This is a genomic window from Paraburkholderia sp. BGA-UO-ETr-F21, from assembly GCF_059567925.1.
The window spans coordinates 340201-454647 of the sequence record NZ_JCAQOY010000029.1 but is presented as its reverse complement, the minus strand read 5'-3'; the positions used below and the strand labels follow the sequence as shown (position 1 = coordinate 454647).

At 63.4% G+C, this 114447-nt stretch carries 105 protein-coding genes, 1 other RNA gene and 1 pseudogene (1 of these 107 only partly in view); 41 read left to right on the top strand and 66 right to left on the bottom strand.

The window, feature by feature from the left end:
* Together AC57B1_RS18495 and AC57B1_RS18490 are read right to left on the bottom strand one after the other, a co-directional pair.
* Positions 1-378 carry the 5' portion of a DUF6013 family protein gene (locus tag AC57B1_RS18495; protein WP_408343451.1) on the bottom strand. It extends 180 nt beyond the left edge of the window, so the window shows 378 of its 558 coding nt (coding positions 1-378); it begins with the start codon at positions 376-378; the stop codon falls past the left edge of the window.
* A gap of 373 nt (positions 379-751) precedes the next feature.
* Positions 752-1774 carry a zinc-binding alcohol dehydrogenase family protein gene (locus tag AC57B1_RS18490; RefSeq protein ID WP_091794445.1) on the bottom strand — a complete coding sequence of 341 codons (1023 nt, stop codon included), beginning with the start codon at positions 1772-1774 and terminating at the stop codon, positions 752-754.
* Between the two features lie 164 nt (positions 1775-1938).
* Between AC57B1_RS18490 and AC57B1_RS18485 the strand changes: the two genes are divergently transcribed.
* The gene (locus AC57B1_RS18485; protein WP_408343447.1) at positions 1939-2892 is read left to right on the top strand and encodes a LysR family transcriptional regulator; all 954 of its coding nucleotides are present in this window, start codon (positions 1939-1941) and stop codon (positions 2890-2892) included.
* A 125-nt stretch (positions 2893-3017) separates the two neighbouring features.
* On the opposite strand, the gene AC57B1_RS18480 is transcribed toward AC57B1_RS18485, so the two are convergent.
* The 4 genes from AC57B1_RS18480 to AC57B1_RS18465 form a co-directional block, all read right to left on the bottom strand.
* Positions 3018-3320 (bottom strand): hypothetical protein, encoded by a 303-nt coding sequence (locus tag AC57B1_RS18480; protein ID WP_496418242.1) that lies wholly within the window; start codon positions 3318-3320, stop codon positions 3018-3020.
* 43 nt (positions 3321-3363) lie between these two features.
* Positions 3364-6534, bottom strand: a complete 3171-nt coding sequence (ligD, locus tag AC57B1_RS18475) for a DNA ligase D (RefSeq protein ID WP_496418241.1) — start codon at positions 6532-6534, stop codon at positions 3364-3366.
* Between the two features lie 47 nt (positions 6535-6581).
* Entirely contained in the window at positions 6582-7592 is a 1011-nt protein-coding gene (gene ku / locus AC57B1_RS18470) for a non-homologous end joining protein Ku (RefSeq protein ID WP_496418240.1), read from the bottom strand.
* 211 nt (positions 7593-7803) lie between these two features.
* Entirely contained in the window at positions 7804-9042 is a 1239-nt protein-coding gene (locus AC57B1_RS18465) for a cytochrome P450 (RefSeq protein ID WP_496418239.1), read from the bottom strand.
* Positions 9043-9336: 294 nt separating this feature from the next.
* Here AC57B1_RS18465 and serB point away from each other — a divergent pair, with 294 nt between their 5' ends.
* Positions 9337-10176: a phosphoserine phosphatase SerB gene (gene serB / locus AC57B1_RS18460; protein ID WP_091794455.1), complete on the top strand. Its 840-nt coding sequence runs from the start codon at positions 9337-9339 to the stop codon at positions 10174-10176.
* Positions 10177-10251: 75 nt separating this feature from the next.
* On the opposite strand, the gene AC57B1_RS18455 is transcribed toward serB, so the two are convergent.
* From AC57B1_RS18455 to AC57B1_RS18390, 14 genes are all read right to left on the bottom strand, one after another.
* Positions 10252-10383 (bottom strand): hypothetical protein, encoded by a 132-nt coding sequence (locus tag AC57B1_RS18455; protein ID WP_286161944.1) that lies wholly within the window; start codon positions 10381-10383, stop codon positions 10252-10254.
* 49 nt (positions 10384-10432) lie between these two features.
* Positions 10433-10882 carry a hypothetical protein gene (locus tag AC57B1_RS18450; RefSeq protein WP_408483731.1) on the bottom strand — a complete coding sequence of 150 codons (450 nt, stop codon included), beginning with the start codon at positions 10880-10882 and terminating at the stop codon, positions 10433-10435.
* Positions 10883-11076: 194 nt separating this feature from the next.
* The gene (locus AC57B1_RS18445; protein WP_496418238.1) at positions 11077-12261 is read right to left on the bottom strand and encodes a cystathionine beta-lyase; all 1185 of its coding nucleotides are present in this window, start codon (positions 12259-12261) and stop codon (positions 11077-11079) included.
* A gap of 142 nt (positions 12262-12403) precedes the next feature.
* A complete protein-coding gene (locus AC57B1_RS18440; protein ID WP_496418237.1) occupies positions 12404-13045 on the bottom strand; it encodes a hypothetical protein in 642 nt (213 codons plus the stop codon).
* A 44-nt stretch (positions 13046-13089) separates the two neighbouring features.
* Positions 13090-14274, bottom strand: a complete 1185-nt coding sequence (gene bktB, locus AC57B1_RS18435) for a beta-ketothiolase BktB (RefSeq protein WP_496418236.1) — start codon at positions 14272-14274, stop codon at positions 13090-13092.
* A 67-nt stretch (positions 14275-14341) separates the two neighbouring features.
* A complete protein-coding gene (locus tag AC57B1_RS18430) occupies positions 14342-15292 on the bottom strand; it encodes a sugar kinase (RefSeq protein ID WP_408343427.1) in 951 nt (316 codons plus the stop codon).
* Positions 15293-15295: 3 nt separating this feature from the next.
* Positions 15296-16681 (bottom strand): 30S ribosomal protein S12 methylthiotransferase RimO, encoded by a 1386-nt coding sequence (rimO, locus tag AC57B1_RS18425; RefSeq protein WP_496418235.1) that lies wholly within the window; start codon positions 16679-16681, stop codon positions 15296-15298.
* An 81-nt stretch (positions 16682-16762) separates the two neighbouring features.
* Positions 16763-17785 carry a tRNA dihydrouridine synthase gene (locus tag AC57B1_RS18420; protein ID WP_496418234.1) on the bottom strand — a complete coding sequence of 341 codons (1023 nt, stop codon included), beginning with the start codon at positions 17783-17785 and terminating at the stop codon, positions 16763-16765.
* Positions 17786-18079: 294 nt separating this feature from the next.
* A complete protein-coding gene (phaR, locus tag AC57B1_RS18415; RefSeq protein WP_408343423.1) occupies positions 18080-18709 on the bottom strand; it encodes a polyhydroxyalkanoate synthesis repressor PhaR in 630 nt (209 codons plus the stop codon).
* 133 nt (positions 18710-18842) lie between these two features.
* Positions 18843-19583, bottom strand: a complete 741-nt coding sequence (locus AC57B1_RS18410) for a 3-ketoacyl-ACP reductase (RefSeq protein WP_091794475.1) — start codon at positions 19581-19583, stop codon at positions 18843-18845.
* Positions 19584-19766: 183 nt separating this feature from the next.
* On the bottom strand, positions 19767-20948 hold the full coding sequence (locus AC57B1_RS18405; RefSeq protein ID WP_408343421.1) for an acetyl-CoA C-acetyltransferase: 1182 nt from the start codon (positions 20946-20948) through the stop codon (positions 19767-19769).
* Between the two features lie 176 nt (positions 20949-21124).
* Positions 21125-22951, bottom strand: a complete 1827-nt coding sequence (gene phaC / locus AC57B1_RS18400; RefSeq protein WP_408343419.1) for a class I poly(R)-hydroxyalkanoic acid synthase — start codon at positions 22949-22951, stop codon at positions 21125-21127.
* 636 nt (positions 22952-23587) lie between these two features.
* Complete coding sequence (gene pgeF, locus AC57B1_RS18395) at positions 23588-24445, bottom strand: peptidoglycan editing factor PgeF (RefSeq protein WP_496418233.1); 858 nt, start codon at positions 24443-24445, stop codon at positions 23588-23590.
* Entirely contained in the window at positions 24442-25725 is a 1284-nt protein-coding gene (locus AC57B1_RS18390) for an RluA family pseudouridine synthase (RefSeq protein WP_408343415.1), read from the bottom strand. Before AC57B1_RS18390 ends, pgeF begins: the two co-directional genes overlap by 4 nt.
* 38 nt (positions 25726-25763) lie before the next feature.
* Between AC57B1_RS18390 and AC57B1_RS18385 the strand changes: the two genes are divergently transcribed.
* Entirely contained in the window at positions 25764-26624 is an 861-nt protein-coding gene (locus tag AC57B1_RS18385; protein ID WP_091794483.1) for an outer membrane protein assembly factor BamD, read from the top strand.
* Between the two features lie 150 nt (positions 26625-26774).
* On the opposite strand, the gene rlmD is transcribed toward AC57B1_RS18385, so the two are convergent.
* The 6 genes from rlmD to surE all read right to left on the bottom strand — a co-directional run bounded on the left by rlmD (position 26775) and on the right by surE (position 33110).
* On the bottom strand, positions 26775-28193 hold the full coding sequence (gene rlmD / locus AC57B1_RS18380) for a 23S rRNA (uracil(1939)-C(5))-methyltransferase RlmD (RefSeq protein ID WP_496418232.1): 1419 nt from the start codon (positions 28191-28193) through the stop codon (positions 26775-26777).
* Positions 28194-28450: 257 nt separating this feature from the next.
* Complete coding sequence (locus AC57B1_RS18375) at positions 28451-29227, bottom strand: 3'-5' exonuclease (RefSeq protein ID WP_496418231.1); 777 nt, start codon at positions 29225-29227, stop codon at positions 28451-28453.
* 4 nt (positions 29228-29231) lie between these two features.
* On the bottom strand, positions 29232-30314 hold the full coding sequence (gene rpoS, locus AC57B1_RS18370; protein WP_091794490.1) for an RNA polymerase sigma factor RpoS: 1083 nt from the start codon (positions 30312-30314) through the stop codon (positions 29232-29234).
* Positions 30315-30325: 11 nt separating this feature from the next.
* Positions 30326-31261 (bottom strand): peptidoglycan DD-metalloendopeptidase family protein, encoded by a 936-nt coding sequence (locus tag AC57B1_RS18365; protein WP_408343411.1) that lies wholly within the window; start codon positions 31259-31261, stop codon positions 30326-30328.
* 5 nt (positions 31262-31266) lie between these two features.
* Complete coding sequence (locus AC57B1_RS18360; protein WP_496418230.1) at positions 31267-32355, bottom strand: protein-L-isoaspartate(D-aspartate) O-methyltransferase; 1089 nt, start codon at positions 32353-32355, stop codon at positions 31267-31269.
* A complete protein-coding gene (gene surE / locus AC57B1_RS18355; RefSeq protein ID WP_091800552.1) occupies positions 32352-33110 on the bottom strand; it encodes a 5'/3'-nucleotidase SurE in 759 nt (252 codons plus the stop codon). Before surE ends, AC57B1_RS18360 begins: the two co-directional genes overlap by 4 nt.
* 236 nt (positions 33111-33346) lie before the next feature.
* Here surE and AC57B1_RS18350 point away from each other — a divergent pair, with 236 nt between their 5' ends.
* Positions 33347-34321, top strand: coding sequence for an NADPH:quinone oxidoreductase family protein (locus AC57B1_RS18350; RefSeq protein WP_091794496.1), 975 nt, complete (start codon positions 33347-33349; stop codon positions 34319-34321).
* Between the two features lie 136 nt (positions 34322-34457).
* Here AC57B1_RS18350 and AC57B1_RS18345 read toward each other — a convergent pair whose 3' ends face one another.
* The 8 genes from AC57B1_RS18345 to ffs form a co-directional block, all read right to left on the bottom strand.
* Positions 34458-35282, bottom strand: a complete 825-nt coding sequence (locus AC57B1_RS18345) for an ABC transporter permease (RefSeq protein WP_007182066.1) — start codon at positions 35280-35282, stop codon at positions 34458-34460.
* 86 nt (positions 35283-35368) lie between these two features.
* Positions 35369-36181 (bottom strand): ABC transporter ATP-binding protein, encoded by an 813-nt coding sequence (locus AC57B1_RS18340; protein ID WP_091794501.1) that lies wholly within the window; start codon positions 36179-36181, stop codon positions 35369-35371.
* 109 nt (positions 36182-36290) lie between these two features.
* Complete coding sequence (locus tag AC57B1_RS18335; RefSeq protein ID WP_091794503.1) at positions 36291-37328, bottom strand: ABC transporter substrate-binding protein; 1038 nt, start codon at positions 37326-37328, stop codon at positions 36291-36293.
* A 66-nt stretch (positions 37329-37394) separates the two neighbouring features.
* A complete protein-coding gene (locus AC57B1_RS18330) occupies positions 37395-38636 on the bottom strand; it encodes a CaiB/BaiF CoA transferase family protein (RefSeq protein WP_496418229.1) in 1242 nt (413 codons plus the stop codon).
* A gap of 59 nt (positions 38637-38695) precedes the next feature.
* Complete coding sequence (recR, locus tag AC57B1_RS18325) at positions 38696-39292, bottom strand: recombination mediator RecR (RefSeq protein WP_496418228.1); 597 nt, start codon at positions 39290-39292, stop codon at positions 38696-38698.
* A 277-nt stretch (positions 39293-39569) separates the two neighbouring features.
* Positions 39570-39896 (bottom strand): YbaB/EbfC family nucleoid-associated protein, encoded by a 327-nt coding sequence (locus AC57B1_RS18320; protein WP_007182071.1) that lies wholly within the window; start codon positions 39894-39896, stop codon positions 39570-39572.
* 67 nt (positions 39897-39963) lie between these two features.
* The gene (locus AC57B1_RS18315) at positions 39964-42714 is read right to left on the bottom strand and encodes a DNA polymerase III subunit gamma/tau (protein WP_496418227.1); all 2751 of its coding nucleotides are present in this window, start codon (positions 42712-42714) and stop codon (positions 39964-39966) included.
* A 240-nt stretch (positions 42715-42954) separates the two neighbouring features.
* An RNA gene (ffs, locus tag AC57B1_RS18310) (signal recognition particle sRNA small type) lies at positions 42955-43053 on the bottom strand.
* 463 nt (positions 43054-43516) lie between these two features.
* Here ffs and trxA point away from each other — a divergent pair.
* From trxA to AC57B1_RS18270, 8 genes are all read left to right on the top strand, one after another.
* Positions 43517-43843, top strand: coding sequence for a thioredoxin TrxA (trxA, locus tag AC57B1_RS18305; protein WP_006048864.1), 327 nt, complete (start codon positions 43517-43519; stop codon positions 43841-43843).
* A 237-nt stretch (positions 43844-44080) separates the two neighbouring features.
* Complete coding sequence (gene rho / locus AC57B1_RS18300) at positions 44081-45349, top strand: transcription termination factor Rho (protein ID WP_006048863.1); 1269 nt, start codon at positions 44081-44083, stop codon at positions 45347-45349.
* 219 nt (positions 45350-45568) lie between these two features.
* A complete protein-coding gene (locus AC57B1_RS18295) occupies positions 45569-46105 on the top strand; it encodes a MerR family transcriptional regulator (RefSeq protein ID WP_496418226.1) in 537 nt (178 codons plus the stop codon).
* Positions 46102-47658, top strand: a complete 1557-nt coding sequence (locus AC57B1_RS18290) for an MFS transporter (RefSeq protein WP_408343401.1) — start codon at positions 46102-46104, stop codon at positions 47656-47658. The genes AC57B1_RS18295 and AC57B1_RS18290 overlap by 4 nt, the downstream gene beginning before the upstream one ends.
* A gap of 15 nt (positions 47659-47673) precedes the next feature.
* On the top strand, positions 47674-48507 hold the full coding sequence (locus AC57B1_RS18285; RefSeq protein ID WP_496418225.1) for a M90 family metallopeptidase: 834 nt from the start codon (positions 47674-47676) through the stop codon (positions 48505-48507).
* Between the two features lie 238 nt (positions 48508-48745).
* Entirely contained in the window at positions 48746-49012 is a 267-nt protein-coding gene (locus AC57B1_RS18280; protein WP_007182076.1) for a type B 50S ribosomal protein L31, read from the top strand.
* A gap of 310 nt (positions 49013-49322) precedes the next feature.
* Positions 49323-51080, top strand: coding sequence for an ArnT family glycosyltransferase (locus tag AC57B1_RS18275; RefSeq protein WP_408343398.1), 1758 nt, complete (start codon positions 49323-49325; stop codon positions 51078-51080).
* 2 nt (positions 51081-51082) lie between these two features.
* Positions 51083-52462 carry an MATE family efflux transporter gene (locus tag AC57B1_RS18270; RefSeq protein WP_496418224.1) on the top strand — a complete coding sequence of 460 codons (1380 nt, stop codon included), beginning with the start codon at positions 51083-51085 and terminating at the stop codon, positions 52460-52462.
* A 189-nt stretch (positions 52463-52651) separates the two neighbouring features.
* On the opposite strand, the gene AC57B1_RS18265 is transcribed toward AC57B1_RS18270, so the two are convergent.
* Both AC57B1_RS18265 and AC57B1_RS18260 read right to left on the bottom strand, forming a co-directional pair.
* Complete coding sequence (locus tag AC57B1_RS18265; RefSeq protein WP_496418223.1) at positions 52652-53101, bottom strand: carboxymuconolactone decarboxylase family protein; 450 nt, start codon at positions 53099-53101, stop codon at positions 52652-52654.
* The gene (locus AC57B1_RS18260) at positions 53053-53547 is read right to left on the bottom strand and encodes a MerR family transcriptional regulator (RefSeq protein ID WP_408343392.1); all 495 of its coding nucleotides are present in this window, start codon (positions 53545-53547) and stop codon (positions 53053-53055) included. Before AC57B1_RS18260 ends, AC57B1_RS18265 begins: the two co-directional genes overlap by 49 nt.
* Before the next feature lie 350 nt (positions 53548-53897).
* Between AC57B1_RS18260 and AC57B1_RS18255 the strand changes: the two genes are divergently transcribed.
* Both AC57B1_RS18255 and AC57B1_RS18250 read left to right on the top strand, forming a co-directional pair.
* Entirely contained in the window at positions 53898-54473 is a 576-nt protein-coding gene (locus AC57B1_RS18255; RefSeq protein WP_496418222.1) for a ComEA family DNA-binding protein, read from the top strand.
* A 194-nt stretch (positions 54474-54667) separates the two neighbouring features.
* Positions 54668-55120 (top strand): annotated as a pseudogene (locus tag AC57B1_RS18250) (YidB family protein); the annotation flags it as partial.
* A gap of 200 nt (positions 55121-55320) precedes the next feature.
* On the opposite strand, the gene clpB reads toward AC57B1_RS18250, so the two are convergent.
* The gene (gene clpB / locus AC57B1_RS18245; RefSeq protein ID WP_091794533.1) at positions 55321-57918 is read right to left on the bottom strand and encodes an ATP-dependent chaperone ClpB; all 2598 of its coding nucleotides are present in this window, start codon (positions 57916-57918) and stop codon (positions 55321-55323) included.
* Between the two features lie 120 nt (positions 57919-58038).
* Positions 58039-58539 carry an Rrf2 family transcriptional regulator gene (locus tag AC57B1_RS18240; RefSeq protein WP_496418221.1) on the bottom strand — a complete coding sequence of 167 codons (501 nt, stop codon included), beginning with the start codon at positions 58537-58539 and terminating at the stop codon, positions 58039-58041.
* Positions 58540-58842: 303 nt separating this feature from the next.
* Between AC57B1_RS18240 and AC57B1_RS18235 the strand changes: the two genes are divergently transcribed.
* Positions 58843-59388: a group III truncated hemoglobin gene (locus AC57B1_RS18235; RefSeq protein ID WP_496418220.1), complete on the top strand. Its 546-nt coding sequence runs from the start codon at positions 58843-58845 to the stop codon at positions 59386-59388.
* Between the two features lie 169 nt (positions 59389-59557).
* Here AC57B1_RS18235 and AC57B1_RS18230 read toward each other — a convergent pair whose 3' ends face one another.
* The 6 genes from AC57B1_RS18230 to AC57B1_RS18205 all read right to left on the bottom strand — a co-directional run bounded on the left by AC57B1_RS18230 (position 59558) and on the right by AC57B1_RS18205 (position 66030).
* Complete coding sequence (locus AC57B1_RS18230; protein WP_496418219.1) at positions 59558-60034, bottom strand: molybdenum cofactor biosynthesis protein MoaE; 477 nt, start codon at positions 60032-60034, stop codon at positions 59558-59560.
* 36 nt (positions 60035-60070) lie between these two features.
* Positions 60071-60328, bottom strand: a complete 258-nt coding sequence (gene moaD, locus AC57B1_RS18225) for a molybdopterin converting factor subunit 1 (protein WP_091794541.1) — start codon at positions 60326-60328, stop codon at positions 60071-60073.
* A 26-nt stretch (positions 60329-60354) separates the two neighbouring features.
* Positions 60355-61596 carry a molybdopterin molybdotransferase MoeA gene (locus AC57B1_RS18220; RefSeq protein ID WP_496418353.1) on the bottom strand — a complete coding sequence of 414 codons (1242 nt, stop codon included), beginning with the start codon at positions 61594-61596 and terminating at the stop codon, positions 60355-60357.
* Between the two features lie 269 nt (positions 61597-61865).
* The gene (gene thrC, locus AC57B1_RS18215; RefSeq protein WP_408343379.1) at positions 61866-63317 is read right to left on the bottom strand and encodes a threonine synthase; all 1452 of its coding nucleotides are present in this window, start codon (positions 63315-63317) and stop codon (positions 61866-61868) included.
* Between the two features lie 8 nt (positions 63318-63325).
* On the bottom strand, positions 63326-64657 hold the full coding sequence (locus AC57B1_RS18210; RefSeq protein WP_408343377.1) for a homoserine dehydrogenase: 1332 nt from the start codon (positions 64655-64657) through the stop codon (positions 63326-63328).
* Between the two features lie 122 nt (positions 64658-64779).
* Positions 64780-66030, bottom strand: coding sequence for a pyridoxal phosphate-dependent aminotransferase (locus AC57B1_RS18205; RefSeq protein ID WP_091794547.1), 1251 nt, complete (start codon positions 66028-66030; stop codon positions 64780-64782).
* Between the two features lie 584 nt (positions 66031-66614).
* Between AC57B1_RS18205 and AC57B1_RS18200 the strand changes: the two genes are divergently transcribed.
* The 12 genes from AC57B1_RS18200 to AC57B1_RS18145 all read left to right on the top strand — a co-directional run bounded on the left by AC57B1_RS18200 (position 66615) and on the right by AC57B1_RS18145 (position 80138).
* Positions 66615-66989, top strand: coding sequence for an Mth938-like domain-containing protein (locus AC57B1_RS18200; RefSeq protein ID WP_091794548.1), 375 nt, complete (start codon positions 66615-66617; stop codon positions 66987-66989).
* Positions 66990-67385: 396 nt separating this feature from the next.
* Positions 67386-69125, top strand: a complete 1740-nt coding sequence (locus AC57B1_RS18195) for a glycosyltransferase family 39 protein (RefSeq protein WP_496418218.1) — start codon at positions 67386-67388, stop codon at positions 69123-69125.
* A 25-nt stretch (positions 69126-69150) separates the two neighbouring features.
* On the top strand, positions 69151-69522 hold the full coding sequence (locus AC57B1_RS18190) for an SMR family transporter (protein WP_091794552.1): 372 nt from the start codon (positions 69151-69153) through the stop codon (positions 69520-69522).
* Positions 69523-69765: 243 nt separating this feature from the next.
* On the top strand, positions 69766-70917 hold the full coding sequence (locus AC57B1_RS18185; RefSeq protein ID WP_496418217.1) for a DegT/DnrJ/EryC1/StrS family aminotransferase: 1152 nt from the start codon (positions 69766-69768) through the stop codon (positions 70915-70917).
* A gap of 6 nt (positions 70918-70923) precedes the next feature.
* Positions 70924-71967, top strand: coding sequence for a glycosyltransferase (locus AC57B1_RS18180; RefSeq protein ID WP_091794556.1), 1044 nt, complete (start codon positions 70924-70926; stop codon positions 71965-71967).
* Positions 71964-72899, top strand: coding sequence for a formyltransferase (locus tag AC57B1_RS18175; protein WP_496418216.1), 936 nt, complete (start codon positions 71964-71966; stop codon positions 72897-72899). Before AC57B1_RS18180 ends, AC57B1_RS18175 begins: the two co-directional genes overlap by 4 nt.
* The gene (locus AC57B1_RS18170; protein ID WP_408183176.1) at positions 72896-73942 is read left to right on the top strand and encodes a bifunctional UDP-4-keto-pentose/UDP-xylose synthase; all 1047 of its coding nucleotides are present in this window, start codon (positions 72896-72898) and stop codon (positions 73940-73942) included. The genes AC57B1_RS18175 and AC57B1_RS18170 overlap by 4 nt, the downstream gene beginning before the upstream one ends.
* A 10-nt stretch (positions 73943-73952) precedes the next feature.
* Positions 73953-74846: a polysaccharide deacetylase family protein gene (locus AC57B1_RS18165; protein ID WP_408343371.1), complete on the top strand. Its 894-nt coding sequence runs from the start codon at positions 73953-73955 to the stop codon at positions 74844-74846.
* A 140-nt stretch (positions 74847-74986) separates the two neighbouring features.
* The gene (locus AC57B1_RS18160) at positions 74987-75448 is read left to right on the top strand and encodes a peroxiredoxin (protein WP_073426815.1); all 462 of its coding nucleotides are present in this window, start codon (positions 74987-74989) and stop codon (positions 75446-75448) included.
* Positions 75449-75804: 356 nt separating this feature from the next.
* Positions 75805-77661: a PhoH family protein gene (locus tag AC57B1_RS18155; protein ID WP_408183164.1), complete on the top strand. Its 1857-nt coding sequence runs from the start codon at positions 75805-75807 to the stop codon at positions 77659-77661.
* A gap of 205 nt (positions 77662-77866) precedes the next feature.
* Positions 77867-79096, top strand: coding sequence for an NlpC/P60 family protein (locus AC57B1_RS18150; protein ID WP_408343369.1), 1230 nt, complete (start codon positions 77867-77869; stop codon positions 79094-79096).
* 235 nt (positions 79097-79331) lie between these two features.
* A complete protein-coding gene (locus AC57B1_RS18145) occupies positions 79332-80138 on the top strand; it encodes an SDR family NAD(P)-dependent oxidoreductase (protein ID WP_408343367.1) in 807 nt (268 codons plus the stop codon).
* 70 nt (positions 80139-80208) lie between these two features.
* Here AC57B1_RS18145 and AC57B1_RS18140 read toward each other — a convergent pair whose 3' ends face one another.
* From AC57B1_RS18140 to AC57B1_RS18095, 10 genes are all read right to left on the bottom strand, one after another.
* Positions 80209-81219 (bottom strand): inorganic phosphate transporter, encoded by a 1011-nt coding sequence (locus tag AC57B1_RS18140; RefSeq protein ID WP_408343365.1) that lies wholly within the window; start codon positions 81217-81219, stop codon positions 80209-80211.
* Positions 81219-81845: a DUF47 domain-containing protein gene (locus AC57B1_RS18135; RefSeq protein WP_091794570.1), complete on the bottom strand. Its 627-nt coding sequence runs from the start codon at positions 81843-81845 to the stop codon at positions 81219-81221. Before AC57B1_RS18135 ends, AC57B1_RS18140 begins: the two co-directional genes overlap by 1 nt.
* Positions 81846-81972: 127 nt before the next feature.
* On the bottom strand, positions 81973-83358 hold the full coding sequence (locus AC57B1_RS18130) for a replicative DNA helicase (RefSeq protein WP_012432804.1): 1386 nt from the start codon (positions 83356-83358) through the stop codon (positions 81973-81975).
* A gap of 134 nt (positions 83359-83492) precedes the next feature.
* Entirely contained in the window at positions 83493-83945 is a 453-nt protein-coding gene (rplI, locus tag AC57B1_RS18125) for a 50S ribosomal protein L9 (RefSeq protein WP_091794572.1), read from the bottom strand.
* A 27-nt stretch (positions 83946-83972) separates the two neighbouring features.
* Complete coding sequence (gene rpsR / locus AC57B1_RS18120) at positions 83973-84248, bottom strand: 30S ribosomal protein S18 (protein WP_007182109.1); 276 nt, start codon at positions 84246-84248, stop codon at positions 83973-83975.
* Between the two features lie 2 nt (positions 84249-84250).
* Positions 84251-84550 (bottom strand): primosomal replication protein N, encoded by a 300-nt coding sequence (gene priB / locus AC57B1_RS18115; protein ID WP_007182110.1) that lies wholly within the window; start codon positions 84548-84550, stop codon positions 84251-84253.
* Between the two features lie 50 nt (positions 84551-84600).
* The gene (rpsF, locus tag AC57B1_RS18110) at positions 84601-84975 is read right to left on the bottom strand and encodes a 30S ribosomal protein S6 (RefSeq protein WP_006048823.1); all 375 of its coding nucleotides are present in this window, start codon (positions 84973-84975) and stop codon (positions 84601-84603) included.
* A gap of 305 nt (positions 84976-85280) precedes the next feature.
* Positions 85281-86243, bottom strand: a complete 963-nt coding sequence (locus tag AC57B1_RS18105; protein WP_496418215.1) for an anti-sigma factor family protein — start codon at positions 86241-86243, stop codon at positions 85281-85283.
* Complete coding sequence (locus tag AC57B1_RS18100; protein WP_496418214.1) at positions 86233-86973, bottom strand: RNA polymerase sigma factor; 741 nt, start codon at positions 86971-86973, stop codon at positions 86233-86235. The genes AC57B1_RS18105 and AC57B1_RS18100 overlap by 11 nt, the downstream gene beginning before the upstream one ends.
* Before the next feature lie 439 nt (positions 86974-87412).
* Entirely contained in the window at positions 87413-88327 is a 915-nt protein-coding gene (locus tag AC57B1_RS18095) for a LysR family transcriptional regulator (RefSeq protein WP_496418213.1), read from the bottom strand.
* A gap of 301 nt (positions 88328-88628) precedes the next feature.
* Between AC57B1_RS18095 and gcl the strand changes: the two genes are divergently transcribed.
* The 4 genes from gcl to AC57B1_RS18075 all read left to right on the top strand — a co-directional run bounded on the left by gcl (position 88629) and on the right by AC57B1_RS18075 (position 93310).
* The gene (gene gcl, locus AC57B1_RS18090; protein WP_496418212.1) at positions 88629-90404 is read left to right on the top strand and encodes a glyoxylate carboligase; all 1776 of its coding nucleotides are present in this window, start codon (positions 88629-88631) and stop codon (positions 90402-90404) included.
* Positions 90405-90518: 114 nt separating this feature from the next.
* Complete coding sequence (hyi, locus tag AC57B1_RS18085; protein WP_496418211.1) at positions 90519-91328, top strand: hydroxypyruvate isomerase; 810 nt, start codon at positions 90519-90521, stop codon at positions 91326-91328.
* A gap of 107 nt (positions 91329-91435) precedes the next feature.
* A complete protein-coding gene (locus AC57B1_RS18080; RefSeq protein ID WP_496418210.1) occupies positions 91436-92344 on the top strand; it encodes a 2-hydroxy-3-oxopropionate reductase in 909 nt (302 codons plus the stop codon).
* A 564-nt stretch (positions 92345-92908) separates the two neighbouring features.
* Positions 92909-93310, top strand: coding sequence for a DUF3597 domain-containing protein (locus AC57B1_RS18075; RefSeq protein WP_091794589.1), 402 nt, complete (start codon positions 92909-92911; stop codon positions 93308-93310).
* 154 nt (positions 93311-93464) lie between these two features.
* Here AC57B1_RS18075 and AC57B1_RS18070 read toward each other — a convergent pair whose 3' ends face one another.
* From AC57B1_RS18070 to AC57B1_RS18045, 6 genes are all read right to left on the bottom strand, one after another.
* Positions 93465-94508: an asparaginase gene (locus AC57B1_RS18070; RefSeq protein WP_496418209.1), complete on the bottom strand. Its 1044-nt coding sequence runs from the start codon at positions 94506-94508 to the stop codon at positions 93465-93467.
* Between the two features lie 78 nt (positions 94509-94586).
* On the bottom strand, positions 94587-95513 hold the full coding sequence (locus AC57B1_RS18065) for a CysB family HTH-type transcriptional regulator (protein WP_408183132.1): 927 nt from the start codon (positions 95511-95513) through the stop codon (positions 94587-94589).
* 97 nt (positions 95514-95610) lie between these two features.
* Positions 95611-96669, bottom strand: coding sequence for a sulfate/molybdate ABC transporter ATP-binding protein (locus AC57B1_RS18060; RefSeq protein WP_091794594.1), 1059 nt, complete (start codon positions 96667-96669; stop codon positions 95611-95613).
* Complete coding sequence (gene cysW / locus AC57B1_RS18055) at positions 96669-97715, bottom strand: sulfate ABC transporter permease subunit CysW (protein WP_496418208.1); 1047 nt, start codon at positions 97713-97715, stop codon at positions 96669-96671. The genes AC57B1_RS18060 and cysW overlap by 1 nt, the downstream gene beginning before the upstream one ends.
* Positions 97712-98614: a sulfate ABC transporter permease subunit CysT gene (gene cysT / locus AC57B1_RS18050; RefSeq protein ID WP_408343349.1), complete on the bottom strand. Its 903-nt coding sequence runs from the start codon at positions 98612-98614 to the stop codon at positions 97712-97714. Before cysT ends, cysW begins: the two co-directional genes overlap by 4 nt.
* Before the next feature lie 144 nt (positions 98615-98758).
* Positions 98759-99799, bottom strand: coding sequence for a sulfate ABC transporter substrate-binding protein (locus AC57B1_RS18045; RefSeq protein ID WP_496418207.1), 1041 nt, complete (start codon positions 99797-99799; stop codon positions 98759-98761).
* 311 nt (positions 99800-100110) lie between these two features.
* Between AC57B1_RS18045 and lexA the strand changes: the two genes are divergently transcribed.
* The 3 genes from lexA to AC57B1_RS18030 all read left to right on the top strand — a co-directional run bounded on the left by lexA (position 100111) and on the right by AC57B1_RS18030 (position 101984).
* On the top strand, positions 100111-100761 hold the full coding sequence (gene lexA, locus AC57B1_RS18040) for a transcriptional repressor LexA (protein WP_091794602.1): 651 nt from the start codon (positions 100111-100113) through the stop codon (positions 100759-100761).
* 131 nt (positions 100762-100892) lie between these two features.
* Positions 100893-101237, top strand: coding sequence for a hypothetical protein (locus tag AC57B1_RS18035; protein WP_496418206.1), 345 nt, complete (start codon positions 100893-100895; stop codon positions 101235-101237).
* A gap of 96 nt (positions 101238-101333) precedes the next feature.
* On the top strand, positions 101334-101984 hold the full coding sequence (locus AC57B1_RS18030; protein WP_496418205.1) for a DUF2939 domain-containing protein: 651 nt from the start codon (positions 101334-101336) through the stop codon (positions 101982-101984).
* Between the two features lie 102 nt (positions 101985-102086).
* Here the strand turns inward: AC57B1_RS18030 and AC57B1_RS18025 are convergent, their stop codons facing one another.
* A complete protein-coding gene (locus AC57B1_RS18025) occupies positions 102087-102551 on the bottom strand; it encodes a universal stress protein (RefSeq protein WP_091794608.1) in 465 nt (154 codons plus the stop codon).
* A 284-nt stretch (positions 102552-102835) separates the two neighbouring features.
* Here AC57B1_RS18025 and nodI point away from each other — a divergent pair, with 284 nt between their 5' ends.
* Both nodI and AC57B1_RS18015 read left to right on the top strand, forming a co-directional pair.
* Positions 102836-103750 carry a nodulation factor ABC transporter ATP-binding protein NodI gene (gene nodI / locus AC57B1_RS18020; protein WP_408293385.1) on the top strand — a complete coding sequence of 305 codons (915 nt, stop codon included), beginning with the start codon at positions 102836-102838 and terminating at the stop codon, positions 103748-103750.
* Between the two features lie 99 nt (positions 103751-103849).
* On the top strand, positions 103850-104677 hold the full coding sequence (locus tag AC57B1_RS18015; RefSeq protein WP_496418204.1) for an ABC transporter permease: 828 nt from the start codon (positions 103850-103852) through the stop codon (positions 104675-104677).
* Between the two features lie 88 nt (positions 104678-104765).
* Here the strand turns inward: AC57B1_RS18015 and AC57B1_RS18010 are convergent, their stop codons facing one another.
* A complete protein-coding gene (locus tag AC57B1_RS18010) occupies positions 104766-105188 on the bottom strand; it encodes a hypothetical protein (RefSeq protein WP_091794614.1) in 423 nt (140 codons plus the stop codon).
* 318 nt (positions 105189-105506) lie between these two features.
* Entirely contained in the window at positions 105507-106469 is a 963-nt protein-coding gene (locus AC57B1_RS18005) for a LysR family transcriptional regulator (protein WP_496418203.1), read from the bottom strand.
* Between the two features lie 260 nt (positions 106470-106729).
* Here AC57B1_RS18005 and AC57B1_RS18000 point away from each other — a divergent pair, with 260 nt between their 5' ends.
* Entirely contained in the window at positions 106730-108133 is a 1404-nt protein-coding gene (locus AC57B1_RS18000; protein WP_496418202.1) for a M20 family metallopeptidase, read from the top strand.
* A 118-nt stretch (positions 108134-108251) separates the two neighbouring features.
* Complete coding sequence (locus AC57B1_RS17995; RefSeq protein ID WP_496418201.1) at positions 108252-109535, top strand: MFS transporter; 1284 nt, start codon at positions 108252-108254, stop codon at positions 109533-109535.
* Positions 109536-109685: 150 nt separating this feature from the next.
* On the opposite strand, the gene AC57B1_RS17990 is transcribed toward AC57B1_RS17995, so the two are convergent.
* On the bottom strand, positions 109686-110738 hold the full coding sequence (locus tag AC57B1_RS17990; RefSeq protein WP_496418200.1) for an NADP(H)-dependent aldo-keto reductase: 1053 nt from the start codon (positions 110736-110738) through the stop codon (positions 109686-109688).
* Between the two features lie 146 nt (positions 110739-110884).
* Between AC57B1_RS17990 and AC57B1_RS17985 the strand changes: the two genes are divergently transcribed.
* Together AC57B1_RS17985 and AC57B1_RS17980 are read left to right on the top strand one after the other, a co-directional pair.
* Positions 110885-111097, top strand: coding sequence for a DUF3820 family protein (locus AC57B1_RS17985; RefSeq protein WP_091794623.1), 213 nt, complete (start codon positions 110885-110887; stop codon positions 111095-111097).
* 231 nt (positions 111098-111328) lie between these two features.
* Positions 111329-111574, top strand: a complete 246-nt coding sequence (locus tag AC57B1_RS17980; protein WP_408343335.1) for a hypothetical protein — start codon at positions 111329-111331, stop codon at positions 111572-111574.
* A 27-nt stretch (positions 111575-111601) separates the two neighbouring features.
* Here AC57B1_RS17980 and cysC read toward each other — a convergent pair whose 3' ends face one another.
* Positions 111602-112141 (bottom strand): adenylyl-sulfate kinase, encoded by a 540-nt coding sequence (gene cysC / locus AC57B1_RS17975; protein WP_496418199.1) that lies wholly within the window; start codon positions 112139-112141, stop codon positions 111602-111604.
* Positions 112138-113730, bottom strand: coding sequence for a sulfotransferase family protein (locus AC57B1_RS17970; RefSeq protein WP_496418198.1), 1593 nt, complete (start codon positions 113728-113730; stop codon positions 112138-112140). Before AC57B1_RS17970 ends, cysC begins: the two co-directional genes overlap by 4 nt.
* 346 nt (positions 113731-114076) lie before the next feature.
* On the opposite strand from AC57B1_RS17970, the gene AC57B1_RS17965 reads away from it, so the two are divergent.
* Positions 114077-114442 carry a hypothetical protein gene (locus AC57B1_RS17965; protein WP_408343330.1) on the top strand — a complete coding sequence of 122 codons (366 nt, stop codon included), beginning with the start codon at positions 114077-114079 and terminating at the stop codon, positions 114440-114442.
* Positions 114443-114447 lie beyond the last annotated feature (5 nt).

Genomic DNA, 114447 nt, shown 5'->3' with positions numbered 1-114447 from the left:
CAATTGCACGGTTGCGGTGCCGTCAGCGGCGACGACCGGCGCAAAACGGATCTGCGTCTGGCGAATCATCGCGCCGTTGGTATCGAGCGGCAGCGACGCGTAGTTCGGGCATGCATCCGTGGCGGGAACCGGGCCGCCGGGCGGCACGGTCTTCCACGTGAAGTCATCCGATTCGCCGGAGCGGATCGTGCGGGTTTCCTGCGAATTGCCGAACTGTTTCGACGTGACGCGAACCGTGTAGCGGATCGGGCCGTCGAGGGCGGACTGGGACGTGACCGTGATCGGCGTGGCCGCGTGGGCCGCCGGCACCAGCATGCCGGGCGCGAGCGCGCAAGCGAGAGAAGCGACAACTGAAACGGCGGAGAGTCTGAAGCTCATACTGTCACCTCGTTGTTGTGCCGCTGCGCGCTCGCTTCAGCACGACTGCCCACGCACCGCGTGACTGGATGAAGCCGGTCGATGCCTGGCCAGCCGGGGCTGCGAGACACGCAGCTGTTTTAGCATGATGCCCCGTCAGTCTAACGCCAAGCGAAGCCGCGCGCGCTGCCCGCGAATCGGGTGTTAACCCGCTTGCGGCAACGCGTTTTCTGCGCGCGCGGCCGCGCAGGCGCGCGCCGCGCCGTTCTGCTACGAATCGTCACGCACGCCGCGAGAACGCGCCGTTTGATGCACTTTAAATGAAAACGGCCGGCGCGCATGGCTGCGACGCCGGCCGTATGAGCCAGGCTTGCTGGTTCAGGCGCGGTGCGGCTTAGTCTGCAAAGCCCGTCAGCACCAGCTTGCCGATGGCCCGCCCTTCTTCGAGCAGTTGATGCGCGCGGCGCAGATTCGCCGCGTTGATGGCGCCGAGGTCCTGACCTACCGTGGTGCGCAACGTGCCCGCATCAACGAGACGCGCGACTTCGGTCAGCAGTTTGTGCTGCTCGATCATGTCGGGCGTGCCGAACATCGAACGGGTGAACATGAATTCCCAGTGGAACGCGGCGCTCTTCGCCTTCAGCAGTTCGACCGGCACCGGTTTGCTGTTTTCCACAATCGTGCAGATGCCGCCTTGCGGCTTGATGACTTCGGCCGCCGCGGGGAAGTTCTTGTCGGTGTCGTTGAACATGAGCACGTAATCGACCTCGTCGATCCCGAGCTTTTTCAATTGCGCGGGCATATCGCCGAAGTGATCGACGATGTGATCCGCGCCCAGTTCCGTCGCCCATTTCGCCGATTCGGGCCGCGATGCGGTCGCGATCACCGTGAGCTTCGCAAGTTGCTTCGCCAGTTGAATACCGATCGAACCGACCCCGCCCGCTCCGCCGATGATCAACACGGTCTGCCCCTCATCCGCGCCTTGCGGCGACACGCCGAGGCGGTCGAACAGGGCTTCCCAGGCGGTGATCGCGGTCAACGGCAGCGCGGCCGCGTGCGTGAAATCGAGCGACGCGGGCTTGCGCCCGACGATGCGCTCGTCGACCAGGTGGAATTCGCTGTTGGCGCCCGGCCGCGTAATGCTGCCCGCATAGAACACAGGATCACCCACTTTGAACAGCGTCACGTCCGGACCGACCGCGACGACCGTGCCGGCGGCATCCCAGCCGAGTACGCGCGGGGCTTTTTCGACGGTGTCCTTCGGGGCGCGCACCTTGGTGTCGACCGGATTGACGGAAATGGCTTCGACCTTGACCAGCAGATCACGACCGGTGGCCTCGGGCTTGGGGATATCCACATCGACCAAGGCTTCGGCTTGATCAATGGGCAAGTAGCGATAGAGACCGACAGCTTTCATACATGCTCCTGTTCGTTCAGACGAAATGGGAGGATCGCGATCCTTGCGCAGAGCCTGTCGCGCCGCTGATCAAGGATTTCGATCCCAATGGCGTGATCCTAAGGCGATTCTTACTTCTTTAAAACCGCGATAATGACTTAAACATCTTTTGGAAATTCAGAAGAATGAATCTGACTGCTTACCCCATGCGTGGCGCTTCAGGCGATCGGGAGCGGCTCGATTTGCTCGATGTCGCCCTGTTCGTGCGTGCGGCTCTGCTGGCCAACGTATCGGCGGCTGGGCGCGAATTCGGTTTGTCGGCCGCGGTGGCCAGTTCGCGCATCGCGCAGCTGGAAAAATTGCTCGGCGCGCGGCTGCTGCACCGGACCACCCGCCGCATCAGCCTCACGCAGGATGGTGAAGTCTTCATGTCGCGCGCCGAAGCCCTGCTCGACGCGGCCGCCGCCGCGCGCGCCTCGGTTGGCCGCGCGCAGGCCGAGCCGCAAGGCCGCTTGCGCGTTTCTATGCCGTCGTCGTTCGGACGGCAACACGTTTCGCCGGTGATCAGCGAATTTCTGCGCCGCTTTCCCGGCGTGAGCGTCGATCTGCGATTGACGGATCAGGTAATCGATCTCGTCGATGCGGGAATCGACGTGGCGATCCGCGTCGGCGTGCTGAAGGATTCGTCGCTGGTGGCGCGGCGCCTGGCAGTGAATCGCCGGGTGCTGTGCGCGGCGCCCGCTTACCTTGCCGCGCGTGGTACGCCGCACCATCCTTCGGAGCTTGCGGAACACGAGTGCATGATTCTGTCGGACCAGCGCGACTGGGCCTTCGAAACACCCGCCGGCGCGCTCGAGGTTCGCGTGAGCGGACGGCTAGTCACGGACAACGGCGAAGTGATCCGCGACGCGCTGCTGGCCGGTTTCGGCATCGCGCTCAAATCCACCTGGGACGTGGCGCCGTTTCTGCGCAGCGGCGAACTGGTCAGCGTGCTGGATAGCTATCCGCTCGCCGAGCGCGTGGCCATCTGGGCGGTGTATCCGAGCCGCTCCTTCGTGCCGCCGAAGACGCTCGCCTTTATCGAATTCCTCGCCGCCCATTTCGGCGATCCGCCTTATTGGGATCGGGAACCGGGTTGAGCGGAGGGGCTATGCGGGAAGGGGGTGGCGCGCTCAACTGAGCGACCGGCCGTGGATGTAGTGGGTGGCGCGGTGGCATGTGGCACGGTGCCGTTGTGCTGTTGTCGTGTTACGCCGTAGTCCCGTCAATGCTTGCCGCGCCCGCCCCCGGCTTCTTTGCCATCGGAATTGACGTCGGCGTGCGCGTCGTTCTGCGTCTTTTCCTGATACTCGTCGCCGCCGCGCCGGTCCGTATCTTTCAGCCCGCGTTCGAGGTCGCGATGTGCCTGCTTACCAACAAGGCGCGGGCCGTCCTCGTGCTGGGATTCCGGATCCTGGTCGGTTTCATGCGGCAGCGGCGCGGCAGCCTCCTGCATCGAGCGAGGTTGCTTTTTAGCATGCGGATCGGCCTGCTTGTCGCCGTCCGAGGATTGCGGTGAGGTCTTCATGATGTGGTCCTTTTCGCGGTGAATCAGGTTTGCTGAAGCGCCCTTACTGCGCGCCGCCAAGTCGTTTCTTCATGGCTGCGGTAATACGCTGGCGTGTTTTCGCGTAGTCCGCCCACGGGTCGCTTTTCAGATCGGCCAGGCGCTCGTGCAGATTCTCGATGGTCCACTGATCGCCGCCTGTGGAAGTGGCGACTTCGTCCCACGTCAGCGGCACCGATACGCCCAGCCCCGGACGCGCACGCGCCGAAAATGCGGCGACCGTACTCGAGCCGCGGTTGTTGCGCAGGTAGTCGACGAAGATCTTCTGCTTGCGATTCTGCGCGCCCATCTTCGCGCTGAAGTACTTGGGCAGCGTCGCCGCCATGTGCTGCGCGACGGCTTGCGAAAAATCCTTCACTTCGTCCCAGCCAGCCTGCTTCGCGAGCGGCACGACCACGTGCAAGCCTTTACCGCCGCTTGTCTTGCAGAAAGACGTGAGGCCGAGTTCTTCGAGCAGCGAACGCGTCAATTGCGCGGCTTCGATCATGCGCTCCCAACCCAGCGAGGCGTCGGGGTCGAGGTCGAACACCATGCGGTCCGGTTTTTCGATATTCGAGGCGACGGCATTCCAGGTGTGAAATTCGACGGTGCCCATCTGCGCGGCGCCGATCAGCGCCTTGAGCGTGTCGACGGTAATCAGCGGTGGATGCCCCGGATCGAGACCCGGGTGCTGGGTGACATTCGGAATCGACAGCTTCTGGCTGTGCTTCTGGAAGAACAGTTCACCGCCGATGTCCTCGGGCGCGCGCACCAGCGACACCGGACGGTCCTGCAAATGCGGCAGCATCCAGTCGGCCACAGATTCGTAGTACTGCACGAGATCGATCTTGCGCGTGCCCGTGCTTTTGTCGATGACACGATCGGGGTGCGAGATGCGGACGCCGCCGACTTCAGAGGGGATCGACGGGGCATTTGATTTTGTTGCTGCGCGTGTCTTGGTGGCCGTGTTTTTGGCGGCGGCGGCTTTGGAGCTCGCGGCTTTGGTGCTCGCGGCTTTGGTACTCGCGGCTTTGGTACTCGCGGCTTTGGTACTCGTGGCTTTGGTACTCGCGGCTTTGGTGCCTGTGGCTTTGTTACTCGCGGCGTTCTTACTCGTGGCTTCCGTACTCGCGACTTCAGTGCTCGTTGCTTTCGCACTCGCGGATTTCGTGCCCGCGGCTTTCTTGCCCGCGGCTTTCGTACCAGTGGCCTTCATACCCACTGCCTTAGCACCCTCGGCCTTGATGGCCGTCGTGCGCCCCTCGTTCGCACCACTCGCTTCGGACGCCGCCGAAGTACTCGCGGCAGTCTTGCGCGCTGTGCGCTTCTTCGGCACGCCGTCAGACGCAGCATCGGTTTGCTCTTGCGCGTCGGCTCCCCTGCGAGGTGATTCCTTGACGATCTGACGCGCCGGCTTGTCGTTGCGCAGACTCACGAACGAAGCCTGACGCACGATGCCATCGCTCGTCCACTCCGCGAAATTGCATTCGGCGACCAGCACCGGCTCCACCCAATGGACCGGCGTGCGGCTGCGCTCGCGCGGTGCGGCGGCAAACGGCATGCGCTGGGTCTCGTGCGCATCCAGTTCTTTCTTCACCGAGCGCAGCAGCGCCGCGTCGAAACCGGTGCCTACGCGCCCCGCGTACTGCAATTTGCCGTTGCCGTCGTAGATACCGAGCAGCAGCGCACCGAACGCCGCGCGGCTGCCGGACGGTTCCGAATAGCCGCCGATCACGAATTCCTGACGTCGGCGGCACTTCAGTTTGATCCACGCCGAAGAACGCCCCGACATGTAGCCACTATCGCGCCGCTTGCCGATAATGCCTTCCAACGCCATGTCGCATGCGCTCCTGAGCAGGTCGTCGGCGCTGAAGTCGAAATCATTCGAGAAGCGCAGCACGCTGTCGTCGACCTCCTCCAGCAGGGCGCGCAAAATCGCACGACGCTGTTCGAGCGGCACGCCGCGCAAGTCGTAGCCGTTCAGAAACGGTATGTCGAACAGGTAGATGACAATGTCTTGTGGACGGTTCGAATCGAAGGCATTCTGCAGCGCCTGAAAATTCGGCACGCCGTTGGGGTCCAGCACGACGGCTTCGCCATCGAGCCACGCGCTGTCGATGTCGAGTTGTTCGAACGCCTTGACCTGTTTGCCGAACTTCGCGGTCCAGTCGTTGCCCGCGCGAGTGAACACCTTGACCGCATTTCCCTTGGTCATCCTATCGATTCTGACCAGCACACGATAGCCGTCGAACTTGATCTCATACGACCAATCATCGCCGGCGGGCGCCGCGTCGACGAGCGTGGCGAGTTGGGGTTTGAAGCTCGCCGGCAGGCGGGCCGGCACCGCACCCTCGATCGAAGGCGAGGCGGCGAGCTCGCGCAGCGATCGCGCGCTGCGCGTCGCTACGATGTCGGGTCGCTTGGGGTCGGCGCGTTCCGGTGAAGCGAACTTCGCGCCATTCTTGCCGCCTCGTTTCGCGGTGGATACCGCATCCGGTTTCGCGGTGGCTTTCGTGGCCGCAGCGCGTTTGCCTGCAGCCTTGTCTGTTGTCCGCTTCGCTGTCACTGCTCTCGACGTTCTCGCACCTGTGCCCGCGGCGGCGACGCCGTCGAGCACGCTGCCTGGGCGCTTCTTCAATATGTCGTAGTCGCCTTCAGCGCGCGCTTCGTCATCGCGTTCCTTGATCAGAAGCCATTGCTCCTTGTCGCCGCTGCCGCGCATATGGCTGCGCACCAGCGTCCAGCCGCCGCGCAGCTTTTCACCGTGCAGCAGGAATTTGAGTTTGCCGGCCGCGTACGCGCGCGTCGCCTCGGCCGTCCCGCCAACCGGCTCCCACGTGCCGCGATCCCATACGATCACGCTGCCCGCGCCGTAATTGCCTGGCGGAATTTCTCCTTCAAACGACCCGTACTCGACCGGATGGTCTTCGACATGCACCGCGAGCCGCTTCACCGACGGGTCGAGGCTCGGCCCTTTCGGCACCGCCCACGACAGGAGCGTGCCGTTCAGCTCGAGCCGGAAGTCGTAGTGCAAACGACGTGCGTCGTGCTCCTGAATCACGTACGAGAGCGCATCGGCGGATGACTGTCTGGTCGCCTTCCGGCTGCCTTGTTTGCGGGCCACGCGCATGCCCGACGGCTCCGGCGTTTCGTCGAAGCGACGTTTGCGGGTGTAGGTATCGAGTCTGTCGTTCATGACGATGGTGGCGTTGCTCGCAGGCGGCGTGGACGCGAGGCTGACAATCAAGCCGCCGCGCGACGCTTGCGCGTGGCCGGCGTCGAAGCAGTCTTGGCGCTCGCACGGCTGCCTGCGCTGCTGCGCGTTGTTGCCGTACTCGCGGAGCGCGCGGCGCGCGGTTTCTTGCGGGCCGGCGCCGACATTTCGGCTTCGCTATCGGCGTCGTCTTCATCGTCGTCCGCAGCGCGCTTGCGACTGGCCGACGCCGGCTGCTTGCTCTTGCCACGTCCCAGGCTGCGTTTGAGCAGATCCGACAGATCGAGGATATCGGCAGACTGACGCGACTCGTGCGGCGCTTCGACCTCGGTGATTTCCTCGGTCTTGCCTGCGCGAATCTTGCGATCGACGAGCGCCATGATGTCGTCGCGGAAGGTGTCGTGATACTGCGACGGATCCCATTTGTCGCTCATATCGTCGATCAGCTTCTTCGCCATGTCGAGTTCGCGCGTTGACACTCCCGCGGCTTTCATGCCCTCGGGCGGCAGCTTGAATTCGTCGAAGTCGCGCACTTCGGCAGCCCAGCGCAACGTGTTCAACGCGAGTACCGGACCGACCGGTATCAGCGCAGCAAGATGCTGCTTGTTATGCAGCACGACGCTCGCCACGCCGATCTTGCCCGACGCCTTCATGGCTTCGCGCAACAGCGCATAGACTTTTTCGCCCTTACGGTCGGGGGTGAGGAAATACGGCGTGTCGAGATAGAGGAACGAAATGTCCGGAGCATCGACGAACGCGAGAATATCGACCGTTTGCGTCGACTCGGGGTTCGCTGAGCGAATCTCGTCGTCCGACAGCACGACGTACTTGTCTTTTTCGTACTCGAAGCCACGCACGATGTTATCGCGCGTCACATCCTTGCCGGTGCGCTTGTTGATCTGCTTGTAGCCGATCGGATCGATGGTGCGCTTGTCGAGCAGATTGAAGCCGACCTTCTCCGATTGCGTTGCCGGATACAACTGCACCGGCACGTGAACGAGGCCGAAGCTGATTGCGCCTTTCCAGATCATGTGTGCCATCGTGCGCTCCCTTGGGCCTAGGACCTGAAGCGAAGCAGCAAGCGTGCCACGGCATTCCGGCCAAAGCCAGCAAGCGCCGCCGCCCGGGCGCCCTTACACTCAGGCTGTAAGTCTTGCGTCACTCCGGCAAAAGCTACGCCGTTCCGGGCTTTGCGGTTTAAGGCTTTTGCCGGGCCAAGGCTTCTGCCAGCTTAAGGCGATTCAAGCCAGCTCAAACGGCCTCAAGCTCGATCGGCACCGCGGCGAAGCCTCGAAACCGCACTCGCCCGCCGCGCGTCGGCTCGCCGTTCAGACGATACGCCGGAAAGCGCTGCACCAACCGGCCAATCGCAATGCGCGCCTCGAGTCGCGCGAGCGACAACCCGGCGCACTGATGAATGCCGAAGCCGAACGCCAGGTGCCGGTTCGGATCACGGCGGATGTCGAAGCGATCCGGATCCTCGAACTGTTCCGGATCGCGATTGGCCGCGCCGATGCACAGCGTAACCGGCGTGCCGCGCGCCACCGCGATGCCGCCGATCTCGGTGTCGACGGTCGCCATGCGGTTGCCCAGCTGATTCGAACTCTCGAAGCGCAGACATTCCTCCACCGCCGTTCCGATCAGCGACGGCTCGCGCAGCAACGCCGCACGCTCTTGCGGCCATTGCGTCAGCGTGACGAGTCCGTTGCCGATCAGATTCGTGGTCGTCTCATGTCCCGCGTTCAGAATGAAAATGCAGTTTTGCAGCAACTCCGCTTCGGACAGCTGCTCGCCGCCCTCTTCGCCCTGGATCAGGCGCGTCAGTACGTCATGTTGCGGATCGCCCGGCTCGCGGCGGCGTCGCGCGACCAGATCGCGCAGATAGTCGACGAATTCGCTCACCGCGCGATTGCCCCGCTCGAGTTGCGCCTCGGTGAGCGACGGCTCGAGCGCGCCGAGTATCGCGAGCGACCAGTCACGCAACGGCTCGCGCTCCGCATGCGGCACGTCCAGCAGATTGCCGATGATCTCGACCGGAATCGCCGACGCGAACTCGGCGATCAGGTCGATCCGGCCGCGTTCGGCGGCGGCATCGAGCAAGCCGTCGACGAGGCGCACCAGACCCGGCTCCATGGCCGCGATGGCGCGCGCCGTCAGCGCACCGGCGATCAGCTTGCGCACACGCGTATGGCGCGGAGGATCGTTGAATACAAGACTCGTGGTGTGATGCGCGTAGAGCGGCGAATCGCCGTATTTCGGCTTGAATTCGACGGTCTTGTCGGAGCTGAAAGTCTTCGGATCCCGGTAAACCGCCTGGACGTCGCGAAACCGCGTTAGAAACAGCGAGCCGTCCGGCATGCGCTTGACCGGTTCGTGGGTGCGCAATGCGTGATAAACCGGATAGGGATCGGCATAGAAAGCGGGATTCAGGTGGCGCAGATCGAAGTCGCGCGCAAGAGTGGATGCGTCGCCGGCGGTCGCCTGGGGCATGCGTTGTCTCCGTGGTAGTGCGCCTCGTCAAGGGTGCCGGTGCATTCGCGGGCCGGCCATTGCGCCTCGCGAAGGCGCGAATGGGACGGCCGGTGCGTGTATTGGCTGCGAGGCGTCGTTCGATGCGCCAGTATGAACCGCGCGCCGGCGGATTGCACGGCGCAATGCACGGTGGCGCCTCCGGCAGTTCCAGCGGAGCGCGAGAGGCGATGCCGACCGGCGAACCGTTACAATAACGGGATTTTCCGCGCGCGCCGCGCGCCCGTCCTTTCCTGCGTCATTGCGTCGTCGTCCATGAACCTCGTCATTCAAAGCCCTGCGCCCCTTTCCGCCGACCATCAAAAAACGCTCGTCGCGCTCGCGCGCGGTTCGCACGCCAGCGTCATCGACGCCAACGCGATTCGCATTGCCGACGCAAGCGTCGCTCAACGTGGCGACCTCGACGTCTATTGCGGCACCCATCAACTGGACTACGCGTTTGTCGAAGCCGGCCGCCAACTGCGCGACTTCGGGCTGGTGGCGATGGACATGGATTCGACGCTGATCACCATTGAATGCATTGACGAAATCGCGGACTTCTGCGGATTGAAAAGCGAAGTGTCCGCGATCACCGAGGCCGCAATGCGCGGCGAAATCAAGGACTTCAACGAAAGCCTGACGCGCCGCGTGGCGCTGCTCAAAGGCCTCGACGCAAGCGCGCTCGAACGGGTGTACGAAGAGCGGCTGAAACTCTCGCCGGGCGCTGAGCAGATGCTGGCGGGCGCGAAGGCGGCTGGTTTGAAAACGCTGCTGGTGTCGGGCGGATTCACGTTCTTCACCGAAAAACTGAGAGCGCGTCTCGGACTCGATTTCACGCGCGCGAACACGCTTGAAATCGTGGACGGCAAACTGACCGGCAAGGTGATCGGCGAGATCGTCAACGCAGATGTCAAAGCCCGCACGCTCCGCGAAACATGCGCGCAATTGGGCGTTGAACCAGGCCGCTCGATTGCCATGGGCGATGGCTCGAACGATCTGAAGATGATGGCTGAAGCCGGTCTCTCCGTTGCGTTCCGTGCGAAGCCGGTGGTGCGCGAAGCGGCAAGCGTGGCGTTCAACCATGTGGGGTTGGACGGGTTGCTGCGGCTGTTCTGATACCTGTTCTGATACCTGTTCGAAGGCTGTTTGATGCGCTGACCGATGCAATGGCGGCCAGCGCCAGCCATGGCACTATTTTTTCACAATGCCCGTTGAAAGCGTCAACATAAGGCTAATCGCATCGAGGCTTGCGATGATCGTGATCCACATCAAAAAGCGCGGGTAAATTTTCTCGGACACCAGCCACAACGAGAATTTCTTCATGATTGCCTCCTTGAGAGGATCAGTATAAATGCTGCACTATCTAAAAAATCTAGATCAACTGCACATGTAGGGATGCTAATAAAGCTGCGGCAATCACCGTGAAGAAAACGGAGAGGACGATCTCGGTGGGCGAAAAGCTTCCATCAGCAAATAAGCTGTTTCGCCGCGGCGCTCCCTGCCTTGCTCGCCTGGAATGTGGATTGACCAGCCCCGACATTACGAGGCTCGAACAGGTGAACGCCATCACACACAGTCCAGCCACCCAGTACGCCAGAACCGACGCCTCACCACGGCCCCGCTCCAGCGCCGTCACCGCCTCATAAACCGCGGAAGCAAGCAGGCCGATCGCACACCAGAACAGTTGACCGTCTTTCACCGAGCCGGCAATCAGCGCCTTTGCCACGCGCCAACCGTGCGCGGGCGCGACAAGGGTTAGCGTAAAGATCGGGCCGATGATCGGCACGCCGAGATTCAGCAACATCCAGAAGAAAAGATTCATCGAAGCTCACCATGGTGCGGCAACCTTGAGTTGGAATGCACGCCATCGTAGCGTCGGGATATCATGCTGAACATTCAGCCGAATGGTTAGGCTTACTGGCTATCGTGACAACAATAGAGTGACAACAAAAAAGCCCGCCGGAAAAATGTCCCGACGGGCTCACTGATTCTACGAAAAAACGTCGCCTGGAACGTTCAACCCAGCGCGGCCAGCGACTGCTCGATATCCGCGCGCAGATCGGCTTCGGTTTCGAGACCGATATAGAACCGCACCAAGGTGCCGCGATGCGGCCATTGCCCCGCGGTGCGCATCGACGCGACGTCATACGGCATTGCAAGGCTGTGCGCGCCGCCCCAGCTCCAGCCGAGCGAGAACAGTTCGAGCGACTCGCAGAACGTGTCGATTTGAGCCGGGCTGTAGCGGCCGTCGAACACAACTGAAAAGAGCCCGCCCGCGCCCGTGAAGTCGCGCTTGAAAAACTCGTGCCCCGGACAGTCCGGCAGCGCCGGGTGCAACACGGCGGCAATTTCCAGCCGCGTCTTCAACCATTTGGCCAATCCGAGCGCCGCGCGATCATGCTGCTCGAAACGCAACTGCATGGTCGGCAGACTGCGCAGGATCAGCGAACAGTCGTCCGACGAGACCCCGATGCCCATGCGCATACGCGCCGCCTTCAGCTTCAGGTGCAGTTCGCGATCGACGGTAATGGTCGCGCCCATCAACACATCGCCACCGCCCGACTGATATTTGGTCAACGCCTGCACCGAAATATCGACGCCATGATCGAACGGCCGGAAACCGAGCCCCGCAGACCACGTATTGTCGATGGCGGTGACGACGTTGCGTGCGCGTGCCACGGCGGTGATAGCGGGCACGTCGGCGACTTCCATCGTCACCGAGCCGGGCGCTTCGAGCCAGATGAGTCGCGTAGTCGGCCGGATCAGATCGGCGATGCCCGCGCCGATCATCGGATCGTAATAGCGCACGGTGACGCCAAAATCGCGCGCCAGCCAATCGCCGTGATCGCGGTTCGGCGAATAGACGTTATCGGGAATCAGCACGTCGTCGCCTGACTTGACGAGGCCGAAATACACATTCGAAATCGACGACAAGCCCGACGGCTGCAACAACGCGTGATTGCCGCCCTCGATGGTGGCGAGGCGCTGCGCCAGCGCAAGCGAAGTCGGCGTGGCATGCAGGCCGTAGCGCCATTGCGCGTCGTTTTTCCAGTCGAGCGCACGCATGGTCGCGAGATCGGGGAACACGACCGTCGAAGCCCGCGTGACCGGCATCGAGAATGATTCGAAGCCCGGCGTGAGCTGGTCTTCGGCACGCACGATACGGGTTTGCAGATCGCGTTGGAGTTTGGATTGGGTCATGGTGTGTTTCGGAGAGAATCTGACGGAAACGGAGGGCACGCGAATTCGGGGCGCGCCGCACACGCAAGATTAGCCGAGCCGGTTGGATTTCGCTTATCGGACAGCGCGAGTCGGCGGGCCGAGGAAGCCCGCATGGCGAGGTTCACTCGCCGGTTTGCAAGTTGCTGACGCCGCCGACGGCGTGGCCACCAGCGGCAGTTGCCGGAGCCGGAGCCGTGGATGCGCCTGCGGAAGGCTGGGTCGCGGCCTTGTTCGCCGCGCTCGCCGGCGCGCCGGGCGGCGGCACCGCCTGCCCTGCCGCCAACGGCTTGAGATCGAATGGCTGCGGGTCGGAATCGTCGACGTTCATGCGGTCGCCCGCCACCGAGCCGTCTGCCGCGAACTTGCCGACCCAGTTACCGGTGATATGGGTGCCGTCGTTCGATTCCTCGACTTCGAGCGTGTCGCCGTCGCGGTCGCCGGCGATCAGGATCACTTCGCCGGTGTCCGTGTACTGATACTCGCCGTGCACACCGGCAGGATCGTCGGATTTCGGGCCGAGCTTCAGCACGATCTGGCGCGAGCCCAGCATGCCGGCGTAGCGTGGGAACTTCGCGAATTCAGCACTGGGCTTGAGCGGCAACTGGATCGGCGCGGGTGCCGCCAACTCCTTCACCGCGTCGCTTTCCGCCCATGCCTGGGCGGGCATCACCACCGTCGCGCCCGCACACAGCAACGCGGCAATGGTCGCTATTGCCCAACCGCGCCGACGCATGGCACCCTTCATCGCTTTCAGTTCCCGCATCCGTTCGTTCCTTATTGCTCGATACTGCCGCTACGCGCAGCGCTTCAGATCCGTTCGAAGATCGCCGCAATACCCTGCCCGCCGCCAATGCACATCGTGACCAGCGCATAGCGGCCGCCGATCCGCTGCAATTCATACAGCGCCTTGACGGTGATGAGCGCACCAGTCGCGCCGATCGGGTGGCCGAGAGAAATGCCCGAGCCGTTCGGATTGACCTTGGCGGGATCGAAGCCCAGCTCCTTGCTGACCGCGCAGGCCTGCGCGGCGAACGCTTCGTTCGCCTCGATCACGTCGAGGTCGGCGACCGTCAGGCCGGCCCGCTCCAACGCGCGGCGAGTGGCCGGCACCGGGCCGATGCCCATGTACGCCGGATCGACGCCTGCATGCGCATACGACACGAGGCGCGCCAGCGGCTTGATGCCCCGCTGTTCAGCGACGCTGCGCTCCATCAGCACCACGGCCGCGGCGGCGTCGTTGATGCCCGACGCGTTGCCGGCCGTCACCGTGCCGTTCTCTTTCACGAACACGGGTTTCAGCTTGGAGAAATCTTCAGCCGATGCGTTCATGCGCGCGTGCTCGTCCGTGTCGAACACGACGTCGCCTTTTTTCGACGGGATCGTGATCGGCAGGATCTGTTCCTTGAAGTAGCCATTCGTGATCGCGTTGGCCGCGCGGCGATGCGATTCGAGCGCGAGTGCGTCCTGCGTTTCACGCGAGATGTCGTACTTGCGCGCGACGTTCTCGGCAGTCACGCCCATGTGGATCGCCTGGAACGGATCGTTCAGCGCGCCGACCATCATGTCGACGAGGCGCGCGTCGCCCATGCGCTGACCGAAGCGCGCGGCAGGCATGGAATAAGGCGCGCGGCTCATGTTTTCCGCGCCGCCACCAATGGCGATGTCGGCGTCGCCGAGGAGCACGCTTTGCGCGGCGGAGACAATGGCCTGCAGGCCGGAGCCGCACAGGCGGTTCACGGTCAAGGCCGGCGCGTGTTGCGCGACACCGCCGTTGATCGCCGCCACGCGCGCCAGATACATGTCTTTTGCTTCGGTATGCACGACGTTGCCGAACACCACATGGCCGACTTCGTCGCCCGACACGCTGGCGCGGGCCAGCGCTTCACGCACGACGCGTGCGCCGAGATCGGTCGGCGAAAAATCCTTCAGACTGCCGCCGAAAGCGCCAATTGCCGTGCGCACACCGCTAACCACCACTACGTCTCGTTGCATCGCTCGCTCCTTCTTTAGTCTCTCAGGATGATTTTGCCTCGGCGGGCCCGCGTCGCAACGCCCGTGTTCAGCCCGCCAGAAGTTGTTCGACTGTTGCGCGCGAAGGAATCGGCGCCACCGCGCCGTAACCTTGCGTGGACAGCGCCGCGGCGACGTTCGCATAACGTGCCGCCGCAAACGGATCGTCACCCGCCACGATCCGCGCGATGAACGCGCCGCCGAAGCAGTCGCCCGCGCCGGTTGCATCGACCGCGTTGACGACGTGGCCCGGCACCACACGCCGTTCGTTCGGCGTGGCGATATATGAGCCTTCCTTGCCAAGCTTGAGCGCGACCACGCGCGGACCGTGCGACAGCAGGAAATCGACGATCTCGTCACGGCCGGTCAGACCCGTGAGTTCGGTGACATCGTCCCAGCTTGGCAGGCAGATGTCGGTCTGGCGAATGGCTTCGAGCATCACCGCGCGCGCCCGCGCGAGCGGCCACAGCTTCAGGCGAAGATTGGTGTCGAAGCTCACGCGCACGCCATTGGCGCGCGCATGCGCGATCGCTTCGAGCGCCGCGTCGCAGGCACTCAGGCTGATCGCGAGGCTGATGCCGGACAGATGAATCACCTTGGCCGCGGCAATCGCCTCGAGCGGCAGATCGTGCGGTGCATAGCGGCTCGCGGCCGAACCTGCGCGCAGATAGTCGAACGCGTGGCCATTCGGACCGTGGGACACGAAATACACGCCGGTAGGCGCGTGCGGATCGACCCGCACCAGCGCCGTATCCACCTGTTCACGTTCCCACAGATCAACCAGCAAACGCCCGAAATGATCCGCACCGACCGCGGAGACGAAACCCGTCTTCGCGCCTTGCCGGGCGGCTGCGATACAGAAATTCGAGGTATCGCCGCCGAAGCCTTGCAGGTAGTTCGGCTCGTCTTTGGCCGACTGGTTGAACTCGATCATCGCCTCGCCGAGCGCGAGGATGTCGGGGCGCTGAACTTCCGGCGTTGCAGGCATGCTTGCCGCCATTGCTTAAACCTCGCCCCACAGGTCGTGACCGTCGGCGCCGGTGATCTTCACCGACACAAAATCGCCGACCTTGTAGCGCTTGGACGCCTTGGCAGCCGGCGCGATATACACGACGCCGTCGATCTCCGGCGCGTCCGCCGCGGTGCGGCCAATGCCGCCGTCCGCGTTGATCTCGTCGACCAGCACCTTCAGTGTCTTGCCGACCTTCTTCGCGATACGTTTGGCCGACACTTCCTCGGCGACTTCCATGAAACGCGCGCGGCGCTCTTCGCGCACTTCGTCGGGCAATGCACCGTCGAGTTCGTTGGCCGTTGCGCCTTCGACCGGCGAGTACGCAAAGCAGCCGACGCGGTCGAGTTCCGCTTCGCGGATGAAATCGAGCAGCGTCTGGAACTGCTCTTCGGTCTCACCGGGGAAGCCGGCGATGAACGTGCTGCGGATGGTCAGATCCGGGCACATCTCGCGCCACTTCTTCACGCGCTCCATCACCTTCTCGGCGTTGGCCGGGCGCTTCATGCGCTTCAGGACTTCCGGATGCGCGTGCTGGAACGGCACGTCGAGATACGGCAGCACGTGGCCCTTGAACGGGCCTTCGGCCATCATCGGGATCACTTCGTCCACGCTCGGATACGGATACACGTAATGCAGACGCACCCATGCGCCGTATTGCGCGGCGAGTTCGCCGAGCGCGCCGACGAGGTCGGTCATGCGCGTCTTGATCGGCTTGCCGTTCCAGAAACCGGTGCGGTATTTGACGTCGACGCCATACGCGCTCGTGTCCTGCGAAATCACCAGCAGTTCCTTCACGCCCGACTTGAACAGATTTTCCGCTTCGAGCATCACGTCGGCGACGGGACGCGACACCAGGTCGCCGCGCATGGACGGGATGATGCAGAACGTGCAGCGGTGATTGCAGCCTTCGGAAATCTTCAGGTACGCGTAGTGGCGCGGCGTGAGCTTCACGCCGGCGGCCGGCACCAGATCGACGAACGGATCGTGCGGCTTCGGCAGATGGGTGTGCACGTGCTGCATGACTTCGCCGAGCGCGTGCGGACCGGTCACGGCCAGCACCTTGGGATGCACTTCTTCGACCAGCCCCGAGCCGCTCGCGCTCTTCTTGGCACCGAGGCAGCCGGTCACGATCACCTTGCCATTTTCGTTGAGCGCTTCGCCGATCGCGTCGAGGCTTTCCTGCACCGCTTCGTCGATGAAGCCGCAGGTGTTGACGACCACGAGGTCCGCGCCGTCGTACGTGCCGGAAATCTCGTAACCTTCGGCGCGCAGTTGGGTGATGATCTGCTCGGAATCAACCAGGGCTTTCGGGCAGCCGAGCGAGACAAAGCCAACCTTCGGCGTGGCATTCGGGGCAATCGGGGGGGTGGCAGACATGGGGAACCGCTTGAAGACGTTAAACCCTGAATTGTAGCGGTTCGCCACGGCTGCCGCTCGTAAGTCTTTGAATTTCCGCCTTCAACTGGCCGCGGCGTGCGCCGGATCGAGTCGGCCGGCAGACTTGGACTGATGTGGCGCGATTAATTTATCGAATCCCAAAGCGTGCTCGATCGTCGCCAGAATTTCGTGCGAATCCTGCACCCGGCGTATCGCCGCATGCAGTTCGGACGCCTGCGGCCAGGTGCGCTGCAGGTAGCTGAGCCACTTCTTGACGCGTCCGTGCTCGTGACGGGAGGCGACGCGGGCCTGTAGTTTCCGCAGATAGCCGGCCATGTGACGAAGCACCTGATGCCATTCCCCTTCGGATGGGGACCGGTCCATCAGGCCGCGTATCCTGAGCGCGAGGAACGGGTCCGATACGGCGCCCCGCCCGAGCATCACGTCCGCACAACCGCTGACAGCGCGGCAGCGCTCCCAGTCGGCCACCGTCCAGACTTCTCCGTTCGCGATAACCGGCACGTCCACGGCCGAATCGATACGCGCGATCCACTCCCAGTGAGCCGGCGGCCGGTAGCCATGATCGCGCGTCCTCGCGTGCACGACGAGCGAGGCGGCGCCGCCTTCCGCGAGGGCGACCGCGCAGTCGATCGCCAGCGACGTGTCGGAGACGCCAAGGCGCATTTTGGCCGTCACGGCGATGCCGGCAGGCACCGCAGCCCGAACCGACGACACGATCCGGTTCAGTTGTTCAGGGTCGGCCAGCAGCATGGCACCGCCGCCGTGCTGATTGACCACCTTGGCGGGACAGCCGAAGTTCAGGTCGATGCCGTGCGGTGACAAGGTGGCCGCGTGCGCCGCGTTCAGCGCCATCCATTCGGGATCGCTGCCGAGCAACTGGATCACCATCGGCGTACCGGCGCGGGTGTAGGCGCCGTCGAGCACTTCGGGGGCTTCCCTTTCGTAGACCCGGCCGGGAAGCAGAGAGCCCGTCACCCGGACGAACTCGGACACGCATCCGTCGAATCCGCCCATGCCGGTCAGCACGTCGCGCAACACGTAGTCAGCGAGCCCTTCCATGGGGGCGAGAAAGAGCCGGCTCATGCGGAAACGGGCGCCGGGAGGTGGCGGGTTTCCAAAGGGCGACTGGGGCAGTGATGAAACATGAGATCGACCGTGGGAATGGGGGGAGTCGGCGGCCAGAGCGCCCTCTCCGAAGAAAATGCCCCACACACGCAGCCGCCGATTGTACCGCGCCGGCGCCTTACGGTCGCAGCCGTGCCCTCCGCATCGGCGCGCAGGCTGCGCCGTTACTCACCTGTTGAGGGCGGTGGCCCCGGGTGGCCCCGTATGGCGCCCCAACGCGTGGAAACACCACTAGCTTGAGCCCCCCCGCCCTTACTTCTTCTCCGGCTCCGGATTACCCTGAGGGTTGCCTTGCGGAGTAGCCGGTACATTGCCGGCACCGGCCACGTTGGCCGCGCCGCCCGGCGTAAACGGGAAAGTAGCGAACATCGACTTCGCCTGATTCTGCATCTGCTCCTGCATCTGCACGAACATGTTCTTCGACTGTTCGATGTAGCTGGTCATCATGCCCTGCATCATCGGCGCCTGCATGTTCATGAACTGCGACCAGACCTCGGGATTCATGGCCTTGCCTTCGTACAGATTCTTCGACTGGTCGGCGAGCTTCGCCTGAATGTCGATGAAGGCCTGGATGTTCTTTTCCAGATACGTGCCCATCATGCCCTGCATCGCATGACCGTAGAAACGGATGATCTGCGAGAGCATCGACGACGAGAACATCGGCAAGCCGCCGCTTTCCTCTTCGAGAATGATCTGCAACAGGATGGCGCGCGTCAGATCCTCGTTGCTCTTCGCATCGATGACCTTGAAATCCTCCTGATCCAACACGAGCTGCTTGACGTCCGTCAGCGTGATGTACGTGCTTGTCTCGGTATCGTAGAGCCGACGATTCGGATATTTCTTGATCAGTCGTTCGGCTGTTTTCTTTGTAGTAGTGGTCATGTAACGCCTTTGAGCGCAAGTCGAGCGCGGAAACGGCGTCATACCGGCTGCGCAATCTGGTCATCGCGCAATCGAGACGCCGCCGAACCATCTGAGCCGAAGCGCACCACCTCGTGAGCGGCGCGCCCGTGACTCAGCCCATATGCAATCCGCCGTTCAGCGAAAAATCAGCACCCGTGGAGAAACCCGATTCTTCCGATGCCAGCCATGCCACGATCGAGCCGATTTCCTGCGGCTGACCCAGACGGCGCACCGGAATCGTCGCGATGATCTTTTCCAGCACGTCGGGGCGGATCGACTTGACCATATCGGTGCCGATGTAGCCCGGCGACACGGTGTTGACCGTCACGCCCTTGGTAGCCACTTCCTGCGCCAGCGACATCGTGAAGCCGTGAATGCCGGCCTTCGCGGTCGAGTAGTTGGTCTGGCCGAACTGGCCCTTCTGGCCGTTCACCGACGAAATGTTGATGATGCGGCCAAAGCCACGCTCGACCATGCCGTCGATCACCTGCTTGGTGACGTTGAAGAGGCTGGTCAGGTTGGTGTCGATCACCGCCGTCCAGTCTTCGTGGGTCATCTTGCGGAACACGACGTCGCGCGTAATGCCCGCGTTGTTCACCAGCACGTCGATCTCGCCAACTTCGGCCTTGACCTTGTCGAACGCATTCTTGGTCGACTCCCAATCGCCGACGTTGCCTTCGGACGCGATGAAATCGAAGCCCAGCGCCTTCTGCTCTTCGAGCCACTTCACACGGCGCGGCGAATTCGGGCCGCAGCCCGCGACGACCTTGAAGCCCTCTTTGTGCAGCCGCTGGCAAATGCTCGTGCCGATGCCACCCATCCCGCCCGTTACGTACGCAATTCGCTGTGTCATAAACTACACTCCGTTATCGTTTTCGAGGCACCGACCGGCCGCCTCTTCCCTCGTCTGTGCTTCATCTCCGCAGCCGCCGGGCGACCGGCCGACGAGGCCACCGCTGACCGCGCGCATGACACGCGCGGCAACGCTCCGTTTGCCACGCGACCAACGCCTGTGGCGTCGGTCACGCGGCGATACTCAAGCGCGCTCAAGCGCCAGCGCCACACCCATGCCGCCGCCGATACACAGCGACGCCAAACCCTTCTTCGCATCGCGCTTCTGCATTTCGTGCAGCAGCGTGACGAGAATCCGGCAGCCGGACGCGCCGATCGGATGGCCGATCGCAATCGCGCCGCCGTTCACGTTGATCTTCGACGTGTCCCAGCCCATCTGCTGATTCACTGCACATGCCTGCGCGGCGAACGCTTCGTTGATTTCCATCAGGTCCAGATCGGCCGGCGTCCAGCCCGCGCGTTCGAGACAACGGCGCGAGGCCGGCACCGGGCCCATGCCCATCACCTTCGGATCCAGACCCGAGGTGGCGTACGCCTTGATGCGCGCGAGCGGCTTGAGGCCGAGCGCCTCCGCCTTCTTCGCCGACATCACCAGCACGGCCGCCGCACCGTCGTTCAGACCCGACGCATTGGCCGCCGTGACCGAACCTTCCTTCGAGAAAGCCGGCTTCAGGCCTGCGAGCGATTCAGCCGTCACACCATGGCGCACGAACTCGTCGGTCGCGAAACGCAGCGGCTCGCCCTTGCGTTGCGGAATCTCGACCGGCACGATTTCGTCGTCGAAACGGCCCGCTTTCTGCGCGGCTTCCGCCTTGTTCTGCGACAGCGCCGCGAACGCGTCCTGCTGCTCGCGCGTGATGCCGTATTCCTTGGCGACGTTTTCCGCCGTCACGCCCATGTGGTACTGGTTGTAGACGTCCCACAGGCCGTCGACGATCATCGAGTCGACCAGCTTCGCGTCACCCATGCGGAAACCGTCGCGCGAGCCCGGCAGCACGTGCGGCGCCGCGCTCATGTTTTCCTGACCGCCGGCCACCACGATATCGGCGTCGCCCGCGATGATCGCGTTGGCCGCCAGCATCACGGCCTTCAGGCCCGAGCCGCACACCACGTTGATCGTCATGGCGGGCACGGCGTTCGGCAAGCCCGCCTTGATCAGCGACTGACGCGCCGGATTCTGGCCCGAGCCTGCCGTCAGCACCTGACCCAGGATCACTTCGCTCACCTGCTCGGGCTTCAGCCCTGCTCGCTCGAGTACCGCGCGAATCACCGTGGCGCCGAGATCGGGTGCGGCGATCTTCGCCAGCGACCCACCAAATTTGCCAACTGCCGTACGGGCGGCCGATACGATCACAACATCAGTCATTTCCATATCCTCCGGGCGAGTCGGCCAAATGCGCCGCAGCCCGTCAAGTTAAAAATCTCGTTGCTTCTGCTTATGCGCCAGGTTTACGCGTCAACTCAGCGCGTCAACTCAGCGCGCCAGCTCAGCCGGACGCTCGTTCACAGCGCAAAGGGCCGCGCCGTGGAGCAAGCTCAAACCTACTCCCGTTGCCGTACATAACGTCCGGGCGCCGGCTCGATCACCGGGAATTCCGCCGAGCCTGCAGAGGCCCGCGGCTTCACCTTCTTGCCGCCGTACTGATCGAGCCATGTGGTCCATTCGGGCCACCAGCTGCCAGGCACTTCGGTCGCCTGATCGAGCCATTCCTCGGCATTCTCCGGCAGCGTTTTGACCTCACCTTCCAGCATCCAGAAATTGCGCTTCTTCTTCGCGGGCGGATTGATCACGCCGGCAATGTGGCCCGACGCGCCGAGCACGAACTTCAACGGCCCGCTGAGCAGCGGCACCGACGCGTACGCCGTTTGCCACGGCACGATATGGTCCTCGCGTGACCCGTAGATGAAGGTGGGCACGTCGATCTTCGACAGGTCGACCGGCTCGCCGCAGGTGGTCAACGCACCCGGCTCGCGCAGACGATTTTCGAGGTACGTATTGCGCAAATACCAGACGTACATCGGGCCCGGCAGGCTGGTCGAGTCGCTGTTCCAGTAGAGCAGGTCGAACGGAACCGGCGTGCGCCCTTTGAGGTAATTGTCGACGACGTAGTTCCACACCAGATCATTCGGGCGCAGGAACGAGAACGTGTTGGCGAATTCGATGCCGCGCATCAGTCCAGGCGCACCGTTCTTGCCGCCGATGGTCTGCTCGCGCATCTGCACATGCGCCTCGTCGACGAACACGTCGAGCACGCCCGTGTCCGAGAAATCGAGCATGGCGGTGAGCAGCGTCATGGACGCAGCCGGATGTTCGCCGCGCGCCGCGGCCACCGCCAGCGCCGTGGCGAGCATCGTGCCGCCCACGCAGAAGCCGAGCGTATTGATCTGCTCGCGACCGCTGATCTTGCTCACCGTCTCAATGGCGGTGAGCACGCCTTCACCGATATAGTCGTCCCACGTCTTATGCGCGATGGATTGATCCGCGTTGCGCCACGAAATCAGGAACACCTGATGCCCTGAATCGAGTCCGTGGGCAACCAGCGAATTCTCCGGTTGCAGATCGAGAATGTAGAACTTGTTGATGCAAGGCGGCACGATGAGCAGCGGCCGTTCGCGCACGGTCGCCGTGCGCGGCTTGTACTGGATCACCTGCATCAGGTCGTTTTCGAACACCACCGAGCCTTCGGTGTTGGCAAGGTTCTCGCCGACCACGAAACCCGATTCGTCGGTCTGCGAAATCTTGCCGCGCTGCAAGTCGGTGAGCAGGTTCATCACGCCCTGGCGCAAGCTCTCGCCCTTGCTGTCCAGCAAGGTCTTTTGCGCTTCCGGATTCAGGGCGAAGAAGTTGCTCGGCGACGCCGCCGCGGTCCACTGCTGGACAGCGAAACGGATACGCTCACGCACCTTGGGTTCCGTGTCGAGCGCGTCGACCATTTCCTGCAGATAGCGCGCGTTCAACAGATACCAGGCGGCAGTGAATGCGTAGGCCGGCGCCGCACTCCATGCGTCGGAACTGAAGCGGCGATCCTTCAGTTCGGGCGCTTTGGTTGCGGACGTGGTGGCTTGCTGGATCAACTCCATTGCCTCGCGCGAATAGTCAGCCTGCAGCTTCTGCAGTCGCTCGGAGGGAATGGCTGCGCTCGGTATGTTCAGACCGGCGAAAGACGGCATGGCCGGCATCGCTCCGGCCGCCAGTTTGCTGAAGTCCGGCATGCCCGGAAACGACGGCATTTGCGGCAGACCTGCTTGCGGTATCTGGAACGGCATGGGAAGCGGCATTTGAGGCATCGGGAAAGGCATGCCGTTGCCGCCGGGTGGCGTGCCAAGCGAGCGCCAGGCGCCCATCCAGGCGTCGAACAGCTGCTGCATCCCAGGGGCCGGCGCTGCACCGCTCGTACCGGCCTGCTGCGTGTTCTCCGTCGAGGAGTCCGTCTTGGGGGAAGCTGAGGTATGTGATGCTGCCATGCCTGCTTTTGACCGGTAAGTCCTTGCGGACGGGTTGAGAGGCAGGTTCGTGCGCACGTGAGCAATTGCTCGCGACCTCGTCACGCCCTGTCCCTTGTACGAGGATCCGTGAGGAACATTCTTGCTCCCCATCGCAAGGCATGTCAATGCTTGTTCCCGATTTTGCCGCAGTGCGATAGTTTTTTAATTATCGTTTTCCCTGTGTAGCAGATCGCGCTTTTAGGACAGGCATGATTCAATGCAGCCGCGAACGAAAAAAGCTCCCATATTGCATAGGTTTATGCGCACTTATCCGTTCGCCTGCGAACAGTTTGCGCGGCAGATTCACGCATCTCAGGCAATTCCGGCAGCGCAGCAAAAACACATGCGGCGTCTCCCAATAAACCCTCATACGCGTGCTCGTAAGAATGCCGCGGCAATGCTCTGACGTAGCCTGCCGGCACGATGACGTCGACCTCGCCGAACGTCATTCGTGTGTGCCGATGTGTGTCTTCTGCATTGACAGCAAGAGCGCCGCGAGGGGCGGCGTCGCGAGTAGGACTAGTCGGCGATCGACTGCGCCTGATCGTCCAGCCAGATGAGTGCGGCCATGCGGCCGGTCTCGCGGTCGCGGCGATAAGAGTAGAAACGCTCGCGCAGCGTGACCGTGCAGAGGTCGCCGCCGACAATCTTTGTCACGCCGAGCCGCTGCAGCCGCAAACGCGCCAGCGCCGGGAGATCGGCGAGATATTTGCCCGGATTCTGCGGATGCTCGACGAATGCGTTTGCCGTGGCATCGCGTTGTGCGCCGCCCACGCCGTTCATGAACGCGTCACGCACATCTGGGCCGACTTCGAAGGCGTCGGGTCCGATCGAGGGACCGAGATAGGCATGCAATGCACTCGCCTGCACCTGCGCGAGTTCGGCGACGCACTGCGCAGTCTGTTCGACGATGCCCGCAGCCAGTCCGCGCCACCCCGCGTGCGCCGCGCCGACCGCGCGGCCCGCCTCGTCGCACAACAGCACCGGCATGCAATCGGCCACCATCACGACGCACACGGTGCCGGGAAGATTCGTGACGCTCGCATCGGCGCGCGTCGGCCCACCGCTCACGCGTGCCGATGCGATCACCTCTTCCGCGCGCACGATGCCGGCGCCGTGAATCTGTTCGAGCCACGCCGCCTCGCTCACGCCGGCCAGCTTCAGCAGACGCTCGCGATTGGTGGCGACCGCGGCCGGGTCGTCGCCGGACTTCATGCCCAGGTTCAGGCCGCCGGGCAAAGCCGCGCCGTTGTGCCAACGGCCGAACGGCGGTTCGCTCACGCCGCCATTACGCGTGGTGACGAGCGCGCGCACGCGCGGCGACACATTCCATGCGGGTTGCACGACATCGGCAAAGCTCAGCTCGGGCGCACTCATGCGTGATCGTCCTCGTCGTGTTCGTGGTCGTGGTCATCTGCACCGTCGTGTTCGTCGTGGTCGAGTGCGCCTTCATCGCCGTCCTCGTCGAACGACGCGTCGTAGTCGTCTTCTTCGTAGTACGTCTCGTCGAACTCGCCCGCGTCGTCGCGGCCGAGACCGAGCGCCGCCGACAGCGCCTGCATGTCTTCCGGCACGTCGGCACGCCACTGCATCGTGCGGCCGGTCTGCGGATGAATCAGGCCGAGCCGCCATGCATGCAGCGCCTGGCGCGCGAAACCGCCAGGCAGCGGCGTGACCGAACGCTTGCCGCGCGCGCGCCCGTAAATCGGATCGCCGAGCAGCGGATGGCCGATGTGCGCGCAATGCACGCGAATCTGATGAGTGCGGCCGGTTTCGAGATCGCAATGAATCGCGGTCACCGGCTGGCGCTCCCAGATCGCCGAATCGACACGCCGGAAATGCGTGCGCGCGGGCTTGCCCGACGCGCTCGTCACCACCGCCATACGGGTGCGCTCGCGCGGATCGCGGCCGATCGGCGCGTCGATCGTGCCTTCTTCGGGCATGTTGCCCCACACCAGCGCGAGATAACGGCGCTTCACCGTGCGCGCTTGCAACTGGCGCACGAGGTCGGTCTGCGCCTCGAGCGTGCGTGCCACCACCATCAGGCCGGAGGTTTCCTTGTCGAGACGGTGCACGATGCCGGCGCGCGGCAGGCCCGCGGCAGCGTCTCCATAGCGATACAGCAGTCCGTTGAGCAGCGTGCCGCTCCAGTTGCCGGCGGCCGGATGCACGACCATACCGGCCGGCTTGTTGATGACCACCAGCGTGTCGTCTTCGTAAACGATCTCGAGCGGCACCGGCTCCGGCGTGAACGCGAGCTGCTCGGGCAGCAGATCGGGCACGAGTTCGATGGTCGCGCCGAGCGGCACCGGCTGGCGGATTTTCGCGGGCTTGCCGTCGATCCGCACGCGCTCGGCTTCGATCCAGCTCTGCAGACGGTTGCGCGAGAACTCGGGGAAGACCCGCGCGAGCACCTTGTCGAGGCGCTCGCCGGCCAGTTCGTCGGGCACGACGACGCTGCGCGGCGTCTCGTCCGTCACGCGGTTCGCGACCGTCGGCACGAGGCTGGACACGGCCGCGGCGCCGAGCGCGTCGCTGCCGAGATCGTCGTCGAGGGAATCGACGCCCAACGCGTCGGAGGGGTCAGCGCTTACGCTATAATCTTTGTTGCTATTCCCGGCGCCGGTTGCGGCACCTGGAGTATTTGAGCGGGTCATTGAGTCTGGGTCACCTGGACGTAAAGCTAGACTGGAAAATGCGAGCCTTGAACACCATCACTAAAGCGGCGATCAATTTGGCGGCCATCAAGAAGGCGGCCCGGAAAGTGGCCGGATACATTGCGTGTGCCGCAGCCGTCGCGGTTGTCGCGGCTTGCCACGGCCTGCCGGAGAAGACCGACGAAACGGCAACGTGGAACAACAACAAATTATATACGGAGGCGAACGACGCCTTGTCCGGTGGTGATTACGGCAAGTGCGCCAAGTACTTCGAAATGCTCGAGGGGCGCGATCCGTTCGGCCACTTCGCCCAGCAGGCACAGATCAATGTCGCTTACTGCAACTGGAAAGACAATGAAAACGCCGCCGCCGACCAGGCGATCGACCGCTTCATCCAGCTGCACCCGGATCATCCGGACATCGCTTACGCGTACTACCTGAAGGGCATGATCCACTTCAACGACGACCTCGGTCTGTTCGGCCGCTTCTCCGGCCAGGACATGAGCGAGCGCGATCCGAAGTCGCTGCGCGAATCGTACGACGCCTTCAAGATCGTCGTGGACAAGTACCCGAACAGCAAGTATGCGCCGGACGCAGCACAACGCATGCGCTATATCGTGAACGCGCTGGCGTCGCACGAAGTCCACGCGGCGGATTATTACTACCGCCGCGGCGCTTATGTCGCCGCGATCAATCGCGCGCAACTGGCACTCACGCAATACAAGAACGCGCCGGCTATTGAAGACGCACTGCACATCATGATGCTGTCGTATCAGAAGCTGAATCAGCCGCAACTGGCCGACGACACGAAGCGCGTGCTGGCCGGCACCTTCCCTGACAGCCCGTACATCACGGGTCATGCAAGGCCGGGTACGGAAAAGTCGTGGTGGCAGTTCTAAGCCGCGCCGCGTACTGAAAAGCAGCAGGAATAAAAAAACGCCACGACTTCGGTCGTGGCGTTTTTGTTTGTGCGCTCCTTTTCGCCTCTGCCTTACGCTGCCTTAGGCCGTCGCGCTGCCGCGCAGCGCCGACGCAACCAGGCGCGCCCGTCAGTCCCGGTCGAACAGCGCGATCGACTCCACATGCGACGTGTGCGGGAACATGTTGACCACGCCCGCGCCCACCAGCCGGTAGCCTGCTTCGTGCACGAGCAGACCGGCGTCGCGCGCGAGGGTCGCCGGCGCGCACGACACGTAGACGATGCGCTTCGGCAGCGGCCCGTTGCCGCTCTGCGCGATCTCAGCCAGCGCCTTGGCGACGGCCAGCGCGCCTTCGCGCGGCGGGTCGATGAGGAACTTGTCGAAGTGGCCGAGCGCGCGGATGTCGTCGGCGGTGACTTCGAACAGGTTGCGGCACGCAAACGACGTATGCCCCGCCACGCCATTCAGTTCGGCATTGGCGAGCGCACGCGAAGTCAGCACCTCGCTGCCTTCGATGCCCATCACTTCCTTCGAGATCCGCGCGAGCGGCAGCGTGAAGTTGCCGATCCCGCAAAACAGATCGAGCACGCGATCGGTGCGCGCCGGCGCCAGCAGACGCAGCGCGCGGCTCACCAGCACGCGGTTGATGGCGTGATTCACCTGGGTGAAGTCGGTCGGCTTGAACGGCATGCGAATGCCGTACTCCGGCAGCGTGTAGTCGAGCTCCACGTCGAGCGGATAGAACGGCGTGACCGTGTCTGGGCCGCCCGGCTGCAGCCAGAACTGCACCTTGTGCTCGTCGGCGAAATCGCGCAGCACCTGCTCGTCCGCGGCTGTGATGGGCTCGAGATTGCGCACCACCAACGCCGTCACCGACGAACCGACCGCCAGTTCGAGCTGCGGCATGCGGTCGTAGATCGACAGCTTGCGAACCATGAAGCGCAACGGCATCAGCATGGCCGACACGTGCGGCGGCAGCACTTCGCAGGTTTTCATATCGGCGATGTAGCTGCTCTTCTTCTCGTGGAAGCCTATCCGCATACCGCCCTTTTCCGGCAGGAAGCGCACTGCCAGACGCGCACGGTAGCGATAACCCCAGGACGGACCGTGGATCGGCCGGAACACCGTTTCCGGGCGCAGTTTGGCGAGATGCTGGAGATTGTCTTCGAGCACGCGCTGCTTGACGGCCACCTGCGCGCGAATGTCCAGATGCTGCATCGAACAGCCGCCGCAGATATCGAAGTACGTGCATTTCGGCTTGGTGCGGATCACGCTCTCGCGGAATACCTGGACCACTTCGGCCTGCTCGAATTTCGGCTTGCTGCGATGCGTCGAGTAGCTTACGCGTTCGCCCGGCAGCGCACCTTCGACGAAAATCACCTTGCCGGGCGAGCCGTCTTCGGTCTCGGTGCGGCCAACGCCGCGCGCCTCCATATCGAGCGAAACGATTTCAATGACCGGCTCGTTGCCGGTAACGACGTGTGCCGGCGCGGGCGGAGGCGTCTTGTGACGCTTCGGCGCGCGGCGTTGGGGGGCAGTTCGGGACACCTGCTACTTCCTGACAAACTTGGGGGAAAGGCGAGATTGTAGACGAAGCGCCGCGCGTGACCATCATCCGGCGCGGCGGGAATGGCTGCCAGACGCATTAGCCACGATAACCGCGGTGGCGGCGACAGCCGGAGACGAGCGCGCCTCACACCGACTTGTACCTTGCGAGCCTTTCGCGCCTTTGGAGCGAACGGCTGCGGCGGCCTCGCTGCTCTCTCCGCACGGCGGAACCCCGTCTTGGCTCGTCCGCGAGCGGCTTACTGATCGAATGCCGCCAGATATTCGGTCCATTGCGGCGCCGTTTCCAGCGCCAGCGCGTTCTTGACGAGGTTGATCTCGTCAGCATACTCCGCGGGTGAAAACGCGCCGCGGATCAACTGGAAGCGGCAATAGAGCAAGTACGTATTGACGACGTCGGTCTCGCAGTAGTTGCGGATTTCCTCGATGCGCCCTTCCTGGTACGCGTGCCACACCTGGCTGCCGTCCATGCCCATCTTGCCGGGAAATCCGCACATCTTGGCGAGCGCGTCGAGCGGCGCGTTGGCGCGCGCCTGGTACATGGCGAGCACGTCCATCAGATCCGTGTGACGCGCGTGATAGCGGCTGATGTAGTTGTTCCACTTGAACTCGCGGTCGTCCTCGCCGAGATCCCAGAACTTGTAGGCGGGAATGCCGTTGACCAAGGCTCGGTAGTTCAACACCGGCAGGTCGAAGCCGCCGCCGTTCCACGACACGAGCTGCGGCGTGTACTTCTCGATCACGCGATAAAACGACTGCACGAGCGCCGCCTCGCCGTCTTCCAGCGTGCCGAGCGAGCGCACGCGGAAGCCGTTGTTGTCGCGGAACACGCAGGAAATTGCCGCAATCCGTTGCAGATGATGCGGCAGGAAATCGTTGCCGGTCTTTTCGCGGCGCGCGGCAAATGCATGCTCGGCGACCTCGGCGTCGCTCAGGTCGGCGGGCAAATCTTCGAGGCGGCGAATGCCGGCGACATCGGGAATGGTCTCGATGTCGAAAACAAGAATCGGTGTCATCAGGTTATAGAACGGCGTCCTTCCGAACACCGTTGGAGGCAAAGAAGCGCTTCAACCGCACGAGCGCTTCCTGTTGGATCTGGCGCACACGCTCGCGCGTGAGGCCCATTTCGTCGGCCAGCTCTTCGAGCGTGGCGGGTTCGATGTGATTCAGGCCGAAGCGGCGCTCGATCACATGGCGATGCTTGTCGGACAGCCGTGCCAGCCACGCGCGCGTGAGCGTTTCCAGTTCGCGGTGCTGCACTTCGGCATCCGGCGACTGGCTCTGATCGTCTGACAGCAGATCGAGCAGACTGCTCGCGGGATCGAGATCGAGCGGCGCGTCCAGCGAAGCGGTGTGCTCGTTCAACGCGAGAATGTCCGTCACTTCGTCGGTGGTCTTGCCGGTCAGATAGGCAATGTCGTCGATGCTGGCGTCGCGGCGCTCGGCGGCTTCGCCGGAGTTCATCGAATTCTTTTCCAGATGGCGCTTGGCGCGCAGCACCTGATTGAGTTCACGGATCACGTGCACCGGCAAACGGACGGTGCGCGCCTGGTTCATGATCGCGCGCTCGATACTCTGGCGAATCCACCAGGTCGCATAGGTAGAAAACCGGAAGCCGCGCGTCGGATCGAATTTCTCGATCGCGTGCATCAGTCCGAGATTGCCTTCCTCGATCAGATCGAGCAACGGCACGCCGCGGTTCAGGTAACCCTTCGCAATGCTGACAACGAGCCTTAAATTGCGCTCGATCATGACCTGCCGCGCCTCGAACTCGCCCGCCTTGGCAAGACGCGAATACTTCTGCTCTTCCTCGACGGTCAGAAGCGGCTTGACGCTGATACGGTTCAGGTAGTGCTGGATCGTGTCGGCCGTCAGCTCGGCTTGCAACAGCGCGCGGAAATCGTCCGCGTCCGGCGCGGCTTCGCTCGCGCTTTCGCGGGCGTCACCGCCTTCGTCCGCGCCGCCCTGGCGTTCGTCGAGATCGCGCTCTTCCGCGATCTCCTCTTCCACTTCCGAAGCGCCGCTTTCATCCACCGAAGCGGACATAGCGTGGCTGATCGTCTCAGACTCGGCTTGCTGCGGCGGGCGCTTCGATTTCGGCATGGTCGTATCGCTTATTGCGGCGGCAAATACTTCAGTGGGTCGACAGGTTTACCCTGCCGGCGAACTTCGAAATGCAACATCACGCGGTCGGAATCGCTATTGCCCATCTCAGCGATCTTCTGCCCCTTCGTCACCGCATCCCCCTCTTTTACCATCAAAGAGCGGTTGTGTGCATACGCGGTGAGATAAGTTGCATCATGTTTGATGATAATGAGATTACCGTAACCACGCAGCCCATTTCCGGCATAAACCACGCGACCATCCGCCGACGCCTTCACCGGATCACCCGCGGCGCCGCCGATATTCACGCCCTTGTTGGTCGAGTCGTTGAAGGTGCCGAGCAGCGGCCCACGCACCGGCCAGGCGAACACCACGTTGCCGGATGCACCGGCGTTCGAGTCGCTCGCCGCGCCCGGGTTGGCCGGCGGCGCCGACGACGCGTTGTTGGCGGCCGACCCGTAGAGCGGCGGTGCCGCGACACCCGCGGTCGCACCCGTGGCCGGCGCGGTGCTGCCGAGCGGCGCGCTCTGCACCGAAGCGCTGCCACCGATCGGCGCGGTCGAGACTCCCGGCGTGAGCGCCGCGGTGTTCGCACCCGGCGGCACGACACGCAACAACTGGTCGACTTCGATCTGATTCGGGTTGGTCAGATTGTTCCAGGCCGAAATGTCGCGGTAGTTCTGGCCGTTCTCCAGCGCGATCCGATACAGCGTGTCGCCCGGCTTCACGCGATAGTAGCCCGGCGGCGGCGGACCGAGCGGCACGGCCGGCTGCGCTGCTTGCGTGCTGAGCGTGCCGCCGCCGGAGCGGTCGACGACCGGCGCCTGGTCGAGCCGGGATGCACAGGCCGTCATCAACAGGGACAAGGCGAGCACGCACACGCTGCGCTGGGTTACGGTCATGGGGGCATTCAGTCTGGTTCTTTGCATCGCGCGCAACATACTCATCGGTGTCAAATCACTCCGGATTTTAAGGGTACAAAGAAAACGCGATCAAGCCGCGACTCGCGCCACTGCGCGGGTCCGAGGCGCTCGACCAGAGTCAGCACCTGGTTCTGGCCGTCCTGCGAGCCGACCGGCGCGACCAGACGGCCGCCGATCGCGAGTTGTTCAAGTAAGGCTTGCGGTACGTCGAGCCCCGCCGCGGCGATCACGATCGCGTCGAACGGTCCCGCCGACGGCAAACCGAGCCGCCCATCGCCGTAGTGCAGGCGGATGTTCGGAATGCGCAGCGGACGCAAGTTTGTCTTCGCGCGCTCCGACAGCGGCTTGATACGTTCGATCGAGTACACCTCGCGCGCGACCTGGCTCAGCACGGCCGCCTGATAACCGCAGCCGGTGCCGATTTCCAGCACGTTATTCAGCGTGCGGCCGGCGGCGGCCAGTTCGATCATGCGGGCGACGACCGAGGGCTTGGAAATCGTCTGGTGATGGCCGATCGGCAATGCGGCATCTTCATAGGCCTGAGCCGCCAGACCCGGATCGACGAACATGTGGCGCGGCACCACCGACATCGCGTTCAACACGCGCTGATCGGTCACGCCGTTCGCTCGCAGGCGTTCGACCATCCGTTCGCGAACCCGTTCCGAAGTCAGCGCCAATGCGCCGCTCAACGCGACGTTCGGCGCGGCACTGCGCTCGGTTGAGCGGGTGGCAGGCTTGGCCGGCGCCGGCTGCGGCGCGGGGCGCGCAGTCGAATTCGGCACGGCGACCTTGGCCGGTGCTTTCATTGGCGCTTTCACCGGAGCGCTCGCCGGCGCTTTGGCGGAAGACGCGGCCAGCGGCTTTGGCGGCGTTGCCGCCGAGGGCTTGGCTTGCGGCTTCGCGTGCGCCGCGGTCTGCGCCCTCGCCTGTTGCTTCGATTGGGATTGACCCGTGGAACCGAGCGGCGCGTTTTTCGCGGCTTGCGGACGTGCGTTCAGCGCCGCGCTCGCTGCCAGCGCCGCCGCGCGTATTTCGCCCGGGCGCCCTTCGGGCCGGCGCGGTTCACGCACCAGGTCCTCGAGGCCGAGCGGAAAGCGCTTGGCGCGCTCGTTCGTCATGAAGCGCCGCTGCCGGCGCGCACCCAGTCGCGCGCTGCGGGCAGCATTTGCGTGTGGGTCAAGTCGAGCTGCAGCGGCGTGATCGACACGTGGCCGTTGGCGACGGCGTGAAAGTCGGTGCCTTCGCTCGCGTCGCGCGCACTGCCCGCCGGCCCGATCCAGTAGATCGGTTCGCCGCGCGGATTGGTTTGCCGGATCACCGGCTGCGACGGATGCCGCTTGCCGAGACGCGTAATCTGCCAGTCGCCGAGCTGCTCGTAGGGCAAATTCGGAATGTTGACGTTCAGAAGCGGATGTCCCGGCAACGGCTGCTCGAGATAATGGGCGACGATTTCGGTGGCGACGCGCACGGCGTCTTCGAGATGCACCCAGTCCTTATCGACCAGCGAGAACGCGATGGCCGGCACACCGAACATGATCCCCTCGGTGGCGGCGGCGACGGTCCCCGAATAGAGCGTGTCTTCGCCCATGTTCTGACCGTTGTTGATGCCCGAGACCACCAGGTCCGGCGTATGGTCGAGCATGCCCGTGAGCGCGATGTGCACCGAGTCGGTGGGCGTTCCGTTCACGTAGTAGAAGCCATTGGCCGAACGCAGTACCGAGAGCGGCCGCGAAAGCGTCAAGGAATTCGACGCGCCGCTGCAATTCTGTTCGGGTGCCATCACGGTGACGTCCGCGATCGGCTTGAGCGCTTCGTAAAGCGCGGCAAGGCCGGGCGCCAGATAACCGTCGTCATTGCTGAGTAGGATTCGCATGCGGCGATTGTAACCGAGGAAAGAAGACGCGCGAACGACACGGCGGCCCATGCGCATGCGGTATGCAATGCGCACGCGCGGGAATCGCGCTGACCTCGCGCGAGTCGTTTGCCGCACGCGCATCGATCACCCGACGACAATCCCGATGACCGCGGGCAAGGCAATAAAAACGCACGATCGTGCTGATTGTTTTAGACTCAGAATACTTGCGAACCCCTGATCGACATGGAGACACGATGCGCGCGATTCGCTGTAATCAATATGGGCCACCGGAAAGCCTGGTCGTCGAAAACCTGCCCGACCTCGAAGCACCGCCGGGCCACGTCGTAATCGACGTCAAAGCCGCAGCCGTCAACTTTCCCGACGTGCTGATCATCGAGAACAAGTACCAGTTCAAACCGCCCCTGCCCTTTACCCCCGGCTCGGAAGTCGCGGGCGTGGTGCGCGCGGTCGGCGCGGACGTCACGCAGTTCAAGCCAGGCTCGCGCGTGGTCGCCTTCACCGGTCAGGGTGGTTTCGCGGAGCAGGCGCTGGCGCCGGTCAGCGCCTGCGTGCCGTTGGCGGACGGTGTTCCGTTCGAACTGGCGGCGGCCTTCACGTTGGCGTACGGCACCTCACATCACGCCGTGGTCGATCGCGGTGCATTGCAGCCCGGCGAGACGATGCTGGTGCTGGGTGCGGCCGGCGGCGTTGGACTCGCGGCCGTGGAGATCGGCAAGGCGCTCGGCGCGCGCGTGATCGCAGCGGCATCGAGCGACGAGAAACTCGCGACCTGCGTCAAGCACGGCGCGGACGCCACCATCAACTACAGCACCGAAGATCTGCGCGAGCGCATCAAGGCGCTCACCGACGGGAAAGGCCCGGATGTGATCTACGACCCCGTCGGCGGCGTGTATGCGGAGCCGGCGTTTCGCAGCATCGGCTGGCGTGGGCGTTATCTCGTGGTTGGCTTTGCGAACGGCGAGATTCCGAAGCTGCCGCTCAACCTGACGCTGCTCAAAGGCGCAAGTCTGGTCGGCGTGTTCTGGGGTGACTTTGCGAAGCGCGAGCCGCAGCATAATCACGCGGCGTTCCAGCAGATGACTCGCTGGATCGCTGAAGGCAAGCTTAAACCGTATGTGTCGGCGCGCTATTCACTCGAAGAAACCGGGCGCGCGCTGCGTGACATGGCTGAACGTCGCGTGATCGGGAAGGTGGTGGTGACGCCTTAGTCGAAGCGAAGACTGCGCTTGAGGGAAGTTTGATCAGGCGGCTCTTTCAAGCGCCCGGAAAAAACGGCGCGCGGGCATCCACCCCGCGCGCCGTTTTCGTTCATGCATTGCGCCACATAACTTCGCGCTCGCGGAGCTACAGCTTTTCCGTATCGCCCGTCTTGGGCTGCCACTTCATCAAGCGCCGCTCGCCCATACCGACGATGGCATCCAGAATCAGCGCGAACGCGGTGAGCACGAGGATCCCGGCAAACACGGTATTGATATCGAACGTGCCTTCGGCCTGCAGAATCAGATAGCCGACGCCGCGCGCCGAGCCGAGATACTCCCCCACCACCGAGCCGACGAACGCCAGCCCCACTGAAGTATGCAAGCTGGAAAACACCCAGCTCATCGCACTCGGCAAGTAGACGAAGCGCAGCAACTGCTTGCGGTTGGCGCCGAGCATGCGCGCGTTGGCGAGCACGACCGGACTGACTTCCTTCACGCCCTGATAGACGTTGAAGAACACGATAAAAAACACCAGCGTGACGCCGAGCGCCACCTTGGACCAGATGCCGAGGCCAAACCACACACCGAAGATCGGCGCGAGAATCACGCGCGGCATCGAGTTGGCGGCTTTGATATACGGATCGAATAGCGCGCTCGCGAGCGGCGACAACGCGAGCCACAGGCCTACGCCGAGTCCGAGCGCCGTGCCGAGCGTAAACGCGAGCACGGTTTCGACCAGCGTGATCCACAGGTGCAGATAGATCTCGCCGCCCGTGAACCATTCCCAGATCCGCTGCAACACCTTCTGCGGCTCGCCGAAGAAGAACGCCGCTTTGTTCGGGTCGTCGAAATAGAACGCCGGCAACAGCGTCGGACTGGTCAGCACGTACCAGAGCACGAAGCACAGCACGAGCAGCAGCCATTGCCAGATCACCAGATTCGCCCGGTTCGGGCGCAACGTCTTCCACATGACTCGGTTTGCCTTCGACGATTAATGGACACTAACCAGGGACGCCAACCCATGACGCCAATACGTGACGCAATGACGTGACGCGCCTAAACAGCCGTGAGCTGCTGTTGATAGCCTTTGAGCACCTCATCGCGCAGCACGCTCCAGATCTGCGCATGCAATTCGACGAAGCGCGGATGCGCGCGGATTTCCGCCACATCACGCGGACGCGGCAGATCGATCGTGAATTCGCCGATCGGATGCGTGCCCGGCCCCGCGGACAGCACCACCACGCGGTCAGACATGGAGATCGCTTCGTCGAGATCGTGCGTGATGAACAACACCGCTTTGCGTTTGGCCGCCCACAGGTCGAGCAACTCGTTTTCCATCAACTGACGCGTCTGGATATCGAGCGCGGAAAACGGCTCGTCCATGAGGATGATGTCGGGATCGAGAATCAGCGTCTGCGCCATCGCGACGCGCTTGCGCATGCCGCCCGATAGTTGATGCGGATAACGATCGCCGAAACCGCCGAGGCCGACGCGTTTTAACCACTCGTCGGCTTTCACGCGTGCTTCAGCGGGCGGCACGCCATGAAAAGCGAGGCCGGCCATGACGTTGTCGATGGCCGAGCGCCACGGCATCAGCGCGTCGGCCTGGAACATATAACCGGCGCGCCGGTTGATGCCCTGAAGCGGCTCGCCGAACACGCTGACCGTGCCCGACGACGGACCCAGCAGGCCCGCGCCGACATTGAGCAGCGTGGATTTACCGCAGCCGGTCGGGCCGACCACCGAGACGAATTCGCCCGGCGCGATGCGCAAGGTAGTGTCCTTCACCGCGGTGTAGCGCTGCGCGCGATTGTCGCGCGCAGCGAACGTGCAGGTGATGTTGTCGAGCGCCAGTGCGGCAACTGTCATCGTTCAGCTCGCTTCGAAGATCGGATTCGGTGTGTGATCGCGTCATGGCAAACGGGCCCGCAGCGAGCGTGGTGGCCGCCGCCTCGCGGCCCGCTCGCCCTCACCCGGCTCACGCCTTGACGGTGCTCAGCGCTTTCTTGACGAAGTCGTTGGTCCACGTCTTCGACAGATCGATCGGCTTGCCCTGGACGTTCGGGTCGAACGCCTGCAACGTCTTCAGCGAGGTCGCGGGGCCGTCCGCCGGCATCAGGCCGTCGGGGGACATGGCTTCCTTCACGTGCTGCCACGCGTCCAGATACACCGCGCGGTCGCCGAGCAGATAGCCTTCCGGCACCGTGTTGATCAATTCGCTGCCGGTCGCCGTTTGCAGCCACTTGAGCGCGCGCACCATCGCGTTGGTCAGCGCCTGCGTGGTGTTGGGATTCTTCGTGATGAAGCTTTGCGACGCATACAGGCAACCCGCCGGCATATCGCCGCCGAACACGCTGCGCGTATCGGCGAGCGTACGCGTATCCGACACGACGCGAATCTCGCCGGTGCGTTCGAGCTTGGTCATCACCGGATCGAGATTGGCGAGGGCGTCGATCTGCCCCGACTGCAACGCGGCGATCGCGCCGGCGCCCGCGCCCACGCCGATGAAGGCGACGTCTTTCGCGGTCAGCCCGGCTTTCGCCAACACAAAGCTCGCCATGATCGAGGTCGACGAACCCGGCGCGGTCACGCCGATTTTCTTGCCCTTCAGATCGGCAATCGATTTGTAGTTCGGCATGGTCTTCTTCGAGACCGCCAGCACGATCTGCGGCGCGCGTCCCTGCAGAACGAATTCGCGGAACATCTGCTTTTGCGCCTGCAGCAGCAAGGTGTGCTCGAACGCGCCGGACACCACATCCGCGCTGCCGCCAACCGCCGCCTTCAACGCCTGCGAGCCGCCGGCGAAGTCGGAGATTTCGACCTCGAGCCCTTCGTCCTTAAAGTAGTTGCGACGCTCGGCGATGGTGAGCGGCAAGTAGTAAAACAGGTTCTTGCCGCCGACCGCGATCGCCACCTTGGTGGTTTCAGGTTTGCCCTGCGCGAAAGCGAGCGGCGTGGCTGCGAGCGAGGCGCCCGCGAGCGCGGCCGTACCGGCGAGAAAGCTTCTCCGTTGCATGGTCTCGAGTCTCCAAACTTTTGTTGTCCGTTGTTTCGGCTTTATTGGTTGCCGCGGCGTGCACACTCAAACTATTTGTTGCGCGTGCAACCTTGCAATGTGGTCAGAATCATAACCTAGCGACTGCAGGACTTCATCGGTATGTTCACCCAGTTCCGGGCCCAGCCAGCGCGTCTCGCCGGGCGTTGCCGAGAGCTTCGGCGTGACCGACGGCAGCGTGATTTCCTGGCCGTCCTGCCACTTGAAGCGCTGGATCATCTGGCGCGCCATGAATTGCGGATCGGTGAACATGTCCGCCACGCTGTAGATACGGCCCACCGGTACGTCGGCCGCATTCAGCACGGCGAGGGCTTCGTCGATGGTGCGCGTGGCGAGCCACGCGGCGATCGCACCGTCGATTTCCTGGGTGCGCGGCACGCGGCCGTCGTTGTGCGCGAGCGCCGGGTCGTTGGCGAGATCCTCGCGGTCGATTGCGATCATCAGGCGCTTGAAGATCGGATCGCTATTGCCGCCGATCACGATGCTGCCGTCGTGGCACGGATACGTATTGGACGGCACGATGCCCGGCAGCGACGCGCCGGTGCGCTCGCGCACCATGCCGTACACGCCGTATTCGGGCACCACGCTTTCCATCATGTTGAAGACGGCCTCGTAGAGCGCGACGTCGACCACCTGCCCCTTGCCGCCGTTCACCTGCTTGTGATGCAGCGCCATCAGCGCGCCGATCACGCCGTGCAGCGCGGCAATCGAATCGCCGATCGAAATGCCGATACGCGGCGGCGGCAAATCCGGATAGCCGGTGATATGACGCAAGCCGCCCATCGATTCCGCGATTGCGCCGAAGCCAGGCCGGTCGCGATACGGACCGGTCTGCCCGTAGCCGGACAGGCGCACCATGACGAGCCCGGGGTTTTCCGCGGACAGCACGTCGTAGCCGAGACCGAGTTTCTCCAGCAAGCCCGGCCGGAAATTTTCGACGACGATATCCGCTTCCTTCGCGAGGCGCCGCACGATCTCCTTGCCCTCTTCGGCCTTCAGATTGATCGTGACGGATTTCTTATTGCGCGCCTGCACGGCCCACCAGAGCGACGTGCCGCCAACTTCCGGATAGAGTTTGCGCCATTTGCGCAGCGGGTCGCCGCCCTTGGGATCTTCGATCTTGATGACGTCGGCGCCGAATTCGCCGAGAAAGCGCGCGGCGAACGGACCGGCGATCAGCGTGCCCAGTTCCAGCACCTTGACGCCGGCGAGCGGGCCGGTTTTGTTCTGAGGCGCGGCGCTCGCGTTTGATTCAGGGGTGACGCTCATGTGTCTCCTTGGTTCTGGTCCTGGCGCGCGCCGCGTTGCGTTCCCGCCGACGCCTCGGGCTACATCGAGCGGCGGTCGAGCATTGCGCGGGCAATCGTGCCGGCGTCGACATACTCGAGTTCGCCGCCCACCGGCACACCGCGTGCGAGACGCGTGACGGCGAGTCCGCGCGCCTTGAGCGTTTGCCCGAGGTAATGCGCGGTCGCCTCGCCTTCGTTAGTGAAATTGGTTGCGAGCACGACTTCCTTGACGACGCCATCGGAGGCGCGTTTGACGAGCCGGTCGAAATGAATCTCCTTCGGACCGATGCCGTCGAGCGGACTCAGGCGTCCCATCAGCACGAAATAGAGCCCGCGATAGGTCATGGTCTGCTCGAGCATGATCTGATCGGCAGGTGTCTCGACGACGCACAGCAACGTGGGATCGCGCTCCTCGTCGAGACAGACCTCGCAGATCTGCGCTTCGGTGAAGGTGTTGCACTTCTCGCAGTGCTGCAGATGCTCGGTGGCGAACAGCAGCGAGCGGCCGAGTTTTTCGGCGCCCTCGCGGTCGTGTTGCATCAGATGGTACGCCATGCGTTGCGCGGACTTCGGCCCGACACCGGGCAGCGCGCGCAGCGCTTCGACGAGCGCCGACAAGGCGGAGGGTTGTTTCATGCGGATCGGCGTCGAAGTGAGTAGTGCCCGGCTATACGGGTGGCGATACAGGTAATTCGATCGGCTTCAATCATTCCGACGACGGCCCGAACCGGTGCGCGCGAGGTGCATCTCGGCCAGGCCGCGGCCAGTTAAATCAAACCGGCACACGCGCACAGCGCGAGCGGCGCTGGCAGCCGCTACGGCACCGACAGCACGCATCGCTCGCGCTTTGTGGCGCGATTCACGCCGCGGCAACCGCAGTCGCGGCGCGGACACCCCCTTGCGGCGGCGTCGGTCAGAACGGCAGCTTGAAGCCCGGCGGCAGCGGCAGGCCCGAGGTCATGCCGCCCATCTTTTCCTGGGCGGTGGCTTCGGCCTTGCGCACGGCGTCGTTGAATGCAGCGGCGACGAGGTCTTCCAGCATGTCCTTGTCGTCGGCGAGCAGGCTCGGGTCGATCGACACGCGGCGCACGTCGTTCTTGCAGGTCATCGTCACCTTCACGAGACCGGCGCCCGACTGCCCCTCGACTTCGATCAGCGCGAGTTGCTCCTGCATCTTCTTCATGTTTTCCTGCATCTGCTGGGCTTGCTTCATCAGCCCGGCGAGTTGGCCTTTCATCATGGACATGCTCCTTCTTGATAGCGTGAAATTCGGAAATCGGGCGCGTAATGGCGTATCGCGCGGCGAATCAGTGGACCGACGGCGCGCCGTTCGAGCCGGCGTCCGGAGTAATCGGGCGGATCGAGCCGGGCACGATGCTCGCGCCGAACTCGCGGATCAGTGACTGCACGAACGGATCGGCACCGATCTCGCGCTCCGCTTCCTGCTGACGCTGCGCGCGCTGGGCGGCGTCATGCGCGGCGGCCGTGCGGCGCGCCGGACCGACTTCGACCAGCACGTCGACAGTCTGGCCGAGCCTGTCGGCGAGCGCGGTTTTCAGTTTGGCGACCTGCGAGGCTTCGGCATACTGCGGCACAGGCACGTTCAGTTTGAGCGTGTTGCCTTCGAGCGCCATCAGTTCGCTGTTGAACGCAAGCTGATACGAAATGCCCTTGAGCGGCAGGTCGACGGCGAGCGCCGGCCAGTCACCCTTGAAGCCCAGCGCATCGAGCGGCACGGCGGGCGGCAGCGGACGTTGATCGACAACCGGCGCCGGCGTGGGCGCGGCACTCACGCGGACGTCGTCCGGGCCGCTGTCGAACACCGGCATGTAGCCGTCGTCCGGCAGGCCGTAATAGCCTTCGTCCGCGGCCGTGAGCGGCATGTATTCGTCCGGCGGCATATCGTCCCACGGCGGCACCGACGAGCCGTTCTGCTCGGCGCCACTACGCTGGGCCGGTGACGCCGACGCTGACGGCCGAGCCGCAGGCGCTGCAGGCGCGGCGTCCTGCTGCGGCGCGCGGCGCGGCGTGCCCGGCGTCGGCACGGGAACGACCACGCGCGGTGCGGCCGGTTTCGGCGTGGCCGGCGCGGTGGGCTTCGCGGCAGTGGCGGCAGAGGCTCGGCCACGGTCCGAGGACACCTTCAAACCGGCGCTGCGCAAGACGTCGAGAGCGGCGCTCGCGCCACCTGCGCGACGTGGCGCGGATTCGGCTGCGGGCGGCGGCTCTTGCGACGGCGCCGCCGCGGCAGCTTGCTCCGTGCGCGCGAGCGCGGCGGCTGCCGGTGCGCTTAGTGAAGAGGCGGGTGCTGCGTCATCGGGCGCTGCGGTCGCGGAGACTTCATTCGAAGCGGGTTCGTTAAGGCCCGCAGCCGCGGAAAAATCATTCGAAGCCGCACCGTTGAATTCCGCGCTTGCGGAGACTTCATTCAAAGCCGGATCGCCGAGACCAGTGCCCACGGAAACGTCATTCGCGACCGGATTGGCGGGCGCGTCGTCCCACGGCGCCAACGCGGGTGCTCGGGCAGTCACTGACGCCGGCGCGGATTTCGACTCATCAACAGCCGGCGCCGACTCGGCGACGACAGCCGGTTGCGCGGCAGGAGATTGCTCCGCTGACGGGCTCTGAGCGGAATTGACCGGCGCAGTTTGAATGCCACCAACTGCCGCCCGCACTTCAACTGGATTATTGGCGTGCTCCGCAGCACGCGTTGCGGATTCGACCGATGCGTGAACCGCAGCGCCCTTGTCAGCAGGTGCAGCGTCGCGAGACTGTGTTTCACGAACGGGCGCGGCAACGTTCAATTGCGCCTCCCGCGGAGCTCCCGGCACGGCGCTCGAAGCCGTGACCGCCGGCGAACCCGACGCGCCACGTTCAGCGGCCACTGCCGGCGCACCGGTGCGCCTCGCGCCACCCGACCCTGCCTGGCCAGCCGCACGCGAGCCACCCACCGCCCCACCGCCGCCGCCCGTAGGCGCCGGTTCGAACGCCAGCATGCGCAGCAGCGTCATGGTGAAGCCGGCGTATTCGTCGGGAGCGAGACCCAGTTCGCTCCTGCCGATCGTCGCGATCTGATAGAACAACTGCACCTGTTCGGCGCTGAGCGCTTCTGCGAAGCGGCGCAAATCGCTCGCCTCGGGCCACTCGTCCAGCACCGACGACGGCGCGAACTGCGCCCACGCGACCCGATGCAGCAGACTCGCCAGATCCTGCAACGCCGTTGAAAACGACAGGCTGCGCAACGCCATCTCGTCAGCCACCGTGAGGACCGCGGCGCCATCGCCATCGGCAAGCGCGTCGAGCAGACGAATCAGGTAACTCTGATCGAGCGCGCCGAGCATGCCGCGCACCGCTTCTTCATTCACCTGATTGGCCGAATAGGCAATCGCCTGATCGGTCAGCGAGAGCGCGTCGCGCATCGAGCCGTCGGCCGCGCGCGCGAGCAGGCGCAGCGCCTGGGCGTCGTACGGCACCTTCTCTTCGCCGAGAATGTGCTCGAGATGCGAGACGATATGGCCGGCGGGCATCTGCTTCAGATTGAATTGCAGACAGCGCGACAGCACCGTGACCGGAATCTTTTGCGGGTCCGTGGTGGCGAGGATGAACTTGACGTGCGCAGGCGGCTCTTCCAGCGTCTTCAGCATTGCGTTGAAGGCGTGATTGGTGAGCATGTGCACTTCGTCGATCATGTAGACCTTGAAGCGCGCATCCACTGGGGCGTACACGGCGCGCTCCAGCAGCGCCGCCATTTCGTCGACGCCGCGATTACTCGCCGCGTCCATCTCCACATAATCGACAAAGCGGCCCTCGTCGATTTCGCGGCACGCACGGCACACGCCGCACGGCGTGGAGGTCACGCCGGTTTCGCAATTCAGCGCCTTGGCGAAGATGCGCGACAGCGTGGTTTTGCCGACGCCGCGCGTGCCGGTAAACAGATAGGCATGGTGCAGACGGCCGCCGTCGAGCGCGTGCGTGAGCGCGCGCACCACGTGCTCCTGTCCGACGAGCGAAGCGAAATCCTTCGGCCGCCATTTGCGTGCGAGAACTTGATAGGTCATCCGGAAATTGTATCAGTAACAATGCCGCGCAAAACCGATTCGCGACAGCGCACGAACGCATGCCGCCACTTGATTGAAACTGCCTAATGAACCGATAGAAAAAAATAGACAAGGCGCGCGAAGACTCACCACACAGCATGGCGGCATGCGTCGGCACTCAGGGTAAAACAGGAGATGGAAAGTTTTGCGGCAGAACCCGCACAACGAACAACTAGAGAACAACGAAAAACAAAAAGGAAGGGTGACGAGCCTGACCCTCGGCACTGGTGGAAAACGGCTGTGGCTGCTTCGTTCCCGACCTGACCAGGTTGACCGCACCTCCATGCGAGGAGGCCCGTCACGAAACATTCTATCATCGCTTGGCCCGTCGCGCGACTGTTAATACGACCAAAGTGCGAATGGCGCGCTGAATCGCAACCTTCGCACCATATATAGACACCCCGGGCGCAGGTCGAGGCCGGCGCCGGCAATGCCACTTGAGTTTGGCGCCCGGGCCACCACATAGGTGGCGTCATGGTTGATGAAACACGGTGGCACTTCATCGGCAGCCGTTGGCCCCGCTGCCCCTGATGAGTACTATCGCCCCCGGCAACGCATAGCGAATTAAGCTAAACTGCCATACGGATGACCCGCGAGAGCGAGCCTTCTGCATATTCCGTAACAGGTGTTCACCGTGCTCACCTTTTCCGGCGTGTGTCGGCAAGGCTTCGATTGCGGCAAAGCGAACGGAAGTTTCCTTAGGTTTAGACGTATCGTGGCGAGCAATTCAGGCGGGCCTCGAACCGATAGAGGTATTCATACAATGAGCGAACAAATCAAGCATATTAGCGACGCATCGTTCGAACAGGACGTCGTGAAATCCGATAAACCCGTGCTGCTCGATTTCTGGGCTGAATGGTGCGGCCCGTGCAAGATGATCGCGCCGATCCTCGACGAAGTCGCGAAGGATTACGCCGATCGCCTGCAAATCGCCAAGATCAACGTCGACGAGCATCAATCGACGCCGGTCAAGTTCGGCGTGCGCGGCATTCCTACGCTGATCCTCTTCAAGAACGGCGCTGTTGCCGCACAGAAAGTCGGCGCATTGTCGAAGTCGCAACTCACCGCGTTCCTCGACGGCAACCTGTAAATGCGGCGCATCGGCACGCTCGGGGTTCTCTGAGGCCCTCGGGCGAGTCGTGTTGAGCGTGTTGTCAGCCGGCAACACGCTCAACAAGAAAGATGCCATGCCGTCGCACTGACGGAAATTGGCGTGTGCTATGCTAGAATCCGCAAAACGTCGAAAAGACGTGTAAGTCCTTGAGCGGTTCCGCTCACTCTCCTCCCAGATTTCATTTCGTCGCACCTTCTCCTGCGGGTTCTCCGTATGCATTTATCCGAGCTTAAGACTCTGCACGTGTCCGAATTGATCGAGATGGCCAATGGCCTCGAGATCGAAAGTGCGAACCGCCTGCGCAAGCAGGAATTGATGTTCGCCATTCTAAAAAAACGAGCCAAAACGGGCGACACGATCTTCGGCGACGGCACGCTCGAAGTGCTGCCGGACGGCTTCGGCTTCCTGCGTTCGCCGGAAACCTCGTACCTCGCCAGCACGGATGATATTTACATCAGCCCGTCGCAAATCCGCCGCTTCAACCTGCATACGGGCGACACGATCGAAGGCGAAGTACGCACGCCGAAAGACGGCGAACGCTATTTCGCGCTGGTGAAGGTGGACAAGGTCAACGGCCAGCCGCCGGAAGCCTCGAAGCACAAGATCATGTTCGAAAACCTGACGCCGCTGCACCCGAACAAGGTGCTGCTGCTCGAACGTGAAATGCGTGGCGAGGAAAACGTCACGGGCCGCATCATCGATATGATCGCGCCGATCGGCAAAGGCCAGCGCGGCCTGCTGGTCGCATCGCCGAAGTCGGGTAAGACCGTGATGCTTCAGCACATCGCTCACGCGATCAAGCAGAACCATCCGGATGTCGTGCTGTTCGTGCTGCTGATCGACGAACGCCCGGAAGAAGTGACCGAAATGCAGCGCTCGGTGGCGGGCGAAGTGATCGCCTCCACGTTCGACGAACCGGCTGCCCGTCACGTTCAAGTCGCCGAAATGGTGATCGAAAAGGCCAAGCGCCTCGTCGAAATGAAGAACGACGTCGTGATTCTGCTGGACTCGATCACGCGTCTTGCGCGCGCTTACAACACCGTCGTGCCGGCCTCGGGCAAGGTACTGACGGGCGGTGTCGACGCCAACGCGCTGCAACGTCCGAAGCGCTTCTTTGGCGCCGCGCGCAATATCGAAGAAGGCGGCTCGCTGACCATCATCGGCACGGCGCTGATCGAAACCGGCAGCCGCATGGACGACGTGATCTACGAAGAATTCAAGGGCACCGGCAACATGGAAGTGCACCTGGAACGTCGCCTTGCTGAAAAGCGCGTTTATCCGTCGATCAACCTGAACAAGTCCGGCACGCGCCGCGAAGAACTGTTGATCAAGCCGGAAGTGCTGCAAAAGATCTGGGTGCTGCGCAAGTTCATTCATGACATGGACGAAGTCGAGTCGATGGAATTCCTGCTCGACAAAATCCGTCAGACGAAGAGCAACTCCGAGTTCTTCGACATGATGCGCCGTGGTGGTGGCAGCTAAAGCCTTGGGCTGATTTAGCCGCACTAGCCGCATCATCTGCATCGCATCAAAAGCCGCTCGCCGCAAACGAGCGGCTTTTTTTCGTCCGCCTTTTGCCGCTCCGGCGCGGCAAACTCACCCAACCGGCTTTCAGCCATCAACACCGTCGATCCGTCAACGTGTACGTGAACGTACACGTTGGAGTACAATGCCGGCAGTCCGTCATAAACGCCACATGCCATGTCGAAGGACTCACCCACTCTGCTGACCGTGCGCGACGCCGCCGAACGCCTCGGCGTCACACCGCGTACGCTGAAATACTACGAGGAACGCGGCCTCGTCTCGCCCACGCGCAGCGAGGGCCGCTACCGGCTCTACGACGAGGAAGACCTTAAGCGCTTCGGCCGCATTCTGCGTTTGCGCTCGCTCGGTTTCTCGCTGCACGGCATTACCGAGATGCTCAAGCAACCGCTCGAACCCGTCGACGGTCGCAACCGCTACTCGACCGAATCGCTGCAGCAGATTCACGACGCCATCGCCCAACAGGTTAAAGCGCTCGACGCGCGCATCGAAAGCATGCGGCGCGAACTGAAGGAAGCGCAGAAGCTGCGCGCCGAACTGAGCCCCGACCTCGACTATCTCCGGCGGCGCCTCGCTGGCGAAAATGCCGACGCGTTGCTCGAGCAGCGCCGCAACGCACGCGCCAAAGGAAGCGGTACGCCGCACGCAAAGCGCGGCAAGGCCCCGGGCGAATCCACGCCGGGCGAATCCTCATGAGTACGACGTCGTGCCGGACACCGCTGTTCAGTGTCGAGAAACTGCGCGGCGATTTCTTCCCCTGGGTGCTGGCCGTCGTCACCGGCCTCGACTATTTCGACAACTCGATCTTCTCGTTCTTCACCAGCTATATTGCCGGCGGCGTCAATGCATCGCCCGACGAACTCGTCTGGGCGTCGAGTGCCTATGCGGTCGCGGCGGTGCTGGGCATTTTGCAGCAACAATGGTGGGTAGAGCGCTTCGGCTACCGGCGCTACGTGACCGGCTGCATGGTGTTCTATTGCGCCGGCGCGGTGGCAGCGGCGTTGTGCGAATCGTCGATCGAACTGGCGTTCGCGCGCGGCATGCAGGGCTATTTCATCGGGCCGATGATGGGCACCTGCCGCATCCTGATCCAGATGAGTTTCAAGCCGCAGCAGCGGCCCGCGGCCACCCGTGCGTTCCTCGTGCTGATCGTCCTGAGCAGTGCGCTCGCGCCGCTGATCGGCGGCCAGTTGATCGCGCATTTCGGCTGGCGCGCGCTGTTCGCGTGCACGGCGCCCGTGGGCTTGCTGTTCGCCGTTCTGGCCTTGCTCGCGCTGCCCGACTCCGGCAACCGCCTGCCCGAAGAACGCGGCGCCGCGCATTTCTGGCCGTACCTCATTTTCGCGTTCGCACAAGGCGCCCTGCAGATCGTGATGCAGCAGGTGCGCTTCCAGTTGTTCAGCGCCTCACCCGGGCTGATCCTGCTGACCGTCGCCGGGATCGTCGCGTTGGGCTGGTTCGCCTATCATCAGTGGCACCATCCGGCGCCGCTCGTGCGCCTCCATGCACTGCGCGAGAAGGTGTTTCAGGCCGGGCTCGTGCTCTACATGTTCTACTACTACATCTCGACCGTGTTCGGCTTTCTGATCTCGCGCTTTCTCGAAGGCGGTCTTGGCTATCCAGTCGAAAACACCGGGCAACTGGTCGGCGTGACGTCGCTTATTTCGGCGAGCGCTCTGTTCGTCTACCTGCGCTATGCGAAACTGCTGCCGCGCAAGAAGTGGATCATCGTGCCGGGTTTCGCGGTGGCCGCGTTCGCCGCGGTGTGGATGACGCGCATGTCGCCCGGCGTCGGCGAAGCGGCGTTGATTGTCCCGCTTTTGTTGCGCGGCCTGCTGCTGTTGTTCATCGTGCTGCCGGTGGCTAATCTGACTTTCCGAATTTTCGCCATTGAAGAATTCACGCACGGCTACCGGTTGAAAAACATCGTGCGGCAGGTGACGATCTCGTTCGCGACCGCCTCCATGATCATCGTCGAGCAGCATCGGCAGGCGCTGCATGAAACCCGCCTCGCGGAGTTCGTGAATCCGTACAATCCGCTATTCCAGAACTCGCTCGCCGCGCTCACGAGAGGCCTGGCCGCCGCCGGCCGCTCACCGTCCGAAGCGCACTCGCTGGCCATCGTGGAAATCAGCCGTACGGTCGCGCAACAGGCCAGCTTTCTCGCCTCGCTCGACGGCTTCTACTTCCTCGCCGGCGTGGCGATATGCGGCGGCATTTTCGCCGCGTGGCAAAAACAGATCGACTAGAGGTTGCATCAGGCCATGCTCTCGAAACTCACTCACTGGCTCGGCACACGCCGGCGCGAGCGCGCGTTGCGCGACTACGCGATCGACGACTCGCTCTGGCAAGCCACGCTCGACGGCCTGCCGTTTCTCGCGCATCTCGATGCGCCAGACCTCGTGCGTCTGCGTGAACTGACGAGCCTGTTCCTTGCGCAAAAGGAATTTTCGACCGCGCACGAACTCGAACTCACCGACGCAATGACCGTGGCGATTGCCGCTCAGGCGTGCCTGCCGGTGCTGAATCTGAGCCTCGATCTGTATCGCGGCTGGGTCGGCGTGATCGTCTATCCGGGCGAATTCGTGATCCGCAAGACCGTCGAGGACGAAGATGGCGTGGTGCACGAGGTCGAGCAGGACGCGAGCGGCGAAGCGTGGGAAGGCGGCCCCGTGGTGTTGTCGTGGGAAGACGCGCAAATGACGGACGGCACGGACGCCTACAACGTCGTGATTCACGAATTCGCGCACAAGATCGACATGCTGAACGGCGAGGCGGACGGCCACCCGCCGCTGATGCGACGCTGGCACGCGCCGCTCGATGCGCAGGCGTGGGCCGACGTATTCGACCATGCGTACGACCACTTCTGTGCAAAAGTCGACGCGGTGCCGGAGCGTCGCTGGGCGAGATTCGAGCGCGATTCGCTGATCGATCCGTACGCGGCGGACCATCCATCGGAATTTTTTGCCGTTTGCAGCGAGGCGCTGTTTGTCAAACCGCAGGCGTTCGAAGCCGAATATCCGGAGCTTTACCGGCTGCTGGCACGCTACTACCGGCAAGATCCGGCGCGAGTCGGCGTGACGTTCCCTGCCGGCTGACCCGCAACGCCCGCCAGTCAAGGCCCGGCGGACGCAGCGCTCCAGGGCCGCGATCCGGCAGGAACGCCGCGAAATCAGCGCACACGGCTCGCAAAAGGCTGGCACAAAAGTCGTCAAGCGACTGATTTTCTGGCATAATCGCCGTTTTTCGACCATAGGCAAGTGGCTCGCGCCTAGATGCGGTCCGTTCAAAGACGGTCGCACGCGGGTTGGCTACCGCCAGATTAAAGGAAAGACCATGAAAGAAGGCATTCACCCGGATTACCGCGAAGTTCTGTTCATCGACGTGTCGAACGACTTCAAGTTTGTGACGCGCTCGACCATCCAGACGCGTGAAACCGCCGAATTCGAAGGCAAGACCTACCCGCTCGCCAAGATCGAAGTGTCGTCGGAATCGCATCCGTTCTACACCGGTCAGCAAAAGATCATGGACACGGCAGGCCGCGTCGAGAAGTTCCGCAACAAGTTTGGCTCGCGCGCTACCGGCAAGGTCGCAGCGAAGTAATACCCGCCTCCTCGCCAGTTCAGCCGGTTCGGCCAATTCAGCCGGTCGGGCGAGCAGCGAAGCAGGAGCAAAAAGGGCAGCGCGAGCTGCCCTTTTTTGTCGCCTTGCCGATCTATCGTCAATGGCAGGAAGCGAGCGCGGCGCACTGCCGAACCCGTGTTACCGCTCGTCGAATCACGTTGCGAGCCGTTACCGGCCGTGACGCGCATCGCACGGCACGACTACAATGCCGGATGCTCCAAATTGGCCATTCCAGCCGGACATGCCGTCCGGTCCCGGCTGCACCGCTTATCCGATATCCACACACCGCATGAGACCTGTCGTTCGCCTCACTGCCTCAGCGACCAGTGCGTTGCCGCGCTGGCTGCTGCTGACCATCTGTATCGTCTACGCATCGTTCGGACTGTTCGGCCGCGATCCGTGGAAGAACGAGGATGCAGCCGGCTTCGGCGTCATGTGGACCATGGCGAACGGCAGCGCGCACGACTGGCTTCTGCCGAATCTGGTCGGCAAATATCTCACTGAAGACGGCCCGCTCGGCTACTGGTTCGGCGCCAGTGCGATCCGCGTGCTTGCGCCGTGGGTCGATGCTAGCAACGCGTCGCGCGTATTTACCGGCCTGCTGTTTTGCGCGGGCTGCGCGTTCGTCTGGTATGCCGCGTACCTGCTCGGCCGGCGCGCCGAAGTTCAGCCATTCAAATACGCATTTGGCGGCGAGCCGGAACCGCGCGACTACGGCCGCACCCTCGCCGACGGCGCACTGCTGATCCTGCTCGCGTGCTTCGGCCTCGCCGAGCGCGGCCATGAAACCACGCCGCAGCTCGCGCAGTTCTGCGGTATCGCGATGCTCGTGTACGGGCTCGTGCGCATGATCGACAAGCCGATTCAAGGCGCGCTGATCTGGGGTCTCGCCATCGCGTTCGTGACCCTGGCCAGCAGCCCGGTGCTGGTCGGCGCACTACTGCTCGGCACGCTGGCGATGACCCTGATCGTGCGCGAAACGCGCTCGCGCTGGCTGCTGCTGGCGGGCCTGCCGGTGGCGCTCGTGCTGTCGGCGGCATGGCCGGTCGCCGCGCTCGCCACCTTCCCCGACGACGCCGTCTGGTATCTCAATCAGTGGGTGCACGTCAGCCTGAGTTCGTTCGCCGGGCCGCCGGGTTCGGTCGCCGGCTACGCGCTGAAAAACCTGCCGCTCTTCACCTGGCCTGCATGGCCGCTGGCACTCTGGGCGTGGTTTAGCTGGTCGGGCCTGCGCCGCGCGCCGCATGTGGCGATTCCGCTTTCGGTGATCGGACCGCTGTTCGTGCTGGTCGTTCTGCAAAGCCACCAGTCGAACCGGCTTTACATGCTGCTGCTGCCGCCGCTCGCCGTGCTGGCCGCGTTCGCGCTGCCTACGCTCAAGCGCGGCGCGATCAACGCGATCGACTGGTTCGCCCTCCTGAGCTTCACGATTCTCGGCAGCTTCGTGTGGCTGGTTTATATCGCGGGACTGACCGGTTTTCCGCATCCGCTCGCGCGTAACCTCGCGCGTCTCGCGCCGGGCTTCGCGCCGCAGTTCAAGATTCTGTCGTTTGTGTGCGCGGTCGCCGTGACAGTCTGCTGGTTCGTGCTGGTGCAATGGCGTCTTGCCCGTCACCCGAAAGTGTTGTGGCGCAGCGTGGTGCTCTCGAGCGCCGGCACCACCTTGATGTGGGTGCTGCTCATGACGCTGTGGCTGCCGGTCGTCAACTACAGCCGGACCTATAAAGACGTTGCCGAACAGATCTCCGCCCATCTGCCGGACGACTACACCTGCATTTCGCCGGTGCGTCTCGGCAATGCGCAGATCGCGACCTTTGCCTACTTCGGCGATATGCATTTTTCCTTCGACCAGGACTGCGACGTCATCCTGCGCCAGGATACTCAGGACTACGGCGAACCGAGCGCGATGTCCGACTTCGTCTGGAAGCTGGTGTGGGAAGGCCGCCGCGTGGCCGACCGCGACGAGCGCTTCCGCCTGTACGTGCGCATCGACCGTCCGAAGCCGCCAGTCGTCAAACGCCGTAACTGGCACAAGAAGTCCAACTGAGCATGCTCGCCGATGTACGGAAAATCGCCGCATTAGCATGGCCGGTCCTGATCGGCCAACTCGCGATTATCGCGTTCGGTGTGATCGACACGGCGATGGTCGGCCGTTTCTCGGCAGTCGACCTGGCCGCGCTCGGCCTCGGTTCATCGATCTATATTTCCGTCTACATCGGCCTGACCGGCATTCTGACCGCACTGCAGCCGATTACCGCGCAACTCTACGGCGCGCGCCGCTACAGCGAAATCGGCGAGGAAGTTCGCCAGGCTCTGTGGCTTGCGCTGGCGCTGACCGTGATCGGTTTCCTGATTCTGTTTTTTCCCGGCCCGGTGCTGCAACTGGCGCGCGTGCCCGACGCGTTGCACGACCGCACGGTCGCCTATCTGCGGATTCTGGCCTTCGGCTTGCCGGCCGGTCTCGCCTTTCGTGTCTACAGTTCGGTCACCAATGCGGTCGGCAAGCCGCGGCTCGTGATGATCCTTCAAATCGGCGCGCTGTTGCTCAAGGTGCCGCTCAATACGTGGTTCATCTTCGGCGGGTTGGGCGTCCCGGCGCTGGGCGGCCCCGGGTGCGCGCTCGCCAGCACCTTGATCAACTGGGCGCTTGCCGTGCTCGGAATGATCCTGCTGACGCGCGTCGATGTGTTCACACCGTTCGCCATCTTCTCGCGCTTCTGCTGGCCGGTCTGGCGGCGCCAGGCGGCGCAACTGCGGCTAGGCATTCCGATGGGCCTGTCGTACCTGATCGAAGTCACCTCTTACACGTTCATGGCGCTTTTCATCGCGCGCTTCGGCACGACGACGCTGGCCGGCCACCAGATCGCCGGCAACATCGGCGCGGTGCTGTACATGACACCGCTGTCGATCGGCATTGCTTCGTCGACGCTGGTCGCGCAGGCGCTCGGCGCGCATCGCCCGGAAGCGGCGCGCACGCTGTCGCGTCACGGCATCATGATGGCCGTGGCGATCGCCTGCTGTTACGGCGCAATCGTGCTGGCGCTGCGGCCTTATATCATCGAAGGCTATACGCCGAATGCGCAGGTCGTGGCCGCGGCGTTGCCGCTGGTGTTGATCGTCGCGTGCTATCACGTGTTCGATGCTTTGCAGATCACCACCGCGTTCGTGCTGCGCGCCTACAAAGTGGCGGTCGTGCCGACCGTGATCTACGCCGTAGCGCTGTGGGGCGTCGGGCTCGGTGGCGGCTATGCGCTCGGCTTCAACGTGACCGGCGGGATGCCGGAATGGCTGACTGGCGCGCGCGGCTTCTGGGTGGCAAATACGCTGAGCCTGGCGATTGCCGGCATTGGCTTGCTGATTTACTGGCGGGTCGTGAGCAAACGGCATTTGCATACCGATGCGGCGCTTCGGGTCGATTCGGCCGCGTGACAGGGCGCTCGCCGGCCGTAAGATCGCGAGGCTTCTTGCTGCTGAACCTGTAGCGCATTGGTCGACCACAAACGCGCTGTTGGGCGGGTTACCAGTAATTGACTGTTAGTTGCGTTGTCAGCACAAGAAAACGGCTGCGCAAAGCAGCCGCCGGCCCTACCCTTGGCATCGCCGCCCGCGGGCGCAACCTCAACCAGCGTGCGCGTCGGTCTCCATCGCCCGCCCCGCCCTCACAGATTGCGCGTTATTCGCGGCCTGATCATGCCGCTCGAAAATCTCATGCGCGGCGAACAGCGCATTTAGCGCCGCCGGAAAGCCCGCATAAAGCGCCATCTGCATGAACACCTCGACGATCTCCTCGCGCGTGCAGCCGACGTTCAACGCCGCCTCGATATGCACCTTCAATTGCGGCTGCGCGCAGCCTAGCGTGGCGAGCGACGCAATCGTTGCGATCTCGCGCGCGCGCAGATCGAGTTGCGGGCGGCTGTAAATATCGCCGAAGCCGAATTCGATCAGCAGACGCCCGAAATGAGGCGCGATCGGCGCGAGCGCGGCGATCACCTGCTCGCCGGCCGAGCCGTCGATTTCCTTCAGTTTGTCCCAGCCTCGGGTGTAGCGGTCGTTGTGTGCGTGGTCCATGGTGAGTCCTCTTCCGAATGTGAATGCGAGTGGGTTTCGCCGGTCTGTCGTGTCGAGCGATCCACGGCGGATGCGCGCCCCGCCGCCTCGTAGTACGCAATCTTGTCGACGATCGCGCCGAGATTGACCTGCAACTCGGCGATCCGCGCCAAAACCGCATCCCGATGCGCCACCAGCATGTCGCGGCGCGCGTCCACCGTCGGCTGGCCTTGCGCGCGCAGCGTCGCGAACGCCTGCATGCCGGCTATCGGCATGCCGGTCGCCTTGAGCCGCATCACGAACAGCAGCCAGTCGAGATCGGCCGGCGAATACAGGCGATGCCCCGCCTGCGTGCGCCCGACAGCGCGAATCAAGCCCGCCTGTTCGTAGTAGCGCAGCGTATGCGTCGAGACGCCGATCGTTTCAGCGACCTGCCCGATGGTGAGTGCTTTCGAGATATTCGACATGACGGAACTCAGGTTAGGACTTCGAGTGCACTCTAAGTCAAGCGCGGCATACTGTCATTTGTCTGCGCCGTCATTTTTTATGGCGCGTGGATTTGATCGATAAACTGACCAGAGCCTAATCAGTAGGCAAAAGGTTTAAATCTCGTTCACATTGATTTACTTGTCATCAATCGATCGGTATAAATCGTCCGCGTTCGCAAATAAGGGCGCGCAATTTGTTCTATGCTTAAGCGCAGCGCGTACTACACAACGCATCGTCCCTAGTCGTTACGAGTTGTCCCGAGTTGTCTCGAGTTGTCTCGAGTTGTCCCTTAGTGGCTAACTTTTTTGCCCTCAATGGAGTGCTTGCCATGCTGAAGAAGCTTTTAATGCTTTGCCTTGCTTTGGCTTTGTCGCTGTCGGCCGGTTTTGCGGCGGCCGTCGAAGTGAACTCCGCCGATCAGGCGGCGCTCGAATCGGTCAAGGGTATCGGCCCGGTGCATGCGAAAGCGATCATCGACGAACGCACCAAGAACGGCCCGTTCAAGGACGCCGATGATCTCGCCACGCGCGTCAAAGGCATCGGCGCCAAATCGGTCACCAACCTCGAAGCGGCCGGCCTGACGATCAACGGCTCGTCCACCCCGCCGAGCGGCGCCAAACCCGCCACCAAGGCGGGCAGCACCGCCACAAGCAAGGCAGCGCCGGCCGCCACTACCGCGGCGCCAGCCACGGCCGCGACCACGACGCCCGCCGCACCAGCGGACGCTTCGGGTGCGAAGGCGTCGAAGTCGAAGAAGAAGAGCAAGGCCGAGGCGGCAGCGGCTTCCGCGCCGGCCGCCGCGAGCGCGGCGGCGCCGGCTGACGCTTCCGACGCCAAGGCCTCGAAGAAGAAAGCGAAGAAGAGCAAGGCCGCATCGGCTGCGGCGGCCTCGGGTGGTGCCTGAACAGAACAGTTCGCGGACCGGACGCGCATGAGACGGAGTACGAAACAGGATTGAGCGTCGGCGGCGTAACGGGCTGAGTGCTTCGCGTGTGATCTCGTGCGACGAACCCACCGGCCCGTCCCGCCGCCTCCCGCCTTCCTTCCACGGCGCCGCGCAAACGCGCGGCGTTTTCACCCGCCGACCCGTCAAGCGCGTGTCGGCATTCAAGAGAGACCGTCATGAGCCTACTCGACACACTCGGTTCCCTGGTTGGCAAATCCCCCGAAGGCGGTGGCCAGCAAGCGCTGGTTGCTGCCGCACTCGAATTCGTGAATAACCAGCCGGGCGGCCTGAACGGCCTGATCGACCGTTTCAAGGAAAAAGGCCTCGGCGACGTGGTTGCCTCCTGGGTCAGCAACGGCGAGAACCAGCCGATCGCGGCCGATGCGCTGCACAGCGTGCTCGGCTCCGAGACCGTCACCAACCTCGCGGCAAAAGCCGGCGTGCAGCCGGATCAGGTCACCGGCCTGCTGTCGCAGATTCTGCCGCACGTCGTCAACGCGGCCACGCCGGAAGGCGAAGTGCCGGCCGAGGGCAAACTGAACGCCACCACTGTGCTCGGCGCGCTCGGCGGCCTGTCGGCGCTGTTCGGCAAGGGCAACGCTTAACCGCTGCTTAAACACACAGGCGTAAGCGCGCGGCCGCGCCACGCCACGCCACGCCACGCCACGCCACGCCAAGCAAGGCCGCCAGCGAAGTGCGGCAGCGGGCAAAAAAAACGGCAACGAAGTCACCTTCGTTGCCGTTTTTTACTTCGACGGGAGCGGCTCGACCGCTGCCGCTCCGTCGTTCACAGAGCGCGTCTCGCTTAGTGCACGACGCGTTCGAACACCAGTTTGCCGTCTTCCAGTTCGACCGGAATCACATCTTTCGGACCGAACTTGCCAGCCAGAATCAGCTTGGCGACCGGGTTTTCGATCTCCTGCTGGATGGCACGCTTCAGCGGCCGTGCACCGAACAGCGGATCGTAGCCGACCTTGCCCACGTGCTCGAGCGCCGCGTCCGACACCACCAGTTGCATGTCGAGCTTGGCAAGCCGCTCGTGCAGACGCTGCAACTGGATCCGCGCGATCGACTGGATGTTCGAACGGTCGAGCGCATGAAACACCACGACGTCGTCGATCCGGTTCAGGAACTCGGGGCGGAAGTGCAGTTTCACTTCCTCCCAGACCGCGTCCTTTACCGCTTCCTGCGGCTCGCCGACCATCGACTGGATCACCTGCGAACCGAGGTTCGACGTCATCACGATCACCGTGTTCTTGAAGTCCACGGTACGGCCCTGTCCATCGGTCATACGGCCGTCGTCGAGCACTTGCAGCAGCACGTTGAACACGTCCGGATGCGCCTTCTCGATTTCGTCGAGCAGGATCACGCTATACGGCTTGCGACGCACGGCTTCGGTCAGATAGCCGCCCTCTTCGTAGCCGACGTATCCCGGCGGCGCACCGATCAAACGTGCGACGCTGTGCTTCTCCATGAATTCGCTCATGTCGATACGGATCAGATGATCTTCCGAATCGAACAGGAACGACGCAAGCGCCTTGCACAGTTCGGTCTTGCCCACACCGGTCGGGCCGAGGAACAGGAACGAACCATACGGCCGGTTCGGATCCGACAGACCCGCGCGCGAGCGGCGGATCGCGTCGGCCACCGCGCTGATCGCCTCGTCCTGGCCGACCACGCGCGCGTGCAGTTTCTCTTCGATCTGCAGCAGCTTTTCACGCTCGCCCTGCATCATGCGCGACACGGGAATGCCAGTGGAACGCGACACGACTTCAGCGATTTCTTCCGCACCGACCTGCGTGCGTAGCAAACGCGGACGCGTCGGATTGTTCTGCTCTTTCGCCTCGGCCTGCGTCACTTCCTTCAACTGCGCTTCGAGACCCGGCAGCTTGCCGTACTGCAACTCGGCGACCTTCTCCAGCTTGCCTTCGCGTTGCAGGCGCGTGATTTCCGCCCGGGTTTTCTCGATCTCTTCCTTCAGTTGCGCACTGCCCTGCACCGCGGCTTTTTCCGCCGTCCAGATTTCTTCGAGGTCCGAATATTCGCGATCCAGCCGCTCGATTTCCTCTTCGATCAGTTGCAGGCGCTTTTGCGACGCTTCGTCTTTTTCCTTCTTGACGGCTTCGCGCTCGATCTTCAACTGGATCAAACGACGGTCGAGCCGGTCCATCTCTTCCGGCTTCGAGTCGATTTCCATCTTGATCTTCGAAGCGGCTTCGTCAATCAGGTCGATGGCCTTGTCCGGCAGGAACCGATCCGTGATGTAACGATGCGACAGTTCAGCCGCCGCGACGATCGCCGGGTCGGTGATATCCACGCCGTGGTGCAGTTCGTACTTTTCCTGCAGACCGCGCAGGATTGCGATGGTGGCTTCCACCGTCGGCTCGTCGACCAGTACCTTCTGGAAGCGGCGTTCGAGCGCGGCATCCTTTTCGATGTACTTGCGGTATTCGTCGAGCGTGGTCGCGCCGACGCAATGCAGTTCGCCGCGCGAGAGCGCCGGCTTCAGCATGTTGCCCGCGTCCATCGCGCCTTCGGCCTTGCCCGCGCCGACCATGGTGTGAATTTCGTCGATGAAGACAATGGTCTGGCCTTCGTCTTTCGCGATGTCGTTCAGCACGGCCTTCAAACGCTCTTCAAACTCGCCGCGATACTTGGCGCCGGCCAGCAACGCCGCCATATCGAGTGACAGCACGCGCTTGCCCTTGAGCGTTTCCGGCACTTCGCCGTTGACGATACGCTGCGCCAGACCTTCGACGATCGCGGTCTTACCCACGCCCGGTTCGCCGATCAGCACGGGGTTGTTCTTGGTACGACGCTGCAGGATCTGGATCGAACGACGAATTTCGTCGTCACGGCCGATCACCGGGTCAAGCTTGCCGGCCCGCGCGCGCTCGGTCAGGTCCACGGTGTATTTCTTCAGCGCTTCACGCTGGCTTTCGGCGTCCTGGCTATGCACCTGCGAGCCGCCGCGCACGGCGGCAATCGCGCTTTCAAGCGACTTGCGCGACAAGCCGTGCTGACGCGCGAGACGGCCGGCCTCGCCTTTGTCGTCCGCGACGGCGAGCAGGAACATCTCGCTCGCGATGAACGTGTCGTTGAGTTTTTGCGCTTCCTTATCGGCCTGGTTCAGCAAGCCGGTCAGCTCGCGGCCGATCTGCACGTTGCCGTCGGTGCCCTGCACTTGCGGCAGACGCGTGATCGCGTCGCCGAGCGCCGTTTGCAGCGCCTGCACATGCACGCCGGCACGCGAGAGCAGCGAGCGTGCCGAACCATCCTGCTGCGCGACGAGCGCCGACAGGACGTGAACCGGTTCGATGTATTGATTGTCGTGGCCGACGGCCAGACTCTGCGCATCCGCCAGGGCTTCCTGGAATTTAGTGGTAAGTTTGTCGATTCTCATCAAGAGACCTCCAATTTCGATTACCACCAAAATGAGGCGTTTTATCCAGGTTTCAAGCGCTTTTTTGCATCAGACAGCGAATATTTAACGTTTGGACGCAAGAGAACTGCCTCACCGTTTTCAGGCAATCGGCGCGGGATTACCACCGGCCGGCGCGACCGGCACGATCGGAATCACGCTGCTCAAGCCGAGCAGCGCGGACAGCGGGCCATGCGGCTGTGCCACCTCACCAATGGTATGTCGGTCCAGCTCGGAGAGAAAGGCATTACGCGCCGCTTCGAGCGCGCCACGCAAACGGCACTGCGGTGAAATGACGCAACTGCGGCGCTCACCTTGCTGGTCTGGAAAACAACCGACGAGCGCAAAGTCGCTTTCGGTCGCGCGCACGATTTCGCCGACCGTCAGCGCGCTGGTTTGCTCGGTCAGCCGCAATCCGCCGTTGCGCCCGCGCACCGTTTCGATCCAGCCGAGTTCGCCCAGCTGCTGCACGACCTTCATCAAGTGGTTCTTGGAAATGCCGTACGCGTCCGAAATATCCTGGATCGTCGATAGCCCTTCGCCGCGAACCGCGAGGTATAGCAAAACGCGTAGTGAGTAATCCGTATAGTCGGTCAGTCTCATAGGTGCAGGTATCACGATGAGCGCAAGCCGCGATCCGGGGATAACCGCGTCGATGCAAGGGTTGCCGTGGGCCGTCGCTTCGCCCTAAGATGCAGGCGCTACGCATATTTTCTTGTTCTGCGCAGTTAGGCGGTGCGTATGTTTCGGCAGTAATGGTAACGTTTCCTGCGTGGGGCATTCTTACGAAAAGCGGGGTATTCGCGGCCTACTTCCTTTCGTTTGGACTCCGTTTGAGGCCATTCCTGACGCAGTGCGGCGCCTTGTGGCGACGCACAATCGAGAACCGCACCTTTTGGACTTTGCATGAACCCGTCTTTTCCCGCCGCGCCGGTCGTCGAACGCGCTGTCGAGCCCACCGAGGCGAATATCCGCGAACTGGTCTACGCCTTTTACGATCGCGTGCGCGCCGATGCGCTGCTGGGTCCGGTCTTCGACGCGACGCTCGCGGGCCGCTGGGACGATCACCTGCCCAAGATGTGCACCTTCTGGGGCAGCCTCGTGCTGGGCGCGAAGCAATATCGCGGCAACGTGCAGCAGGCGCATCAGCCGCTCGAGGGCATCGAGCCGCAGCACTTCAGCCGCTGGCTGTATCTGTTTCTGGACACGGTGCAGTCAAGTTATCAGCCCGCCGCCGCGGTCCGCTTCATGGAGCCGGCGCTGCGCATCGCGCAGAGTCTGCAGTTGAGCCGTTTCGGCTGGGATTACAAGATCCCGGAGGAACAACAGGCGCTGCTGGAACGCGTTGCGCCCAAACGTCGTCCCCACGATGTTGACGAGGCAGCGCACGCGGCGCGCCCGCCAGGCGAGCCGTTTCCGACGCGCATTGTCGGCCGGTCGCGGGACGAATGACGCAGACGCCGCGAGGCTGCCGTTTAAACCCGTGCAGCGGGCCGGCAGGCATCGGCCAGGCCCGAACCGTCAGGAGCGCCTGCGAACGGCGTAAGCGGCGTCAAAACGCTTGCTGTTCCCAGACTCGCGGACCCGCTGACACCCGGATTCCACCGGCGCGCACCCGCGCCTAGTCCTCGGCACGATTATCCGATTCGATACCCCAGCGGGCGAGCGCCGCGTCGTCGGTGACACGGGCGTCGACCCAGCGCTCGCCAGCCTCGGTCTTTTCTTTCTTCCAGAACGGCGCCTGGGTCTTCAGATAATCCATCACGAATTCGCAGGACGCGAAGGCATCGCCGCGATGCGCGGCCGTCGTCGCCACCAGCACGATCTGGTCGAGCGGGTACAGCTTGCCGACCCGATGCACGACCAACACCTCGATGCCCGGCCAGCGCTCACGCGCGCTGACGATGATCGCCTCCAGCGATTTTTCCGTCATGCCGGGATAGTGTTCGAGCTCCATCGTCTCGATCGCGCTGCCGTCGTTCAGATCGCGCACGGTGCCGACGAAGCAGGCGACCGCGCCGATTTTCGGATTGCGCGCGCGTAATCCGGCGACCTCGGCGGTGAGGTCGAAGTCTTCCGTCTGGACGCGAACGGGCATCTGGGCCTCCTATGCAGTTGGGAGCGGCGCGGCGGATCAGCCGCCGGTAACGGGCGGAAAAAACGCGACTTCGCAGCCCTCGGTGACGCGAGTGCCGGCGCCGGTCATGACATGGTTGCAAGCCATACGCAGCGCGCGGCCCTCGGCCAGGGTGTCGGACCAGATGCCGCCGCGCGCGCGCAGCCAGGCGCGCACGTCGCCGACGGTTGCAATGCCGTCGGGCAGATCGACGGTTTCGTCGGCCAGATCGAGCGCTTCACGCACGCTCGCAAAATATCGAAGTTGAATCTTCATCGGGATGCCACCGGCGACCGCCGGCCTCAGTTCAGCAGTTCGGAAAAAGGAAGGAAGCGCACCGTCTCGCCGGCGCTGATCGCGTGATTCGGCGGATTGTCGATCAGGCCATCGCCCCAAACGGTCGAGGTCAGCACGGCTGAACTCTGATTCGGGAACAGATCGAGCCCGCCCGCCGGGTTGATACGCGCGCGCAGGAATTCGTTGCGGCGGTCGGCCTTGCTCTGCGTGAAATCCGCGCGCAGCGACAGTGCGCGCGGCGCAACCGCCTGCACGCCGGCCAGACTCAGGATGAACGGGCGCACGAACAGCAGGAAGGTCGCGAAACTGGACACCGGGTTGCCCGGCAGGCCGATGAAAAAGGTTTCAGCCGAATCCGGCGCCGCCGCGGTCTCGCCACGCCGCGCGACACGGCGCACCGCGCCGAAGGCGAGCGGCTTGCCCGGCTTCATGGCGATTTGCCACATCGCAAGACGCCCTTCTGCTTCCACAGCCGGCTTCACATGATCCTCTTCGCCCACCGACACGCCGCCGCAGGTGAGGATCAGGTCGTGTGCTTCGGCGGCTTCACGCAAGGTCGTGCGGGTCGCGTCGAGCTTATCGGCGACGATGCCGTAGTCGGTGACTTCGCAGCCGAGTTTTTCCAGCAGCCCGCGCAGCGTGAACCGGTTCGAGTTGTAGATCGCGCCGGGCTTCAGCGGTTCGCCCGGCATGGTCAGTTCGTCGCCGGTGAAGAAGACGGCTACCTTGACGCGCCGCCGCACGACGAGTTCGGCGCACCCGACCGAGGCCGCAAGCCCCAACGCCTGAGGCGTGAGCCGCGTGCCCGCCGGAAGGATGACCGAGCCGCTGCGAATATCCGCGCCCTGCGCCGTGATCCATTCACCGGGCTGCGGGCTGTGCAGGATCGTGACTTCCGCGCCGCTGGCTTCGGTTTGCTCCTGCATCACGATCGCATCGGCACCGGGCGGCACGGTGGCGCCGGTAAAGATACGCGCGGCCGTGCCGGGTGTCAGGGGCTCTGGCGCGTGGCCGGCCGGAATGCGTTGTGAGACCGGCAAGCGGCCGGTGGCTTGAGCGGCCAGGTCCGCGCTGCGGATCGCGTAGCCGTCCATTGAACTGGTGTTCATCGGCGGGACGTCGAGCGGCGAGGTGACGTCGGCCGCGAGAACACGGTTCAGCGCATCCAGCGTGGGGATCGACTCTGTGCCGGCAATCGGGCTCGCTGCGCTGAGCAGGGTCGCCAAGGCTTCGGCGGTGGCAAGCATCGGCGCGCGGGGCGTGGGTGTGGACATCTCTGGTCTCGAAGCCGCAGGTTAAAAGAATATTGTAGCGGTCGAAGCAGGAAGTCTGGGCTAAGGGGCGTTATGAGCGGATTTCTGGTGATTGAGCGCTTGCCGCGGGGTTCGCGGCAAGCGCCTTTGACATGCGGCGCATGAAGCGCGCCGACAGACTGGGCGTGCCCCAGGCGGTATGACGCGTCAAGGCGACGGCGGCTGACTTATGCGCTGAATCATGCGCCGCCTGATGTGCCAACTTACGCGCCTACCTTCGCGACGATAAAGTCCTTCACGCGCTGCGCATCCGCCGGCAGCACTTCGAAACGCTGCGGTAGCGATTCGAGGCCCGAGAACGCCGCGGGCCGTTCCGGTTCGCGCAACAGCGCTTCGCGAATCGTCTCGCCGAACTTGATCGGTTGCGCCGTCTCCAGCACGATCATCGGAATGCCCGGCTGCAAATGTTCGCGCGCGACCTTCAGGCCGTCGGCGGTGTGCGTGTCGATCATCGTGTCGTAACGCTCGAACACGTCGCGGATCGTCTCCACGCGCGATTCGTGGCTGCTGCGGCCCGACACGAAACCGAACTCCCGCACGCGCGCAAAGTCGCCGCTCGCGGCGAGATCGAAGCCGCCCTTCTCTTCGACGTCACGGAATAGTTGCAGCACGCGCGCCGGATCGCGGCCGAGCAGATCGAACACGAAACGCTCGAAGTTCGAGGCCTTCGAAATGTCCATGCTCGGGCTGCTGGTGTGATACGTCTCGGCCGCCTTGCGCACGCGATAAATACCGGTGCGGAAAAACTCGTCGAGCACATCGTTTTCGTTCGTTGCCACGACCAGCTTCTCGATCGGCAAACCCATCATGCGCGCGATGTGACCCGCGCACACGTTGCCGAAGTTGCCCGACGGCACCGTGAACGACACCCGCTCGTCGTTCGACTTCGTGGCCGCGAAATAGCCCTTGAAGTAATACACGACCTGCGCGACGACGCGCGCCCAGTTGATCGAGTTGACCGTGCCGATCTTGTACTTCGCCTTGAACGCGTGATCGTTCGAGACGGCCTTGACGATGTCCTGAGCGTCGTCGAATACGCCTTCCACCGCGATGTTGAAGATGTTCGGGTCCTGCAGGCTGTACATCTGCGCGGTCTGGAACGCGCTCATCTTCTTGTGCGGCGACAGCATGAACACGCTGATGCCCTTCTTGCCGCGCATCGCGTATTCCGCGGCGCTGCCGGTGTCGCCCGAGGTCGCGCCGAGAATGTTCAGCGTCTGGCCGTGTTTGGCGAGCGCGTATTCGAACAGGTTGCCGATCAACTGCATGGCCATGTCCTTGAACGCGAGCGTTGGCCCGTTCGACAGTTCCAGCAATGACAGCGGCGCGCCCTCTTCAACGCCCAGCACCTTCAACGGCGTGATCTGCGCGGCGCTTTCGTCGTCGCGCACGTTGCAGTACGTTGCCGCCGTGTAGGTCTTGCGCGTGAGCGCGCGCAGGTCTTCGGCGGGAATGTCGTCGATGAATTTGGACAGGATCTCGAAGGCGAGGTCGGCGTACGGCAGCGTGCGCCAGCGCGTCAGTTCGTCAGTCGTGACGCGCGGATATTCGGCGGGCAGATACAGACCGCCGTCTTTGGCGAGACCGCCCAGCAGGATGTCAGCAAAGGAGTGGTGCTCGCCGGCGCCGGCGCCGCGGGTGGACAGGTAGTTCATAGTTCGGCCTAGTTCAGCGCTTCCATGCGCAGCTTCGTGACTTGCGAGACAACGGTCTTCAGCGCTTCGATCGTTTTGATCGCGGCGTTGACGTGCTTTTCGACCGTTTCGTGCGTGATCAGGATGATGTCGGTTTCGCCCTTGCCGTTCGCGTCGACGTGCTCCGACTCCTTCTGCAGCAGCGCGTCGATGGAAATGCCGGTGTCGGCCAGAATGCGCGTGATGTCGGCCAGCACGCCGGTCACGTCCGCCACCCGCAGACGCAGGTAGTAGCCGCTCGTGACTTCTTCGATCGGCAGGATCGGGGTGCTCGACAGGCTGTCCGGCTGAAACGCCAGATGCGGCACGCGATGCTCCGGGTCGGCCGTGTGCAGACGCGTCACGTCGACCAGATCGGCCACCACCGCGGAAGCCGTCGGCTCGGCGCCCGCGCCCTTACCGTAGTAAAGCGTGGTGCCGACCGCGTCGCCATGCACGACGACCGCGTTCATCGCGCCTTCCACGTTCGCCAGCAGGCGCTTTTCCGGAATCAGCGTGGGATGCACGCGCAATTCGATGCCCTTGTCGGTGCGGCGCGTGATACCGAGCAGCTTGATGCGGTAGCCGAGTTCCTCGGCATATTTGATGTCGATCGCCGCGAGCTTGCTGATGCCTTCGACGTAAGCCTTGTCGAACTGCACCGGCACGCCGAACGCGATCGCGCTCATGATGGTCGCCTTGTGCGCTGCGTCCACGCCTTCGATGTCGAAGGTCGGGTCGGCTTCGGCGTAGCCGAGTTCCTGCGCGGCTTTCAGCGCGGTTGCGAAGTCGAGTCCGCGGTCGCGCATTTCCGAAAGAATGTAATTCGTGGTGCCGTTGATGATGCCCGCGATGTACTGAATGCGGTTGGCCGTCAGACCTTCGCGCAGCGCCTTGATGATCGGAATGCCGCCCGCCACCGCCGCCTCGAACGACACCATCACGCCGTTGGCGCGCGCCGCCTCGAAAATCTCCGTGCCGTGCACGGCGAGCAGCGCCTTGTTGGCGGTCACCACGTGCTTGCGGTTCTTGATTGCGCGTAGAACGAGGTCGCGCGCCACGCCCGTGCCGCCGATCATCTCGGCCACGATATCGATCGACGGGTCGTCGACCACCGCGTTGAAGTCATCGGTCAGCGCCACCGTGCCGGCCTCAGTGCCGAGCGCGGCTGTCGCCTTGGCGGGATTGCGCACGGCAATGCGCGCGATCTCGATGCCGCGGCCCGCGCGGCGTTTGATTTCTTCCTGATTGCGACGCAGTACCGTGAAGGTGCCGCTGCCTACCGTGCCGAAGCCCAGCAGTCCAACTTTGATCGGTTCCATGCAGCGTGTGTTTTCGAGTAGGTGATTAAAAATAAACAGGTCGCGGGTCTGGCGCGTTCCGCACGGCGCGGCGTCAGCCCGCATTGCCCGCGAGCGCGCCGCGCGTTGCGCCCTATTGTGCGCTAGGCCGTGTGACGTTTGCGGTAACCGTCGAGGAAACGCGCGATCCGGTTGATCGAATCCGCGAGGTCGTCCACGTTCGGCAGGAACACCACGCGGAAGTGATCCGGCGTTTTCCAGTTGAAGCCGGTGCCCTGCACGAGCAGCACGCGCTCTTCCAGCAACAGGTCGAGGATGAACTGCTGGTCGTCCTGGATCGGATAGATCTTCGGGTCCAGCCGCGGGAACATGTACAGCGCCGCTTCGGGCTTCACGCAACTCACGCCGGGGATCGCCGTCAACATGTCATACGCGAGTTCGCGCTGTTTGTACAGGCGCCCGGTCGGCACGATCAGGTCGTTGATGCTCTGGTAGCCGCCGAGCGCGGTCTGGATCGCGTACTGGCCCGGCACGTTCGGGCACAAACGCATGGAAGCCAGGATGCCGAGCCCTTCGAAGTAGTCTTTCGCGTGGCGGCGGTTCTCGCCGGCGGTCAGGCCTGAAATGAACATCCAGCCGGCGCGATAACCGCACGACCGGTAGCTCTTCGACAGGCTGTTGAACGTGACCGTGAGCACGTCTTCGGAGAGCGCCGCCATCGACGTGTGCTTCTTGCCGTCGTAGACGATCTTGTCGTAGACCTCGTCGGCGAAGATCACGAGGCCGTGCTGGCGGGCGATCTCGATCAGGCCGAGCAGCAGTTCGTCCGAATACAGCGCGCCGGTCGGGTTGTTCGGGTTGATGACCACGAGCGCGCGCGTATTCGGCGTGATTTTCGCGCGAATGTCGTCGAGGTCGGGCATCCAGCTATTCGATTCGTCGCAGATGTAATGCACCGGCGTGCCGCCCGACAGGCTCACGCCGGCGGTCCACAGCGGATAGTCCGGCGCGGGCAGCAGCACTTCGTCGCCATCGTTCAGGAGGCCCTGAAGCGCCATCACGATCAGCTCGGACGCGCCGTTGCCGATATAGATGTCGTCCAGCTCGACCCCGTGCACGCCCTTTTGCTGCGTGTAATGCATGATCGCCTTGCGCGCGGCGAACACTCCCTTGGAGTCGGAATAACCCGACGAACCCGGCAGGTTCAGGATCATGTCCTGAATGATTTCGTCCGGCGCGTCGAAGCCGAACGGCGCGAGATTGCCGATGTTCAGCTTGATGATGCGGTGGCCCTCTTCCTCGAGCCGCTTCGCATGTTCGAGGACGGGCCCGCGAATGTCATAGCAGACATTCAACAACTTGTTGGATTTGAGTATCGGTTTCACGGCGGGCACTTCATCCTGGTTGATGGCTTGGGCAAACCGGCGCGCGCAAACAGCAAAATGGGCCGGGCGGGTTCGCCGATAGGGGGAATTCGGGCGCGGCACGACCGGCGACGGCAAGCGGCGACCGGCGCCACGCGAATCGGGCCGAGTCTCAGGCCGAATCTCAGGCCGAATCTCAGGCCGAATCTCAGCGCCGGTTCGTCTAGCCGTTGTCGAGCCGTCGTCGCGTCGAGCTATCGTCGAGCCCTTGCGCAGGCCGCTTCGCGAGCCCTTCTCGCGTTGACGCACGCAGACAGAACCGACGAACAGCGGCCGAAAGCGGGTAAAACCAAGGCGGGTAGCCGGTGGGCCGCACCCGCCGACTCAGCGCGGCTTGTGGCGGCATATGAGCGAGGGGCGCCGCAAGGCGGCTAAAAAGTTATAATTTAGCGGATTTTGGCCGACTTCCGCAATGCACCAACCGCATCGGCAAGCCTTTTCGGCCGCTTCTGTCCCATTCGCGTGTCCCATTCGCGTCGAATCGCCCCGCCTGGGCCCCGCCCGGTCAGGCCGTCAACACGCATGATGTCTCACGACGACTTCGGAAAACCAATTTGAAATTACATCAGGATTCGAGCGGCGCCCTCAACACCGTCACCGGCTACGGCGCCGACTATGTCGAAATCAATCTGGTGCGCCATTCGGGCAGCCTTCTCGTGCTGCCGGACGCGCCGGTCATCCCTTGGCCCGTCTCCTCTTTCGAGCAGCTGAGCGCCGAGCACTTCGCCATGCTGGTCGACTCCGCGCCGGAAGTGGTCGTGTTCGGCAGCGGCGAGCGGCTGCGCTTTCCGCATCCGCGCCTGACAGCCGCGCTGACGGCGAGGCGCATCGGCGTCGAAACGATGGACTTCAAGGCCGCCTGCCGCACCTACAACATTCTGATGGCCGAGGGCCGCAAGGTCGCGGCCGCGTTGCTGATCGAAGCCTGAATCCGTGCCGCGAGGCCGCCCCGGAGCAATTCGCCGCGGCCTGCTGCGGACCTTGTTCGTGGCCTCGCGGCGTCGGCGCTGACTGCACGCCCTGGCCGCGTCAGGGCCGATAACGTACACTGCGCGCCATCGAACGAAGGCAGCACCGGCAGCCTGAGCGCAACCGCGCGCCGCGTCAGCGCCCGTCGCCGGAAGGTGAAGAAGCCACCGCTGTCGAAGCGGGCTGCGGTTGGACGCAACTCGAACGCCGCGTCGGGAGTCTGATGCACGCGCCCGGAAGACGGGCGCCCGCAGAGCGCGGGTCGCTTCGCTGATGGCCGCGCCGCATGGCCGGTCGCCATTTCCGAACAACATCGCTTCGCCGCCTGTGCGGCGTCGCCATAAAGGTTGAAATCCATGAACGATACGCCGACGAGGCTACCGCTCAACCGCACCACGGTTCTGCTGCTGGTGCTGGCCCTCGCCGTGATCTGGTTCGTGCCGCTCGGCTGGCGCCACCTGCTGCCGAGCGACGAAGGCCGCTACGCCGAGATGGCGCGCGAGATGTTCGTCACCGGCGACTGGATCACGCCGCGCTACAACGGCTACAAGTATTTCGAAAAGCCGCCGCTGCAGACCTGGGCGAACGCGCTCACGTTCGCGTGGTTCGGCATCGGCGAATGGCAGGCGCGGCTCTATACCGCACTGACGGGCTTTGCCGGCGTGCTGCTGGTCGGCTTCACCGGCCAGCGCGTGTTCAACACGGCAACCGGCGTGTTCGCCGCGATCGTGCTGGCGACCTCGCCGTACTGGAACCTGATGGGCCACTTCAACACGCTCGACATGGGCCTGTCGTTCTGGATGGAACTGACGCTTTGCGCGCTGCTGCTCGCGCAGCGCCCCAACCTCCCGGGCGGGTGCGTGCGCGGCTGGATGTGGGTGTGCTGGGGCTCGATGGCGCTGGCGGTGCTGTCCAAGGGACTCGTCGGCGTGATCCTGCCGGGCGCCGTGCTGGTGCTCTATACGCTGATCGCGCGCGACTGGGCGGTGTGGAAGCGTCTGCATCTGATCGGCGGGCTGATCGTCTTTTTCGCGATCGTCACGCCGTGGTTCGTGCTGGTGCAACAGCGCAACCCGGAATTCCTGAACTTCTTCTTCATCGTTCAGCAGTTCAAGCGCTATCTGACGCCTGAGCAGAACCGTCCGGGACCGTTCTACTACTTCGTGCCGGTGCTGCTGGTGGGTTTCCTGCCGTGGCTTTCGGTGACGCTGCAAAGCGTGCGCCACGCATGGCGCCTGCCGCGCCAGCCGAACGGCTTCGCGCCGGTCACGCTAATGCTGACGTGGACCGTCTTCATCTTCCTGTTCTTCAGCGCGTCGCATTCGAAGCTGCTCTCCTACACGCTGCCCATCGCACCGCCGATCGCGCTTCTGATCGGCATGTATCTGCCGCTCGTCACGCGCGACCAGTTGCGCCGTCATCTGGCCGGCTATGCGCTCTTTCTCGTCGTGGCAGCGTTTGCCGCGTTGTTCCTGCCGCGCTTTGGCAGCGCTCGCAATCCGGCCGAACTGTATGCCGAGTACCGCACGTGGGTGCTGGCGGCGCTCGGCGTCGCCTTTGTGCTGACACTCGCGGCGCTGTGGTTGAACCGCCGCAGCCGGGCCGGCAGCCTCGGCGCGATCGCCACCTTCGGCGCGGCGTGGCTGCTGCTCGGCACCATTGCCGGCACGGGTCACGACGTGTTCGGCCGCCTGAGTTCCGGTGCGCCGCTCGCGCCGGCCATCAAGGCGGAGATCGCGAAGCTGCCGGCCGACACGCCGTTCTACTCGGTGGGCGTACTCGACCACACGCTGCCGTTCTACGTCGACCACACGATGATCATGGTCGAGCATGCGGACGAACTGGCGTTCGGCGTGTCCGTCGAACCGCAGAAATGGATTCCGTCGGTCGACGCCTGGATCGAACGCTGGAAGGCCGACCGCTACGCGCTCGCGCTGATTCCGCCGCCGACCTACGACCGGCTTCTCAAGGAAGGCCTGCCGATGCGGGTGATCGCCCGCGACTCGCGCCGCGTGGTGGTGGAAAAGCCGATCGCGTCCGACGCGCCGGCAGCTGACGCACCCGCATCCGTGCCAGTGGAAAAAGCACAACAATGACCCCATATCAGGATCTGCCCGTTCGATGAACCCGATTTCCCTCTTTTGCATTCTTGCCGGCGTCACGTTGAACGCTGGTGCGCAGTTGCTGCTCAAAGCCGGTACGAATGCCGTTGGACACTTCGAATTCACCCGTGCGAACATCCTGCCCATTGCCTTTCGCATCGCAACCCAGCCGCCGATCATCGGCGGGCTGGCCTGTTATGTGATCAGCGTGGCCGTGTGGATCGTCGGGCTGTCGCGGGTGGACGTATCGATCGCCTATCCGATGCTCTCGCTCGGCTACGTCGTCAATGCGTTCGCGGCATGGTATCTGTTCGGCGAAGTGCTGTCGGTACAGAAGCTGATTGGCATCGGCATCATCCTGATCGGCGTGCTGGTGTTGGCTCGCAGCTAGTCATCCCGGCCCGCCGCGGCGTGCCGGTCACAATCTATTGCTGTTTATTGCCGGGCCGCCTGTGCGCATGAAGGCGGCAAAGATACCGTAAGCGGCCGTTCCGGCCGGCTAAGCAATATGTAAGGTTGATCCTGGTATGCTGCGCGGTTGCGCCCTTTTTAGCCGCGGCCCCGGTTGCGCACACTATGTGGTTTAGTTCGCGCCCTTCGGGGTTGCGCCCCCTTTAAATCGAGCGAAGCTTTCATGAGCCAGTCAACACTCCCGTTTCTGCCCTTTGTCAAACCCGAGATCGATGAGGAAACGATTCAGGGCGTCGCCGAGGTGCTGCGCTCCGGCTGGATCACCACCGGCCCGCAAAACCAGAAATTCGAAGCGTCGCTCTCCGAATTCTGCGGCGGCCGCCCGGTGCGCACGTTCAATTCCGGCACGGCGACGCTGGAAATCGGCCTGCGCATCGCCGGCGTGGGCGAAGGCGACGAGGTCATCACGACGCCGGCCTCGTGGGTCTCCACCAGCAACGTGATCTATGAAGTCGGCGCGACGCCGGTGTTTGCCGACATCGACCCGGTCACCCGCAACATCGACCTCGATCTGCTCGAAAAAGCCATCACGCCGCGCACCAAGGCGCTGATTCCGGTGTATCTGTCGGGCCTGCCGGTCGACATGGACCGTCTCTACGCAATCGCCCGCGCCCACAAGCTGCGCGTGATCGAAGACGCCGCGCAGGCGTTCGGCTCGACCTGGAACGGTGAGCGCATCGGCAAGCTGGGCGACATGGTCTCGTTCAGCTTCCATGCGAACAAGAACCTGACCTCGATCGAAGGCGGCGCGCTCGTGCTGAACAACGAGGAAGAAGCCATCCTTGCTCAGAAATACCGCTTGCAAGGCATCACGCGCACCGGCTTCGACGGCATGGACTGCGACGTGCTGGGCGGCAAGTACAACCTGACGGACGTCGCCGCGCGCGTCGGCCTCGGCCAGTTGCCGCATCTGGAGCGTTTCCTTGGGCAGCGCAAGAAGCTCGTGCGCGCGTATTTCGCGGGCCTGGAGGGCGGCGCGGCGAAGAAACTCGGGCTCGGCCTGCCGTTTGCTGACTTTGAAAACAGCAACTGGCACATGTTCCAGGTCACGCTGCCGCTTGAGAAGCTCTCGATCGACCGTGCCGGTTTCATGGGGCAACTGAAAGAGCGTGGCATCGGTTCGGGGGTGCACTACCCGGCCATCCACCTGTTCTCGCTGTACCGCGCGCATGGCTTCAAGGAAGGCATGTTCCCGCATGCGGAGCGCTTCGGCGCGACCAACGTCACGCTGCCGCTGTTCACGCTGATGAACGAAGGCGACGTGGAGCGCGTGTGCCGCGCGGTCAATGAAATTTGCGAACAATACGGAAAATAAGCGGAAATGATTTATTCGGAACATCGCGCCGTCGCACCGGAAGTGTCGATCATCATCCCGGTGTACAACGAGGAAGCCGGCCTGGCTGCGCTGTTCGCGCGCCTCTATCCTGCGCTCGACGCGCTCGGCACCGGTTATGAAGTGATCTTCATCAACGACGGCAGCCGCGACAAATCCGCCGCCCTGCTCGCCGAGCAGTTCCGCGCGCGTCCCGACACGACCCGCGTGATTCTGCTGAACGGCAACTACGGCCAGCACATGGCGATTCTGGCCGGCTTCGAGCAATCGCGCGGCGAGATCGTCATCACGCTCGACGCCGACCTGCAGAATCCGCCGGAAGAGATCGCCAAGCTGGTCAACAAGATGCGCGAAGGCTACGACTACGTCGGCACGATTCGCCTGCAACGTCAGGACAGCCTGTGGCGCCGCAAGGCCTCGCGCGCGATGAACCGGCTGCGCGAGCGCATCACCCGCATCAAGATGACCGACCAGGGCTGCATGCTGCGCGCCTACAGCCGGCACATCATCGACACGATCAATCGCTGCGGCGAAATCAACACCTTCATTCCGGCGCTTGCGTACACCTTCGCGCAGAATCCGGTCGAAATCGAGGTCGCGCACGAAGAGCGCTTCGCCGGCGAATCGAAGTACTCGCTGTATTCGCTGATCCGCCTGAACTTCGACCTCGTGACCGGCTTCTCGGTCGTACCGCTGCAATGGCTGTCGTTCATCGGCGTGATCCTGTCGCTCGGGTCCGCGGCGCTGTTCGTGCTGCTGCTGATTCGCCGCTTCATTATCGGTGCGGAAGTGCAAGGTGTGTTCACGCTGTTCGCCGTGATCTTCTTCCTGCTCGGCGTGATCATCTTCGCGCTCGGCCTGCTCGGCGAATATATCGGCCGGATCTACCAGCAGGTGCGCGCACGCCCACGCTATCTCGTGCAGACCATTCTCGAACAGCGCGACGGCACGACCGTGGCCGAAGCGCCGCGCCAGGCAGTCGTGCAGGCCGTGCAGGCCGCGCCGCTCGTCGATCAGGGCCCCAATCCATGAAGCCACGCGCCGTCGTATTCGCTTATCACAACGTCGGTGTGCGCTGCCTGCAGGTGCTGCTCGCGCGCGGTGTGGAGGTGGCGCTCGTCGTCACGCACGAAGACAGCCCGACCGAAAACATCTGGTTCGGCAGCGTCGCCTCGGTCGCGGCCGAGCACGGCATTCCGGTGATCACCCCGCACGATCCGAAGAGTCCCGAGTTGCGCGCCGCGGTGAGCGCCGCGCGCCCGGACTTCATCTTCTCGTTCTACTACCGCCACATGTTGCCGGTCGACGTGTTGGCGCTCGCCGCACGGGGCGCTTACAACATGCACGGCTCGCTGCTGCCCAAGTACCGCGGCCGCGTGCCGACCAACTGGGCGGTGATTCACGGCGAAACCGAAACCGGCGCGACGCTGCACGAAATGGCCGCCAAACCGGACGCGGGCGCGATCATCGCCCAAACGCCGGTGCCGATCCTGCCCGACGACACGGCGAGCCAGGTGTTCGACAAGGTCACGGTGGCCGCCGAGCAAACGCTGTGGCGCGTGCTGCCGTCCCTGCTGGCGGGTGAAGCGCCGCATCTGCCGAACGATCTCGCGCACGGCAGCTACTATGGCGGGCGCAAGCCGGAAGACGGACGCATCGACTGGACGCAATCGGCGCAGCAGGTCTACAACCTGATTCGCGCGGTCGCGCCACCCTATCCCGGCGCCTTCACGGACATCGGCGAGCAACGTTTCGTCGTGACGCGCGCGCGCCTCGCCGCGCCCGGCGCGCTTCGCTCGGATTTGCCGCCGGGCCTGCACGTAAGCGATAATGGCATTTTCGCGATATGCGGCGACGGCCGCGCGATCGCCATCCACGAATTGCGGCGCCAGCACGACGGCAGCGAGACTGTCGTCACTCCGGCCGAATTTGCCCAGCTCATCCAAACTCCCCGTTACTCATGAAAAAAGTCCTGATTCTGGGTGTGAATGGCTTCATCGGCCATCACCTGTCCAAACGCATTCTCGAAACGACCGATTGGGAAGTCTTCGGCATGGACATGCAGACCGAGCGTCTGGGCGACCTGGTCAATCATGAACGGATGCACTTCTTCGAAGGCGACATCACGATCAACAAGGAGTGGGTCGAATATCACGTCAAAAAGTGCGATGTGATCCTCCCGCTGGTTGCGATCGCCACGCCCGCCACGTACGTCAAGCAGCCGCTGCGCGTGTTCGAACTCGACTTCGAAGCGAACCTGCCGATCGTGCGTTCGGCGGTCAAGTACGGCAAGCACCTCGTGTTTCCGTCGACCTCCGAGGTCTACGGCATGTGCACGGACGAGCAGTTCGATCCGGAAGAATCGCAACTGTCGTACGGCCCGATCAACAAGCCGCGCTGGATCTACGCGTGTTCCAAGCAGTTGATGGACCGCGTGATCTGGGGTTACGGCATGGAAGGCCTGAACTTCACGCTGTTCCGTCCGTTCAACTGGATCGGCCCGGGCCTCGATTCGATCTACACGCCGAAGGAAGGCAGCTCGCGCGTGGTCACGCAGTTCCTCGGCCATATCGTGCGCGGCGAGAACATCAGTCTCGTCGATGGCGGCGCGCAAAAGCGTGCGTTCACGGATATCGACGACGGCATCGGCGCGCTGATGAAGATCATCGAGAACAAGGACGGCGTGGCGACGGGCAAGATCTACAACATCGGCAACCCGACCAACAATTTCTCGGTGCGTGAACTCGCGCACAAGATGCTGACGCTCGCCGCCGAATTCCCGGAATACGCGGAAACGGCCAAGCAGGTACAGCTGGTCGAAACTTCGTCGGGCGCTTACTACGGCGCCGGCTACCAGGACGTGCAGAACCGCGTGCCGAAGATCGACAACACCATGCAGGAACTCGGCTGGGCGCCGAAGTCGACCTTCGACGAAGCGCTGCGCAAGATTTTCGAAGCGTATCGCGGCCACGTCGGCGAAGCGCGCGCGCTCGTCGAACAGCAATAAGGGCTGATCCTTGGCTCGTATCGTCCTGAAGATCGACGTCGACACGCTGCGCGGCACCCGCGAAGGCGTGCCGAATCTCGCACGTATTTTCGACCGCTTCAAGGCGCGCGCCACCTTCCTCTTCAGCCTCGGGCCCGACCACACCGGTTGGGCGATGCGCCGCGTGTTGCGGCCGGGCTTTCTGCAGAAAGTGTCGCGCACCTCGGTGGTCGAACACTACGGCATCAAGCAGTTGATGTACGGCGTGCTGCTGCCCGGTCCGGACATCGGCGCCAAGGCCTCGGCGGAAATGCGCGCGATTCACGAAGCCGGCTTCGAATGCGGCATTCATACGTGGGATCACGTCTACTGGCAGGACAATGTGCGCTCGAAAGACCGCGCGTGGACCAGGGCGCAGATGCAGCAGAGTCACGACCGTTTCGTCGAGGTGTTCGGCGCGCCGCCGGTCACGCACGGCGCGGCGGGCTGGCAGATGAACGGCCACGCGTTCGAGCAGATCGACGCGTGGGGCATGCACTACGCGTCCGACGGACGCGGCCACTCGCCATATCTGCCGGTGGTCGACGGCCGCACGCTCACGCATGTGCAAATGCCGACCACGCTGCCCACGCTCGACGAAGTGCTCGGCGTGGACGGTGTCGAGTCGCACAACGTCGCCGCATGGATGTTGAAGCACACGGAAAACAATCCGCACGATCAGGTATACACGCTGCACGCCGAACTCGAAGGCCAGAAGCTCGCGCCGATTTTCGAACAGCTTCTGGAAGGCTGGCGCGCGCAGGGCCACACCTTCGCGACGATGGGCGATTATTACGCCACGCTAGACCGCAGCACGCTGCCATCGTACCCTGTTACGTGGGGCGAAATTCCAGGGCGCTCCGGCGAACTGATTGTCCAGCCCTGACTGGTCAACCGGCAGCCGGCCCTGACGACCCGACCGCCGCGCGAGAACATGCCGCGCGCCGGCCGCCCCTCCCCCAAAAGTCTCGATGCCAGGCCGCCGCCGCAATCATCCGGCGCCGGCCATAACAACCGGAGAAGCACGTGCCCATCGCAGTCGACCAACCCATCCCCGACTTCACCGCCCCCGCTACCGGTGGCGAGATCACGCTGTCCAAGCTGCGGGGCAAGAAGGTGGTGCTGTATTTTTACCCGAAGGACAACACGCCGGGGTGCACGACCGAAGGTCTGCAGTTCCGCGATCTCTATCCGAAGTTCAAGAAGGCCGGCGCGGAAATCCTCGGCGTGTCGCGCGACAGCCTGCGCTCGCATGACAACTTCAAGGCAAAGCTGGAACTGCCCTTCCCGTTGATCTCGGATCCCGAGGAAACGCTGTGCGCGCTCTTCAATGTCATCAAAATGAAGAAAATGTATGGCAAAGAAGTACGGGGAATCGAACGCTCCACGTTCCTCATCGACGCTGAAGGCGTGCTGCGCCAGGAGTGGCGCGGCGTGAAAGTGCCCGGGCATGTCGACGACATTCTGGAGGCTGTACAAGCGCTTTGAGGCGCGTTATATTGGGTTGCAATGAGTGCCTGTACACCCCAACTTTTTCGCCGCTGCGCCAGACTTGACGGCTGTTTCCCGTTTTTTCCGGGACCCGTCGGAGTCGCGAGGTGCAACGCGAGCACTGTAGGCGAGCCGCTTGCCCCGTACGCCGGGGCGGCGGCTTTTTTAATTGCGCGAGAGCCGTCGTTCACTCGGCCACGCGCTTCCGTTAAGGAGCCGATCGAAGACCAGGCGAACCGGCATCTCTAGACCGAATGCGCGCCTCCGGGCGCAAACTGCGTGCGCATCCACTGGCACCGGCAGAATGCGACAGGCGGCGCACGATATGTGACCCGAATAATTCGAGGGAAACCATGCCTTTGCCTACCCCCCCCAGCAAGCTCGGCAATCTCCTGCCGCCTGACGAATACAAGGCCAAAGCCGCCAGCCCGGCGCGCTCCGCCGCGAAGAAACAGACGGCCGTTGGGGAATCCGCAGAGTCGGCCGACTACGGCCGCGCGAACGTCGCCACGCCAATGGCGCACGCCGCCAACGCCGCGACCACTTTGCGGCCTGTGCCGACATCGTCGGCGGCCCCGGCTGCGTCCGCCTCCGCGGAACAGGCCGCGCCCACTCGCGGCCGCAAATCGAAGCAAACGGCCGCCCTGTTGCAACCGGTTCCCGCTGCCCGTCCGCAAGCCGAGCCGGCTGCGCCCGCGCAGCCGGTCGTCGCACGCGCGCCGAGCGCGAAGCAGGCTGAGGCGAGCACACCCGCAGCCGCTGCGCCGAGCACACGCGGCACCGGCCGCAAACGCGGCGCGGCCGCCGAGCCGGTCGAAGTCCAGAAGCTCTTCGTGCTCGACACGAATGTGCTGATGCACGATCCGAGCTGCCTGTTCCGTTTCGAGGAACACGACGTCTATCTGCCTATGATGACGTTGGAAGAACTCGACAACCACAAGAAGGGCATGTCGGAAGTCGCGCGCAACGCCCGCCAGGTGAGCCGCACCCTCGACGCACTGGTGGCGAACGCCGGCAACATGTCCGACGGCATCTCGCTGGCGCGTCTGGGCAGCCGCGAGGCGTCCGGGCGTCTGTACTTCCAGACCAAGCTCGCCGCCATCGAACCGGTGGAAGGTCTGCCGGAAGGCAAGGCCGATAACCAGATTCTCGGCGTGGTGCGCGCGTTGCAGCGCGACCGGATGGATCGCCAGGTCGTGCTGGTGTCGAAAGACATCAACATGCGTATCAAGGCGCATGCGCTCGGCCTGCCCGCCGAAGACTACTTCAATGACCAGGTGCTCGAAGACAGCGATCTGCTGTATTCCGGCATCCGCGCGCTGCCGCAGGATTTCTGGACCAAGCACGCGAAGGGCATGGAAAGCTGGCAGGACACCAAGACCGGCACCACGTACTACCGCGTGACCGGTCCCCTGTGCGCCTCGATGCTGGTCAACGAGTTCGTCTATCTGGAGCCGCAAAACGGCGAACCGGCGTTTCATGCGCTGGTGCGCGAGCTGAACGGCAAGACGGCGCTGCTGCAAACCTTGCGCGACTACGGCCACCACAAGAACAACGTGTGGGGCATCACGGCGCGCAATCGCGAGCAGAACTTCGCGCTGAACCTGCTGATGAATCCGGAAATCGACTTTGTCACGCTGCTGGGTCAGGCCGGTACCGGCAAGACGCTGGTCGCGCTCGCCGCCGGTCTCGCGCAAGTGCTGGACGACAAGCGCTACAACGAGATCATCGTGACGCGCGCAACGGTGCCGGTCGGCGAAGACATCGGCTTCCTGCCGGGTACGGAAGAGGAAAAAATGCAGCCGTGGATGGGTGCATTCGACGACAACCTCGAAGTCCTGCAGAAAACCGACGACGCAGCCGGCGAATGGGGCCGCGCCGCAACTCAGGAACTGATCCGCTCGCGCCTGAAGGTCAAGAGCATGAACTTCATGCGTGGCCGCACGTTCGTGGACAAGTATCTGATCATCGACGAGGCGCAAAACCTGACGCCGAAACAGATGAAAACGCTGGTCACGCGCGCGGGTCCGGGCACGAAGATCATCTGTCTCGGCAACATCGCGCAGATCGATACGCCTTACCTCACGGAAGGCAGTTCGGGGCTCACGTACGTGGTCGATCGTTTCAAGGGCTGGGCGCACAGCGGGCATGTGACGCTGGCGCGCGGCGAGCGTTCGCGCCTTGCCGACTACGCGTCGGAAATTCTCTAAGTTTCAATTAGTTAGCTTCAAACCGAAGCCGCTTCCGGAACACTCCGGAAGCGGCTTTTTTCTTTGCCATACGTTCCTGACGGGCAACACTTAGCGCACGAACTTCATGTAATTTATGAAGAATTCTTGCCGGAGCGAGGTTCCAAGGGCTACCATCCCGACATCGTCCGCCATTAAACGAGCGTTTACCGCTCTCCTCGTCTTCATGCGCCGACTCGCCCTATCGCTGCTGACCGTTCTGCTGCTCGCCGCCTGTGCCGGCGCGCCGCAGAAAACGTCGTCGCGTGGGTCGGGCAGCCAGGTCGTGGTGGCGAACGGCGCATATCATGCTCCGCCGCCTGGCTTTCCGAACTTCGTCGATCACAGCATCGGCCGTGAGGAAATCTCGATTCAGGCGATGAGCCTCGTCGGCATTCCGTACCGTTGGGGCGGCAATACGCCGGATAGCGGCTTTGATTGCAGCGGGTTGGTTCGCTATGTGGTCTCGCGCGCGGCTTCCGTGAATCTGCCGCGCACGACGGCGGATATGAGCGGGCGCGGCGAATCGATAGAACCGGACGAGATCGCGCCCGGCGATCTGATTTTCTTCAACACGACAGGACGCGCGCATTCGCACGTTGGCATTTATGTCGGCAAGCTGCGCTTCGTCAACGCGCCTTCTACCGGTGGTACGGTGCGGCTCGACTATTTGACCAATCCATACTGGGCCAAGCGCTTCGACGGCATTCGCCGCGTGGCCTCGCCGGCTGCGACACCCGCACCGTTCGATACGCCGAGCTATCAAGCTGCCGCGCCACAGTCTGAGCGCGTCGCGCCGGTGGCGCAGTCAGCGCCGGCCTATGCGGGCGCGGGTGCGGCCGCGGGCGCGACCGCGACCGTTGCACCGGCGCCGGCGAAGGCAGCGGCGCAGCCGCCGGTCTATGCCGCGGGCGCACTGCAACCCCGGTCGCAGTCGCAGTCGCAGCAGATCGTCCGCGTTACGGCGGCACCTCGTGCGCCGTTGAGCGCGGAGGCTCAACCGGTCACTGCGGCGGCACAAGCCGACCCGTTCGAGCCGCCACCGCCCGGCATGAGCGCGGCTCAGATGCAGGCGCGCGCGGCGGGCGCCGTGTCCCCAACGCCGATTCCGGCCGCTCAACAAGCCAATGCATATAACGCCAGCGGCGCCGCACCGGCCCAACAACAGCTGACCGCTTCGCGGACGGCTCCGCAAACGGCAACCGCCCGCGCGCCCGATCCTATCGACGCCGCCGCCGACGCGTTCGAGCCGCCGCCGCCCGCTTCCGTCGCCGCGCGGCAGGCCCGGCAGGCGCAGCAAGCCGATGAGAACGGCAGCGTGCAGATCATGCGGGCTTCGACGGCCTCGCGCGGCATGCCCGCTCCGACGCAAACCAACGACGACCCGATCGCCCGCTTCGCCAACGGCAACTTCTGACGCCACGGCACGGGGCGTGTCGTGAGCGAGCTTCGCGCTCGGCATGCGAACGAATTCGGATATCGCAGCCGCCTTGGCGCCCACACCTCGTCGTATAGCGCGGCCATTGACGCACGCGTTAAACAGCCGCCGCCCAGCGACTGGCAATCACACGCAGCGCCATCGACCTGCGCATCACAACCATCCCGCCAATCTGCTATCGTCGTCGGTATTCTTTCGACAGCGGGTGATGACGATGGATCTGGGACTCAAAGACAAGGTGGTGTTGATTACAGGCGGCAGCAAGGGAATCGGCCTCGCCTGCGCCCGTGCGTTTGCGATCGAGGGCGCGAAAGTCGCGATCGTATCGCGCGACCCCGCCAACCTCGCGCGCGCTTACGAACAGTTGAAACAGGAAGGCCTGCACGTACACCGGACTCGAGCCGATCTGCACGAACCGCACAGCGCCGCCGATATCGTCGAGGAAGTGAGCACCGCCGTCGGCCCGATCGACGTGCTGATCAACAGTGCCGGCGCCGCGCGCCGCTACGATCCGGAGACGCTCGATGCCGACGCGTTCCGCGCCACCATGGAAGCGAAATACTTCCCCTACATCTATCCCCAGCAGGAAGTGCTGCGCCGCATGGCCGAGCGGGTAAAAGCCGGCACGGGCAGCGAGCCCGGCACGATCGTCAATATCATCGGCATGGGCGGCAAGATCGCGAGCGATATCCATATTGCCGGCGGCGCCGCGAATGCCGCGCTGATGCTTGCCACCGTCGGCCTCGCCCACTATTACGCGCGCTACGGCATCCGCATCAACGCGATCAATCCGGGAGCGACGCTGACCGAACGTGTCGAGGAAGCGGTCAAACTGGAAGCCACGCAGCAAGGCATCGGCAACGCGGAAGCGCTCGCGCGCGGCCAGGCCAAAGTGCCGCTCGGACGCTTTGCCAAACCGGAGGAAATCGCCGACGTTGCGCTCTTTCTGGCGAGCCGCCGTGCAAGCTATGTGACGGGCGCAATTGTCCCAATGGATGGAGGCAGCGCGCCGCTCATCTAGGCGCACGCTTCTTTTCGAACCCTGACAACGTGAACGCGCGGCAGGCGGCGTCGCCGCCCGCGTTGCGCCTTTACAGGAAACGGTGGCCGAGCCACCAGGCAGCCGCGGCGAGCGCCGCGGAGGCCGGAATCGTCAGAATCCACGCCCAGACGATGTTGCCGGCCACGCCCCACCGCACCGCGCTGAGCTTTTGGGTTGCGCCGACACCGACGATCGCGCCAGTAATGGTATGCGTGGTGGACACGGGAATGCCAAGCCACGAGGCGGTAAACAGCGTGATCGCCCCGCCCGACTCCGCGCAAAAACCGCCGACCGGCTTGAGCTTGGTGATCTTCTGGCCCATCGTGCGGACGATCCGCCAGCCGCCGAACAGTGTGCCGACGCCCATGGAGAGATAACATCCGCCGATCACCCACAACGGCGGCGCATCCGCCATCGACGACGCATAGCCCGTCGCGATCAGCAGCATCCAGATAATACCGATGGTTTTCTGCGCGTCATTACCGCCGTGACCGAGGCTATACAAACCCGCGGACACCAGTTGCAGACGCCGGAAACGCCGGTCGACCTTGCTGGGCGGCGTGCGGAAGTAAATCCACGACACCGCCAGCATGAAGAACGAGCCGAGCACGAAGCCAAGGAGCGGCGAAATGAAGATGAACGCCACCGTCTTCATCAGGCCGTCGAAATTGAGCGAGCTCCACCCCGACTTGGCGAGCGCCGCGCCCACGAGGCCGCCGATCAATGCATGCGACGAGCTCGATGGAATGCCGTAGTGCCAGGTGATGATGTTCCAGCCGATCGCGCCGACCAGCGCACCGAAAATCACGTAATGGTCGACGATATTCGGATCGATCGTGCCCTTGCCGACAGTCGCGGCAACTTTCAGATGGAACACGAAATACGCGATGACATTGAACGCCGCCGCGAAGGCGACAGCCTGTTGCGGCTTCAGCACGCCGGTCGAGACGACCGTGGCGATCGAATTCGCCGCGTCGTGAAAGCCGTTCATGAAGTCGAAAATCAGCGCGACGGCGACCAGGCCGGTGACGACCCAGATTGCGAGTTGTATCGATTGCATTATGCGTTTTCCAGCACGATGCCTTCGATGATGTTCGCTACATCTTCACACTTGTCCGTGATCGTTTCGAGCAATTCATAGATCGCTTTCAGTTTGATCAGGGTCTTGACGTTGTCTTCTTCGCGGAACAGTTTCGACATGGCTGCGCGCAGCACGCGGTCGGCTTCCGATTCCAGACGGTCGATTTCCTCGCAGGCCTTCAGAATCTGGCTTGCCTGCTTCATGTCGGACAGCAGGCTGACGGCGAATTGCACGCGCTCGGACGTTGCCGTGCAGATATGCGCGAGCTGGCTCGCCTCGGAAGTCACGGCCTGTACGTCGTACAGCGAGATAGCGGTGGCGACGTCCTCCATCAGGTCGAGGATATCGTCCATCGTGGTGATCAGCTTGTGGATCTCGTCACGGTCGAGCGGCGTGATGAACGTCTTGTGTAGCAGGTCGATGGTTTCGTGCGTGAGCTTGTCAGCGGCCTTCTCGGCCTTTTGCACGTTCTGCTTGTGGGTCTCGGCGTCCTGCAGGTTGTCGATCAGCAGCTCGAGTTCACGGCTTGCCGAGACGATGCACGTTGCGTGCGCATTGAAAATTTCAAAGAACTTGCCCTCGGTGGGCATGAATCGACCGAACATTGGGATCCCGAAAATTGGTCACATAATGGCTGACATAAAACCGCCACATTGTACCGTTGTGGGACCCGCGCCGCACTTCCGGAAGCGCCGTTACAACGGCGTCTCAGTTATCGCTTCCCTTCTCCGCTCAATCGCTGTAGAAATTCTGCGCGCCGGCAAAGTTGTCGAACTTCGTGAATTGACCATGGAACGTGAGCCGAACAGGACCAATCGGACCGTTACGCTGCTTGCCGATGATGATCTCGGCCGTGCCTTTGTCCGGACTGTCCGGGTTGTAGACTTCGTCGCGGTAGATGAACAGGATCACGTCGGCATCCTGCTCGATAGCGCCTGATTCCCGCAAGTCCGACATGATCGGCCGTTTGTTCGGACGCTGCTCGAGACCGCGGTTGAGCTGCGACAACGCGATCACCGGTACGTCGAGTTCCTTGGCGAGACTTTTCAGCGAACGCGAGATTTCCGAGATTTCGGTCGCGCGGTTTTCGCCCGACGACGACCCGCTCATCAGCTGCAGGTAGTCGATGATGATCAGCCCGAGCTTGCCGCATTGGCGCGACAGCCGCCGCGCTCGCGAGCGCAGTTCCATCGGGTTCAGGCCGCCGGTTTCGTCGATGAAAATCTGCGCTTCACTCATCTTCTGCACGGCGTGCGTGAGCTTCGGCCAATCCTCGTCGGTCAGGCGCCCGGTCCGCATGCGGTGTTGATCCAGCCGCCCGACCGAGCCGAGCATACGCATGGTGAGTTGCGAACCCGGCATTTCCATCGAGAACACCGCGACCGGCAAGCCGTACTCTACCGCCACGTATTCGCCGATGTTCATTGAAAATGCCGTCTTACCCATCGACGGACGGCCGGCGACGATGATCAGCTCGCCGCCGTGCATACCGGAAGTCATGCGGTCCAGATCGACAAAGCCGGTCGGCGTGCCAGTCACGTCGCTCGGATTCGCGGTGTGGTACAGCGTGTCGATGCGCTCGACGACTTCGGTCAGCAGCGGCCCGATTTCGAGGAAACCCTGCGTACCGCGCGCGCCGTCTTCGGCGATCGAAAACACTTTCGATTCGGCTTCGTCCAGCAACTGCCGGACTTCTTTGCCCTGCGGGTTGAAGGCGTCTGCCGAAATTTCGTCGGCGACCGACACCAGCCTGCGCAATACCGCGCGATCGCGCACGATTTCCGCGTAGCGCCGGATATTGGCCGCGCTCGGCGTGTTCTGCGCGAGCGCGTTCAGATACGCCAGACCGCCGACCTCTTCCGCCTTGCCCGAAGTGCCGAGCGCCTCGTACACGGTGATCACGTCGGCCGGACGCGTGGCCGCGATCAGCTTGCCGATGTGCTCGAAGATGATGCGGTGGTCGTAGCGGTAAAAATCGCTCTGCGACAGAAAATCCGCGATACGGTCCCACGCGGCGTTATCGAGCAGCAGGCCGCCCAGCACCGATTGCTCGGCCTCGATCGAATGCGGCGGGACTTTTAGCGACTCGAGTTGGGGATCTTTGGACGGTGCGTTCATGGAGAGGAATTATCGGGTAATCGAGCCGCTGCGGCGAGCAGGAAAAACAAAAAAGACGGGCACAAAAAAAACAGGGGCCGGTTACCCGGCCCCTGCCTTTCGCCAGCGACATCCTGGCAAATACAACTTGCTGCTTAGACGTGTTCGCCGATCACAGCCACCGTCACATCGACGAGAACGTCGGTGTGCAGCGAGATCTGAACCGGGTGCTCGCCAACCAGCTTCAGCGGGCCTTCCGGCAGACGCACTTGCGCCTTTTCCACTGCGAAACCTTGCTTGACCAGGGCTTCAGCGATGTCCGCGTTCGTCACCGAACCGAACAGACGGCCGTCGACGCCAGCCTTCTGATTGATCTGCACCGTCGAGCCACCCAGCTTTTCGCCTTGGGCGGTAGCAGCAGCCAGCTTTTCAGCGGCGATCTTTTCGAGTTCTGCGCGGCGCACTTCGAATTCAGCCAGGGCTTCCTTCGTTGCACGGCGAGCTTGCTTGTTCGGGATCAGGAAGTTACGTGCGTAACCGTCCTTGACCTTCACGATATCGCCCAGGTTGCCCAGATTGACGACTTTTTCCAGAAGAATAATTTGCATTCGGAGACTCCTTATCGCGTCGTCGGGTTAGGCCTTGTGCTGGTCGGTGTACGGCACCAGCGCGAGGAAACGTGCGCGCTTGATTGCCGTGTCCAGCTGGCGTTGATAGTGCGACTTCGTACCCGTGAGACGCGCCGGCGTGATCTTGCCGTTTTCGCCGATGAAGTCCTTCAGCGTTTCGAGGTCTTTGTAGTCGATGTGATCGACGCCAGCGGCCGTGAAACGGCAGAACTTCTTGCGCTTGAAGAGCGGATTTTGTTGCTGACGACGCTTGTCGAATTTCTTACCAGTCGGGCGGGGCATGTTCAGTCCTTTCCAATGTCCTGCAATGCTGTGATGTGAAATACCAGAGTTCTTGCGTTGCGGTGCTTTTTTGCCAGAAAGCCTGTGAAGAGCGTTTCCACGCCCATCTGACAGCTTTCGAGCTTACCGCTCGCCTCGCCTGCGGCTACCGCCTGCATGGTCAGTTCGACTTGCCGGGCAATGCCGGCTTCGACGACTTCCGTGCGGTGGTGCAACGTGCAGCCTGCAATCGGAACGCCGGCGGGGGTGTACCGCACCGGTTCGCGTTCGACGACGCTGGCCGTGAGTTGCAGCCGATTCATGTAACCTTGGTCGAGAGCGACGCTTGATCTGATAGCTTAAATAGTGTGTCTTAAGCCTGCGCTTCGGACGGTTGCGTAGCAGCCGACTTCTTGGCTTCTTCGCGCTGCACTTCCTTCATCATCGGCGACGGGCCGGTTTCGGCCTTCTTCATCTTGACGATCAGGTGACGCAGAACAGCGTCGTTGAACTTGAATGCGTGTTCCAGCTCGTCGAGCGTGGTCTGGTCGCATTCGATGTTCATGCAGACGTAGTGAGCCTTCGCGAGTTTCTCGATCATGTAGGCCAGTTGGCGACGGCCCCAGTCTTCGATACGGTGGATCTGGCCACCGTGCGAGGTGATCGTGCTCTTGTAACGCTCGATCATGGCGGGCACTTGCTCGCTCTGATCGGGATGCACGATAAAGACGATTTCATAATGACGCATACACACTCCTTGTGGATTAAAGCCACCCGGGCGTCGGAACCGGTGTGGCAAGTGAGAAGCCAAAGAGTGTAACCCGATTAGGGCCGGGTTGCAAGATATCCCGTTGTTGCGGCGCGCGAATCGGGAGTGTTTTCAAGGGTTTAGGCTGTGACACCACAAAGCCGGACCTGACATTTCGTGCCCGGAGGCCTGAAACCGGCGGCCAGCCCTTGCACGTGACTCGATGGGCCGCCAGCGCGCGCCGCCCGGCGGTCCCCGATCGCGCGCCGAGGCCGAAACAGGCGGCCAAAGCCGCCTTCCGCCTTCTACGAGCCGGTTTCCGTACGCTCGCTGCCGCTTTGCAGCCGCGCCTTCAGCGCCACTTCCAGTCCCTTGAGCGCGTCGGGCGCCGAGTCGGAGATCGCCCACCAGGTCATGCCTTCCGCGTCCCAGTGCGCGATCGAGTAGCCTTCGCGACCGAGCGTGGCCGGTGCCGCGCCATCCGCGTCCCGGCCCGCGCCGGCCTGCGGAAAGACATAGACGTCGATCACATGCTTCTGGTAACGGTACACCAGCACAGCCACCCGCTGATGCGCGAGGTAGTCCAGACGCCCGCCTTCCAGCGCGAAGCCGCTTGCCGCCAGGTCCTCGACCGGCGGCGAATAATCGAGCCGACCGTTGAACCACGGCTTGACCGTATGGCGATCCGTCGAAATCACGTCGATGTCGCGACCGGACACCTGCGCCCGCACGTGGCTTTCCACCAGTTCGTTGGCAAACGGCCCGAAGTCCGCCGGCCGGCGCAGGTTCAACGCCACGCCCGCGGCCACCGCGCACAACGCGAGAACCAGCGCCGCCAGCCAGCCGCGCGCAAAGACGCCGCCTGAACCGACTGAGCCGACCGGACCGCCTGCGCCACCCGCCCGCGACGGCCAGCCGAACCCGCCTTGCGGGGCGCGCCAGCCGTCCAGCCAACGTTCAAGCCAGCCGCGCCGCGCAGGTTCGCGTGGCGGCGTCGTGGCGCTCGGCACACTTACAGCGGGCGGCTCGGTGGCCCCAGCCGGCTCGTCGACGCTCGGCAACCCCGCCACGATCCGCTCGCGCAGCGACTGCGGCGCACGATGATAAGGGGCCGCCCGCAGCGCGCCGCTCAAGGCCCGCAGGTTTTCGCTTTCGCGCCGGCAAGCTGTGCAGCTCTCGATATGCTGCTGAATGCGCCGGGCATCCGGTGCGGGCAATTCGTGATCGGCGTTCGCGTCGAGGAGCGGCCGCGCTTCGTTACAGTCCATCTGGCGTCTCCTGAGCGTTGTTGCCGGCGGCGGTGCCGCCAGGCGTGTTGAGTGGCCGGCCATTGGCGGACGCCCGCAACGGGGTCACGCTCGCCGTGGCGGATTTGCTTGCGCCGGGCGCCGCCGCGCACATCGACGGCCGGCGCGGCGCCGCCGCGCCCCCCTGCTTCTCCGTCAGCAGCGCGGCGAGCTTGCGGCGCCCCCGCGCGAGCCGGGACATCACCGTGCCGATCGGCACGTCCGCCACCAGCGCGATCTCCCGATAGCCCATCTCCTCCAGCTCCCGCAGCATCAGCACTTCCCGATATTCGACCGGCAACTGCGCGAGCGCCTCGTGCACGAGTTTCGAATCCTCGTCGCGGATCAACAGCGCCTGAGGGTCCGTGCCGCCCACCGTCCAGCCGTCGAAGGTCGCGTCGTCCATCGTGTCGTCGAACTCCACCGTTTCGTGCGACGACGCCCGCCGCCGCCATTCCGTGTACCAGGTGCGGCGCACGATCGCCAGCAGCCACGGCCGCGCCGAGTCGCCGCGAAAGGTGTCGAAAAAGCGGAACGCGCGCATGAAGGCTTCCTGCACGACATCGTCGGCATCGTTGGCGTTGCCGCACAACCAGCGCGCAAGGTTGTACGCGGCGTCGAGGTGCGGCAGCGCCATCTGCTGAAAGCGCCGGCTCCTCGCTGCGTCGGTCTCGCCGTGCGCGCGGGCAGGTTCTGAATCGGTCTGGACCACCTCGGCCCTCCAGGGCATTGCGGGCTGTGCGATGTTGCTTGTCGTGACACTCTGTACAGCACATAACCGGGCATCCGCCGAGTTTATTCCCACGCCGCGTGCAATTCGCAAAAAATCCGGCCGTTCTGCCCGGGTGTCGGACCACAGGACCGCCGCCGTGCCGGGCCGCCTTCTGCGTCTGCTGCCTCTGCTGCCTCTGCTGCGTCTGATGCCTCTGATGCCTCTGATGCCTCTGATGCCTCTGATGCCTCTGATGCCTCTGATGCCTCTGCTGCCTCTGCTGCCTCTGATGCCTCTGCTGCCTCTGCTGCCTCTGCTGCCTCTGCTGCCTCTGCTGCCTCTGCTGCCTCTGCTGCCTCTGCTGCCTCTGCTGCCTCTGCTGCCTCTGCTGTCTCTGCTGCCTCTGATGCCTCTGCTGCCTCTGCCGCGTCTGCTGCGTCTAATAAGCCGGCCGGTTCCAGTAATCCTCGCTGGCGTACACCTCTTTCAGATAATCGATGAAGTACCGCACCTTGGCCGGCACATACCGCTGTTGCGGATAGACCGCGAGAATGTCGTAGTCGGGCAGCGCGAACTCGTCGAGCACGGTCTCCAGTTCGCCACGCGCCAGTTGTTGCTGGATTTCCCACGTGGAGCGCCAGCCGAGCCCAAGCCCTTCCGACACCCAACGGTGCAGCAACTCCCCGTCGTTGCAGTCGAGCGTGCCGCCCACGCGCACCGTCGCCAGTTTGCCGTTACGGCGGAAATACCAGCCGCGGTTCTGTCCGCCTTGCAGATTGAACGCGAGACAGTTGTGCTGCGGCAGGTCTTCGAGCGTTTTCGGCCTGCCGTGCCGGCGGAAATAGTCTGGCGTGCCGCACACCACACGCCGGTTCGACGCCAGCTTGACCGCGACGAAATTCGGATCGACCGCGCCGCCAATGCGGATCGACAGGTCATAGCCCTCGCGCACCAGATCCACCACCCGGTCGGTCAGATTGAACGACACTTGCAATTCCGGCTTGTCGGCGAGAAACGCCGGGGCGAGCGGCGCGACGTGCTTGCGTCCGAACGCAGCCGGCGCTGACACGATCAGATGGCCGTTGATCGCGCGCCGCCCGGCGCTCAGTTCGTTTTCCGCCTGATCCCACTCGGTGAGAAGCCCGCGACAGCGCTCCAGAAACGCGGCGCCGTCTTCGCTCACCACCAGCCGGCGCGTCGAGCGGTACATCAGCTTCACGCCCAGGCGCTTTTCCAGCGCGTCGATACGACGGCCGAGAATCACCGGCGACACGCCCTCCTCCAGCGCCGCCGCCGCAAGGCTTCCGGCATCCGCGACGCGCACGAAGGTTTCGATCTGTTTGAACCGGTCCATCGTTGTCTCCTATGTCGATCGGAGTTGGCGCTTTAGCGCTTACTCCGATCCCATGCACCGCGGTCGATCGGAGTTAGCGCTTCAGCGCTTACTCCGATCCCATGCACCGCGGTCGATTGGAGTTAGCGCTTCAGCGCTTACTCCGATCCCATGCACCACACCGGGCGCCGGCCCACCAGCCATTCCATACTTTTTGTTTCGAAATAAGCGACCCGGACTGATCTTATCAAACCTTTAGGTCGGGCCTAAAGTGCAATCAACCCGTTTATTTCGCCCATTCCCAGACATTCAGGAGACATTCATGGCCAAGATGAGAGCCGTCGACGCAGCCGTGCTGGTGCTCGAAAAAGAAGGCATCGACACCGCATTCGGCGTTCCGGGCGCAGCGATCAACCCGTTCTACTCGGCCATGCGCAAGGCAGGCAACATCAGCCACGTACTGGCCCGCCACGTCGAAGGCGCGTCGCATATGGCCGAAGGCTATACGCGCGCCCAACCGGGCAACATCGGCGTGTGTATCGGCACGTCGGGCCCCGCCGGCACCGACATGATCACCGGTTTGTACTCGGCGCAGGCCGACTCCATTCCTATTCTCGCTATCACGGGCCAGGCGCCGCGTGCGCGTTTGTACAAGGAAGACTTCCAGGCCGTCGATATCGAATCGATCGCCAAGCCGGTGACCAAGTGGGCCGTCACCGTGCGTGAACCGGCGCTGGTACCGCGCGTGTTCCAGCAGGCTTTCCATCTGATGCGCTCGGGCCGTCCGGGTCCGGTGCTGGTCGATCTGCCGATCGACGTGCAGCTCGCCGAAATCGAATTCGACATCGACACGTACGAACCGCTGCCGGTCTACAAGCCCAAAGCTACACGCAAGCAGATCGAAGCCGCGCTCACGCTGCTCAACAATTCGGACAAACCGCTGATCGTCTCGGGTGGCGGCGTGTTGAACGCAGCCGCTGAAGACCTGCTCGTCACGTTCGCTGAAACCGTCGGCGTGCCGGTGATCCCGACGCTGATGTCGTGGGGCGCGATTCCCGACGACCATCCGCTGATGGCCGGCATGGTCGGTCTGCAAACCTCGCACCGCTACGGCAACGCGACGATGCTCGCCTCCGACTTCGTGCTCGGCATCGGCAACCGCTGGGCGAACCGTCACACGGGCAGCGTCGAGGTGTATACGAAGGGCCGCAAGTTCGTGCACGTCGACATCGAACCGACGCAGATCGGCCGCGTGTTCGGCCCGGATCTGGGCATCGTGTCGGACGCGAAGGCCGCGCTCGAACTGTTCGTGGAAGTGGCGAAGGAATGGAAGACCGCGGGCAAGCTGAAGGACCGCGGCGCATGGGTCGCCGACTGCCAGGAACGCAAGCGCACGATGCACCGCAAGACGCACTTCGACAACGTGCCGATGAAGCCGCAGCGCGTCTATGAAGAAATGAACCAGGTGTTCGGCCGCGACACGTGCTACGTGAGCACGATCGGTCTGTCGCAGATCGCCGGCGCGCAGTTCCTGCATGTCTACAAGGCGCGCAACTGGATCAACTGCGGCCAGGCCGGCCCGCTCGGCTGGACGATTCCGGCAGCGCTCGGCGTGCGCGCCGCTGATCCGCAACGTCCGATCGTGGCGCTCTCGGGCGACTACGACTTCCAGTTCATGATCGAAGAGCTGGCAGCCGGCGCGCAGTTCAAGCTGCCGTACGTGCATGTGGTGGTGAACAACTCGTACCTCGGCCTGATCCGTCAGGCACAGCGCGCGTTCGACATGGACTTCTGCGTGCAGCTCGGCTTCGAGAACATCAACGCGCCGGAAATGAACGGCTACGGCGTGGACCACGTTGCAGTCGCCGAAGGTCTGGGTTGCAAGGCGATCCGCGTGTTCAAGCCGGAAGAGCTGAAGCCCGCGTTGCAGAAAGCGCAGGCGATGCTCTCCGAGTTCAACGTGCCGGTGATCGTCGAAGTGATTCTCGAGCGTGTGACCAATATCTCGATGGGCACCGAAATCGACGCGATCAACGAGTTTGAAGAACTGGCTGCCACGCGCGAAGACGCACCGACCGCGATCAGCATGCTCGACTGAGCTGCCGTACTGCATCGCATATCGCAACGATGAGCATCACATGAGCGCGGTTCGGCCACACCGAACCGCCTCACGAAAGCTATTCCACTGACCGACCAGAGAGACAGACGCACCATGCCGAAATTTGCAGCGAATCTCACCATGCTGTTCAACGAAATCCCGTTCCTCGACCGCTTCGCGGCTGCGGCGGACGCGGGCTTTCACGCCGTCGAATTTCTGTTTCCGTATCCGTATCAGATCGCCGAATTGAGCGAGCGTTTGCAGCAGAATCGCCTGAAGCTGGTGCTGCACAACCTGCCCGCGGGCAACTGGGAAGCCGGCGAACGCGGCATTGCGTGCCTGCCGGATCGCGTGAGCGAATTCCAGGAAGGCGTGGGCCGCGCGATCGAATACGCGAAAGCGCTGAAGGTACCGCAACTGAACTGCCTCGTCGGCATTCCGACGGCCGGCGTCGATGCGGACAAGGCGCGCTCGACCATTGTCGAGAACCTGCGCTTCGCCGCGGGCGAATTGAAGAAGGCCGGCATCAAGCTGCTGGTCGAACCGTGCAATTCCTACGACATTCCGGGCTTCGCACTGAATCGTTCTGCTGAAGGCCTGGATGTGATCCGCGCAGTCGGCTCGGACAATCTGTTCCTGCAATACGACATCTATCACATGCAACGGATGGAAGGCGAACTCGGGGCGACCATCAGGAAGAATCTGCCGCAGATCGCGCACATCCAGCTCGCCGACAATCCGGGCCGCAACGAACCGGGCACCGGTGAAATCAACTACCCGTTCCTGTTCGATCTGCTCGACTCGCTCGGCTACGACGGCTACGTCGGTTGCGAATACAAGCCGCGCACGACCACGACCGCCGGCCTCGGCTGGATTCAAAGCGTGGCCGGGCAAAGCCGCGGCGCAGCCCACGCCGCCGCCTGAGCACCGCATCGCTACATTGATCGCCGGTTCAGGCGCTTTAAGCCCCGAAAGACGCCCCGAAGGACGTCCTCTCGCGGGACACCCAACAACACTGGAGATTTAGACACATGGCAAAGATCGGTTTTATCGGCCTCGGCATCATGGGCGCGCACATGGCGCGCAACCTCATCAAGGGCGGCCACTCGCTGTTCGTGAATGGCGCGTATCCGGTGCCGGAAGATCTGAGCAAGACGACGAGCGTCGTCGCGAATTCGACCGCTGTTGCGCAGGCCGCCGACATCGTCATCATCATGGTGCCGGACACGCCTGACGTCGCCAACGTGCTGTTCGCCGACGACGGCGTCGCCGCCGGCCTTTCGCAAGGCAAGCTCGTGATCGACATGAGCTCGATCTCGCCGCTCGACACGCAAGCGTTCGCGAAGAAGATCAACGCGCTGGGCGTCGATTACCTGGATGCGCCGGTCTCCGGCGGCGAAGTCGGGGCGCGCGAAGCGACGCTGACGATCATGGTGGGCGGTCCGGAAAAAGCCTTCGCCACGGCCAAGCCGCTGTTCGAACTGATGGGCAAGAACATCTCGCTGATCGGCGACAACGGCGCGGGTCAAACCTGCAAGGTCGCCAACCAGATCATCGTCGCGCTGAACATCGAAGCCGTGGCCGAAGCGCTGCTGTTCGCGTCGCGCTCGGGCGCCGATCCGGAACGTGTGCGCAAGGCTTTGATGGGCGGCTTCGCCTCGTCGCGGATTCTCGAAGTGCACGGCGAGCGCATGACCAAGCGCACATTCAACCCGGGCTTTCGCATCGAACTGCACCAGAAGGATCTGAACCTCGCGCTCGACGGCGCGCGCAAGCTCGGCATCGCTCTGCCGCATACGGCGAGCGCGCAGCAACTGTTCAGCGTGTGCGCGGCGAATGGCGGCAAGGCCTGGGATCACTCGGCGATGGTGCGTGCCCTCGAAATCATGGCGAACTTCGAAGTCGCGCAAGCGCCGGGCAGCGAAGCCAAGGCAGCTTGATTGCGCATCATGCAGTAACACGGACCGCCGTGATGGTTGCATTGTCAACGTCATGGCGGTCGCAGGTGGGGCGCCCGGTTCGTCGTGCGATAGGCACGGCGGAACGGGCAAATCGTGCCGCTCTGGGCTGAGAGCGGCAAGTGGGGTCCGCAGCGGCACCCGGCGACGCCGGGGAAGCCTTGGTCGGTCAGACGTCGTCGTCGGGTGTCCGGCTGTCGGATTTCATGCTTTACCGATGCTTATGCTTTTTCGGCCAAACTCTCGCAGCGGGTGCATCATGCGCGCCGCCTGCCAGCACCTCTCTTTGCCGGCCCCTCGCGCGCGCCCGCAAGTCCGCTTGCATTTGCTTGCAACTCCGCCCTTCCGGCTCGACCTTTTTTGACACATCGCTCCGCGCTTTTCTCCTACACTCGATAAGTCTGGTTGCGGGCGGTTCAGCGTTCAAGTGCGGCTTGCCGATCATGGCAACGCGTGTCCTCTGCTTCATTCGCCCGATTCCCAACCAGTTTTCAACCCGTGAGCGGAATGTGCTTGCGCCAGTAACCTATCTGCAAAGGATTCAGAATGAGCATCTTCGGTGACATCGTACATAAGCTCTTCGGCAAAGCGAAACCGGACCAGCCTGCCCCCGCGGTTGAGCCGACACCGGATCCGGCAGCGGCGCAAGCTGCCGCACCGGCGGCTGCACCGGCGCCCGCGCCGCTCGCCGACGTCGACGTTGCTGTCGTGATGGACCAGTTCGTGAGTGAGAGCGGTCAAACGTTGAACTGGCGCACGTCGATCGTCGACACGCTGAAAGCGCTCGGCGTGGACAGCAGCCTCGAACATCGCAAGGAACTCGCAAAAGAGCTGAAGTTCACCGGCGACACGAACGATTCCGCAAGCATGAACATCTGGCTGCATAAACAGGTCATGCTGGCGCTGGCGGCGAACGGCGGGAAGTTGCCTCCGGATCTGGCGGACTGACGGTCTGGCGGCGTCGCCTATGGTCGGCTAAAGCAAAAAACTTGAACTGAAACGACAACGCGGCGCTCGGGTCGATGACCTGGGCGCCGCGTCGTCATTCAAGCGTCATATGCGGGACACGGTTCTGACTTTGAACCGGACCGCCCGCGCACAATCAATACTTGTCGAAAGTCTTCTGCAGCGCCACGGGTCCCGTGCCGCCCGCGGCCAGCGCCAGCATCAGCAGCACGCGCGCCTTGTACGGATTCAGCGAACCCGCGCTGACGAAACCGAGCGCGTCGTCGGCGGCCGCGCCGTTGCGCATCACATGCCCCGAGCCGACACGCGAGGCACGCACCACCGCCACGCCTTGCGAAGCGGCATCGGCCAGCGCCTGTTGCACCGAGGTATGAATCGAGCCGTTGCCGGTGCCCGCCACGACGATACCGCGCACGCCGGCGGCAACCAGCGCATCCACGGCAATCCGCGTCACGCCCGCATAGCTCACGACGATCTCCACATGCGGCCACTTCGAGCCGATCACGAATTCGGTCGCGAGCGTATGCGGACGCACCACGCCGCGCTGGAATTCGACGCGGCCGTCCTGCACCCAGCCCAGTGCGCCGATTTCAGGCGAATGAAATGCATCGACCGCGTAGGTGCTCGTCTTCACCACGTCGCGGGCGCTGTGAATCTTGTTGTTGAAGGCCACCAGCACGCCCTGCCCGCGCGACGCCGTGTGCGCCGCGACCGTCACGGCGTTCAGCAGATTCAGCGGACCGTCGGCGGACAGTGCCGAGGCCGGGCGCATGGCCGCCGTCAGCACGACCGGCTTGTCCGACTTGACGGTCAGATGCAGCAGATAAGCGGTTTCTTCGAGCGTGTCGGTGCCGTGCGTGATCACCACACCGTCGATGTCGCTGTCGGCGAGCAGCGTGTTGATGCGCTGCGCGAGCGTGGTCCACAGCGGCATCGCCATGTCCTTGCTGTCGACGCTGGCGATCTGCTCGGGCGCGATGCGCGCCACCGTGGACAAGGCCGGCACCACGGCCAGCAATTGCTCGACACCGACCACACCGGCCTGATAGCCGGACGTATTGGTGGCGTCCGCAGCCGCGCCGGCGATCGTGCCGCCGGTCGCGAGCACGGCGATGCGCGGCAACGGCGGCGTGGCGCCTTCGTCTGAAGGCGTAGCGGAGGAAGAAGTCGAAGTGTTCATGGCGGCGATTGTAAGCGATGCGCCGCGCGCCGCCATGCATGGATAAACAAATGGCGCTTCACCGCCCCTGCGCATCCATCAAACCGCTTCTCGCAATTGCGCGGCGATCTCCGCTTCGTTCAACTGCGGCGCGAACATCTCGATCAACCGGTAGGCATACGCGCGCAGGAACGCGCCCTTGCGCAAACCGACCCGCGTCGTGCTCGCTTCGAACAGATGTTGCGTGTCGAGCGCGACCAGTTCCGTGTCGCGCTTCGGATCGTAGGCCATTGCCGCGACCACGCCGATACCCATGCCGAGTTCGACATAGGTCTTGATCACGTCGGCGTCGATTGCGGTCAGCACGACGTCGGGCAGCGCCCCCGCTTTCGCGAATGCCTGGTCGATATGCGAGCGGCCCGTGAAGTCCTGGTCGTACGTGACGATCGGGAATTCGGCGATCTCGTCGAGCGTCAGATTCTGCCGGCCCACCAGCGGATGGTCCTTCGGCACGACCACGACGTGATGCCACGAATAGCACGGGAACGTGACGATATCCGGGAAGCGGTCGAGCGCTTCGGTGGAGATGCCGATGTCCGCTTCACCGTTGATGATCATCTGCGCGATCTGTTGCGGGCTGCCCTGGCGCAACGCCAGATGCACCTTCGGGAACACCTCGGTGAATTGACGGATCACCTTCGGCAACGCATAACGCGCCTGCGTGTGGGTGGTCGCCACGACCAGGTGGCCGCTATCCTGATCGGCATACTGGCGCGCGACGCGGCGCAGATTCTCGGCGTCGAGCAGCATCCGCTCGATCAGCTGATGCACCGCCTTGCCCGGCTCGGTGAGGCCCGTCAGACGCTTGCCGCGTCGGATGAAAATGTCGACGCCGAGTTCGTCTTCCAGATCCTTGATCTGTTTCGATACACCTGACTGCGAGGTGTACAGCACGTTCGCCACCTCGGTCAGGTTCATGTTCTGACGCACGGCTTCGCGCACGAAGCGCAATTGCTGGAAATTCATCTGTATGTCTCCGGTTCGTCCAGAGTTGAGTTATTTGAGTTTGATTGAAACACCGAGTCGTGTTGCCGCGCGGCCGACTGCACCGCGCTGACTGCCCTCATTGCGCCGGGAATACGCGCAAGGCACGCGGCACCGCGGTCACGCCATCGCCGATAGAGAGTTGCAGATCGCGCCACGCTTCCCGATCGAGCTCGGCTTCGAGCAGGTTGCCCTCGCGGCCCGCGAGTTCCACGCGCACCGAGCCGCCCAAGGTCACCACGCGCCGCACGTCGACCACAATGCCTTCGCGGTGGCCCGATGCCTGCGGATACAACTGCAAATCGTGCGGACGCACATAAGCGAACGCAGGACCGCTGAAATCGGCCTTGATCGACACCGGCAGCGCCGCGCCGTCGACCACGAAACCGCTCGCGTCGACCTTGCCGTGCAGACGGTTCGCGGCGCCTAGAAACTCGTAGACGAACGAGGTCTGCGGATGGTCATACACGTCCTGCGGACTGCCCACCTGCTCCACGTGCCCGCGATTGAGCACGACGATACGGTCGGCCACTTCGAGCGCTTCTTCCTGATCGTGCGTGACGAAAATCGTCGAGATATGCAGATCGTCGTGCAGGCGCCGCAGCCAGCTACGCAGCTCCTTGCGCACCTTCGCATCCAGCGCGCCGAACGGTTCGTCGAGCAGCAGCACTTTCGGTTCGACCGCCAACGCGCGCGCGAGCGCGATACGCTGCCGCTGGCCGCCCGACAATTCCGACGGATAGCGTTGCGCGAGCCAGTCGAGTTGCACGAGCTTCAGCAGTTCATGCACCTTCTCGCGGATCACCGCTTCCGAGGGACGTTCCTTGCGCGGCTTCACGCGCAAGCCGAACGCCACGTTCTCGAACACCGTCATATGACGGAACAGCGCGTAATGCTGGAACACGAAGCCCACTTCCCGCTCGCGCGCGCCGACCGTGGCCACATCCTGGCCTTGCAGCACGACCTGGCCGCCGTCCGCGTATTCGAGCCCGGCAATCACGCGCAGCAAGGTGGTCTTGCCACAACCCGACGGCCCGAGCAGCGCGACCAGCTCACCCGGCGGAAAGTCGAGTGTGACGTTATCGAGCGCGACGAAATCGCCGAAGCGCTTCTGCAGGTTACGAACGGTGATACCCATTACAGCTCTCCTTGCTTGAGCGGGTGTTGCTGCGATGCATGCGTTGTGTGGGTTGCGGATGTCCCGGGTGTTGCACTCCCCGCCGGCGTGACGGGACCGGCATACGCGGGCACATCCCGCGCGGCCGACAGTTCCGCCGACATATGGCGTTCCGCGAGCAGCTTCAGGCCGAGCGTCACGAGCGCGAGCAGCGCCAGCACCGACGCCACGGCGAACGCCGCCGAGAAGTTGTATTCGTTGTAGAGAATTTCGACGTGCAGCGGCATCGTGTCGGTCTGACCGCGAATATGGCCCGACACCACCGACACGGCGCCGAACTCGCCCATTGCCCGCGCGTTGCACAGAATCACGCCATACAGCAGGCCCCATTTGACGTTCGGCAGCGTGACGCGGCGGAAAGTCTGCCAGCCCGACGCGCCGAGCACGTGCGCGGCTTCTTCTTCGTCGTTGCCTTGTGCCTGCATCAACGGAATCAGTTCACGCGCGACGAACGGAAACGTGACGAAGATCGTCGCCATCACGATGCCCGGCACCGCGAAAATGATCTGGATGTTGTGGTCCTGCAGCCACGGGCCGAACCAGCCCTGCGCGCCGAACATCAGCACGTAGATCAAGCCCGAGATCACCGGTGAAACCGAGAACGGCAGATCGATCAGCGTGGTCAGGAGCGCCTTGCCGCGGAATTCGAACTTGGCGATACACCATGAAGCCGCGAGACCGAACACGAGGTTCAACGGCACGGCGATGGCAGCGGTGATCACGGTCAGCTTGATTGCCGACAGCGCGTCCGGGTCGGCGAGCGATTCCAGATAGAAACCAAGACCTTTGGCGAGCGCCTGATAAAAGACGGCGACGAGCGGCACCACCAGAAACAGCGCGAGGAACAGCAGCGCGATGCCGGTCAGAATCCAGCGCACGAGCGGTGGTTCGGTGACAGGGTCGGGACGGCGCGCGGCATTCAGTGGCGCGCGCGGCGCCACCGCAACGGCAGCGGCGTTGTTCGCAACACTCGCGGCGGATACGTCATTTACGGTTCGCCGGCTCATTGCACACCTCCGCCGATTGCCGCAACGCTCGCCACACTGGCGGCCGGCACCGGGCCCGCGCCGCCGCGGCCCGTGCGGCGCTGCAAATACCACTGCAAGGTGTTGATCAGCAGCAGCATCAGGAACGACACGACCAGCATCACCACCGCGATAGCCGTGGCCCCCGCGTAGTCGTATTGCTCGAGCTTCGTGATGATGAGAAGCGACGTGATTTCCGACTTCATCGGTACATTGCCGGCGATGAAAATCACCGAACCGTATTCGCCGAGCGCGCGCGCGAAAGCCAGCGCGAAGCCCGTCAACAGAGCCGGAAACACGGCCGGCAACACCACGCGGCGAAACGTCAGCCAGCGCGAAGCACCGAGGCACGCGGCCGCCTCTTCCTGTTCGCGTTCGAACTCTTCGAGCACCGGCTGCACCGTGCGCACGACGAACGGCAAACCGATGAACGTCAGCGCGACCAGCACACCGGCCGGCGTGAACGCGATTTTCAGGCCGAGCGGTTCGAGGAACTGCCCGATCCAGCCGTTGCCCGCATACACGGCCGCGAGCGAAATGCCGGCCACGGATGTGGGCAGCGCGAACGGTAGATCGACCACGGCGTCGACGAGGCGCTTGAACGGAAACGTGTAGCGCACCAGCACCCACGCCACCAGAAAGCCGAACACCGCGTTGATCAGCGCGCCGCCGAGCGCGGAGAAGAACGTCAGGCGATACGACGCGAGCACGCGCGGCGAACTCACCGCGCGCACGAACTGGCTCCAGTCGAGCGTCGCGGTCTTCAGAAAGGTCGCCGCAAGCGGAATCAGCACCACGAGGCTCAGATAAGCCACCGTGATGCCGAGTGTCAGGCCAAAACCGGGCAAGGCGCTCGGTTTTCGGAAGGTCAACGTCGTCATGCTCGTTACTCGTTCAGGTTGATGCTCGTGTTTCCGGCCGCCGGGCCCTGGCTGGCCAAAAGCGCGCCCCTGGGGGCGCGCTCCGGAGTGACGCGTTGCCGCATCGCTTTGCTGCCTATGCTGGTGAAGGCAACGGCTCGATAGTTATTGCGGTTGATAGATCGAATCGAACACGCCGCCGTCGGCAAAGTGCGTCTTCTGCGCGTTGGTCCAGCCGCCGAACGAATCGTCGACCGTGTACAGCTTCAGCTTCGGAAACTTGGCGGTCAGCTCGGCCGGCACCTTGTTCGATCGCGGACGGTAGAAGTTCTTTGCCGCGATTTCCTGGCCTTGCTCGCTATACAGGAAGTTCAGATACGCTTCGGCGAGCTTGCGCGTGCCGTGTTTGTCCACCACCTTGTCCACCACCGCAACCGGCGGCTCGGCCAGAATGCTGACCGACGGCACCACGATCTCGAACTTCTCCGGTCCGAACTCCTTCAGCGACAGGAAGGCTTCGTTTTCCCATGCGATCAGCACGTCGCCGATACCGCGTTGCACGAAGCTGGTGGTCGCGCCGCGCGCGCCCGAATCCAGCACGCCGGCGTTCTTGTAGAGCTTGCCGACGAATTCCCTGGCCTTCTGATCGTTGCCGCCCGGCTGATGCTCGGCGTATGCCCATGCCGCGAGATAGTTCCAGCGCGCCCCGCCCGAGGTCTTCGGATTCGGCGTGACGATCGACACACCCGGCTTGATCAGGTCGTCCCAATCCTTGATGTGCTTCGGGTTGCCCTTGCGCACCAGAAACACGATCGTCGACGTGTACGGCGACGCGTTGTCCGGCAAGCGCTTCTGCCAGCCCTTGTCCAGCAAACCCTTGTTGGCCAGCGCGTCGATGTCGTAAGCGAGCGCGAGCGTCACGACGTCGGCCTGCAGGCCGTCGAGCACCGAACGCGCCTGCGCGCCGGAGCCGCCGTGCGACTGCTTGAAGGTGATCGTCTCGCCGGTCTTCGCCTTCCATTCCTTGCCGAACGCCTGGTTGACGTCCTGATACAACTCGCGCGTCGGGTCATAGGACACGTTCAGCAGTGTCGTGTCGGCAGCATGCGCCTGCGCCATCACGCCGAGCGCGCTCGCCGCGCCCAATGCGAGCGCCGCGATGAGTTTCTTCGTTCTGCCTGCCAGCCCCGTACCTTGGTGATTCATGTCAACTTTCTCCGCGTTGTGCGCCGAAACAGCGTGTGGTGTCTTTTTGCGTCGCGGTCACGTGCACATGAACGGCAACTGGAGGCCAGTCTATCGAAGGGCTTTCATCATTAAAAATAATGTTTCTTCATTTTTTAATACGCAAAAGTGGTAATGACAGCTGGATAAGGCGTTGCGGCAGGTAAACGGGTGTTGGAGCGTCGCTTGACGACGCTCCAACACCACCCTTCGGCACGAACTTAAAGTAAAGCTTGAATTGCGCGGAATACTGTATAAAAATACAGTCACCTGTTCATACATACAGTGGCGCCATGACCAAACTCACCGCACGACAGCAGCAGGTTTTCGATCTGATCCGCAGGGCTATCGAACGCACCGGCTTTCCGCCCACCCGCGCGGAAATCGCCGCCGAACTGGGCTTCAGCTCGGCCAACTCGGCAGAAGAACATCTGCGGGCGCTCGCCCGCAAGGGCGTGATCGAACTCGCGGCCGGCGCGTCGCGCGGCATCCGCCTGCTGGCCGGCCCGGAAGATTCGCCGCACCAGTTCACGTTGCCGCACGCCAGCATCATGCAATTGTCGCTACCGCTGATCGGGCGGGTGGCCGCGGGTAGCCCGATCCTCGCGCAGGAACATATCTCCCAGCACTACGCTTGCGACCCGGCGCTGTTTTCGAGCAAGCCCGATTACCTGCTGAAGGTACGCGGGTTGTCCATGCGCGACGCGGGCATCTTCGACGGCGACCTGCTCGCGGTGCAAAAGAGAACGGAAGCCAAAGACGGCCAGATCATCATTGCCCGGCTTGGCGACGACGTCACGGTCAAGCGCCTGAAGCGCCGGCCGAACGGGCTCGAGTTGATCGCCGAGAACCCCGATTACGAAAACATCTTCGTTGAAACCGGCAGTGCGGAATTCGCGCTGGAAGGTATCGCCGTGGGGCTGATCCGCCCCGGCGAGTTCTGAACGGCCAGGTTCCAGGCGGCTTGTTTCCCCAGCACTTCGATCCAAGCCCCTTCTTGCCCGTTCGACAAAGTAGAAAGCCGCGCCAACGCCGCATTAGCGCTGCATTAACGCTGCATCGCCTGGAGAGTCTCATGGAACGTCTTGCCCGCCTGCTGCCTTTTCGCCAGTTCGGTCGTCTGCGCCATCTTCGCAAGCTGGTGCCCTGCTCATTGATCGAGGCGTCCACGGGCAGCACGCCGTCGCTGTTCGATTCGCCGGACAGCGTGTCGAGCCTGCCATCGTCGTTGCCGGCATTTGCCCGCGTGTCGCTGAACTCGGGTCTGAATACGGCCGAACCGGCCCGTCGCGCACCAGTGCGGGTCTATCACGGCCCGTCGCGCCTCATCATGGTCGGCACGGTGGACGCTGTGTGCCGCATGATCGACCGCTGCATTGCCGACGAGGCAAACGTCCACGGGGCGGTATTCGAGTCTTGATGGAAGGTATGGCGGGCGGCGATATCGCATCGCATGGGATCGTTTTCGTGTGGCCGCGGTCCACGTTAGATCACACCTGATGGAGAGTCCCGTTCGATGGCAGTTTCGAAACGCATTAAAGGCGGCGCCACCCGGCCGCTGATCGTCACGCTGATCGTGATTGTGCTAATCGCGGCGCTCGGGTTTGCGTACGCGTCACCGTATCTCGCGCTGAACAATCTCAAACGCGCCGCCGATGCGCGCGACACGCAAACGGTCAATCAATACGTCGACTTTCCCGCGTTGCGCGAGAGCCTGAAGCAGCAGGTCGCCGGGCTGCTCACGCGGCGGCTCGACGCGCACAGCAACGGCCATCCGCTGGCCGCCATTGGCGCGATGATCGGCGTCGCGCTGATTGGCCCGCTCGTAGATGCCTATGCCACCCCAGACGGCGTGGCGGCTTTACTGAACGGCATGCCGCCGCGCGGCGATCCGGGCGAACGGCCGCCCGCACCGCCTGCTGCGAACACGCCGGCGGATGGCGCCGCGGCCTCACCCGCACCGGCGGCGCCTGCCGTTGGAACTGCGGGCAACGGCAACACCAACGCCGCGCCTGCGCAGCCGCCGCAAACCACCGCGGGCTATCGCGGCCTCAACGAGTTCGTCGTCACCTACCAGCACGGCGCCGGCGACGCGCGTTACTCGGCGATCTTCCAGCGCGAGGGTGTCTTCACATGGAAGCTGGCCGCGGTCAACCTGAACGAGTGATCGCCTGGGGTCGTCGGGCCGAGGCGACCGGCCCGTTGAGCACGCTCGCGGTAGCCGGGCCGGCATCCAGACGCTAGACCCAGGCGCGATACGCAGCCGCTATCAGGCCGCCGCCTGCTGCTGCTCCTGAGCGGAAGAACACGCCACCAGAATGCTGCACGAGACGCGGTCGAGCAGCGGCGTATTACCCGCGCCCATCCACCACCGTGACAAACCGGTACGACAGCGGTGGCCGACCACAACCAGGTCGACGTGCAATTCATTGGCAAGGTTGGCGATCTCGTCGATCGGATGGCCGAACGCGAAATGCCCTTGTGCGCTCACGCCTCGCTCGGTAAGCCAGTCCACGCCTTCCTGAAGGATGTCGCGGGCGGTCTTTTCGAAGCTGCCGCAAGCCACGTCGGTCAGCAGGCCCGCGCTTTGCGCAATGCTCGAACGCATATCGACGACCGACAACAAGTGCGTTTCCGCTTTCAGATCCAACGCCAGATCGGCGCCGCAACGCAATGCTTTGCGGCCTTCGCGCGAGCCGTCGTAGCACAGCAGGATTTTCTGGTAGCTCGCCATGATTTTTCTCCCTTCGCGCGGGACGCGCGATCTGAATGAATCATGGTGCGCCGCAATTCAGGTTGCAAGGGATGGAAAACGCTAACTGTGCGGTAACGGCACACAAGCCACGCTCTAAAGAGGTGCGCGCGCCAACAGGGTTGCTTGCGGCTCGTTGCCGCAGTGCGGGAAACCCGTGCGGGAGCGTCGGGCGCGCACCAACGCCGACCCGCCAATGCCCTAGAATAGGCGGCCCTCCCGGCCATTAGAATCATCCATGTCTGTTCCGGAGACTCGTTCGATCCATGCCTGAAGCCGCCATCGAATTTCACGAGGTCAAAAAAAGCTACGGCGAAAAGACCGTCGTCGACGGACTGTCGTTCCATGTCGACGCCGGGGAATGTTTCGGCCTGCTCGGCCCGAACGGCGCGGGCAAAACCACCACGTTGCGCATGCTGCTCGGCATCGCCTCGCCGGATGCGGGCACGATCCGCCTGTGCGGCGAGCCGATTCCCAGCCGCGCGCGCGTGGCGCGGGCGCGCGTCGGCGTGGTGCCGCAGTTCGACAATCTCGATCCCGACTTCACGGTGCGCGAGAACCTGCTGGTGTTCGGCCGCTACTTCGGTTTGAGCGCCGCGCAATGCCGTGCGATGGTGCCATCGCTGCTCGAATTCGCGCGCCTGGAGAGCAAGGCGGATGCGCGCGTGAGCGAACTGTCCGGCGGCATGAAGCGGCGCCTCACGCTGGCGCGCGCGCTCGTCAACGATCCCGACGTGCTCATCATGGACGAACCGACCACCGGCCTCGATCCTCAGGCACGGCATCTGATCTGGGAACGGCTGCGCTCATTGCTTGCGCGCGGCAAGACCATTCTGCTGACCACGCACTTCATGGAAGAAGCCGAACGTCTCTGCCACCGGCTGTGCGTGATCGAGGAAGGACGCAAGATCGCCGAAGGCGCGCCGAGCGAATTGATCGCCTCCGAGATCGGTTGCGATGTGATCGAGATCTTCGGACCGGATCCGGTCGCGTTGCGCGATGAACTGGCGCCGCTCGTCGAGCGCACCGAGATCAGCGGCGAAACGCTGTTCTGCTACGTCAACGACGCGCAACCGGTGCATGCGCGACTCAAGCAGCGCGCGGATCTGCGCTATCTGCACCGGCCGGCGAATCTGGAAGACGTGTTCCTGCGGCTCACCGGCCGCGAGATGCAGGACTGAAGAAGCATGTGAAGAAGCATGAATAGCGGCATCGCACGCAACGCGCTACAGCCATAACGACGAAGCACGTCCCCTCGGGGACACCGCACGAGACACGCAATGGACGCACGCACCTACGACTCCCCGGGCGAGACCCCGTCGAATCAGGAAACCTTCGCCGCTTTTCCCGCGAACGCAACCAACTGGATCGCCGTGTGGCGCCGCAATTATCTGGTGTGGAGAAAGCTCGCGCTCGCCTCGATGTTCGGCAATCTTGCCGATCCGATGATCTACCTGTTTGGCCTCGGTTTCGGGCTGGGGCTGATGGTCGGCCATGTCGAGGGCGTGTCGTATATCGCCTTTCTCGCGGCGGGCACCGTGGCGTCGAGCGTGATGATGTCGGCGAGTTTCGAGTCGATGTATTCGGGCTTCTCGCGCATGCATGTGCAGCGCACCTGGGAGGCGATCATGCACACGCCGCTGACGCTCGGCGACATCGTGCTCGGTGAAGTGATCTGGGCCGGCAGCAAGTCGATGCTGTCCGGCGCGGCGATCATGCTGGTGGCCGGCGCGTTGGGCTACGCAAATTTTCCGTCGATGCTGCTGGCGTTGCCGGTCGTCGTGCTGACCGGCCTCGCGTTCGCGAGCATCGCCATGGTCGTCACGGCGCTCGCGCCTTCGTACGACTTCTTCATGTTTTACCAGACGCTGGTGTTGACGCCGATGCTGTTGCTGTCCGGCGTGTTCTTTCCGGCATCGCAATTGCCCGCCGTTGCGCGCGGCGTCACCGAAGTGTTGCCGCTGGCGCATGCCGTCGACCTGATGCGGCCGGCCATGCTGGGACGTCCAATCGAACATGCGCTGTTGCATGTGGCCGTGCTGGCGGCGTATGCGGTAGGCGGGTTTGTCGTGGCGGCGATTCTGTTTCGCCGCAGGATGATGAAGTAGGCTTCGGCTCTCGATAACCATAGGCGCTGAGGCCGGGTCGCTCAGTGTCGATCCCAGCGTATCAGCGCCTGCCGCGACCCGGACCGGCTCAGTCCTCGTCGTCGGTCCATGGAATGTCCACGTCGGAAATGAACGCCACCGTGGCGAACGGCCCGCCGTCCTGACGGCCGATCTTGCCGTCGGCACGCTGCCATTCGACGCGGAACATCGTGCCCGGCTCATCGGCGATCAGTCGAACCGTGCGAACCTCGTCCGGATCGGCTTCTTCCACCGGACCGTCGAGCGAGATCTGCAATTCCTGCGGCCACAGCCCGTCGGCCGGATCATAGATCTTGTCGCCGTCGGGAATCAGCGTAAAGGCTTCCACGCCGATCGTCGCCGAGGCCTCCACGATCATCTTGCCCAACGCGCGCAGCAATGCCGTCGCTCGCGCCGAATTCGCCTGACGGATTGCAAGATCCCCGCGCGTCAGCGCCTGCTCAAGTTTTGGGTTTGTTTTTTGTTGCGCCATTCGATGTCCTGAGTTCCTATCGCTCTGTTGTGGACGGCGCGCTGCATCGAGCGCGCGCCGCTCTCCATTTTTCGGGCTGAATCCTACCACTGGTGTGCGCTGCAGCAATCCCCGCCGCGCAGTCCGGCGCTTTCAGCCGGCCCCGTCCACCACAGTTTAGGTCGTGATTCGTGATCCGGCAGGGACATTTGCCTTTCAATCGGCGCTGAATGGATCGCTATCGCACGCACGCCATACGTTCGCCCTAACGTTCGCGGCCGGCCGCAAACGTAGCCTTGCCGCCTGGAAGCCGGGCGGGCTATCCGGGCCTTTGCGCGTTCAGCGCGGGGGCGTGGTTCGCTTTCGAACGGCCTTCATGGCAGTCCCCTGCGCCGGCTTCGCACCCGCGATTTCCGTGATCAGATAGTCCCTGAAGGCTCGCACCGACGGCGGTAACTCACGCCCCGCCATGGTCTGAATCTGAATGCTGCGCTGGCGCATTTGCGGATGCGTGAGCGGCATCACGACGAAGCCGTCATTCGCGTAACGGTCGCGCACGGACAGCAGCCCCGTGAACATGATGGCGCCGGACTTCTGCGCGTAACGGTACATGGCGCCGCTATTGTTGCAGGTGAGATCGGGCTCGAGCAGGATGCCTTCGAGCGCACAGGTAATGTCGATCAATTGACGAATCGTCGTGCCGGGCTCGGGCAGCACCAGCGGATAGCGCTGCAAGTCGGCGAGCGACACTTTCGCGCGCGCGGCCAACGGATGATCGGCGCGCAGCAGCGCCAGCACCGGCGCGCGCTCCGTGTGCTCGACCTTGACGCCTTTTTCCGGCGCGAGGCTGAAGGTCAACGCAAGATCGGCGTCGCCGTCGCGCACCCGGCGGGTCGCCGCGTCCGGTGACATGACCGACAGCGTGAAGTCGATGCCCGGATACTGAACGCGAAAGCCCGCCATCGCGGTAGGCAGGAAATCGGCGGCGAATCCTTCCGAACTGGCCAGCTTGATCATGCTGCCGTGCAAGGTTTCGAGCCCGCCGATCTCCTTCATCACATGCTCCGCCTCGAGCAGACTGCGCTGCGCGTACGCAAGCAGGCGCTCGCCGGCTTCGGAAAGCGCCATGCCGCGCGGCCGCCGCTCGAATAGCGCGACGCCGAGGTCGCCTTCGAGCCGCGCCACCTGGCGGCTGATTGCCGACACGGCGACATGCAGACGTGCGGACGCGTCGCTGATCGAGCCGGTGCGCGCGACTTCGACGAAATAGCGCAGCGCGATGCCATGCAGCGAAAGTGCCATGAGTGATGCCTCATTCAACGGTAGGCGCTGCCAGGTCGATGGCCGCCGGCAGTTTTACTGCTTGCAATGAGCTTTGCCTTTTCGGCAACGCAAGCTTCGAAAGACGATCATTGTGACAAAAAAAACGGCCTCCTAGAATCGATTCGACGCTGCAGACCGTGGCCTGTCTCAATCGACCCGCAACCGACCCGCAATCGCCCCGCGATCGAACCCGAGACCAAGCGCCGCCCGCCCCACATTCGCCCGCATTGGAGACCCCTATGAGCCGCACCGAGGCCATCGAGCACGCCACACACCATTTCGAATCCGGCGCCTTTCTCGACACGCTGAACCGTCGCGTTGGTTTTCGCACGGAAAGTCAGGAGAGTGATCGCGCCGCCGCGCTGCTGTCGTATCTGACCGACGAAATCACGCCCGAAGCGGCGGCCCTCGGTTTCAGCACGCGCATTGTCGCGAACCCGGTGGACGGCTTCGGGCCGTTCCTGATCGCGAGCCGCCACGAGGCCGACGACCTGCCGACCGTACTGATCTATGGACATGGCGACGTGGTGCGCGGCTACGACAGTCAGTGGCGCGCGCCGCTGACACCCTGGGCCGTGACCGTCGAAGGCGAGCGCTGGTTCGGCCGCGGCACCGCCGACAACAAAGGTCAGCACACCATCAACCTCGCCGCGCTGGCGAGCGTGCTGGCCGCGCGCGGCGGCAAGCTCGGCTTCAACGCGAAGCTGCTGATCGAGATGGGCGAGGAAACCGGCTCGCCCGGACTCGACGAAATCTGCCGCGCGCACCGTGAAGAACTCGCCGCCGACGTGCTGATCGCCTCCGACGGCCCGCGTCTCGCCGCGCGCCGCCCTACCGTGTTCCTCGGCTCACGCGGCTCGGTGAATTTCAAGCTGTCGTTGAATCTGCGCGACGGTGCACATCATTCCGGCAATTGGGGCGGTCTGCTGCGCAATCCGGCCACGGTGCTGGCGAATGCGTTGTCGAGCCTCGTCGATGCGCGCGGTGTGATCGCCGTCGAGGGTTTGCGTCCGCCGCCGATTCCCGAGGCGGTGCGCCGTGCGCTCGCCGATATCACGGTGGGCGGCGGCCCGGGCGATCCGGCGGTCGACGACAACTGGGGCGAGCCCGGCCTGAGTGCGCCTGAGCGCGTGTTCGGCTGGAACAGCTTCGAAATACTTGCGTTCAAGGCCGGCAACCCGGAGAACCCGGTCAATGCGATTCCTTCGGCGGCGTTCGCGCATTGCCAGCTGCGCTTCGTGGTCGGCACCGATTGGGACAATCTCGAATGGTATCTGCGCACGCATCTGGATGCGCACGGTTTTTCCGAAGTGCAGATCGAAGTCGAGCGCGGCGCGCCGGCCACCCGTCTGAACCCGGACGATCCATGGGTCACGTGGGCGATTGCGTCGCTCGAACAGACCACCGGCAAGAAGACCGCCGTGCTGCCGAATCTGGGCGGCACGCTGCCCAACGAAGTCTTCGCCGATACGCTCGGCCTGCCGACCCTGTGGGTGCCCCACTCGTACCCGGCCTGTTCGCAGCACGCGCCGAATGAGCACCTGCTCGGACCAGTCGTGCGCGAAGGTCTGCAGATCATGGCGGGCCTCTTCTGGGATCTCGGCGAAAACTCGCCGCGCGCGACAACCCGCGGCGCGATCTGAGCGACGCCTGAGCAGCACCCAAGCAGCACCCGAGCAGAACCTGAGCAACACCCGAGCGACATCCACGCGCTCGGGCCCGGCACGCCGTTATCCGTTTATCTCACGAGGCACGTCCACGATGAGCACGTCCACTTTGCAAGCCAGCGCCGCGCGGCCTTCCGCCGCGAAGGTCCATCGCATCATTCTCGCGGCGTCGATCGGCAACGCGCTCGAATGGTTCGACCTCGTCGTCTACGGCTTTTTCGCGGTGACCATCGCGAAGCTGTTCTTCCCGGCACGCACCGAAGCGATCTCGCTGATGCTCACGCTCGGCACCTTCGGCATCTCGTACCTGATCCGGCCGCTCGGCGGACTCGTGCTCGGCTCGCTCGCCGACCGCGCCGGACGCAAGGCGTCGCTGCTGCTCTCTATCGCGCTGATGATGATCGGCACCCTGACGATCGCAGTGATGCCGCCGTACGCGGCGATCGGGCTATGGGCGCCTGCCGGCATCATGCTCTCGCGCCTCGTTCAAGGTTTTTCGGCAGGCGGGGAATTTGGCGCATCCACGGCATTCCTGGTCGAACATGCTCCCGAGCGACGCGGCTTCATGGGCAGCTGGCAGTTCGCGAGCCAGGGCATGGCGACGCTGCTCGCCTCCGGCTTCGGCGCGCTGCTGACAAGCCAGCTCACCGCGGCGCAACTCGAATCGTGGGGATGGCGCGTGCCCTTCCTGTTCGGCCTCGCGATTGGTCCGGTCGGTTTCTATATTCGCCGTTACGTGGACGAAGGCGCCGAGTTCAATGCGGAGCCGAAAGCCCGCACGCCTCTGCGCGACCTGTTCGGCACGCAGAAGGTCCGCATGCTGCTCGCGGTCGGCTCGCTGGTCATTTCGACGGCGGCCAATTACATGATCCTGTACATGCCGACCTACGCGATCAAGCAATTGCACCTGCCCGCCTCGACCGGCTTCTCGGCGACGCTTGCCACCGGCGTCGTGCTCACCGTGCTGACGCCTTTCGCGGGGCACCTGTCCGACAGCCTCGGGCGCATCCGCATCATGGCGGCGGCCGCCGTGCTGATGCTGGTGACGATCTATCCGGCCTTCGTCTATATGAACGCGCATCCGTCATTCGCGACGATGCTGCTCGCGCTGATCTGGATCGGCGTATTGAAGGCGACGTATTTCGGCGCGCTGCCCGCGTTGATGTCGGAGATCTTCCCGACGCAGACGCGCGCGACTGGCCTGGCGGTGAGCTACAACATCGGCGTGACGGTGTTCGGCGGCTTCGCGCCGTTCGTGATTACCTGGCTGATCGACGCAAGCGGCAACAAACTGGCGCCCGGTTTCTATCTGATGTTCTGCGCAGTGGCGAGTTTGCTCGCGCTTTATGCCGTACGCGCAAAGTTGAAGATTCGCTGAGCGTGCGTCGAGGTGTGACGCAATTTCAGAAGTGGATCAATTGGCAAGCGCCCCGGCCAACTAGCCGGGGCAGCCAGATAACGCAGCGATTCGAGCGGAACTGCGTGTTCCATCAAACCCGACTCGAATCGCAGCGCCGGTAATCGCGCATCAAGGCGCGGGATTCGGCTGCAACTCATGCAGCGCATCGATTTCCGCGAGCACTTCCGGCGAGAGTTTCACGTCGACGCTGGCGATGTTTTCCTTCAACTGATCGAGCGAGGTCGCGCCAATCAGATTGCTGGTCACGAACGGCCGGCTGTTGACGAACGCAAGCGCGAATTGCGCGGGCAACAACCCGTGACGCTTCGCGAGTTCCACGTAACGCGTGGTGGCCTGCACCGCTTGCGGCTTGCTGTAGCGCTGGAAGCGCTCGAACAGCGAGATGCGGGCGCCGGCCGGACGCGCGCCGCCTTCGTACTTGCCCGACAACCAGCCGAAGGCCAGCGGCGAATAAGCCAGCAAGCCGATGTTGTCGCGATGCGCGTATTCCGACAAACCGGCTTCGTACGTGCGATTGAGCAGGCTGTACGGATTCTGAATGCTGACGATGCGCGGCAAGCCGAGCTTTTCGGCCGCGCGCAGAAACTGCGCGACGCCCCACGGTGTTTCGTTCGACACGCCGATGTGGCGCACCTTGCCCGCCTTGACGAATTCGGCGAGCACGGACAGGGTTTCTTCGATCGGCACCGTATAAGCGTCGTCGACCCACGGATACGCGGGGCGGCCAAACGTCATCGTGCTGCGATCCGGCCAGTGCAGTTGATACAGATCGACGTACTCCGTTTGAAGGCGCTTCAGGCTGTCGTTAAGCGCTTCGGTCAGATTCTTGCGGTCGAACTGGTTACCTTCGCCACGAATATGGCGCGGGTTATGCGGTTGACGCGCGGGGCCCGCGATCTTGGTGGCGAGCACGATTTTCTCGCGTGCGCCGCGATGCTGCGCGAGCCATGTGCCGATGAAGCGCTCGGTCGAACCTTGCGTCTCGGCACGCGGCGGAACCGGGTACATTTCAGCGGTGTCGATCAGGTTGACGCCGTGATCGAGTGCGTAATCGATCTGCGTATGCGCTTCCTGCTCCGTGTTCTGCTCGCCCCATGTCATGGTGCCGAGACCGATCAGGCTGACCTGCACATCGGAGTCGCCGAGTCTGCGGTATTCCATTGAACTTGTCCTGTTATTTGGTTGAACGAAAAGCGCTGACGTTACCACGCCGGCGCGATACCTGCAGGGCACGCTAAAATGCATGCTCCAACGGGCGCTGCCCGTTTTTCCACACGCCACGTTTCTCCGCGCCCCGACCCTGTGCAATGAATCCCGAACACCTCGAACTGCTGGTCACGCGCGTCATGCCTTACGGAAAATATAAGGGCCGCCTGATTGCGGACTTGCCCGGTCATTATCTAAACTGGTTTGCCAGTCAGGGCTTTCCGCCGGGAGAAATCGGCCGGCTGCTGGCCTTGATGCAGGAGATCGATCACAACGGCTTGAAGTCGCTGCTCGATCCTCTGCGCAAACGCTGATCGCTTCGCGGTGAAAGCCGCGTGAAGTGTCGTGAAGCGCGGTTGAAAGTTGCCGCGCAGGCATCGTGCAAGTAATGCAAGCCTGTACAAATTTATACAGAGTTTTGCTTGTACCTTGCGCGCTGGATGGACTTTAATCCACGTAGGTCTTCGCGTGTTTCGCCGTGGTTCGCGCCAAGGTTCGCGCCGTGGTTCGCCCCATCATTCGCATCTCATCCTGCCTGCCCGTCCATGTCTGATTTCAGCTTGTCCGCGCTGCTCGATTTTATCGGCCACGACCTCTCGCCCGTGCGTGCCGTCATCGCGTTCTTCCTGATCGGCTACCTCATCGTCGGACTACCCGTTCATTTCCGCCAGGGCGCCGCATCGCGCGACATCTGGGGCACCGCGGCCGGCGTGACGATGGCCGCGATCTACGCGGCGTTCATCATCGGCGTGTACCCGGCCTTGCATCATTCGGGTAGTTTGTTGCGGTAATCCGCTGGGGCGTCAGCACAAAACGCGCTAGCCGCCCAGGCGCCCCGTCGCGGCCAGATACGTGAGCACGTGGTCTACGCATTCGTCGACCGGCATCCGGTCGGTTTCGATCACCACGTCGGATGCGAGCGGCGCTTCGAACGGATCGGAAATACCGGTGAAATGCGCAATTTCGCCGCGTCGCGCGCGTGCATAAAGCCCCTTGGCATCGCGCGCTTCGCAGACCTTCAGCGGGGCCTTCACGAAGACCTCGACAAACCCTTCGCCGACAATTTCGCGCGCCGAGCGCCGATGCCGATGCTCCGGCGAGATCACGGCGGCAATCACGACAAAGCCCTGCTGCATGAAGAGCGCCGCGACGTGCGCGACCCGCCGCAGGTTTTCGGTGCGGTCCTCGGGCGTGAAGCCGAGGTCGGCGTTCAGTCCACGCCGCAGCACGTCGCCGTCGAGCACGATCGCGGCATGCCCTGCCTGCTTCAGCCGCTCAAGCAAGCCGTTGGCCAACGTCGACTTGCCGGCGCCGGAAAGTCCCGTCATCCAGATCACGGCGCCGCGGGATGCGCTCATGCGCGACGCTCCGAGCCGGGTGCCGCAACCTCGTCAGCCTCATGTCCGTGCGCCGGAGCCAGCTTCGGGCCGAGACCGTCGAACAGCGGTTGAAGCAAGGCCTGTTGCGGCTGCCACCGTTGCAACGACGTCCTGTAAAGCGGACGGCGCACCTGCGCGGAACTGGCCGTGTTCACCTGGCGCCTGTTCTGATGAAAGGACAGGCAGCGCTCGTCCCAGTCGAGCCCGCAATGCGCGAGCAGGCGGCGCACATTGCCTTCGAAATCGTCGACCAGTTCTTCATATTTGACCTCGATCATCACCCCTTCCGGGAGCACGCGTTGCCAGTGGGCCATCAGGGCGTCATAGGCGCGGTAGTAGCGGCCCAGTTCGCCGAGATCATAGCTGAATGGCACGTCATGAAAAATCCGCGAGAAGATCGACAGGCACGTTGGCACAGGCGCGCGGCTGCTATGAACGAAGCGGGCGTTCGGCAGCGCCAGATGAATCAGGCCGAGGTTGATGAAGTTGAACGGATATTTGTCGGCGAAGTGCGTGTAGCGCGAGGTCGGCGCGGCGTCTTCCCTCTGTGCAGGGTCGTGGATCTCCGGCAACGCGCCGCGCATGCGACGCAAATAGTCCGCGCCGAGCGCGCGCAACGGCGCGGCGCCGACCTCCCCTAGTGCCTCGATATCGATCCGCAGCGGATCTTGCGGATCGCGGCGGATGCAGCTCACCAGCGCTTCGCCGAATTCCGTGCGCTCACCCGCGCCCAATACCTGAGGATGGCTCGCGAGAATCTGTTCGATCAAGGTCGAACCCGAGCGCGGCATGCCGACGATAAAGATCGGCGCTTCTGACGGATCACCCAGACCGCGCTTCGCGTCCAGCACCGCCGAAGTCGTCAGCTCAGGCAGATGCGCGAACAGGCCGAGCGTCTCCGCCTCGTTGTAGCGCACGCCGGCGCGGTGCAATGCGTTGCCCTTCAGGAAATGATCGAACGACGCGTCGTTGCGGCCCAAATCGGAGAGCGCCTGGCCGTACGCAAAGTGAATCTCCGCCTGATCGGTCGGCGTCAACGAAGCGGCGTTACCGGCGAGGCGCTCCATCGCGACGAATACCGGATCTTCGCTGGTGAGGCGCTTGGTCTGCACGAAATTGCGGTAATACAGCGGCACCCGCGGCGCGGCCTCGATCGCCCGGCGATAGGCGGCGTGAGCTTCGTCGAAGCGGCCGAGCGCCTGCAGGCAATTGCCCATGTTGTTGTGCGAACCGTCGGCTAGCGGATTCAGGCGGGCCGCCTCGCGGTAAGCATCCACCGCCTGCTCGAGCCGATGCATCTGTTCGAGCGTCCAGCCGAGGCCGTGATGCGAATCCGTGTCGCGCGGATCGAGCGCAATTGCCGCTCGATAGGCGAGCACGGCTTCGGGAAATCGGCTCAGGGCGGCGAGCGTCGCCGCGATGCGCTGGTGCGCGAGCACGTCGCGAGGCGCGAGCGCGCGCGCGTTTTCGAAACGTTGCAGCGCGGCGTCGAGTTCGCCGCGCGCAGCAAAGGCGTCGCCTGCGGCGCGCCATTCTGATGCAGTGGCCGGCTGGGGATCGTGCGTCATTAAAGGGTGGATCTTCGCAGGCTTCGCTTCGAGCGATCCTGACGGTAAGCGGGTGCGGTTTTTTCATCCGGCCGGCAAATTGGCATCGGCTGGATTCGAGGTAATTGTCTGAAGGGAACTTAACAGGCGCGCCCTACAGTTGCGTTGCGAAAATTTAACTAACTGTTACAACGGGGTGAATGGGTAAGTTTTCGAAACGTGTCGGTGCGCCTTCAGCAGTGGTCTCCAATTACAACGCGTGATCTCTGGACGCGCCATGTCGCGCGCAAACCGTAATGTGCGGACACAAATGCTGCTGAACTCCTGAGCGTGCGCGGTTTCTCACTCTTACCCGAAGGAGAAAATCGTGAGCAGGCTCATTGCATCAATGGCACTGTTGGCGGTGATGGCCAGCCTGACCGGATGCGTCGTCGCACCGGCATCCGACTACGGCTACGCGCAGCCTTATTACCCCGGCTACGGCTACGCTTACGGACCACCGTATGCGCCGGTTTACGGCAGCGTCGGCATCTACGGCGGCTGGGGTGGGTCCTGCTGTTACTACCATGGCGGCGGATGGCATGGCGGCCATGGGTGGCACGGCGGGGACGGAGGGCACGGCGGCGGCTGGCATGGCGGAGGTTACGGCGGCTACCACGGCGGAGGTAGCGGCAGCGGCGGCGGAAGCTCATGGGGCAGCAGCGGCGGTCACGGAGGAGGACATGGACATTGACGCGG

Bases quoted from the DNA above. Each gene is read 5' to 3' on its own strand.
- AC57B1_RS18490 (WP_091794445.1), bottom strand. From the start codon at position 1,774: ATGAAAGCTGTCGGTCTCTATCGCTACTTGCCCATTGATCAAGCCGAA.
- AC57B1_RS18485 (WP_408343447.1), top strand. From the start codon at position 1,939: ATGAATCTGACTGCTTACCCCATGCGTGGCGCTTCAGGCGATCGGGAG.
- AC57B1_RS18480 (WP_496418242.1), bottom strand. From the start codon at position 3,320: ATGAAGACCTCACCGCAATCCTCGGACGGCGACAAGCAGGCCGATCCG.
- ligD (WP_496418241.1), bottom strand. From the start codon at position 6,534: ATGAACGACAGACTCGATACCTACACCCGCAAACGTCGCTTCGACGAA.
- ku (WP_496418240.1), bottom strand. From the start codon at position 7,592: ATGGCACACATGATCTGGAAAGGCGCAATCAGCTTCGGCCTCGTTCAC.
- AC57B1_RS18465 (WP_496418239.1), bottom strand. From the start codon at position 9,042: ATGCCCCAGGCGACCGCCGGCGACGCATCCACTCTTGCGCGCGACTTC.
- serB (WP_091794455.1), top strand. From the start codon at position 9,337: ATGAACCTCGTCATTCAAAGCCCTGCGCCCCTTTCCGCCGACCATCAA.
- AC57B1_RS18455 (WP_286161944.1), bottom strand. From the start codon at position 10,383: ATGAAGAAATTCTCGTTGTGGCTGGTGTCCGAGAAAATTTACCCGCGC.
- AC57B1_RS18450 (WP_408483731.1), bottom strand. From the start codon at position 10,882: ATGAATCTTTTCTTCTGGATGTTGCTGAATCTCGGCGTGCCGATCATC.
- AC57B1_RS18445 (WP_496418238.1), bottom strand. From the start codon at position 12,261: ATGACCCAATCCAAACTCCAACGCGATCTGCAAACCCGTATCGTGCGT.
- AC57B1_RS18440 (WP_496418237.1), bottom strand. From the start codon at position 13,045: ATGCGGGAACTGAAAGCGATGAAGGGTGCCATGCGTCGGCGCGGTTGG.
- bktB (WP_496418236.1), bottom strand. From the start codon at position 14,274: ATGCAACGAGACGTAGTGGTGGTTAGCGGTGTGCGCACGGCAATTGGC.
- AC57B1_RS18430 (WP_408343427.1), bottom strand. From the start codon at position 15,292: ATGGCGGCAAGCATGCCTGCAACGCCGGAAGTTCAGCGCCCCGACATC.
- rimO (WP_496418235.1), bottom strand. From the start codon at position 16,681: ATGTCTGCCACCCCCCCGATTGCCCCGAATGCCACGCCGAAGGTTGGC.
- AC57B1_RS18420 (WP_496418234.1), bottom strand. From the start codon at position 17,785: ATGAGCCGGCTCTTTCTCGCCCCCATGGAAGGGCTCGCTGACTACGTG.
- phaR (WP_408343423.1), bottom strand. From the start codon at position 18,709: ATGACCACTACTACAAAGAAAACAGCCGAACGACTGATCAAGAAATAT.
- AC57B1_RS18410 (WP_091794475.1), bottom strand. From the start codon at position 19,583: ATGACACAGCGAATTGCGTACGTAACGGGCGGGATGGGTGGCATCGGC.
- AC57B1_RS18405 (WP_408343421.1), bottom strand. From the start codon at position 20,948: ATGACTGATGTTGTGATCGTATCGGCCGCCCGTACGGCAGTTGGCAAA.
- phaC (WP_408343419.1), bottom strand. From the start codon at position 22,951: ATGCAGCAGCTGTTCGACGCCTGGATGGGCGCCTGGCGCTCGCTTGGC.
- pgeF (WP_496418233.1), bottom strand. From the start codon at position 24,445: ATGAGTGCGCCCGAGCTGAGCTTTGCCGATGTCGTGCAACCCGCATGG.
- AC57B1_RS18390 (WP_408343415.1), bottom strand. From the start codon at position 25,725: ATGACCCGCTCAAATACTCCAGGTGCCGCAACCGGCGCCGGGAATAGC.
- AC57B1_RS18385 (WP_091794483.1), top strand. From the start codon at position 25,764: ATGCGAGCCTTGAACACCATCACTAAAGCGGCGATCAATTTGGCGGCC.
- AC57B1_RS18375 (WP_496418231.1), bottom strand. From the start codon at position 29,227: ATGACACCGATTCTTGTTTTCGACATCGAGACCATTCCCGATGTCGCC.
- rpoS (WP_091794490.1), bottom strand. From the start codon at position 30,314: ATGCCGAAATCGAAGCGCCCGCCGCAGCAAGCCGAGTCTGAGACGATC.
- AC57B1_RS18365 (WP_408343411.1), bottom strand. From the start codon at position 31,261: ATGAGTATGTTGCGCGCGATGCAAAGAACCAGACTGAATGCCCCCATG.
- AC57B1_RS18360 (WP_496418230.1), bottom strand. From the start codon at position 32,355: ATGACGAACGAGCGCGCCAAGCGCTTTCCGCTCGGCCTCGAGGACCTG.
- surE (WP_091800552.1), bottom strand. From the start codon at position 33,110: ATGCGAATCCTACTCAGCAATGACGACGGTTATCTGGCGCCCGGCCTT.
- AC57B1_RS18350 (WP_091794496.1), top strand. From the start codon at position 33,347: ATGCGCGCGATTCGCTGTAATCAATATGGGCCACCGGAAAGCCTGGTC.
- AC57B1_RS18345 (WP_007182066.1), bottom strand. From the start codon at position 35,282: ATGTGGAAGACGTTGCGCCCGAACCGGGCGAATCTGGTGATCTGGCAA.
- AC57B1_RS18340 (WP_091794501.1), bottom strand. From the start codon at position 36,181: ATGACAGTTGCCGCACTGGCGCTCGACAACATCACCTGCACGTTCGCT.
- AC57B1_RS18335 (WP_091794503.1), bottom strand. From the start codon at position 37,328: ATGCAACGGAGAAGCTTTCTCGCCGGTACGGCCGCGCTCGCGGGCGCC.
- AC57B1_RS18330 (WP_496418229.1), bottom strand. From the start codon at position 38,636: ATGAGCGTCACCCCTGAATCAAACGCGAGCGCCGCGCCTCAGAACAAA.
- recR (WP_496418228.1), bottom strand. From the start codon at position 39,292: ATGAAACAACCCTCCGCCTTGTCGGCGCTCGTCGAAGCGCTGCGCGCG.
- AC57B1_RS18320 (WP_007182071.1), bottom strand. From the start codon at position 39,896: ATGATGAAAGGCCAACTCGCCGGGCTGATGAAGCAAGCCCAGCAGATG.
- AC57B1_RS18315 (WP_496418227.1), bottom strand. From the start codon at position 42,714: ATGACCTATCAAGTTCTCGCACGCAAATGGCGGCCGAAGGATTTCGCT.
- trxA (WP_006048864.1), top strand. From the start codon at position 43,517: ATGAGCGAACAAATCAAGCATATTAGCGACGCATCGTTCGAACAGGAC.
- rho (WP_006048863.1), top strand. From the start codon at position 44,081: ATGCATTTATCCGAGCTTAAGACTCTGCACGTGTCCGAATTGATCGAG.
- AC57B1_RS18295 (WP_496418226.1), top strand. From the start codon at position 45,569: ATGTCGAAGGACTCACCCACTCTGCTGACCGTGCGCGACGCCGCCGAA.
- AC57B1_RS18290 (WP_408343401.1), top strand. From the start codon at position 46,102: ATGAGTACGACGTCGTGCCGGACACCGCTGTTCAGTGTCGAGAAACTG.
- AC57B1_RS18285 (WP_496418225.1), top strand. From the start codon at position 47,674: ATGCTCTCGAAACTCACTCACTGGCTCGGCACACGCCGGCGCGAGCGC.
- AC57B1_RS18280 (WP_007182076.1), top strand. From the start codon at position 48,746: ATGAAAGAAGGCATTCACCCGGATTACCGCGAAGTTCTGTTCATCGAC.
- AC57B1_RS18275 (WP_408343398.1), top strand. From the start codon at position 49,323: ATGAGACCTGTCGTTCGCCTCACTGCCTCAGCGACCAGTGCGTTGCCG.
- AC57B1_RS18270 (WP_496418224.1), top strand. From the start codon at position 51,083: ATGCTCGCCGATGTACGGAAAATCGCCGCATTAGCATGGCCGGTCCTG.
- AC57B1_RS18265 (WP_496418223.1), bottom strand. From the start codon at position 53,101: ATGGACCACGCACACAACGACCGCTACACCCGAGGCTGGGACAAACTG.
- AC57B1_RS18260 (WP_408343392.1), bottom strand. From the start codon at position 53,547: ATGTCGAATATCTCGAAAGCACTCACCATCGGGCAGGTCGCTGAAACG.
- AC57B1_RS18255 (WP_496418222.1), top strand. From the start codon at position 53,898: ATGCTGAAGAAGCTTTTAATGCTTTGCCTTGCTTTGGCTTTGTCGCTG.
- clpB (WP_091794533.1), bottom strand. From the start codon at position 57,918: ATGAGAATCGACAAACTTACCACTAAATTCCAGGAAGCCCTGGCGGAT.
- AC57B1_RS18240 (WP_496418221.1), bottom strand. From the start codon at position 58,539: ATGAGACTGACCGACTATACGGATTACTCACTACGCGTTTTGCTATAC.
- AC57B1_RS18235 (WP_496418220.1), top strand. From the start codon at position 58,843: ATGAACCCGTCTTTTCCCGCCGCGCCGGTCGTCGAACGCGCTGTCGAG.
- AC57B1_RS18230 (WP_496418219.1), bottom strand. From the start codon at position 60,034: ATGCCCGTTCGCGTCCAGACGGAAGACTTCGACCTCACCGCCGAGGTC.
- moaD (WP_091794541.1), bottom strand. From the start codon at position 60,328: ATGAAGATTCAACTTCGATATTTTGCGAGCGTGCGTGAAGCGCTCGAT.
- AC57B1_RS18220 (WP_496418353.1), bottom strand. From the start codon at position 61,596: ATGCTTGCCACCGCCGAAGCCTTGGCGACCCTGCTCAGCGCAGCGAGC.
- thrC (WP_408343379.1), bottom strand. From the start codon at position 63,317: ATGAACTACCTGTCCACCCGCGGCGCCGGCGCCGGCGAGCACCACTCC.
- AC57B1_RS18210 (WP_408343377.1), bottom strand. From the start codon at position 64,657: ATGGAACCGATCAAAGTTGGACTGCTGGGCTTCGGCACGGTAGGCAGC.
- AC57B1_RS18195 (WP_496418218.1), top strand. From the start codon at position 67,386: ATGAACGATACGCCGACGAGGCTACCGCTCAACCGCACCACGGTTCTG.
- AC57B1_RS18190 (WP_091794552.1), top strand. From the start codon at position 69,151: ATGAACCCGATTTCCCTCTTTTGCATTCTTGCCGGCGTCACGTTGAAC.
- AC57B1_RS18185 (WP_496418217.1), top strand. From the start codon at position 69,766: ATGAGCCAGTCAACACTCCCGTTTCTGCCCTTTGTCAAACCCGAGATC.
- AC57B1_RS18180 (WP_091794556.1), top strand. From the start codon at position 70,924: ATGATTTATTCGGAACATCGCGCCGTCGCACCGGAAGTGTCGATCATC.
- AC57B1_RS18175 (WP_496418216.1), top strand. From the start codon at position 71,964: ATGAAGCCACGCGCCGTCGTATTCGCTTATCACAACGTCGGTGTGCGC.
- AC57B1_RS18170 (WP_408183176.1), top strand. From the start codon at position 72,896: ATGAAAAAAGTCCTGATTCTGGGTGTGAATGGCTTCATCGGCCATCAC.
- AC57B1_RS18155 (WP_408183164.1), top strand. From the start codon at position 75,805: ATGCCTTTGCCTACCCCCCCCAGCAAGCTCGGCAATCTCCTGCCGCCT.
- AC57B1_RS18150 (WP_408343369.1), top strand. From the start codon at position 77,867: ATGCGCCGACTCGCCCTATCGCTGCTGACCGTTCTGCTGCTCGCCGCC.
- AC57B1_RS18145 (WP_408343367.1), top strand. From the start codon at position 79,332: ATGGATCTGGGACTCAAAGACAAGGTGGTGTTGATTACAGGCGGCAGC.
- AC57B1_RS18140 (WP_408343365.1), bottom strand. From the start codon at position 81,219: ATGCAATCGATACAACTCGCAATCTGGGTCGTCACCGGCCTGGTCGCC.
- AC57B1_RS18135 (WP_091794570.1), bottom strand. From the start codon at position 81,845: ATGTTCGGTCGATTCATGCCCACCGAGGGCAAGTTCTTTGAAATTTTC.
- AC57B1_RS18130 (WP_012432804.1), bottom strand. From the start codon at position 83,358: ATGAACGCACCGTCCAAAGATCCCCAACTCGAGTCGCTAAAAGTCCCG.
- rplI (WP_091794572.1), bottom strand. From the start codon at position 83,945: ATGCAAATTATTCTTCTGGAAAAAGTCGTCAATCTGGGCAACCTGGGC.
- rpsR (WP_007182109.1), bottom strand. From the start codon at position 84,248: ATGCCCCGCCCGACTGGTAAGAAATTCGACAAGCGTCGTCAGCAACAA.
- priB (WP_007182110.1), bottom strand. From the start codon at position 84,550: ATGAATCGGCTGCAACTCACGGCCAGCGTCGTCGAACGCGAACCGGTG.
- rpsF (WP_006048823.1), bottom strand. From the start codon at position 84,975: ATGCGTCATTATGAAATCGTCTTTATCGTGCATCCCGATCAGAGCGAG.
- AC57B1_RS18105 (WP_496418215.1), bottom strand. From the start codon at position 86,243: ATGGACTGTAACGAAGCGCGGCCGCTCCTCGACGCGAACGCCGATCAC.
- AC57B1_RS18095 (WP_496418213.1), bottom strand. From the start codon at position 88,327: ATGGACCGGTTCAAACAGATCGAAACCTTCGTGCGCGTCGCGGATGCC.
- gcl (WP_496418212.1), top strand. From the start codon at position 88,629: ATGGCCAAGATGAGAGCCGTCGACGCAGCCGTGCTGGTGCTCGAAAAA.
- hyi (WP_496418211.1), top strand. From the start codon at position 90,519: ATGCCGAAATTTGCAGCGAATCTCACCATGCTGTTCAACGAAATCCCG.
- AC57B1_RS18080 (WP_496418210.1), top strand. From the start codon at position 91,436: ATGGCAAAGATCGGTTTTATCGGCCTCGGCATCATGGGCGCGCACATG.
- AC57B1_RS18075 (WP_091794589.1), top strand. From the start codon at position 92,909: ATGAGCATCTTCGGTGACATCGTACATAAGCTCTTCGGCAAAGCGAAA.
- AC57B1_RS18070 (WP_496418209.1), bottom strand. From the start codon at position 94,508: ATGAACACTTCGACTTCTTCCTCCGCTACGCCTTCAGACGAAGGCGCC.
- AC57B1_RS18065 (WP_408183132.1), bottom strand. From the start codon at position 95,513: ATGAATTTCCAGCAATTGCGCTTCGTGCGCGAAGCCGTGCGTCAGAAC.
- AC57B1_RS18060 (WP_091794594.1), bottom strand. From the start codon at position 96,669: ATGGGTATCACCGTTCGTAACCTGCAGAAGCGCTTCGGCGATTTCGTC.
- cysW (WP_496418208.1), bottom strand. From the start codon at position 97,715: ATGAGCCGGCGAACCGTAAATGACGTATCCGCCGCGAGTGTTGCGAAC.
- cysT (WP_408343349.1), bottom strand. From the start codon at position 98,614: ATGACGACGTTGACCTTCCGAAAACCGAGCGCCTTGCCCGGTTTTGGC.
- AC57B1_RS18045 (WP_496418207.1), bottom strand. From the start codon at position 99,799: ATGAATCACCAAGGTACGGGGCTGGCAGGCAGAACGAAGAAACTCATC.
- lexA (WP_091794602.1), top strand. From the start codon at position 100,111: ATGACCAAACTCACCGCACGACAGCAGCAGGTTTTCGATCTGATCCGC.
- AC57B1_RS18035 (WP_496418206.1), top strand. From the start codon at position 100,893: ATGGAACGTCTTGCCCGCCTGCTGCCTTTTCGCCAGTTCGGTCGTCTG.
- AC57B1_RS18030 (WP_496418205.1), top strand. From the start codon at position 101,334: ATGGCAGTTTCGAAACGCATTAAAGGCGGCGCCACCCGGCCGCTGATC.
- AC57B1_RS18025 (WP_091794608.1), bottom strand. From the start codon at position 102,551: ATGGCGAGCTACCAGAAAATCCTGCTGTGCTACGACGGCTCGCGCGAA.
- nodI (WP_408293385.1), top strand. From the start codon at position 102,836: ATGCCTGAAGCCGCCATCGAATTTCACGAGGTCAAAAAAAGCTACGGC.
- AC57B1_RS18015 (WP_496418204.1), top strand. From the start codon at position 103,850: ATGGACGCACGCACCTACGACTCCCCGGGCGAGACCCCGTCGAATCAG.
- AC57B1_RS18010 (WP_091794614.1), bottom strand. From the start codon at position 105,188: ATGGCGCAACAAAAAACAAACCCAAAACTTGAGCAGGCGCTGACGCGC.
- AC57B1_RS18005 (WP_496418203.1), bottom strand. From the start codon at position 106,469: ATGGCACTTTCGCTGCATGGCATCGCGCTGCGCTATTTCGTCGAAGTC.
- AC57B1_RS18000 (WP_496418202.1), top strand. From the start codon at position 106,730: ATGAGCCGCACCGAGGCCATCGAGCACGCCACACACCATTTCGAATCC.
- AC57B1_RS17995 (WP_496418201.1), top strand. From the start codon at position 108,252: ATGAGCACGTCCACTTTGCAAGCCAGCGCCGCGCGGCCTTCCGCCGCG.
- AC57B1_RS17990 (WP_496418200.1), bottom strand. From the start codon at position 110,738: ATGGAATACCGCAGACTCGGCGACTCCGATGTGCAGGTCAGCCTGATC.
- AC57B1_RS17985 (WP_091794623.1), top strand. From the start codon at position 110,885: ATGAATCCCGAACACCTCGAACTGCTGGTCACGCGCGTCATGCCTTAC.
- AC57B1_RS17980 (WP_408343335.1), top strand. From the start codon at position 111,329: ATGTCTGATTTCAGCTTGTCCGCGCTGCTCGATTTTATCGGCCACGAC.
- cysC (WP_496418199.1), bottom strand. From the start codon at position 112,141: ATGAGCGCATCCCGCGGCGCCGTGATCTGGATGACGGGACTTTCCGGC.
- AC57B1_RS17970 (WP_496418198.1), bottom strand. From the start codon at position 113,730: ATGACGCACGATCCCCAGCCGGCCACTGCATCAGAATGGCGCGCCGCA.